Consider the following 112,855-nt stretch of genomic DNA (forward strand, 5'->3'; position numbering starts at 1 on the left):
GCGGATCGCCTCGGGCAATTCGGTCACGCCATCGTAAAAGCCCGGGATGGTGATGCGCCCGCTCTCGTCATGCATGTTGGCCAGGATGCGCGACAGCACCCGCAGCGGGTTCTGGGCCAGCCCGCCGAACATGCCCGAATGCAGATCCTTGTTGGCGGCATGGATGGTGATTTCTTCGCCCAGAAGCCCGCGCAGCATGGTTACGATGGCGGGTGCGGTATCCTGGAACAGGCCGGTATCGCAGATCATCGCCAGATCGGCCTGCAGTTCGGCCTTGTTCTCTTGCAAGAAGGGAATGAGCGAGGGCGATCCCGATTCCTCTTCGCCTTCCAGAAAGATCGTCAGGCGGCAGGGCAGGCTGCCATGCACGGATTTCCAGGCCCGCAGCGCCTCGAGAAAGGTCATCAACTGGCCCTTGTCATCCGATGCGCCCCGGGCGCGGATCACCTTGCCCTTGGGCGTGTCCTGCAATTCCGGGTCAAAGGGATCGCGGTCCCACAGGTTCAGCGGATCGACCGGCTGCACATCGTAATGGCCGTAGAACAGCAGATGCGGGCCGCCCTCGCCGCCATGGGCCACCACCATCGGATGCCCCGGGGTCGGGCGCGCGGCGGCGTCGAATCCCAGGCTTTGCAGATCGGCCACCAGCCAATCGGCGGCACGGGCGCAATCGGGCTTGAAGGCCGGATCGGTAGAAATCGACGGGATTCGCAGCAGCGCCATCAGGCGCTCCAGCGCCTCGGGCAAATCGCTGTCGATCCGGGCCAGAACGGGGTCAAGGCGCATCGCGCTCTCCTTCTCGTGACTTTTGCGCCACCCTATCAGGCGGGCCCTCCCTGTCCAGAGCCGGTGCGAATGGCTAAAATGGCATGACGGATGATGGAGATGACGACGATGACGCGTTTCGGTGCCCTTGCCCTGTCGGCAATCATGCTGCCCTGCCTGCCTGTCTTTGCCGAACCGGTGACAGGCGAGGTGGCGGCCAAACTGGTTTTTCCGGTGACCGAAATGTCCGCCGTGGAAATGACCGGCAAGGGCGGCCTGTCAGAGACCGATGCCAAGACGCTGCAGCTGGTGGGGGCAGGCCAGCCCTTCTATGGGGCCATCGCGATTTCCCCCGATGAAGGGATCATGGTGGAGGCGACGGTTGCAGCCGTGAACCATCACAGCACCGAGGCGGCCGAGGCTGCGGCGTTGAAGGGCTGCGAAGACAAGCGCAAGGGCAAGGCGGCCTGTGCGGTTGTGGCACTGATCCGGCCCGAGGGCTGGGAGGCGCGGACACTGTCGCTTTCGGCTGATGCGACGCGCGCGCTCGGGGCGGATTACAAGGCGCCGGGTGCCATGGCCGTGTCGCCTGCAACCGGCATGTTCGGCATGGCCAAGGGCGATCAGGCGGGCGATACCGCGATCAAGGCCTGTGAAGAAAAGGCCAAGACCGGCGATTGCGTGCTGGTCATACAGGACTGATTTTTCCGATCTTTCGTATCAATCGGCCTATCCGGGCTTGCGCGGCACCGGTCTGCCCTTATTCTGGGCAGACTTTGCACCACGAGGGGCGGCGAGACAAATTGCCCACTTCCAGATGCAGGATTTGACCAATATCAAGGCGGCCACCCAACAGGCGGCCTAATGACAGCCCAGCAAGGCCCCGTGCCGGACAGCCAGGGAGACGGACATGGACTATGACAAAGCCCTCGATGCAGCGATTTCGCGGCTGCACGATGAAGGCCGCTATCGCACCTTCATCGATATCGAGCGCAAGCGCGGCCATTTCCCCCATGCGGTCTGGACCCGGCCCGATGGCACCGAACAGCAGATCACGGTCTGGTGCGGCAATGATTATCTGGGCATGGGGCAGCACCCGGCTGTGCTGGCGGCGATGCACGAGGCGCTTGAGGCCACAGGTGCCGGTTCGGGCGGTACGCGCAACATTTCCGGCACCACGGTCTATCACCGCAAGCTGGAGGCCGAAATCGCCGATCTGCATGGCAAGGAGGCCGCGCTGGTCTTCAGTTCGGCCTATATCGCCAATGATGCCACGCTGAGCACGCTGCCAAAGCTGTTTCCCGGTCTCATCATCTATTCCGACGCGCTGAACCATGCGTCGATGATCGAAGGGATCAAGCGCAATGGCGGCGCAAAGCGGGTGTTCCGCCACAATGACGTGGCGCATCTGCGCGAACTGATCGCGGCGGATGATCCGGCGGCGCCCAAGCTGATCGCCTTTGAATCGATCTATTCGATGGATGGCGATTTTGGTCCGATTGCAGAAATCTGCGATCTGGCGGCTGAGGTCGGCGCGCTGACCTATCTGGACGAGGTGCATGCGGTGGGCATGTATGGCCCGCGTGGTGCCGGTGTGGCCGAACGGGATGGGGTGATGGCCCGGGTGGACATCATCAATGCGACACTGGGCAAGGCTTTCGGCGTTTTTGGCGGCTACATTGCTGCAAGTGCGAAGATGGTGGATGCCATCCGTTCCTATGCGCCGGGCTTCATTTTCACCACCTCGTTGCCGCCGGTGGTGGCCGCCGGGGCTGCTGCCTCGATCGCGCTTCTGAAGACGGATGAGGGCCAGAAACTGCGCGATGCACAGCAATTGCACGCCCGTATCCTGAAGATGCGGCTGAAGGGGCTGGGCCTGCCGATCATTGACCATGGGTCACATATCGTGCCTGTCCATGTCGGCAACCCCATCCATTGCAAGATGCTGTCCGACATGCTGCTGGCCGAGTTCGGCATCTATGTCCAGCCGATCAACTTCCCGACGGTTCCGCGCGGCACCGAACGCCTGCGGTTCACGCCGTCGCCCGTACATGATGCCGGTCAGATTGACGCACTTGTGAAGGCGATGGACGGGCTGTGGCGGCATTGTGCGCTGAATCGTGCCGAGGCCAGTGCCTGACCGGGCTTCTGCGGATGCAAAAACCCTTGCCCTGTGGTAGAGATGTCAGCAATAGGGCAGGGATGAGTCGGATTGTGGGGAATCGGGCCATAACGACTCGGACACTTGCGGCACAAGACGGGGCAGGGGCGCATGATCTTCCGAAGGACCAAACCTTCGACGGGTGATCTCGACAAACCAAAGGGCTTTGACGATTTCGAACTGCGTCTGGGGGATGTCATGCGGGGCGAACGCGCCACGCTTGGCAAGTCTCTGCTTGATGTTCAGCGCGAGCTGAAGATCAAGGCCACCTATATCGCTGCCATCGAAAATTGCGATGTATCGGCCTTTGAAACCCCTGGCTTCATCGCGGGCTATATCCGGTCTTATGCGCGCTATCTGGGGATGGACCCGGATTGGGCGTTCCAGCGTTTCTGCGCCGAGGCGAATTTCGAAGTTGCGCATGGCATGTCGGCTGCGGCCACGCCCGCCACCATCACTGCAGCGCGCAATCGCACCGCCAATCTGGAGCCGCGCGATCCGCTGGCCAATCCGAATGCAATCTTCATTCCGCGCAGCGAAAGCTGGGTGCACCGCATTGAACCCGGCGCTGTCGGATCGGTGCTGGTGCTGGCCCTGCTGATCGGGGCGCTTGGCTATGGCGGCTGGTCGGTTCTGCAGGAAGTTCAGCGTGTGCAACTGGCCCCGGTTGATCAGGCCCCGGTGGTGGTGGCCGAGGTGGACCCGCTCAATCAGGTGGATGGTGTAGCGGCGGCCCGCCCGCGCGGCGAATTGTCCGAGGTTCTGGCGGCCGAGGCTGCCATCTCTGATCCGCTGAGCCGTGTGACGCGTCCGCAGGCGCTTGACCTGCCGGTCATGGTATCGCGTGACGGCCCGATCGCCGCCATTGATCCGCGCACAAACGGCACTCTGGCCGGTCAGGGCCAATCCGCTGCGGCGGGCCAGTCCATTGCCTCAGTCGGAGATATTGGCGCCGATCTGGATGCGGGCGTGGTTCAGGTGACCGAGGCCCCGAAGCCGGGTGTTGATATTCTGGCGGTCCGCCCCTCCTGGGTGCGGATCTATGCCGCCGATGACACCGTTCTGTTCGAGAAGATCCTGGATGCCGGCGAACGCTATACGGTTCCGCAGATCGAACAGGCCGCCTTCCTGCGCTCGGGCAATTCGGGGTCGGTCTATTTCGTGATCGGTGGACAGACCTATGGCCCGGCCGCCCCCGGCCCACAGGTGGTGAAGAACATCGACCTGTCGGAAGAGGCTTTGATGGCCAAATACCAGGTTGCCGATCTGACCGGGGATGAAGCCTTGGCCAAGATCGTGGCAGAAAACACCGCAACACAGGCCCCTGCCGATCAGTGATCGGGGACGGTTGGCCCTGAGGGATACGGTAGGAATGACGGGTCCGTGATCCTGTCCCGGATACGAAACGGCCCCGGCGGCATTGCCCCGGGGCCGTTTCGCTTTTATCTGTGGCGGCGCAGCCCTGCGAGAGGTACGTCATGACCCATAACCCGATCCGCCCCTGGCGCAATATCGAACGCCGCAAGTCGCGCCAGATCCGCGTGGGCAAGGTGCTGGTCGGGGGCGATGCGCCGATCTCGGTGCAGACCATGACCAATACCATCACCTCGGATGTGAAGGCGACGCTGGATCAGGTGCTGCGCTGTGCGGTGGCCGGGGCCGATATCGTGCGGATTTCAACCCCCGATGAAGACAGCACGCGCGCGCTGAAAGAGATTGTCGCCGAAAGCCCGGTGCCGATCGTGGCGGATATCCATTTCCACTATCGCCGCGCGATTGAGGCCGCCGAGGCGGGCGCGGCCTGTCTGCGCATCAACCCCGGCAATATTGGCGATGCCAAACGCGTGGCCGAGGTGGTGCGGGCGGCGAAGGATCACGGCTGTTCCATCCGCATCGGAGTGAATGCCGGCAGTCTGGAAAAGCACCTGCTGGACAAATATGGCGAACCCTGTCCTGCTGCGATGGTGGAAAGCGGGCTCGACCATATCAAGCTTTTGCAGGACAACGATTTTCACGAATTCAAGATTTCGGTGAAGGCCAGCGACGTGTTCCTGGCCGCCGCCGCCTATCAGGAACTGGCCGAGGCGACCGATGCACCGATCCATCTGGGCATCACCGAAGCGGGCGGCCTGATGTCGGGCACCGTGAAATCGGCAGTGGGACTGGGCAGCCTGCTCTGGGCTGGCATTGGTGATACGATCCGGGTCTCCCTTTCCGCCGATCCGGTGGAAGAGGTGAAGGTCGGGTTCGAGATTCTGAAATCGCTGGGCTTGCGCCATCGCGGCGTCACCATCATCAGCTGCCCCAGCTGCGCCCGGCAGGGCTTTGACGTCATCAAGACCGTGGCGGCGCTGGAGGAACGGCTGGCCCATGTCACCACCTCCATGAGCCTGTCGATCATCGGCTGCGTGGTGAACGGGCCGGGCGAGGCGCTGATGACCGATATCGGCTTTACCGGCGGCGGGGCCGGGTCGGGCATGGTCTATCTGGCGGGCAAGCAGAGCCACAAGCTGTCCAACGATCAATTGATCGACCACATCGTCGAACAGGTGGAGCGCAAGGCCGCCGAGATCGAGGCGGCAAAGGCCGCCGAATAGATCAGACGCACTTCAGTGCCTCGGCCAGATGATCGATGAAGGCGCGCAGCCGCGCCGTCACCGAATGGGCCGAGGGATAGACGAAATACAGCCCGCGCCGTTGGGTCGTCCACTCCGGCAGAACCCGGACAAGACGGCCCGTGTCCAGATCCTCGCGCATCATCAACGTGGGAACTGCGCCAATCCCGGCCCCTGCGCGCAAGGCATCGCGGATGGCCAGATGCGACCCCAGTTGCAGCACTGGATGGGCGGGCAGATCAATGCGCCGGTCGCCGCTTTCCAGCGGCCAGGCAGCGCGCCAGGCTGCGGCCAGACCCACCAGCGGAAAGGCCAGAAGATCCTCGGGATCGCGGATCCGGTCCAGACCCGGCAGCTCGGGATGGGCGGCCAGCACGGCCTGGCCATGCAGCATCAGCCGGGCAATGCGGCTGCTGTCTTCCAGCGGGCCGAAATGCAGACATCCGTCAAAACCCTCTTCCAGCAGATCGGGGGCCCGGTCGAGAAAATGGATTTCCAGCGTCACATCGGGATAGCGCGCGCGAAAATCTGCAGCGATCCGTCCCATCATCAGCGTGCCCAGGGTCGGGGTGACAGAGAGGCGCAGATGGCCGCGCGGTGCGCCATCGGGTTCGCCCAGGGCGCGACGGATATCCTCTGCCTCGCCCAGCAGCCGGTCGGCCCGGCTGGCCAGCACTTCGCCTTCGCGCGTGGGGCGCAAGGCGCGGGTGCTGCGTTCGATCAGCCGCACGCCCAGCTCGGTTTCAAGATCGGCGATCCGCTTGGACAGGGTGGATTTCGGCACCCGCAGCGCCAGCGCCGCGGCCGAGAACGAGCCTTCGCGCAGCACCATCCGAAAGGCACGCAGGGCGGTCAGGTCAATGTCATTGTCCATATTTCTGGACATACCTTGCAATCATGGCTATCTGGTTCAATTTTGTGAATTCCGTCACCCTGCGCAAGACAAATGTTGCGAGGACAGGATGGAACAGACTGAAACACCCCCGCCCGGGCGCAGAGTGGCTTTGGCCGTGCTGGGGCTTTCTGCCATGACGATCATGGCCAATGCGACGGTGGCGTCATCCTTGCCGGGTCTGAAGCGCCACTTCGCCGATGTGGCGGGGATCGACACGCTGGCAGGGTTGATTGTCACTCTGCCCTCTCTGGCTGTGGTGATCACCGCCGGGCTGATGGGGTGGCTGGCCGACCGGATGGACCGGCAGAAGCTGCTGGCCTTTGTGGCGTTGTGCTATGGGTTGGGCGGCACTTCGGGGCTTTGGGCCGAAAGCCTGAATGCCATCCTGGCGGGGCGGCTGTTGCTGGGCGTGGGCGTCGCGGGCACCATGACGCTGGGGATGACATGGAGCGCCGATCTCTGGCAAGGGGCTGCACGGGCGCGGTTCCTTGGGCTGCAGGGGGCGGCCATATCGGTCGCCGGGATCGTGTTCATGCTGACGGGCGGGGCCTTGGCCGGGCTGCATTGGCGCGGTGCCTTTGCGGTCTATGCGCTGATCCTGCCGGTGGCCGTGCTGGCCCTGCTGGCATTGGCACCCTATTCCCGAGAACGGCGTCGGGCGGCACCGGTCGCGAAGGGGATGGCACGGCAGGCAGGCTTTCCTTGGGCGGCCTTTGCCTTTGTCGGCTCGCTGGGCTTCGTGTTTCAGGCGGCCTTCTACATCACCCCCACGCGGCTGCCGTTCCGGCTGGAAGAGCTTGGCGTGGCCAATCCGCTGGCTGTCGGGGCGTTGATGGCGGCATTGGTCGCAGTTTCGGCACCGGTGTCGCTGGCCTATGGGCGCATCCGTCGGCATGTTTCGGCCATGTCGGTCTTCGGGCTCAGCTTTGCGCTGATCGGGGCCGGATTTGTGGCCCATGCGCTGGCGCAGGATTGGCATGGGGTGCTGGCAGGATCGGTGATTGCCGGGTTGGGGATGGGCCTTTCGATGCCCAATTACACGACATGGTTCCTCGCGCGGGTGCCCATGGCCATGCGCGGTCGGGCTTCGGGTTTGCTGACCACGGCCTTCTTTCTGGGTCAGTTCGCCTCGCCGCTGGTATCTGCCCCGTTGGTGGCACATTTGGGGCTGGCCGGGGCGTTCGGCGCTGTGGGGGGCACGCTGATCGGGTTGGGCCTGCTGCTGGCGGTGGCACAGATCTGGTGGCCCGAACAGGCCCGGCCCGAAACGGCCCCGGCTGCGGTGTCCTGAAACCGTGCGATGAAAAAGGCGGCCCTGCCGGGCCGCCCTGATGCCGTTGCAGCGAAGCGATCAACCGTCCTGCCGCTGGCCTTCGACGATCTGGCGCATCCCATCCAGCGGCACATAGCCACGCACCATGGTACGGTCGATGATGAAGCTGGGGGTGCCATTGATCTGCATCGTGGTGCCAAGTGCATGGTTGGCCTCGATCACCGCGGCCACTTCGGGGCTGGACATCTTGGCGCTGATGGCCGCCGCGTCCAGGCCCAGCTCCCCGGCCAGTGCCGCCATGCTTTCTGCCGTGGCATCGCCGCGCAGGGTGATCAGCGCATCATGCGCGCGCTTGTAGGCTTCGTCCCCTGCAACCATCCGCACTGCGATGGCAAATTGCGACGAGATCAGAGATTCTTCGCCCAGGATCGGGAACTCCTTCACCACAAAGCGGATATTGCCATCCGATTTGACCAGCTCGTTCACTTCGTCATGTGCCTTGCGGCAATAGCCACAGCGGTAATCAATGAATTCGACCAGTGTGATATCGCCTTCGGGATTGCCGCCGGCCCAGTCATTCGCGTTCTGGAAAATGGCCTCGGCATTGTCTTCCAGCAGTTTCAGATCATCTTCGATCGCGGCGGCCTGCTGGCGGTCTTCCAGCACGCGCACGGCTTCCATGATGACTTCGGGATTCTCGATCAGATAGGCCCGCACCTGCGCACCAAAGGCCTGCTTTTCGGCGTCAGACATGGCGGACAGGTCAAGGGCAAGGGCCGGCAGGGAAAGACCCAGCGTCAGAGCAGTGGTGGCAAGGAAGGTGCGGGTCATCGGGTCTCTCCAAGGGGCAGGGGCCCCTTTTGGGGGCGGCTTGACGCGCGCGCCCTGCCGGGCCAGTGTCGCGCCGACTTTAAGGGGGCATGCATGCAGGTTTCAAGACGGGCTCTGGTCGATCCCTTTATCGTGATGGACGTGATGGAGCGCGCCCGTGCCGCCGAGGCATCGGGGCGCAGCATCATCCATATGGAGGTGGGGCAACCCGGCACTGCCGCCCCGGCGGGGGCGCGCAAGGCCTTGGCGCGGGCGATGGAGGCGGGGCCGCTTGGCTATACCGTGGCGCTTGGCCTGCCCGAACTGCGCCAAGGGATCGCTGACCTCTATCGCCGCTGGTATGGAATTGACCTCAATCCCGACCGTGTGGTGGTGACGGCGGGGTCATCCGCGGCCTTTCTGCTGTCATTCACCACGTTGTTTGATGCGGGGGACCGGGTGGCCCTGGGCGAACCCGGCTATCCGTCATACCGCCAGATCCTGAAGGCCCTGAGCCTTGAGGCTGTGGGAATCCCGTCGCGGCTGGAAAACCGGTTGCAGCCCGTGCCCGCCGATTTGCAGGGTGTCACCATGGAAGGGCTGATCGTGGCCAGCCCCGGCAATCCGTCGGGCACCATGCTGGGCCGCGCGGAACTTGCGGCCCTGATCGACCATTGTGCCGGGCGCGGGGTCCGGTTCATTTCCGACGAGATCTATCACGGGCTGCATTACGGTGACCGGGCGGTTTCGGCGTTGGAAATTGCCGATGACCTGCATGTCATCAACAGCTTTTCCAAGTATTTCAGCATGACCGGCTGGCGGATCGGCTGGATGGTGGTGCCCGAATCGCAGATCCGGGTGGTAGAGCGGCTGGCGCAGAACATGTTCATCTGCCCGCCCCATGCCAGCCAGATTGCCGCGCTGCATGCGCTTGATTGTATCGACGAGCTGGAGGCCAATCGCGCGATCTATGCCGAAAACCGGCGTCTGATGCTAGAAGGCCTGCCAAAGGCCGGGTTTACCCGGATCGCGCCGCCGGACGGGGCCTTCTACATTTATGCCGATGTCAGCGACCTGACGACGGATTCGCTGGCCTTTGCGGCGCAGATCCTCGACGAAGCCGGGGTGGCGGTGACACCGGGGCTTGACTTCGATCCGCGGCGGGGGGCGCAGACGCTGCGCTTTTCCTATGCCCGGGCCACGGCCGATATTGCCGAAGGTCTGGCGCGGTTGCAGGCCTTCATGGCCCGCCGCAAGGCGTGAATGGTGCGAATGCGCAGCCTGCGCTAGGCTGTGCTGCAGCAGGAATGGGGCGGTGCATGCGGGTTCTGATACTGGCTATTGCGATGATCTGGGCGGGGCTGGCCACCATGGCGCAGGATCTTTCGGCGCTGGCGCGACTGGTGCCGGAGCAATCCGAAATCAGCTCGTATGCGGGCGGGGGGATCACCCTTGAACTTGCGCTGTCGCAACCCGTGCCGTGGCGGGTGCGGCTGCTGGACCAACCGCCGCGCCTGGTGCTGGATTTCCGCGAGGTGGACTGGCAGGGCATCGACCGGGTGGCGCGCAGCGGTGTGACCGACCTGCGGGCGGGCAGCTTTCGGCCCGGATGGTCGCGGTTGGTGGCCCAATTGCCGGGGCCTTTTGTGGTGCAGCGCGCGGGGATGGATACATCTGACGGCGCGGCGCGTCTAAGCCTTGCCCTGATCCCGGCCAGCGCCGAAACCTTTGCCGAAAAGGCAGCCGCCCCTGAACCGCCCGGCTGGGCGCTGCCAAAACCGGCCGATCTGCCGCGCCCGGTGGCCCGGGGGGCAGGGCCGCTGGTTGTGGTGCTTGACCCTGGTCATGGCGGCATTGACCCGGGGGCCGAACGCGACAGCGTGACCGAAGCCGATCTGATGCTGACATTCGCCCGCGAATTCAAGGAAGTGCTGGTGCGGGATGGCGGCTTTCTTGTGGTGATGACGCGCGAGGAAGATGTCTTCGTACCGCTGGAAACCCGCATCTCCATCGCCCGTGCGGTGGGCGCGCATGTCTTCCTGTCGCTGCATGCCGATGCGCTGGCCGAGGGTGAGGCCGTGGGGGCCACGCTTTACACCCTGTCGGATGAGGCATCCGATCAGGCCGCCAAGACCCTTGCCGAACGGCATGATCGCGCCGATCTGCTGGCCGGGGTCGATCTGACGGATCAGGATGATCTGGTGGCGCAGGTCTTGATGGACATGGCACGCACCGAAACCGCCCCCCGCATTGACCGGCTGGCCGGGGCGCTGGAAGGCGCGATCAAGGGTGCCGATCTGAAGATGCATCGCCGCCCCCATCAGACTGCCGGGTTCAGCGTGCTGAAATCGCCTGACATCCCGTCCTTGCTGATTGAATTGGGGTTTCTGTCGTCAGATCGTGATCTGGCCCGGCTGCAAGACCCGGACTGGCGTGCCCGGATGGCCGCAGCCCTGCGCGACGGGTTGAAAGACTGGGCCGCGCAGGATGCCGCGCTCTCGGGGCTGAACAGGCATTAGGTCGTCGCGTCAGCTTTCACATTGGCGGGAAACTGCCCGCAAACGGCCCGCGATGTTTTGACCTTGCGCCGCTTTGGCCCTATATCGGTGCCACGTCTGATCGGGGGTTTTGCGTGCTGCGCTTTGTCGGGTCCTTTTTCGGGGCCATCTTCACCATGCTGACGCTGGGCCTGCTGTTCGCGGCCCTGACCCTTGGCGCTGTCTTCTGGGTCTATTCCCGCGACCTGCCAAGCCATGAAAGCCTGCTGCAATATACCCCGCCGACCATCAGCCGCATCTATGATGGCGAAGGCCGTCTGATTGACGAATTCGCGGAAGAGCGCCGTCTTTTCGTGCCGGCCGAAGATATTCCGGCTCTGGTCAAGCAGGCCTTCATCAGCGCCGAGGACAAGAATTTCTATACCCATCAGGGTTTTGATGTGATGGGGATTGCCTCGGCTGCGCTGGACGCGCTGAAAGGCGGGCGGCTGCGCGGCGCTTCGACCATTCCGCAGCAGGTGGCCAAGAACTTCCTGTTGTCGGGGGACCGGACGGCAGAACGCAAGATCAAGGAACTGATCCTGTCCACCCGGCTGGTGGGAACCCTGCCCAAGGAGAAGATCCTTGAACTCTATCTGAACGAAATCTTCCTGGGCGCCAATTCCTATGGTGTGGCAGCGGCGGCGCAGACCTATTTCAACAAATCCTTGCGCCAGCTGACCGCGGGCGAAGCGGCCTATCTGGCGGCCCTGCCGAAAAAGCCCGCCGATCTGCACCCGGCCCGCCAGTACGAAGACGCGGTGGATCGCCGCAACTATGTGCTGCGCGAAATGCTGCAGAATGGCTATATCGATCAGACCATCTATGAGACGGAGAAAGTCCAGCCGCTGCGCACTGTGCAGCGCGGCGATTATCCGCCCTTCCGCCAATCGCTGCCGCCACGCGATTACTTCACCGATGAAATCCGCCGCGAATTGTCGGGCAAGTTCGGCGAGAAGGAGTTCTTCGGCGGTGGTCTGGCGATCCGTGCCACGGTTGACCCGGAATTGCAGGCGGCGGCGGCCAAGGCGCTGCGGCAAGGCCTAGAGAAATATGATCGCGGTCAGGGTATCTGGCGCGGCACCCGCAAGACCATTTCGCCCGACCGGCTGACCGCCGAGGCGGATTGGCGCGCGGCGCTGTCCGAGGTGGAGGTGCCCCGTGACATCGAAGGCTGGCATCCGGCGGTGGTGCTGTCGCTCGGCGAATCCAGTGCCCGGATCGGCATTGAAGGCGTGGACGAGGATGAAGACGGCCATTTCATCCCGGCCGATGATGTGACCTGGGCGCGCAAGCGTCAGGCCGATGGCAAGCTGGGCAGGAAGGCCCGCGTTGCCTCCGATCTTGTCAGCGTGGGCGATGTGGTTCTGGTTCGTGCCGTCACCAGCGATGAGGACGGCAGTTTCAAGCGCTGGTCGCTGCGTCAGGTGCCGGAAGTGCAGGGCGCCTTCATGGCGATGGACGTGTTCTCGGGCCGTGTGTTGGCGGTGCAGGGCGGCTTTTCCTATCAGGATTCGGTATTCAACCGCGCAACACAGGCCACGCGCCAACCGGGGTCGAGCTTCAAGCCCTTTGTCTATGCCGCCGCTCTGGACAGCGGTTTCACCCCGGCCACCATTGTCGTCGATGCGCCCATCGAGGTGGATACGCCGCAGGGCCTGTGGCGGCCCAAGAACGCGTCGAACAAGTTCTATGGCCCCACCCCGCTGCGCACCGGCATCGAACAGAGCCGGAACCTGATGACCGTGCGGATTGCCCAGGAAATCGGGATGGAAACGGTGGCGGGCTATGCGGAACGCTTCGGCGTCTATGACCGCATGCAGCAATTCCTCTCCAATTCGCTGGGCAGCCAGGAAACCACGCTGTTCAAGATGGTGGCGGCCTATGCCATGTTCGCCAATGGCGGCGAGAGGGTGGAGCCGACGCTGGTGGACCGTGTGCAGGATCGCTATGGCAAATCGGTCTATCGTCACGACACCCGGGAATGTGCCGATTGCGCCCTGGCCGATCTTCCGCAGGGAAGGGCACCCCGGATCGTGTCAAAGCGCGAAAGGGTGATGGATGCGATCACCGCCTATCAGTTGACCAGCATGATGGAGGGCGTGGTGCAACGCGGCACGGCACGGGGGATCAACCTGCCCGTGCCGGTGGCGGGCAAGACCGGCACCACCAATGACGCCAAGGATGTCTGGTTCGTGGGCTATACCTCGAACATCGCGGCGGGTTGCTATATCGGCTATGACAATCCCCGGTCACTGGGCAACAGCGCCTCGGGCGGCGGGTTCTGTGGCCCGGTCTTCGAAAGCTTCATGAAGGCGGCCATCAAGAAATACGGTGGCGGCAAATTTGCCGTGCCGCCGGGCGGCTATTTCATGAAGATCGACCGTTTCTCGGGCGCGCGCCTGTCAGATGATGCGCAGGGCGACAATGTCGTGTCCGAATACTTCCGCGAGGGCGAAGAGCCGCTGTTCGGGGTTGGCGCGATGGTCGATGGCGGCTTTGCCATGGGGGCGAACCTGCCGCTGTTTGCAGCGGGCGAGGTGGAAAGCGGCGGCGGCTCGCAGGTGACCACGGCATCGGGCAAGACCAAGGTCATCCCGAAGAAGGCCGATTTCGGCACATTGTCCTCGGGTGGGCTCTACTGATCTGCAATCCGCCGCCGTGGCCTTGCCCGGCGGCCTTCCAGCGGGTATCACCCGCGCCAAATCTGTTTGTCCGACCGGAAAGAGACCCGAGCCATGCGCGCCGAAACCGAAAAAGATGCCGAAGCCATCCGCAAGTCGCTGGCCCTGCTGGCACAGCGCATGGATCACGAGACCGCGCCGCATCGCCTTGAGGAATTCAATGCGATGATCGAGGACCCGAACCTGTGGAACGATCCGGCCAAGGCGCAAAAGCTGATGCGGGAACGTCAGGCGCTGATGGATGCGCTTGGCACCTATCAGCTGATCGAGACCGGGTTGAAAGACAATATCGAACTGATCGAGCTGGGCGAGATGGAAGGTGATGCCGAAATCATCGCCGAGGCCGAGGCCGCCATCAAGGCCCTGGTCGAAACCGCACGCGGCAAGGAGTTGGAGGCGCTGCTGGATGGCGAGGCCGATGGCAATGACACCTTCCTTGAAGTGAATGCCGGGGCAGGCGGCACGGAAAGCTGCGATTGGGCCAGCATGCTGGCGCGGATGTACACCCGCTGGGCCGAAAAGAAGGGCTACAAGGTCGAACTGCAATCCATCTCCGAAGGGGAAGAGGCCGGGATCAAATCGGTGGCCTACAAGATCAGCGGGCCCAATGCCTATGGCTGGCTGAAATCCGAAAGCGGGGTGCATCGTCTGGTGCGCATTTCGCCCTATGACAGCGCGGCGCGGCGCCATACGTCGTTTTCGTCGGTCTGGGTCTATCCGGTTGTCGATGACAATATCGAAATCGAAGTGCTGCCGCACGAAATCCGCATCGATACCTACCGGTCGTCGGGCGCGGGCGGACAGCACGTGAACACCACCGACTCGGCGGTGCGGATCACCCACCTGGCCACCAATATCGTGGTGACCAGTTCGGAAAAATCGCAGCACCAGAACCGTGATATTGCCATGAAGGCGCTGAAATCGCGGCTGTATCAACTGGAGCTGGACAAGCGCAACGCCGCCATCAACGCTGCGCATGAAGCCAAGGGCGATGCCGGTTGGGGCAACCAGATCCGGTCTTATGTGCTGCAGCCCTATCAGATGGTGAAGGATCTGCGCACGGGGGTGGAAACCTCGGATACGCAGGGTGTGCTGGACGGTGACCTGGACAAGTTCATGGCGGCCACGCTGGCGATGGATGTGGCGGGCAAATCCCGCGCCGAAGCCAACGCCGAAGACTGATCCGCAGGGGCGTCTGGCCGTGGGTAAACCTGCGGCGCAGAAACAACTTTGCACCCGGCGCTGGCCTGCCTAACCTGTTGCAGAACGGGAGGATCAGCCACATGTCGCAGACGGAAACCGGGCCACCATATGAACCCCAGATCAACGAAGTCGGCATGGCCGATCTGCGCGCGAGCCTGCAGCTGGGCTGGCGCGATTTTCTGCGCGCGCCGCTTTACGGGATCGGCTTTTCGCTGGTCTATGTGCTGGGGGGCTGGCTGATCTTCTGGGCTGTGACTGCAAAGGGCCAGATCTGGTGGACCTTGCCCGCCAGCGCAGGTTTTCCGATCCTTGGCCCCTTCATCGCCTGCGGGTTCTACGAAATCTCGCGCCGTCTGGAAGCAGGCGAGCCGCTGGACATGGCCGGGATTGCGGGGGTGATCTTCCGCCAGAAGGACAGGCAGATCCCGTCCATGGCGGCGGTGATCGTGATCTTCTTCCTGTTCTGGAACTTTCTGGCCCACATGATCTTTGCGCTGTTCATGGGCACGCTGACGCTGACCAATGCCACATCGTCCTTCGAGATGTTTCAGACACCGCATGGGATGATGATGTTGGCCGTAGGGTCGGCGGTTGGGGCTTTGATCGCCACGCTGCTGTTTGCGCTGACCGTTGTCAGCCTGCCCATGCTGCTCGATCGCGAGGTGGATTTCGTGACGGCGATGCTGACCAGTCTTGATCTGGTCAAATCCAATCCGCTGGTCATGCTGTCCTGGGGCCTGTTGGTCGGGGTCGCGCTGTTTGCGGGCATGGCGCTGTGGTTTCTGGGGCTTCTGGTGGTGCTGCCGGTGCTGGGTCATGCCACATGGCATCTCTATCGACGCGCCCTGTCGTGAAATGAACAAGGGCGCCCCGGGGCGCCCTTTGCCATGAACCTGATCTGGCAATAATCAGTCGACCTTCGGGCCGGTGATCGCTTTCACGCCATTCAGCGGATCGTCCTGCCGTTGCACCGATCCTTCGAAATGTGCACCGCTTTCGATGGCGATGGTCTTGTGGATGATGTCGCCTTCGACCCGTGCCGTCGAGGTCAGGCGCACTTTCAGACCGCGCACTCGGCCGATCACGCGGCCATTGACCACGATGTCATCGGCCACGATTTCACCACGGATGGTGGCGGTTTCGCCAACCGTCAGCAGATGGGCGCGAATATCGCCTTCGACCGTACCTTCAACCTGAATGTCGCCGGTGGTTTTCAGGTTGCCCACCACAGTCAGGTCGGACGACAGGACTGACGCGTTCGGTTTGGCTTTCATCGGGCTGGAAAAATCCATTGAGGGCTTGGTGGCGGGCAGCTCCGGGGCCTTGGGCTTGTCGCCTTCCACCTGCTTGGGACCGGGTTCGTTGATTCTGGATTTAGAAAACATCGTTCGCTGCCTTGATGAAGGTCATCGGATTGACCGGACGGCCCCCGATATGAACCTCGTAGTGAAGGTGAGTGCCGGTGGACCGGCCTGAATTTCCCATATCACCGATCCGGTCGCCGCGCGATACCCTTTGACCTTCGTTGACGTGGATTTGCGACAAGTGCGCATAGAGTGTTTCGATGCCGAAATCATGGCGAATCTTTACCATACGGCCATAGCCATTGCCCCAGCCCGCCTCGACCACCACGCCATCGCCGGTACTGACAATCGGCGTGCCATAGGAACCGGCGAAATCAAGGCCGGAATGCATGCGCGTGCCTGCGCCCTTGGGATCGCGGCGATACCCAAAACCCGAGGTGAACCGATAGCGCCCCGAAGGGATCGGGTTGAAGAACGGGGTGCGAACGGCGGCCAGACGGTAGAGGTTCATGCGGTCCAGCCCTTGCAGGATCACATTTGCCCGCGCCTCATCGGGGCTCAAGGCCCCCCCCTTGGTGGAAACGATGGGGCTCATCGGGCCTCCCTGACCGCCATAGCCGCGCCGCACCTGATCCAGCAGGTCATCAGGCGACAGACCGGCGGCGCGGAACATCTTGTCCAGCGGTTCCATCGATACGGTCACCGCTTCTTCCAGCCGGGCAAAGATCGCATCGTTGCGCAGCTGCAGGTCTTCTTTCTGGCGCTGAATATCGGCGGCATCCTCGCGCGCACGATTGGCCATCTGAACCATCTCGTCGCGTTCGCGCGCCGTGGTGCCAAGCGCGCCGGACATGATTTCCAGCGTGGCCAGCGCATCGCGGGCGCGGCCCAGTTCGGTGCCCTTGCTGCCTTCCTGGCTGCTGAGCGCGGCGGTCGCCCGGCCCAGTTCTGCGCGGGCCTCATCGCGTTCCTTGATGGTGCGACGCAGCGTGTTCTGGATCACGTCAATGCCGGTTTCCAGCTCGCGCCGACGGTCTTCGGATGCCAGCAACCGGGCCTGCATGGCGCTGACTTCGGCCAGGGCCAGGTTGAACCGTTGCTGTGCCCGCGCGGCCTCTTCGGCGCGCAGGTCGCGGTCGGTGGAGAGGGCGGTCAGCCGTTCTTCGAACAATGCCTGCTGGCGGGCCGATTGATCACGGTCCGATCCGGCCGAGATACTGTCCATCAACAGAACCGACGTGGCCACGAAGCTCCATGCCAGCACCAGCGAGACGCCGCCCAGAACCAGCGCCTGAGTCATCGGTCGCAGGCGGATGAAGCGGGTGGCGGTATCGGATTTCAGAAACAGCCGCTGTTCGGGCAAATGCCGTTCCAGCGCTGCGTTGATCCGATAGGTAAGCCGTGTCAGCACGTAGCCTCGTCCATCTGTTCTTGTGGCGCGACGGCTGCCCCCTGAACAGGGGCGCGTCTGACCTGCGCCGTCTCATCCCCGGACGTGATTAAGGAGTGGTTTCTGCTGTCGCAACAAATTTGAAACCGCTTTGCACCGCTTGACCCGCAGGTAAAGCCAGATCGGCATGAATCTGCCGATCAATCGGCGGCAAATGGCATATCTTCGGCCAAAGGCCAGTAGAAATCCGGCGGCAACCCGGCCTCGGCACGTTTTTCCTCGTTGAACGGGGGTTTCAGCGCCCCATGGAAATAGCGGCGCACCAGATCGTGGAACACCTCTTTGGGGTCCAACCCATCGCGACCACAAAGCCAGTTGAACCATTTCGACCCATAGGCGACATGGCCAACTTCTTCGGCATAGATCACTTCCAGCGCGGCGATGGCCTGGGTCTCGCCTGCCTTGCGGAAAATCTCGATCATTCCGGGGGTCACATCAAGCCCGCGTGCTTCCAGCACCATCGGCACCACGGCCAGACGCCCGAACAGGTCATCCACCGTATCCGACGCCGCGCGCCACATGCCGGCATGGGCGGGCAAGGCCCCATAATGGCTGCCCATCGCTTCAAGACAGTCGCATATCAGATTGAAATGGCGTGATTCTTCGGCGGCGGCCTTGACCCAGTCGTCGTAGAAGCCTAGCGGCATCGGCACATGGCCGAACCGGGCAATGATATCCCAGTGCAGATCGACCGCGTTCAATTCGATATGCGCCACGGCATGGAGCAGGGCAATGCGGCCCTGCGGGCTGCCCGGACGCCGACGCGGCACGTCGCGCGGGGGCAGCAATTCGGGGCGTTCGGGGCGCGACGGATGCAGCGGTGGGCTGGCCTGCCCGACAGAGATCGGCTGACCTGCCTGACGCGCGGCAAACCATGCGGTTGCATGGGCTTGCGACAGGGCGCATTTGGCCCGGCCGTCGGCGGTGGCAAGAACCTCCACCGCCATTTCAGTCAGGGTGTTCGGGTGCGGCAGGCTCACAACGCCTCCGCCGCGGCCAGGACTTCGGCGCCATGGCCATCGACCTTCACCTTGCGCCAGACTTGGGCAATGCGACCTTCGGCATCAATCAGAAAGGTGCTGCGGTCGATGCCCATATAGGTCTTGCCATACATGCTTTTTTCGACCCAGACGCCGTAGTCTTCGCAGGTGCTGCCCTGTTCATCCGACGCCAGCGCAATGCCCAGACCATGCTTGGCCACGAATTTGTCGTGCTTCTTCACGCTGTCTTTGGAAATGCCGATGACTGTGGTGTTGGCCGCATCAAATGCCGCGGCGCGGGCGGTGAAATCCAGCGCCTCCACCGTGCAGCCGGGGGTATCGTCCTTGGGGTAGAAATACAGCACGACCTTGCGGCCTTTCAGGGCCGAAAGGCTGATGTCACCGCCGCCGTCACGGGGCAGGGTAAAATCGGGGGCGGTCTGTCCGGGATCCGGCATGGGCGGCTCCTTGCCAATGAAGTGAAGGTGCTTGGGGTTTTAGTTGCCTTCCTGCAAAGATAAAGGCAACCCCGCGTGAAAAAGGGCAGGCAGCAAGGTCCGGGTATGAGTGAGACGGCAGGCAGCAGCGCGACACGGCCCCCGCGCCCGCCCCGGCGGCGGGTCCGGCCGCGTTTCGGGCTGACGCTGATCCTCAGCCTCGTGTTTCTGGCGCTGTCTCTGGCCGTCGCAGGTCTGGTGCTGACCGGCAAGCCCTTGCGCCTGCCGGTCTGGGCGGTGGCCGAGGCCGAGGCTCGTCTGAACCGCAGCCTGCCCATGGGCCCCAACAGCCTGTCGCTCGGCGGGGTCGAGGTGATGATGGGCCGCGATCTGGTGCCCCGGCTGCGGCTGGAAAACCTGACCTTGCACCGCAAGGAAGGCACCCTGCTGCTGCGCCTGCCCGAAGCGCGGGTGACCTTTGATCCGGCAGGGCTTGTGCAAGGCAGGTTGCGCCCGGCGACGGTGGTTCTGTCGGGGGCCAGCCTGCGACTGGGACGCAATGCCGAAGGGCGGTTTGATCTCGATTTCGGAACCGGGGCCGGGCCGCGCGCCATTGGCAGCTTTCCCGAAGCGCTGGACCGGCTGGACGCGCTGTTTGACAGCCCCGATCTGGCCGCCCTGACCGAAGTGCAGGCCGAGGCGCTGTCGCTGGTGCTGGAGGACGCCCGTGCCGGACGGCGCTGGCAGGTGGGCGACGGGCGGATGGTTCTGTCGCGGGGGCCCGAAGGCCTGGTGATTGAAACCGGGTTGACGCTGTCCAATCCCGGCCAGGCCCCGGCCCGGGCTGAACTGGTGATCGCCACCCGCAGTGCCGATCACGGGGCACGTCTGCGCGCCACCGTCGATGGGGTCGCCGCCCGTGATATTGCCGGTCAGGCCCCGGCGCTTGGGTTTCTGTCGGTGCTGGAGGCGCCGATTTCCGGCGCGCTGTCTGCCGTCGTGGACAGCGAGGGCCGGATTGCCGGGATCGAAGGCGGGCTCAGCCTAGGGCAGGGCGCATTGCAACCCAGCCCGGAGACGCGCCCCATCGCTTTTGACAAGGCCGAAATCGGGCTGAGTTTCGATCCCGCCGCCGAACGTATCAGCCTGACCCGGCTGGAGGTTCAATCGGCGTCCCTGCGCCTGTCGGCCGGGGGGCAGGTCTTGGTTCCGGGCGCGCGGCAAGGGCAGCCCGAGGCCTTTCTGGCCCAGATCGCGCTGGACGGTGTGAAAGTCGATCCCGCAGGCCTGTTCGCCTCTCCGGTCAGCTTTGATCGGGGGGCCATTGATCTGCGGTTGCGGCTGGATCCGTTCCGGCTGGACCTGGGTCAATTGGTGCTGATCGACGGTGACCGGCGCATTCATGCCTCGGGCCGGGCCAGTGCGGATGCACGGGGCTGGAACCTGGCCGTCGATCTGGCGCTGAACAGCATCACCCATGACCGGTTGCTGGCGCTCTGGCCCCTGTCCGCCGTCCCGAAGACCCGGGCATGGCTGGCCGAGAATGTGCAGGAAGGTGTGTTGTCCGATGTAAAGGTGGCCCTGCGCGCCGCCCCGGGACAAGAGCCGCGCTTTTCGCTCGGCTATGACTTTGCAGATGGGGATGTGCGTTTCCTGAAAACCCTGCCGCCGATCCGGCGTGGGCATGGCTATGCCACCATCGAGGGCAATACCTATACGATGGTGCTGGATCGTGGGCAGGTGACCCCGCCAAAGGGCGGGGCCATCGCAATGGGCGGATCGGTGTTTTCGGTGCTCGACATCCAGCAAAAGCCCGCGCAGGCCGAAATCCGGCTGACCACGAAATCCAGCCTGACAGCGGCCCTGTCCCTGCTGGACGAAAAGCCGTTCGGCTTTCTGACAAAGGCCGGGCGGTCGGTCGATCTGGGTGAGGGGCAGGCAGAGGTGACGGCGCTGCTGCGGCTGCCGCTGATCGATCATGTCCGGGTGGATGATGTGACCTATCAGGTGCAGGGGCGGCTTTCGGCGGTGCAGTCGGATGTGCTGGTGCCGGGCAAACGGCTGAGCGCGGAACAGCTTCGCCTTGGTGCAGACCGGCAGGGGCTGGAGATTGCGGGCAAGGGCCGGATTGGCAAGCTGCCCTTCGACATGGTGTATCGCCTGCCTTTCGGTGCGGCGGCGGGCGGGGCATCGCGGGTCGAAGGGCAGGTAGAGCTTTCGCCGCAGACCCTTGCCGAATTCGGTATCGGCCTGCCGGATGGCCTGTTGGGTGGCAAGGGGCGGGGGCGTTTTGTTCTTGATCTGCCCAAAGGCAAGCCGGGCCGGATCACGATGGACAGCGATCTGAAGGGGGTGACGCTGGCCGTGCCGGAGCTGGGATGGCGCAAGGCCGGGGGATCGGCGGGGCGCTTGTCGCTTGCGGCGCAACTGGGCAAGCCGCCTGTGGTGGAAAGGTTTGAACTGGACGCACCGGGGTTGAAGGCCGAAGGACGGATCACGATCAAACCCGATGGCAGTTTGGATCAGGCAACCTTTTCCCGTGTCGAGGCGGGCGATTGGCTACGCGCGGCGGTCACGCTGTCTGGGCGGGGCAAGGGGCAGCCCCCTGCAGTCAAGGTCAGCGGTGGCCGGGTCGATCTGCGCCGCCTGCCCGAAACGGGCGGGACCGCCAAAGGCAAGGGGCGCACGCCGGTTGATCTGGCGCTGGACCGGGTTCAGGTGACCGAGAAGATTGCCCTGACCAATGTGAAGGGCAGCTTTGTGGTGCGGGGCGGGTTTGATGGCACTTTCACCGCCGCGATCAACGGCAGCAGCCCATTGCGTGGCACATTGGTGCCCACGGATGCCGGCACCGCCATCCGGCTTGTGTCTGAAGATGCGGGCGGGGTTCTGGCGGCGGCGGGCATTTTCAGCAAGGCACGGGGCGGCAACCTTGACCTGCAGTTGCAGCCGCTTGGGCCGCGCGGCCAATATCGCGGTCTGGCCAAGGCGCAGGATTTCCGCGTGCGGGATGCGCCGGTTCTGGCCGCCTTGCTGAATGCCATTTCGGTGGTCGGGCTTTTGGAACAATTCAACGGTGAAGGCCTGTTGTTCAGCGATGCCGACGCCGAGTTCCGCTTGACGCCCGGCGGGATCGAGGTCACCAGAGGCGCGGCCATCGGGGCCTCCATGGGGGTGTCGATGGCGGGAACCTATGACAGCAAGGCAGAACGGCTTTCCATGCAGGGTGTGATCTCTCCGATCTATCTGCTGAACGGGATCGGTGCGATCCTGACCCGGCCCGGAGAAGGGCTGTTCGGGTTCAACTATCGCATTGACGGCACCGCCGACCGGGCAAGGGTGTCGGTCAATCCGCTGTCGATCCTGACACCGGGCATGTTTCGCGAGATCTTTCGCCGCCCGGCACCGAAGCTTGAGGGGCAGGGATGAAGCTTTCCGATTTCGATTTCGATCTGCCCGAGACGTTGATTGCCACAAGGCCGGCCAAGCCACGATCATCGGCGCGGCTGCTGGTGGCCGAAGGCGATGCGCTGCGGGACCGGATCGTGCGCGATCTGGTCGATGAATTTCGCCCCGGCGACCGGCTTGTGCTGAACAATACGCGTGTCATTCCAGCCCGGCTGTCGGGCCAACGCTTTCGGAACTCGGCCCAGGGGCGCGTGGTGGCGAAGGTCGAGATCACCCTGCTGGAACCCCGCCCCGATGGCACATGGCGGGCGCTGGCCAAACCGCTGCGCAAGGTTGAACAGGGGGAAGAGATTGTCTTTTCACCGCGCTTGACGGCAACCGTGGCGCAAAAGACCGACACCGATCTTGATCTGCGGTTCAACCTGATGGGCGAGGATTTCGATGCCGCTTTGGCCGAGGCAGGCGACATGCCGCTGCCGCCCTATATCGCCGCCAAACGCGCGCCCGATGCGCAGGATCGCGACGATTACCAGACGGTCTTTGCCCGTCATGCCGGGGCAGTAGCCGCACCCACGGCCAGCCTGCATTTCGATGCGCCCCTGCTGGAGGCCCTGCGCGCACGCGGGGTCGAATTTACCGAGGTGACACTGCATGTAGGCGCGGGCACCTTTCTGCCGGTAAAGGTCGAAGATGTGGCCACCCATCGCATGCATGCCGAATGGGGCGAGGTGACCGAAGCTGCCGCGGCTGCCGTGAACGCCACCCGCGCGGCAGGGGGCCGGGTGATCCCGGTTGGCACCACGGCGCTGCGGCTGATCGAATCGGCGGCGCGGGACGGGCAGTTGCAGCCCTGGCGTGGGCCGACCGACATCTTCATCTACCCTGGCTTCCGGTTTCAGGTCACCGATGCGCTGATGACCAATTTCCATCTGCCGAAATCCACCCTGCTGATGCTGGTATCGGCCCTGATGGGGCGGGACCGGATGCTCAGGGTCTATGACCACGCGATCCGGCAGGGCTATCGCTTCTTTTCTTATGGCGATGCTTCGTTGCTGATCCCCGGCTGACGCGGGCACCGGTTCCGCTGTCGGAAATTAGCCCCCTGTTACAAGAACCCCTGTTACACTCACGCGGCGCTGTTGCCCGAGGTCTCCCATGCTGAAAGTCCTTTCCACCTCCTGGCCCCTGCTTCTGGGGGTGATGCTGCTGATGGTCGGCAATGGCATGCAGGGGTCCCTTCTGGGGATTCGCGGCACCTATGAAGGGTTCAAGACCTTCGAATTGTCGATCGTCATGTCATCCTATTTCGCGGGTTTTCTGGTAGGCTCGCTGACCGTGCCGCGGATGATCCGCCGCGTGGGGCATGTGCGGGTGTTCTCGGCGCTGGCTTCGATGATCTCGGCGGTGCTGGTCATCTACCCGGTGGCGCCGAACTGGATGGTCTGGGCCGCGCTGCGGGTGTTGATCGGGTTTTCCTTCTGCGGCGTCTATATCACGGCCGAAAGCTGGCTGAACAACACCGCCACCAATGAAACGCGCGGTCAGGCGCTGTCGGCCTATATGATCGTGCAGATGATCGGGATCATTTCCAGCCAGATGCTGATCAACGTGGCAAGCCCCTCCAGCTTCACCCTGTTCGTGATCCCGTCGGTGCTGGTCAGCCTTGCCTTCATGCCGCTGCTGCTGGCCGATACCCCGGCGCCGACCTTTGAATCCATCAAACGGCTGAGCTTTCCGCGCCTTTGGGCCATTTCGCCATTGGGCTGCGTGGGCATGTTGCTGACCGGTGGCATCTTTGCCGCGATGTTCGGCATGTCGGCGGTCTGGGGATCGAAATCGGGGCTGAGCGTGCCGCAGATCACGCTCTTTGTCGGTGCCATGTATGTGGGGGGGCTGGTGCTGCAATATCCCGTGGGCTGGCTGTCGGACCGGCGCGACCGGCGCGGGCTGATCCTGTGGCTGTCGGCAGTGGCGGGGGCGGTGATGGTCTTTGCCTGGCTGATGCCGCTGCCCTTCTGGGCGCTGCTGGGGGTGGCCATGGTTCTGGGCGGGGTGACCAATCCGCTGTATTCGCTGCTGATCGCCTATACCAATGATTTCCTTGGCAAGGAGGAAATGGCTGCCGCTTCGTCGGGCCTGCTGTTCCTGAACGGGCTGGGGGCGATCTTCGGGCCCCTCGCCACCGGCTGGGTGATGGAAACCCTGGGCCCGAACGGGTTCTTCCTGTTCATCGCCGCCAATTTCCTTGGACTTGCCGCCTATGCCGCCTGGCGCATGACCCGCCGTGCAGCGCCCGGGGTCACCGGCACCTTTGCCACGGTATCGCCCACAGCTTCGGCACTGGCGGTGGGGATGGTGATGGAGGAAGCCGATACCGGACCGGCGCAGCCGCGCGGCTGATCTGGCCCGGCTTGCGGCCTGCGACATTCCCTGTCACGCTGCGTGCCGGGCACTTGGCCCGTGGTGAACGAGGTGAAGATGTCCGATCCGGTGATGGTGCTTGATTATTGGCTGGGCGAGGTGGGGACTGAGGGATGGTACGCGGGCGGCGCTGAACTGGACGACCAGATCCGCGCGCTTTGGGCCGATCTGTGGCAGGCGGCGCGCGATGGCGGGCTGGATCACTGGGCCGAAGGCACGGTGGGCACGCTGGCCCTGTTGATCCTCTGCGATCAGTTTCCGCGCAACATGTGGCGCGGCAGCGCCGATGCCTTTGCCACCGATGCCATCGCCCGTGCAGCCGCGCGCAAGGCCGTCGCCGAAGGCTGGGATCTCGGGGCGCCAGAGCCGGAGCGGCAGTTCTTTTATCTGCCCTTCGAACATAGCGAAGATCCGGACGACCAGGCGCTGGCGGTGGCATTGTTCACCACGCGCATGCCCGAGGCCGCAGAGACGATCCTGCATGCCCGCGCCCATCAGGCGATCATTGCCCGATTTGGCCGTTTCCCCTTCCGCAACGCGGCTCTGGGCCGGGAAACGACACCAGAGGAGCAGGAGTTTCTGCAGAATGGTGGCTATGGTTCAGTGGTAAACGATCTTCGCGCCGCAGCTATGCGTTGAATGCATGGGCTCATGCCGTCAACAGCATTGCTTGGTGTTTTGTGATAGTTTAATGGCAAACTACTTTTCCAGAGGAGGGGAAACATGGCTGCCAAGAACTTTGATGTGATCGTGATCGGTGCGGGTCCCGGGGGCTATGTGGCCGCCATTCGGGCTGCGCAATTGGGCAAGACCGTTGCCATTGTGGAACGCGAACATCTGGGCGGCATCTGCCTCAACTGGGGCTGTATCCCCACCAAGGCCCTGCTGCGCAGCGCCGAAGTGTTCCATCTGATGCACCGCGCCAAGGAATTCGGGCTCAGCGCCACCGGCATCAGCTATGATCTGGATGCGGTCGTGGCGCGTTCACGCGGGGTTGCCAAGCAACTCTCGGGCGGCATTGGCCATCTGATGAAGAAGAACAAGGTCACGGTGTTCATGGGCGCGGCGACCCTGCCTTCCAAGGGCAAGGTTTCGGTCAAGACCGACAAGGGCGTGGAAGAGCTGACGGCACCGGCGATCATTCTGGCGACCGGCGCGCGGGCGCGCGAGTTGCCGGGGCTGGAGGCGGACGGCGATCTGGTCTGGACCTACAAGCACGCGCTGCAACCCAAGCGGATGCCGAAGAAGCTGCTGGTCATCGGCTCGGGCGCGATCGGGATCGAATTTGCCAGCTTCTTCAATACGCTGGGCGCCGATGTTACAGTATGCGAAGTGATGGACCGCGTGCTGCCGGTCGAAGATGCCGAGATCAGCGCTTTCGCGAAGAAATCCTTCGTGAAGCAGGGGATGAAGATCCTGGAAAAGACCACGGTCAAGAAGCTGGATCGCAAGCCGGGTGTGGGCGTGACCGCGCATCTGGAATCCAACGGCAAGACCGAGACGGCCGAGTTTGACACGGTGATTTCGGCGGTCGGCATTGTCGGCAATGTCGAGGGCCTTGGGCTGGAGGCGCTTGGCGTCAAGATCGACCGCACCCATGTGGTGACGGATGAATATTGCCGCACGGGCGTGGATGGGCTTTACGCGATTGGCGATATCGCGGGCGCACCGTGGCTGGCGCATAAGGCGAGCCATGAGGGCGTGATGGTGGCCGAGCTGATCGCGGGCCTGCATCCGCATGCGATCAAACCGAACTCGATTGCCGGTTGCACCTATTGCCACCCGCAGGTTGCCAGCGTCGGCCTGACCGAGGCGAAGGCGAAAGAGGCGGGCTATGCGGTGAAAGTGGGCCGTTTCCCCTTCATCGGCAATGGCAAGGCGATTGCCCTGGGCGAGGCCGAGGGCATGATCAAGACCGTGTTTGATGCGAAAACCGGCGAATTGCTGGGGGCGCATATGGTGGGCGCGGAAGTGACCGAGCTGATTCAGGGCTATGTGGTGGGCCGTAGCCTTGAGACCACCGAGGAAGACCTGATGAACACCGTCTTCCCGCATCCGACGCTGAGCGAGATGATGCACGAGGCGGTGCTGGATGCCTATGGCCGCGCGCTGCATATCTGAGCGTCAGGATTAATCGAACACCAAGATCGGGGGGCGAAAGCCCCCCTTTTTCAGATGCGCGTTCTACGGTGTCAGGCCGGTTCAACCTGACCGCCGCCTGCCACCCAATGCACAAGCCCGCCAAGATTGTAGACAGTCTGAAAGCCAAGCTGCAGCGCGGCCTCGGCGGCCATGCCGGACCGGCCACCGCTGGCGCAATAGAGGCAAATAGGCGTATCGGGGGTCAGTCCCGCAGGGAGTTCGCGCGCCCGCGGGTCCATCTTCTGCGAGAAAACAGACAGTGGCACATGGATCGCCCCGCGCGCCTTGCCCGAGCTGCGCAGTTCCGACAGATCGCGCACATCAATCACCGCAAGTTCGCCTTTGGCAGCACGGGCGACAGCCTCGGTCGGTGTGATTGATTGGGCCCTTGGGCCGGCAGATTTGCGAAAGTTGAACATGGCGGCTCCATGGCTGAGATTTTGCATTCATATAGTTGAATGTGATGAATTTGCAAGCCCGAGGAGAGCCAGCGCATCCCATTCCTGCAGATAAGTGCCAAAATCGGCGCGTGTTCATTTATTGTTCACGTTTTGCCGTTGGAGACTCGGCCGGAATGCCCTAAATCTGGCGCGACAGTGGGGTCGAGGGGATCATGGCGGAACAGAAGTTCATCGAAGTGCGGGGCGCGCGCGAACACAATCTGAAGGGCGTCGATCTGGATATCCCGCGCGATCAGTTCGTGGTGATCACAGGTCTGTCGGGTTCCGGCAAATCCAGCCTGGCCTTTGATACGATCTATGCCGAAGGTCAGCGTCGCTATGTGGAAAGCCTGAGCGCCTATGCCCGGCAATTCCTCGACATGGCGGGCAAGCCCGATGTGGATCATATCAGCGGCCTGTCACCGGCCATTTCCATCGAGCAAAAAACCACCAGCAAGAACCCGCGTTCAACTGTTGGTACCGTGACCGAGATTTACGATTATCTTCGCCTGCTGTTCGCGCGGGTGGGCACGCCTTATAGCCCGGCCACCGGCCTGCCCATTACCGCGATGCAGGTGCAGGATATGGTGGATGCCGTGCTGGCGATGGAGGAAGGCACCCGGGCCTATCTGTTGGCCCCCATCGTGCGCGATCGGAAGGGCGAGTATCGCAAGGAATTTCTGGAACTGCGCAAGCAGGGGTTCCAGCGCGTCAAGGTGGACGGCCAGTTCTACGATCTGGACGAGCCGCCCACGCTGGACAAGAAATTCCGCCACGATATCGACGTGGTGGTAGATCGGATCGTGGTGCGGGGCGACATTGCCACCCGTCTGGCCGACAGTTTCCGCACCGCGTTGGATCTGGCGAATGGCATCGCATTGATTGAAACCGCGCCGGCCGAGGGCGAACCCGTCCGCACCACATTTTCGGAAAACTTCGCCTGTCCGGTATCGGGGTTCACCATCCCTGAAATCGAACCGCGGCTGTTCTCCTTCAACGCGCCGATGGGGGCCTGCCCGGTCTGTGACGGTCTGGGGTCTGAACTGTTTTTCGACGAACGCCTTGTCGTGCCGGATCAGAACCTGACCCTGGCGCAAGGGGCCATCGCGCCATGGTCGAAATCCAAAAGCCCCTATTTCCTGCAGACGATCGAGGCGATGGCGACGCATTACGGCTTTGATCGCAAGAAGAAATGGAAAGACCTGCCCGAAAAGGTGCGGCAGGTGTTTCTGCGCGGGTCGGGCGGCGAGGAAATCGCCTTCCGCTATGACGAAGGCGGTCGCATCTATCAGGTGACACGGGTGTTTGAAGGCGTGATCCCGAATATGGAGCGCCGCTACCGCGAAACCGACAGTGCATGGTCGCGCGAAGAGATGGAGCGGTATCAGAACAATCGCCCCTGTGGCACCTGTCATGGCTATCGCCTGCGGCCCGAGGCTTTGGCGGTGAAGATCGCCGGTCTGCATGTCGGCCAGGTGGTGCAGATGTCGATCCGCGAGGCGCATGACTGGATCGCCACCGTGCCCGCCAGTCTGTCAAACCAGAAGAACGAAATCGCACGCGCCATTCTGAAGGAAATCCGCGAACGTCTTGGTTTTCTTGTGAATGTCGGGTTGGACTATCTGACGCTTTCGCGCAATGCGGGCACGCTTTCGGGCGGCGAAAGCCAGCGGATCCGGCTGGCCAGCCAGATCGGATCGGGGCTGACCGGCGTGCTCTATGTGCTGGATGAACCCAGCATCGGCCTGCATCAGCGCGACAATGATCGGTTGTTGGGCACGCTGAAGGGGTTGCGCGATCAGGGCAATACCGTGCTGGTGGTCGAACATGATGAAGATGCGATCCGCGAGGCGGATTATGTCTTTGACATCGGGCCGGGGGCCGGGGTGCATGGCGGGCAGGTGGTGGCGCGCGGCACACCGGCCGAGATTGCCGCGGATCCCGCAAGCCTGACCGGGCAGTATCTGTCGGGCGCGCGCGAGATTGCGGTGCCCAAGACCCGCCGCAAGGGCAGTGGCAAGGTGCTGTCGGTGGTTGGGGCCACGGGCAACAATCTGAAGAACGTGACGGCTGATTTTCCACTGGGCAAGTTTGTCTGCGTGACCGGTGTGTCAGGCGGTGGAAAATCGACGCTGACCATCGAAACCCTGTTCAAGACGGCGGCCATGCGGCTGAACGGCGCCCATGAAACGCCTGCGCCCTGCGAAACGATCAAGGGCTTTGAACATCTGGACAAGGTGATCGATATCGACCAGCGCCCGATCGGGCGCACACCGCGGTCCAACCCCGCCACCTATACCGGGGCTTTCGGTCCGATCCGCGACTGGTTCGCGGGCCTGCCTGAATCAAAGGCGCGTGGCTATCAGCCGGGGCGGTTCAGCTTCAACGTGAAGGGGGGGCGCTGCGAGGCTTGCCAGGGCGATGGGGTCATCAAGATCGAGATGCACTTCCTGCCCGATGTCTATGTGACCTGCGAAACCTGCAAGGGGCAGCGCTACAATCGCGAAACGCTTGAAATCAAATTCAAGAACAAAAGCATAGCTGACGTTCTTGATATGACGTGTGAAGATGCGCGCGAATTTTTCGGGGCCGTGCCTGCCATTCGCGACAAGATGGAGGCGCTGTGCCAGGTTGGCCTTGGCTATATCAAGGTTGGCCAGCAGGCGACAACTCTGTCCGGGGGCGAAGCGCAGCGGGTGAAGCTGTCAAAGGAACTGTCGCGCCGGGCAACCGGGCGCACGCTGTACATCCTAGATGAACCCACGACGGGCCTGCATTTTGAAGACGTGCGCAAGCTGTTGGAAGTGCTGCATGAACTGGTGGAACAAGGCAATACTGTCGTGGTGATCGAACATAATCTGGATGTGATCAAGACAGCCGACTGGATCATCGATATCGGCCCCGAAGGCGGCGATGGCGGTGGTCGGATCGTGGCCACCGGCACGCCCGAAGCTGTGGCAAAGGTCGCCGAAAGCCACACGGGCCGCTATCTGGCGCCCATGCTGAAGCCCCGCAAGGTGGCGGCGGAGTGATCCGCCGCCGCCAAGCCCGCTCAGGCCTTTTTCATCGGGCAGGTGTTCAGCCCGAGAATGGAATAAAGCGGGCAGGTGGACATCAGCCCGGTTGCCAGTGGCACGCTTCCGATCAGCTTGGCGTAATGCCAGAAACCTTCGCCCTGACCCAGAAAGAACCACAACAGCAGCGCCGCCCCGACAACGATGCGCAGGATGCGGTCAATACCGCCAACATTGGTTGCAAACATGGCGAACCCCCTTCATTGCAGATGCCCCGTCATGCGGGGATGGCACGATCATGGGAGAAAGTTGTGCGCCTGTCTGTGATCAGGTCACATCCGCAAGACGTTTCAGCCCGGCCGGATCAATCAGCCGCACCCGGCCGCGTTCTGCGCGGATCAGCCCACGCTGCGCCAGCAGGTCCAGCTTGCGCGACACCACCTCGCGCGCCGATCCGATCTGGCTGGCGATCTCGGCCTGCGTCGCCTGAACATCATTGTCCTGCGCCATCGACAGGAGGGCACGCGCCAGCCGGGATTCGACACGGTGGAAGGCAACGCTTTCCAGAAGGTGGGTCATTTCGGCCATCCTGGCCCCGAAAGCGCGGAAGACAAAGGCGCGAAAGCCCGGGGCTTCGTCCATCAGGCGCAGGAACTGCCCGCGCGGGATCATCACCGCCCGGCAATCGGTGGCGGTGAGCGCCTCGCCGGCATAAGCGTCATCGCCCATCAGGCCCAAGGTGGTCTGGATGCAGCTTTGCCCCGGCTCCACCGCATAGAGCAGGATTTCACGGCCCGAGGGCCCGGTCAGAAAAACCTCGACCCGGCCCTTCAGGATCACCAGAAAGCCCTGCGCGCGGTCACCTGCATGAAACAGCGCCTGCCCGGCCGGCAGGTCCAACTGCGGCAGGCGTTCCAGCCCCTGCCGTTGGGCAGGGGTCAATCCGGGCAAGGGACAGGCGTCGATCCAGTTCATTGTGCAAGGTTAAGCCTTGCGCCTGCCGCCGCCAAGCCCTTGTTCAGCCGCGGCTTCGGGCCGAGAAACGCGGCAGCATGGCCGAGAAATCCATGCCGCGTCCGCCTTCCTCGGTGACGAACCTGCGGTACAGATCAGCGGCCAACTGGCCCATCGGCGTATCGGCATCGGCGGCGGTGGCGGCCTGCTGGCTCAGATCCAGATCCTTCAGCATCAGTTCGGCAGCAAACCCTGGCTTGTAGCCATTATCGGCCGGGGATTTCGGTCCGACGCCGGGCGCGGGGCAATAGGCGTTCATCGTCCAGCTATAGCCCGACGAGGTGGACACGACGTCAAACATCTTTTGCCGATCCAGACCCAGCTTGTCGGCCAGCGCGAAAGCCTCGCAGGTGGCGATCATGGTCACGCCCAGGATCATGTTGTTGCAGATCTTGGCAGCCTGACCGGCGCCTGCCTCACCGCAATGCACGGCTTTCTGGCCCATGATGGCAAACAGCGGTTCCACCTTGGCGAAGCTGTCGGCAGGACCACCGGCCATGAAGGTCAGCGTTCCTGCGGTGGCGCCACCCACCCCGCCGGAAACCGGCGCATCGAGCGCCCCCAAACCTGCCGCAATTGCCTGCGTCGCAACGGCGCGGGCGCTTTCGACATCGACGGTGGAGCAATCGCAAAGCACGGAACCGGGATCCATGACGGGGATCACCTGGGCTGCGACGGTGCGCAGGATCGCGCCATTGGGCAGCATAGTGATCACCACTTCGGCGCCTTGCGCGGCCTCTGCCGCCGAGGCGGCGCGGCTCACGCCTTCGGGCATTGGCGCTGTCAGGTCGAAACCTGTGACCTGATGGCCGGCGCGGGCCAGATTGGCGGCCATGGGGCCGCCCATATTGCCAAGGCCGATGAAGGCGATGTTCATGGGGTTACTCCTCGAAGGTCAGGGTTTCAGGGCCAAGCGGCGCGAGAAGGGCGGCCAGTTCGGCATCGGTCACATCTTCGGCCCGCGCATGGCGCCAGCGCGGCTTGCGATCCTTGTCGATGATCATGGCGCGGATGCCTTCCAGAAAATCGGTGTCGGTCTGGGCGCGATGGGTTACGCGGTATTCCAGTTCCAGCGCGGATTTCAGGGCAGGATCGGGGCCAAGCGCCTGTTGCATCGCCAAGGCGGTCGCCACTGCCAAAGGCGCACCACGATCCAGAGCGGCCAAGGTGTCGCGGGCGAAATCGCTGTCCGCGGCGGAGAGCGAGGCCCGGATCAAGGGCAGGGTGGCTTGGCAAAAATGCCGATCCACCTGTGGCTGCAGCCCGGGTAGGCGAGCGGCAGGGGCCGGGCGCGCGGCCTGTGCGACGGCGCCCACATCGCCCGTGGCGCAAAGGGTGGCGATCAGGTCGGGCCAAGCAGCCATGGGCACAAAACTGTCGGCAAAGCCTGCAAAGATCGCGTCGCCTGGCCCCATGCGGGTGCCGGTCATGGCCAGATAGGCCCCCATCCGGCCCGGTGCCGCTGCCAGCAGGGCCGATCCGCCGACATCCGGCACAAGTCCGATGGCACATTCCGGCATGGCGACCTGCGCGCTTTCGCCCACGATGCGATGGCTGGCATGGCAGGCCACGCCCACACCACCCCCCATGCAAAAGCCCTGAATCAGCGTGACTATGGGCTTGGCATAGCCGCCGATCCGGGCATTCATCCGGTATTCATCGCGCCAGAACTGCTGACCATAAGCCACATTTCCGCGCGTGCCTTCGGCATAAAGCTCGGCAATATCGCCGCCCGCGCAAAAAGCGCGATCGCCTTCGGCATCAATCACCACCAGTTCCACGGCAGGATCGTCGGCCCATGCCCGCAGGGCGGAATCCAGGGCCTTGCACATCGCATAGCTGAGCGCATTGAGCGCCTGTGGCCGCGTGAAGGTTACCCGCCCGGCGCGGCCTTCCACCCGGATCGAAAGATCGGTCATGGCTTTCCTCCGATCAGGCCGCGCGCCACGATCAGGCGCATGATCTCGTTTGTGCCTTCCAGAATCTGGTGCACCCGCAGATCGCGCACGATCTTCTCGATGCCGTAATCCGCCAGATAGCCATAGCCGCCATGCAATTGCAGGCAGTCATTGGCCACATCAAAGGCGGCGTCGGTCACCACCACCTTGGCCATGGCGCAGAATTTGGTGGCATCCGCCGCGCCCTGATCCAGCTTCCACGCCGCCTGCCGCAGGAAGGTGCGGGCCGATTGCAGCTTGATTTCCATATCCGCCAGCCGGAATTGCAGCGCCTGAAACTGATCCAGCCGCTGGCCGAAGGCGCGACGCTCGGCCATATAGGCCAGCGTCCGGTCCAGCGCTGCCTGCGCGCCGCCAAGGGCCGATGCCGCGATGTTCAGCCGCCCGCCATCCAGACCCGCCATGGCATAGGCAAAGCCCTTGCCCTCATCGCCGATCAGGTTGTCCGCCGGGATCAGGCAGTCATCCATCTGCACCTGCCGCGTGGGCTGTGCCCGCCAGCCCATCTTGTCCTCCAGCCCGCCGAAGGACAGGCCCGGGGCGCCATTTTCGACCATGAAGGCCGAAATGCCCTTTGGCCCGTCACCGCCGCTGCGCGCCATCACCAGATAGCAATCGGAATAGCCGCCACCCGAGATGAAGGCCTTTGTCCCGGTCAGTCGCCAGCCCTGATCGTCGCGCAGCGCACGGGTTTTCAGCGCCGCCGCATCCGACCCCGATCCGGGTTCGGTCAGGCAGTAAGACCAGAATGTCCGCAACGCGCAGAGATCGGGCAGGATGCGGGCCTTGATCTCGGCGCTGCCGAACTTGTCGATCATGCCGCCGCACATGTTGTGGATCGACAACAGCGATCCGACCGAAGGGCAGGCCATGGCCAGGGCTTCGAACACAAGCGTGGCATCCAGCCGGCTGAGGCCCGACCCGCCATATTCATCCGAGACATAGACGCCGCCCAGACCCAGGTCTGCCGCCTTGTCCCACAGGCTGCGCGGGATGGAGCCTTCGCGTTCCCAATCCCGGGCATGGGGCGCGATATGGTCCTGACCGAATCCATGGGCCATATCGAAGATCGCCTGTTGCTCTTCGGACAATGCGAAATCCATCCCGAGCCTCCCCTGCTGGAATTGAACGGTTGTTTAGTTCTGGAATGTTGCGGAAATTTTGCAAGCGCCGCAAGGGCGGTTGGCCAAGTCTGGGGGCAGCCCCGGGCGGCCCGATGCCGCATCTGTGGCATATCGGGTGGCAAAGGGGGCGCAGGGCCCCCCTTGCACGTGTCAGATCAATCCAGCGCCTTGAAGTTCAGCGCGGCACCTTCCTTGATGCCCGAGAACCAGCGTGCAGTTACGGTCTTGGTCTTGGTGTAGAAACGGAAGGCATCGGGGCCATACTGGTTCAGATCGCCGAAAGCCGATTTCTTCCAGCCGCCGAAGCTGTAGTAGGACAGCGGCACCGGGATCGGGAAGTTGATGCCCACCATGCCCACATTCACGCGGCTAGCGAAATCACGCGCGGTGTCGCCATCGGCGGTGAAGATGGCCGTGCCATTGCCGTATTCATTGTCGATCACAAGGTTCAGCGCATCTTCATAGGTCTTGGCGCGAACGGTCGAAAGCACCGGGCCAAAGATCTCCTGCTTGTAGATGTCCATGTCGCGCGTCACGTTGTCAAACAGCGTGGGGCCGACAAAGAAGCCGTTGTCATAGCCCTGGATTTTCAGGCCGCGGCCATCGACCACGATCTTTGCGCCCTGATCCACACCCGAGTTGATGAGGCCGAGGATGCGTTCCTGCGCCTGTTTGGTGATGACCGGCCCGAAATCCACATCATTGCCAGCGGTATAGGGGCCGACTTTCAGCTTTTCGATGCGGGGCACCAGTTTTTCGATCAGACGGTCGGCAGTTTCATCACCCACCGGCACCGCGACCGAAATCGCCATGCAGCGTTCGCCCGCCGCGCCAAAGCCCGCGCCGACCAGTGCATCGGCCGCCTTGTCCAGATCGGCATCGGGCATGATGAGCATGTGGTTCTTGGCCCCGCCAAAGCACTGCGCCCGTTTGCCATTGGTGGCCGCACGGCCATAGATGTATTGCGCGATCGGGGTGGACCCCACAAAGCCAACGGCCTGAATGGTCGGGTTGTCAAGGATGCCGTCCACGACCTCCTTGTCGCCATTCACCACTTGCAGCACGCCATCGGGCACGCCCGCCTCTTTCGCCAGCTCGGCCAGACGCAACGAGGTGGACGGCACGCGTTCAGACGGCTTCAGGATCACCGCATTGCCGCAGGACAGGGCAGGCCCCATTTTCCACAGCGGGATCATGGCGGGGAAGTTGAACGGCGTGATGGCCGCCACCACGCCAAGCGCCTGCCGCATGGCGTAAAGGTCGATGCCGGGGCCAGCGCTGTCAGTGTATTCGCCCTTCAGCAAGGCGGGTGCGCCCATGCAGACCTCGATCACCTCCAGCCCGCGCTGCACATCGCCCTTGGCATCGGGAATGGTCTTGCCATGTTCGCGGGCCACCAGTTCGGCCAGTTCATCCATGTGCTGATTGATGAGATCGCCGAATTTCATCATGACCCGGGCGCGGCGCTGCGGGTTGGTGGCGGCCCAGGCGGGCTGGGCCTTTTCCGCCTCGGCGATGGCATGGGCCAGTTCGGCCCCGGTGGCCAGCGCCACACGGGCCTGAATTTCGCCCGTGGCGGGATTGTAGACATCGGCAAAGCGGCCGGACGTGCCTGCCACCATCTTGCCATTGATCCAGTGACCGATCTCTTGCATGGGATGCTCCTCCATCTTTTGCGGTCAGATTAGCCTTGCAAATTCGCCTGACAAAGCGGCAAGTTTCCAAAAGGGTTTTGCGTTTTTGGGGGTATGGGTGGACTGGGACGATTTGCGCCTGTTTCTGGCCGTCGCGCGGGCAGAAAGCCTGTCGGGCGCGGGCAAGGCCTTGCGGCTTGACCCCGCAACGCTGGGCCGCAGGATCGCCCGGCTGGAGGAAGGTCTGGGCGCGCGGCTCTTTCTGAAATCGCCACAAGGCTATGCGTTGACCGAAGAGGGCGCGCGATTGCTGACCCATGCCGAACGGGCCGAACAGGCGGTGGCAGGTGCGGCAGAGGAATTGACCGGGGCGCAGGGCCTGACCGGGCAAATCCGCATCGGGGCCCCGGATGGTTGCGCCAATTATCTGCTGCCGCAGGTTCTGGCCACGATCTGCGATGCCAACCCGGGGCTGGAAGTGCAGATCGTGGCCTTGCCGCGGGTGTTCAACCTGTCAAAGCGCGAGGCCGATATGGCGATTGCGGTCAGCCGTCCGGCCACTGGACGGCTGACGGTGCAGAAGCTGGCGGATTACCGGCTCAGCCTTGCCGCTGCGCGGTCCTATCTGGATCGGGCACCGGTGCTGACGTCGCTACCCGATCTGGGGGCGCATCGGATGGTGGGCTATATCCCCGACATGATCTTTGACAAGGAGCTGGATTACCTCAGCTCTCTGGGCATTGACCGGGTGCCACTGGCGTCGAATTCCGTGTCGGTACAGCTGAACTGGTTGCGCCATGGCGCGGGCGTCGGGGTGGTTCATGATTTCGCCTTGCCCGCCGCCCCCGAGTTGGTGCGGATCATCCCCGATCAGGTCAGCCTGACCCGAAGCTTCTGGTTGATCCGCCATGCCGATGACGGACGTGCCGCGCGATTGAACCGGTTTGCCGATCTGCTGGCCCAGGGTGTGCGGAAAGAAGTGTTGCGCCTGGAAGCAATGGCTTGACATAAAATTGCGCAGGCGCAAGGCTTTGGCAAAGTGAAGGCAGGAGGAAGCCATGCTGGTATCGCAGATTCTGAAATCGAAACCCGGCGAGGGCGTGTTCACCGTCAAACCCGGCACAACAGTCGCCCAGGTGGCGGCGGTGCTGTCGGAACGGCGATTCGGCGCGGTGATCGTCTCTGCTGACGGGAAGATCGCGCTTGGCATCGTCTCCGAGCGCGACATTGTCCGCGAATTGGGCAAACGCGGCTCGGTCTGCCTGTCGGAACCGGTCGATAACATCATGACCACCAAGCTTGTGACAGCGACGCGCGAGGAAAGCACGGATTCGGTGCTGCAAAAGATGACCGATGGCCGGTTCCGCCACATGCCAGTGGTGGAAGGTCAGGAAATGGTTGGCATCATTTCCATCGGGGATGTGGTGAAGGCCCGACTGATGGAACTGGCCGCAGAGAAGGATGCGCTGGAAGGCATGATCAAGGGCTTCTGATCCGATGCTGCGACGCGGCGCTTTCGCCCTTGCAAAGCGCCGCGCAATATTGTTGCGTGCACGCGGGACAGTCAGAGGGGGACACCCATGCGCATCGGCCTTTATCCGGGAACCTTCGATCCCATCACGCTGGGGCATGTCGATATTATCCAGCGCGCCATGCAACTGGTGGATCGGCTGGTGATCGGCGTAGCGATCAACCGTGACAAGGGTCCGCTCTTTTCGCTGGAAGAACGTGTCGCCATGGTCGAGGCCGAATGCAGTGCCATCGCCGCCCAGACCGGTGGCGAAATCGTCGTGCATCCGTTTGAAAACCTGCTGATTGATTGCGCCCGCGATGTGGGCGCCGGGGTCATCGTGCGCGGTCTGCGCGCCGTGGCCGATTTCGAATATGAATTCCAGATGGTCGGGATGAACCGGGCCCTGGATGCCAGCATCGAGACCGTCTTCATGATGGCCGATGCCCGCCGTCAGGCCATCGCGTCGAAACTGGTGAAGGAAATTGCCCGGCTGGGCGGCGACGTGTCGAAATTCGTCACGCCGCCGGTGCAGGCCGCGCTGGTGGCGCGGCTGGGATCGCGTCAGGGCTGAGCTTTAGCGGCCATAAACCGATTCATGGGCGATGCGATGGGCGTCGCCCGGATAGATGTTCAGATCCAGAGCCACATCCAGCGGCATCCGCGCGATTTCATCGCGGGTTCTGGCATAGCGGGCGTGCTTTTCGGCCGCCGATTTCAAACGCTCGATCAGTTGGGTCATTTTTCTTGTCCTTTCCACAATTCCGTGGCGTCCATGGCGGGCCGGATGCCTGCCATGCTGCCAAGATGGGCGGGAATGGTGGCGCTAACAAGGGGACATGCTGCAATGCGGCATTGCGCGGGGCGCATGGCAACCGTCAAGCAAAAAGGGCACCCGAAGGTGCCCTTGTGCCGTAAAATCAAGATGTTCAGATCAACTTGCCCATGGCAACCGCCGTATCTGCCATGCGGTTCGAGAAGCCCCATTCATTATCATACCAGGATAGGACCGACACGAAGGTGCCGTCCATCACCTTGGTTTGATCCATATGGAAAACCGAGGAATGGGGGTCGTGGTTGAAGTCAACCGAGACATTCTTGAACTTCGTATAGCCGAGAATGCCTTTCAGCGGGCCATTGGCGGCGGCTTCGATCGCGGCGTTGATCTCCTCCACGCTCGTCGCGCGCTTGGCGAGGAATTTCAGATCCACGACCGAAACATTCGGGGTCGGCACGCGAATGGCGAAGCCGTCCAGCTTGCCCTTCAGTTCGGGCAGAACCAGACCCACGGCCTTGGCGGCCCCGGTAGATGTGGGGATCATCGACAGCGCGGCCGCGCGGCCACGATAAAGATCCTTGTGCATCGTATCCAGCGTCGGCTGATCACCGGTGTAGGAATGGATGGTGGTCATCATCCCCTTTTCGATGCCAATCACGTCGTTCAGCACCTTGGCCACGGGCGACAGGCAGTTGGTGGTGCATGAGGCATTTGAAACGACCAGATCGGCGCTGGTCAGCGTGTCATGGTTCACACCGTAAACGATGGTCTTGTCGGCGCCATCACCGGGGGCCGAAATCAGCACCCGCTTGGCGCCGTTTTCCAGATGCGCGAGGCATTTTTCCTTGCTGGTGAAAATGCCGGTGCATTCCATCACCACATCGACATCCGACCAGGGCAGATCGGCGGGGTTGCGCAAGGCAGTGACACGCATCGGGCCACGGCCCACATTGATCCAGTCTTCGCCGGTGGTGACTTCAACCGGGAAACGGCCATGCACGCTGTCAAAACGCAGCAGATGGGCATTGGTTTCCACCGGACCCAGATCGTTGATCGCCACCACCTCGATATCGGTGCGGCCCGATTCGATGATGCCGCGCAGCACGTTGCGTCCGATCCGGCCAAAGCCGTTGATTGCCACTTTCACCGTCATGCGTCTCTCCTGATGACATGGGCAGCCATGCCGGGGGCAGGGCCGCGAATCTGCGGGCCAATGGTAGCGCTAACATGACGCGAATCGCAAAAAACGCAACCGGAACTTTCACCGCTGGCAGGAAAACCGGGGCCAATGCTGCACTTGTCAGGCGACTTGACCCAAGGGGCAGAATACGGGAATTTACCAACAACTAAATCTGGGGGTATCTATCGTGAAACGGTCCATTCAGGCGCTTTGTGGCGCCACTGCAATCATGTGCCTTGCTCAGGCTGCACAGGCGGAAACCTGCGGCGGCGTTTACGTTGTTCAGCCGGGGGACAGCCTCTCGGTCATTGCCGACTCGCTGTACAAGGATGCCGGGAAATGGACGGCCATCCACCAGAACAACATCGACAAGATCGGACCGCGCCCAAACAACCTGACTGTCGGGATGAAGTTGCAGCTTCTGTGCATCAACGGCCTTCCAACCGGATTGGAAGGCGGCACTCCGGTGGCGGAAGCCGCCCCCGCCGTGATCGAGGCGCCCGTCGTCATTCCCGGAACCGGTGCAAGGGTTGAACGGATCAATCTGGTGACCGGCGATGACTATGCCCCCTTCACAGACCGCAAGCTGGACAAGGGCGGGCTGCTGACCGAACTGGTGCAGCGCGCGATGGAAGAGGCTGCCCCTGCAGAAGGGTTTGCGATCCATTGGGTGAATGACTGGGACAGCCACCTGCCGACGCTGCTGGAACAGGGGCTGGTGGATATGTCATTCCCCTGGTCGGAACCGGCCTGTGAAATCCTGCCGGATGACTATCGCTGCCAGACTTTCCTGTTCTCGGACCCGCTGTTTGAAGTTCTGGAACTCGCCTATCATGACACGTCGCGCCCGGTGACCTTCGACAAGGACGCGGATATGGAGGGCAAGACCCTGTGCCGGGTTTCGGGTTATTCCACCCATGAACTGGACAAGGATGGCCGCAACTGGGTGAAGGACGGCAAGGTCAAGCTGGAGCGCCCCGACAAGGTTGCCGACTGCTTCCAGATGCTGGTGGATGGCAAGGTTGATCTGGTTCAGATCGACGAATTTTCCGGCAAGGCTGCGATCAAGGAACTGGGCATGGGCGACCAGATCGCCGCATTGCCGCGACCGATCAGCGTTGAACCGCTGAACGTGCTGATCCACAAGGGCAATCCGCGGGCAGCCGAACTGCGTGATACCCTCAATCGCGGGCTTACCAAGCTGAAGGAAACTGGCGAATACCAGCGGATCGCAGGCGAGCATCTGTCGCGCTTCTGGTCGGGGCAGTGACCATGGCGGGTTCTGTACGAGGGCTCGGGCGCGTTTTTCCCCTGATGGTCGGGGCTGCCCTGTGTTGGGGCAATCTCGCTCAGGCGCAAAGCTGTGATACGACCTATGTCACGCAAGAGGGCGACACGCTGACCACCCTGGCGGATCGCTTCTATGGCGAAGCCGGGCAATGGTCGCTGATCTATTACGCCAATATCACCGGGTTTACCGGCGGGCCGACCAATATTGCAGCTGGAACCAATCTGTATATCCCCTGTGTGGAAGGGCAAGCCAAGCCCGACCCCGCACCTTTGCAGCAGACCGGGGCAGAGTTGCGCTTTCTGACCGGGGCCCTGCCGCCGTTGCTGACCGATCCGAACGGTACCGGTGGCGGCATGGTGACCGAAATCATCAATGCGGTGATGGAAGAAACGCCCAACCCCGTGCCCTATGCAGTGGATTGGAACCCCGATTGGGCGGCGCATGGCCCAGCATTGTCGGCCATGCAGGCGGATATGGGCTTCCCTTGGGTCAAACCCGATTGCGAGGGCAACCCTTCGGATGCGCGCTGCACCTCATACCATTGGTCTGATCCGGTATTCGTGCTGCCAATCCAGCTGTTTGTGCTGCAGGGATCCGGCATGGGATTTGCCAGCGATGCCGATCTGGCAGGCAAGACGCTGTGCCTGCCGGAAGGTGCCGAAGCGGCCTATCTGGATGCAAACGGGCGCAACTGGCTGAAGGACGGCACCATCACCGTGACCCGGGCTGCCGATATGGCCGAATGTTTCGGGGCATTGGTTGAAGGCCGGGTGGATGCCGTGCCCGATGACATCTTTTCGGGGGCCAAGCGGGTGATCGACATGGGGTTGAAGGGCAGGGTTCTGCCGCTGGAGCGCCCCGTTGGCACCCAGTCGCTGCATGTGGTCATTGCCAAGGCCCATTGGCGCGGCACGACCCACCTGTATCGGGTGAATGCCGGTCTGGCGGCAATCCGTGGGGCGGGGCGGTATGATGAAATCGTCAACCGCCATCTGGGCCTGTACATGGAAAGCCTGAAGCGTTGAACACATGATCCCCGCGCCCTGTCAGTTCGGGCGCGGGCGGATCAAGCCGCAGTTTCTCCTTCTGGCCGGAGATTGTGAATGCTGAAGGGGTATATTGGCCCTTCTGCTGTCAGGGCCATGGGTCTGCCACCTGCTACCGTGCATGGGATGGGTCTGGAGCCAGAACCGGTTTGCTCTGGTCACAGGGTGCGGCGCTCGGATTGAACGCCCCGGATAGCTGGCTCCAACGCGCGGTTAGGCCAGGCTAGCGCCAGAAGATCAGATATTCCGTCAAATCCTGCAATTTACGCGCCAGAAACAGCAAAGCGTCCCCACCATTGGCGAGGACGTCAAGCGCGATCAGGGCGCAGATGATCAGCCCAAGGGCAAATGCGATACGGTCGGACACGACCCCTCCGGTTACTGGAGGAGCCGCCCCACAACGCCGGCCACATCGGCCATGCGGCAAGAGAAGCCCCATTCATTGTCATACCAGGCCAGCACGCGCACCGTGCGCTTGCCGACGACCTTGGTCTGGTCAGGGGCGAAGATAGACGAATGTGAAGTGTGATTGAAGTCGATCGACACTTTCGGCTCGGGGTCATAGGCCAGAACCATGCCCATGTAACCGGCAGCAGCCTCGCGGACGATTTCGTTCACGTCGTGAACCGTCACATCCTTGCCTGCCACGAAGGTCAGATCGACGGCGCTGACATTCGGGGTGGGAACGCGGATGGCGGACCCGTCCAGCCTGCCGGCCAGTTCGGGCAGCACTTCGCCAATCGCCTTGCCGGCCCCGGTCGAGGTGGGGATCATCGCCATGGCGGCGGCGCGGGCGCGGTACAGATCCTTGTGGCGGCGGTCCAGCGTCGGCTGATCGCCGGTATAGCTGTGGATCGTGGTCATGATGCCGCTTTCGATGCCGATGGCATCGTTCAGCACCTTGGCCAGCGGGGCCAGGCAGTTGGTGGTGCAGCTTGCATTCGACACGACCAGATGTTCGGGCAGCAGGCTACGGTGGTTCACGCCATAAACCACCGTCAGATCGGCGCGTTTGGCAGGGGCGGAGACCAGCACGCGCTTTGCGCCACGGCCCAGATGGACAGCAGCCTTTTCGCGTTCGTTGAACTTGCCGGTGCATTCCAGCACCACATCGACGCCTTCCCAATCCAGCTCTTCGGGATTGTAAGTGGACATGACGCGGATCGGGCCACGCCCCAGATCCATCGTATTGCCATCAACCTTCACCGTGCCCGGAAACCGGCCATGCACCGAATCGTATTTCAGCAGATGGGCATTGGTCTCGATCGGGCCGGTGGCATTGATGGCCACGACCTGCACGTCATTGCGCCCCGATTCTGCGATATGCGCCAAGGTGCAGCGCCCGATGCGGCCGAAGCCATTGATCCCGATGGTGATGGTCATGTCTCGCGTCTCCGTCTGTCTCAGCCCCGCGCCAATTGGCAGGGGCTATAGCCTGTCACGCTGCCACCGCAAAGCGCAAAAGCGACGTTTTTTCAGTGTGTTAGCGCAAACTTTCGGTGTTTTCGCTAACATCTTCGCGACTGCAGCACCTTTTCGCCCGGGTCGCGCTGGTCTAGTCTGCCCGGGCAACATTGCAAGGATGGCGGGAATGAGTGGATTGCTGGCACTGCTGGACGATGTGGCGGCGATTGCCAAGGTGGCGGCGGCGTCGATTGATGATGTGGCAGCCGCAGCGGCCAAGGCTGGATCAAAGGCCGCCGGGGTGGTGATCGACGATGCGGCGGTGACGCCGAAATATGTGCATGGGTTTTCGGCGGATCGTGAGTTGCCGATCATCTGGCGCATCGCCATGGGCAGTCTGAAGAACAAGCTGATCATCCTGCTGCCGGGGCTTCTGTTGCTGAATGCCTTTGCACCGTTCCTGATCACGCCGCTTCTGATGATCGGGGGTGCTTACCTGTGCTTCGAAGGGGCCGAAAAGGTGCTGCATATGTTCGCGCCCCATGCCGATGCCGAGGTCGAGGCGGATTTCGACACCAAGGATCCTGCGCATCTGGAGGAAGAAAAGGTCGCAGGCGCGATCAAGACCGATTTCATCCTTTCCGCCGAAATCATGACCATCGCGCTGGCGGCGATCCCTGCCAGCACGATCTGGATGGAGGCGATCACGCTGGCGCTGGTCGGCACGATCATCACGGCTGCGGTGTATGGGGCGGTGGCGCTGATCGTGAAGATGGATGATGTGGGCCTGCATATGGCCAAGGGCAGCACAGGCGCTGGCCGGGCCATCGGGCGCGGGCTGGTTGCGGGGATGCCCAAACTGATGGCCTTTCTCTCCGCCGTCGGCACCTTGGCGATGCTCTGGGTGGGTGGGAATATCGTGATCCACGGCCTGCATGAACTTGGCCTCCACGAACCCTATGGCACGATTCACCATCTGGCCGAGCTTGCCGCCCATGCCATGCCTGCCAGCCTGCAAGGCTTTGTGACCTGGCTGGTGACGGCGGCCTGTGATGGCGTGCTGGGGCTGGGGCTTGGTCTGTTGATCGTGCCGCTGGTGACGCGCGTTCTGATGCCGATGATGGGCAAGGCCGCACACTAAGCCCGGCCAGAGCCAAAACAAAAAGGGCCGCGAGATGCGGCCCTTTCGTTTTTTCGGCTCAGCGCCGGATCAGAGCAGCGCCTTGGCCTTGGCCACGGTCGCTTCGGCGGTGATGCCGAATTCCTGATACAGGCGTTCTGCCGGGGCCGAAGCGCCGAAAGAGGACATGCCGACGAAATCGGCCTTGGCTTCCTTGCCACGCTCGCCCAGCAGCCAGCGATCCCAGCCCATGCGCACACCGGCCTCGATGGCGATGCGGGCGGGGCCTGCGGGCAGAACTTTCTTGCGATAGGCCTCATCCTGCGCTGCGAACAGTTCCATGCAGGGCATGGAGACGACACGGGTGCCGATGCCTTCGGCCTCCAGCATGTCGCGGGCCTTCAGCGCGATTTCCACCTCGGTGCCGGTGGCGATCAGGATGACCTGACGCTTGCCGGTGGCTTCGGCCAGAACATAGGCGCCCTTGGCGGTCAGGTTCTGGTTGGTATGGGTCTTGCGCACGGCGGCGACGCCCTGGCGGCTGAGCGCCATGACCGAAGGCGTGGTCTTGGTCGAGAGCGCCAATTCCCAAGCCTCAGCCGTTTCCACCAGATCGGCGGGACGGAACACCCAGGTGTTCGGGGTGGCGCGGCTGATCGCCAGATGCTCGACCGGCTGGTGGGTCGGGCCATCTTCGCCAAGGCCGATGCTGTCATGGGTCATGACATAGACCACCGGCACCTGCATCAGCGCCGACAGGCGCATCGACGGGCGGGCATAATCGGTGAAGCACATGAAGGTGCCCGAATAGGGCCGCACGCCGCCATGCAGCGCCATGCCATTCATCGCGGCGGCCATTCCGTGTTCGCGGATGCCCCAGAACACATAGCGCCCCTTGCGGTTGATCGGGTCGAAGATGCCCAGATCGGGGGTCTTGGTGTTGTTGGACCCGGTCAGGTCAGCCGAACCGCCAATGGTTTCCTGCATCACCGGGTTCACGGCGGCCAGAACCAGTTCCGAAGCCGAGCGGGTGGCGAGTTTTTTCGGGGCCTCGACCGCCGCCTTCTTCACGCCACGAATGGCCCCGCCCAGCTTGGCAGGTGCGTCACCGGCAAAGACGCGAGCGAATTCGGCCTGTTTCGCGGCAGAGAGGCTGGCCAGACGCGCTTCCCATTCGGCGCGGGCAGCAGCACCCCGGGCGCCGGTTGCCTCCCATGCGGCCTTTACATCGGCAGGGATATCGAACGGGCCGTGGTCCCAGCCATAGACGGCGCGGGTATCGGCAATCAGCTGTTTGTCCGTCAGCGCGCCATGGCCCTTCGACGTGTCCTGCGCCGATGACCCAAGGGCGATATGGGTCTTGCAGGCGATCATGGCCGGGCGGGGCGAGCGTTTGGCCATGTCGATGGCCGCGTCGATCGCGATGGGATCATGGCCGTCACATTCGAACACATCCCAGCCGCTGGCGGCGAAACGGGCCTTCTGGTCGGTGATGTCAGCGATTTCCACCTTGCCGTCGATGGTGATGCCGTTGTTGTCCCACAGCACGATCAGCCGCGACAGCTGGTGCTTGCCCGCGATCCCGATGGCTTCCTGGCTCACACCTTCCATCAGGCAGCCGTCGCCTGCGATGACATAGGTGTAGTGATCCATCACCTTGGAACCCCACCGGGCGCGCAGGGATTCCTCGGCCATGGCAAAGCCCACGGCGTTTGAAATGCCCTGGCCCAGCGGGCCGGTGGTGGTTTCCACACCTTCCAGATGGCCATATTCCGGATGGCCTGCGGTGCGGGCACCCCATTGGCGGAAGTTCTTCAATTCCTCCAGCGTGGCCTGCTTGTAGCCCGTCAGGTGCAGCAGGCTGTAGATCAGCATCGACCCATGCCCTGCCGACAGGATGAACCGATCCCGGTCGGGCCAGTTGGGGGCTGCGGGGTCGAATTTCAGATGCTTTTCGAACAGAACCGTTGCCACATCGGCCATGCCCATCGGCATGCCGGAATGGCCCGAATTCGCCGCCGCCACCGCATCAAGCGTCAGCACGCGGATCGCGCAGGCTTTCTTCCAATGGGCGGGGTGCTGGGCACGCAGGGTCGCAATATCCACGAGGGCTGATCCTTGTTGCTGACAAGCTTTCGCCCCGGTCCATACCAGCCCTTTCGGCAAGATCAAGCTGGCTTGGGGGATTTTGCGGCAACTATCTGACGGGAAAGGCCCTTGGCATCGGGGGCGCAATCGGCGCAATCTTGGAACCAGAGTCGCACGGGCACAATTGCGCGCGATTCGCGAATTTGCCAACGGCCCGTGGGGGCGCGGCCACAAGCGGAAGGCAGGACAGGCATGGAAGATTTGGCAGGGCTGGAAAGACGCGTCCTGGCTGCGCTGGACCGGATCGATGCGGGGTTGACGCGGCAGCGGAGCGGGGGACCTTCGACCGATGAAGGCGCAGCACAAGCTCTGACTGCCGCACAGGCCCGCATTTCCGAACTGGAGGCTGATGCTGCCGCCTTGCAGGCGCGTCTGGATGAAGCAACCGCGCGGATCACTGAAGTGCAGGCAGCCCCTGCGACAACAGATGTAACGGGGCTGGAGGCCGCTTGGACCGAGGCCAAGGCGCGTATTGCAGAGCTTGAAGCTGCGGCAACGCCGGATGTGTCGGCGCTGCAAGTGGAATTGGCTGCGGCGAAAGACCGGATTGCCGAGTTGGAAGCCGCCGCTGCACCTGATGCGTCCGTGTTGGCCGCGGAACTGGCCGAGGCCCGGGCTCGGATTGCCGAACTGGAGGCCGCGCCTTCGGCGGATAACTCCGGCCTTGAGGCCGCATGGGTCGAGGCCAAGGCCCGGATCGCAGAACTTGAAGCAACCTTGGCGGCGGCCCCCGCGCCAGACGGTGATCTGGCGGCAGCCCAGGCGCGCATCAAGGAGCTTGAATCCGTTGCAACGGCGCCCATCCAGCCCGATGTCGTGGCCGCGCTGGAAGAGCGCATCGCGCAACTGACCCGTCAGCTGGACGTGCAGGGCGTCGAGGTCCACCGGATGCGCAAAAGCACGATCCAGCTGCGCGAGGCGTTGCGGATGATCCGCGAACAGCAATCGACCGGGGTCGAGGCGCATCTGCTCAATAAGGCCATGTTGGCCGAGCTGGAAGCCCTGCGCGCTGCGCGCTCCTCCGAGGCGGCCGAACTGGACGAAATCGTTGCCGAACTCTTGCCCATTGTGACAGCGGAGAAAGTCGATGCCTGAGGTGGATATCCATATCGGCGGCCGGGTGTTCCAGGTCGCATGTCAGGCCGGTGAGGAGCATTTCCTGCGTGCCGCTGCCAGCCTGCTCGATGCCGAGGCGCAGTTGCTGGTTACCCAGATGGGGCGCCTGCCGGAAAGCCGCATGCTCTTGATGGCGGGGCTGATGCTGGCGGACAAGACGGCCGCATTGGAAGACGAACTGCGCCTGCTGCGCCAGAAGCTTGCCGAACTGGAGGCCCGGGCGACCCCGGCACCGGTGCGCATCGAAGTGCCGGTCATTCCGCCGCAGGTCGCGCAAACCCTGGCCGAAATTGCCGCCCGCGCGGAAGCATTGGCCGAGCGGGTCGAAATGGAGCCCACAGCCTAGGGTCAGGCAGCTGCGCATGAAAAAGGCCCGCCAAGTGGCGGGCCTTTTGCGCACATACTGCGGGATCAGGCGTTGGCTTCGCGGATCTTGTCGGCGGCTTCCTTGTTGAAGGCCACGCCATTGGTTTCAAACAGTTGATCCAGCTCGCCCGAGATGGTCATTTCGGTCACGATGTCGCAGCCACCGACGAATTCGCCCTTCACATAAAGCTGCGGAATCGTGGGCCATTCCGAGAAATCCTTGATCCCTTGGCGGATCTCGGGATCGGCCAGCACGTTCACATCGGCGAATTCAACGCCCATGTAATTGAGGATACCCGCCACCCGGCTGGAGAAACCGCATTGCGGCATCATCTTGGTGCCCTTCATGAACAGCACCACGTCATTGGTGCTGATCGTCTCGCGGATCTGGTCCTGCGCGCTCATAGTTTCATTCCTTCGTATGTTGGAGCGAGGCTCCAGTCTCAAGAGGGAGGGGTTTGCGAGGCGGGTTCAGAGCCGTGACTGTGCCCGCGCGCTGATTTCTTCGTTCCGCAGCACAGCCAATTGAAATGCCGCGTGATCAATCGCCTCAGTCCCAAGGGCCGGGGCTTTCGGGGCCGGGCCTGCCAGCGGGCGATAGATGCTGCGCCGACGCTGCTGACTGGTCCAGATCAAGACCACGATCCCCGCCAACACAGCCAGAACGATGATCTTGAACGTCATCGCCCGTTACTCCGGCGCCTTGGTGGTCAGGGCCAGCGCGTGCAATTCGCCATGGGCCCCATCCATCTTGCCTTTCAGGCTGGCATAGACCGCACGCTGTTGCTGCACCCGGTTCATGCCCTTGAAGCTGGCGTCGATCACCTCTGCCGCCCAGTGATTGCCGTCGCCGGCGAGGTCGGTGATGGTAATTTTTGCCTCCGGAAAGCTTTCCCGGATCAGCGCCTCGATATCCTTGCCTTCCATGGGCATGATGGGCCTCCTGTCCTTCACGATCAATCTAGGGCGGGCCGGGCCGGGCTGCAAGGCGTGACTGGCAGGTCACGCTTGCGGGCCAGGGTGGCACGCCCGTTCGGGCAGGGTGGCGGCTTACTCGATGGCTTCGGCAAAGGCCCCGCGATAAAGCGCTGACAGATCGGCCAGCGGCGCAGAGGCCGCACCAAGCGCCACACGATCCCCGCCAAACCGGCCCACCCGCTGCACGGCGACACCGGTGGTCAGGGCGGCGGCCTCGATGGCGGCGGCGCTGTCTTCCGAAACGCCAAGCAGATAGCGGGCCTGATCTTCCCCGAACAGCGTCGGGATATCACCGGCATCAAGCGCCAGACCAAGCCCCGCGCCCTCGGCCATTTCAAACGCCGCCAGTGCAAGGCCGCCATCGCCCAGATCGGTGCAGGCGCGGATATGGGCGCGCATCGCGCGGATGAAATCGCCGTTGCGCTTCTCTACCTCCAGATCGACCGCAGGCGCATCGCCCTCTTCGATCCCGAAGGCTTCTGCCAGCAGGGCCGACTGGCCCAGATGCCCGAAGGTTTCACCGATCAGCAAAGCCACATCGCCTGCGACCGGTTGACCCGCGATCAGCTCATCCAGGTTGCGCAGCAGGCCCACGGCGCCTATGGTCGGGGTGGGCAGGATCGGTTGGCCGTCGGTTTCATTGTAAAGCGACACGTTGCCCGACACGATGGGCATGTCGAGCGCACGGCAAGCCTCGCCGATGCCCTGCAGCGCACCGACGAACTGGCCCATGATTTCGGGCTTTTCGGGGTTGCCGAAATTCAGGTTGTCGGTGGTGGCCAGCGGCAGCGCGCCCACGGCAGTCAGGTTGCGATAGGCTTCGGCCACGGCCTGACGGCCACCCTGCACCGGATTGGCCTTCACATAGCGCGGGGTCACGTCGCTGGTGAAGGCCAGGGCCTTGCCCGAGCCATGCACCCGCACCACGCCCGCCGCCATGCCCGGACGGATCACCGTATCGGCACCGACCTGGCTGTCATACTGTTCCCAGACCCAGGCCTTGTGGGCATAGGTCGGGCTGCCGATCAGGGCGCGCAGCGCCTCGATGGCGCCGATCTCCGGCACAGCGCCCAGCGGGGCCGCAGCCGGGGTTTCCACCCAGGGGCGGTTGTATTCCGGCGCGCTGGACGACAGTTTCGACAGCGGCAGATCGGCCTTCACCTCATTGCCATGCAGGATCAGGAAGCGGTCTTCGGGAATGGTTTCGCCCACAATGGCAAAATCGAGATCCCATTTTTCAAAGATCGCGCGGGCCACGGCCTCTTTCTCCGGGCGCAGCACCATGAGCATACGCTCCTGGCTTTCGGACAGCATCATTTCATAGGCGGTCATCGCCGCCTCGCGCTGCGGAACCTGATCCAGATTGAGCCGGATGCCAAGGCCGCCCTTGTCGCCCATTTCCACTGCCGAACAGGTCAGCCCGGCCGCGCCCATATCCTGAATGGAGATGACGGCCCCGGTCTGCATCAGTTCCAGACAGGCCTCGAGAAGGCGTTTTTCGGTGAAGGGGTCGCCAACCTGCACGGTCGGGCGCTTTTCCTCGATGCTTTCGTCGAATTCGGCGCTGGCCATGGTGGCCCCGCCCACGCCATCGCGGCCGGTCTTGGCCCCCAGATAGACGACAGGCATGCCCACGCCTGATGCGGCGGAATAGAAGATCTTGTCGGCATCGGCCAGACCGGCGGCAAAGGCATTCACCAGACAGTTGCCATTATAGGCGCGATGGAAGCGCACTTCGCCCCCGACGGTCGGCACGCCGAAGGCATTGCCGTAGCTGCCGATCCCTTCGACGACGCCCTTCACCAGATGGCTGGTCTTGGGATGGCTGGGCAGACCGAAGGACAGCGCATTCATCGCCGCAATGGGGCGCGCGCCCATGGTGAACACATCGCGCAGTATGCCACCCACGCCGGTAGCTGCCCCCTGATGGGGTTCGATGTAAGAGGGGTGGTTGTGGCTTTCCATCTTGAAGATGACTGCCTGACCATCGCCGATATCCACCACACCGGCATTTTCGCCCGGGCCGCAGATCACCTGCGGGCCAGTGGTCGGCAGCTTGCGCAGATGCACCTTCGACGATTTGTAGGAACAATGTTCGTTCCACATGGCCGAAAAGATGCCCAGTTCTGTGAAGGTCGGTTCGCGCCCGATGATGTCAAGGATGCGCTGATATTCGTCGGGTTTGAGGCCATGCGAAGCGATCAGCTCGGGGGTGATTGCGGGTTCGGTCATGGCTTCCCTCATCTCTGACTGGCGTGCCCGCCTCATAGGGCAATCGCATCGGGGGTGAAAGGTGGGCCGCTAGCCGCGCCCCCAACTTTTTTCGCCGCGGGGCAGTTTTTTTGCAGCCCCTTGTCGAAATCGGCGAAGGTCAGACGTCCTTGGGACATCGGAAACGCAAAACACAGGATTTGCCATGACCACACTTGCCGTGACCCCGCTCTATGCACTGCCGCTGGCCGCGATATTTCTGGTGCTTTGGTTCAATGTGACACGGACCCGGGCCGCGCTGAACATTTCCATCGGGGATGGCGGCAATGACAGCCTGCATGAACGCATCCGCTGCCACGGCAATTTCGTGGAATGGGTGCCGATGCTGCTGATCCTGTTGATCGTGGCCGAACTGGTCGGGGCAGGGGCATTCTGGCTGCATCTGGCTGGCGGACTGACGGTGCTGGGCCGTGTAGCGCATCCCTTCGGGTTGAAGGCGCGTCAGGCGACCCATGTGATGCGCATTGTGGGCAACAGCACCAATATCGCGGCCTTGCTGATCCTGATCGTGCTGCTGGCGCTTGCCCTGCCGCTGTAAACCGACCTGCCTTTACCTTCCATGACCCCAAAGGAGACGGATGATGCAATACATGGCCCTGATCTACACCGACCCTGCGCTTGAACCCGCTTGGGGCACCCCCGAATTCGACGCGATGATGCAAGGCTATTTCGCTGTGAACGAGGCCCTGAAAGCCGCAGGCCATCTTGTGGCCGGTGATGGGCTGCAGGGCGTCGAGACCGCCGTGTCGCTGCGCATTCGTGGCGGCAAGGTGGAAACCATGGATGGCCCTTTCGCCGAAACCAAGGAACATCTGGGTGGCTATTACATCATGGATGTGCCCGATCTGGACACCGCCCTGAAATATGCCGCGATGATCCCCTCGGCACCTTATGGCACCATCGAATTGCGCCCGGTGATGGATTACAATCCGGCAGGCAATTGACATGAGCCAGACCCACCCCCGCTTGCAGCAACGCGGATGCTGCACGGATGCTGGCGCTTGCGCCGCCATTGTGAACCGAATTTCCAATCTCTTTTCACAAACCACAGGAGACTGCTGATGAAATACATGGTTCTGCTTTACGGTAATCCTGCCGATGACCCTGTGCCGGGCACCCCGGAATTTGAGCCCTGGATGGAAGAGTTCATGACGCTGGACAAACGTATGGCCCATTTTGCGATGGTCCTGTCAGGCGAAGGTCTGCAAGGTGTGGAAACCGCGACCTGCTTGAAGATGCGCAATGGCAAGGTGGAAACCATGGATGGCCCCTTTGCGGAATCGCGGGAGCATCTGGGGGGCTATTACCTGATCGAAGCGGCCAGCCTGCACGATGCGCAGGCATTTGCCGCCGCCATTCCGATCGCTCGCACAGGTACGGTCGAAATCCGCCCGGTGATGGATTATTCGTGACAGCGGCCACAGCGCTCGCGGCGCTGATACGGCAGGATCAAGGGCGGCTTCTGGCCGCCCTTGTGGCGCGGATCGGTGATTTCTCCCGTGCGGAGGAAGCGTTGCAAGAGGCCTTGGCCTCGGCCCATGTGCATTGGGGGCGGGCTGGTGTGCCGTCAAACCCGGTGGCATGGCTTTTGCGCGTCGGGCTGCGCAAGGCGATTGACGGCTATCGCCGCGAGGGACGAGAGACGGAAAAGGCACGCAATCTGGCCCCCTTGCTGCGCCAGGAGGCCGATCTGGCCGAAGACATCGCGGATGAGCGGTTGCGGCTTATCTTCACCTGTTGTCATCCGGTCCTGGATCGCAAAAGTCAGGTGGCGCTGACCTTGCGCTGCATTGCGGGTTTGACGACCGCACAGATTGCCGCCGCCTTTCTGGATGCCGAACCGACGATGGGCCAGCGTCTCAGCCGGGCCAAGGCGCGTCTGGCGCAGGCAGGGGTGGGGTTCGTCGTGCCTGGTCCAGAAGCCTGGACTGCGCGTCTGGGGGCGGTGCTGGATGTCGTCTATCTGGTTTTCAATCAAGGCTATCACCAGGGTCCGCGCGCAGGTTGCGGACTGTGCGAAGAGGCGCTGTTTCTGGCGCGGCTGCTTGTGACGCTGTGCCCCGATCAGGCGGAGGTGGAGGGGATACTCGCGCTCATGGCTCTGACCCATGCAAGGCGAGCTGCCCGGATCGGCAGCGATGGGGCGCTGGTGCCGCCCGCCGAACAGGATCGCACCTTGTGGGACGCGGCCTTGCTGGCCGAAGGGCAGCGCCTGCTGGAGGCAGCCCTTCCGCGCCGGGCGCCAGGTCCGTTTCAGATCAAGGCGGCGCTGGCGGCCTGTATCATGGCCCCCGAAGGCCCGGACTGGCGACAGAGCCTTGCACTATATGACGCGCTGTTGCGGTTTGAACCTTCGCCCGTGATCGAGCTGAACCGCGCCGTTGTGCTGATGGAACTGGGGTTGCTGGAAGCGGCTGATGCCTTGGTTGCAAGCCTGCAGGCCGATCTGGCCTGCTATCAGCCGCTGATGGCCGTTCAGGCCGAACTTCATGCACGTCAGTCCCGCTGGGCCGAGTCGCGCAGCGCCTATGCCGCCGCCATCGCCGCCGCACCCTCTGCTGCGGATGCCTTGTTTCTGCGCAAACGGCTTTCTGCGCTGCCGCATTGACCGGCAATCGAAAAAAACCGCCCGAAAAACAAAAAAAAGGCCGAGCAGAAGCTCGGCCCAAGTCCAACAGGGAGGTATGAAGATTGTGGGAGAGTGTCTCAACCACCGTCTTCATGGCGGGATTTAGGCATGGCGGTGATTCCGTTCAAGCCAAATCATGCTGCATACGCAGCATGCCCGCCATGCGCCCGATGCATAGCTGGGGCGCAATTTGTGCAAGTCATTAAGATATATGGGATTTACGGAATTGCATGATCTCTTCCGTCACAAAGTCGCGGAAGGCGGCCACACGCTTGGAATGCCGCAGCTCCTCGGGATAGGCGAGGAAGACCGGCACTTCGTTGGATTCCACTTCGGGCAACACGCGTTGCAGATGCGGGAAGTCTTCGGTGACGTAATCGGGCAGCACGCCGATCCCCAGATGGCTCAGGACACCCTGCAGCACGCCGAAATAGTTGTTCACCGTCAGGGTTGACGGAATGTCATAGCTCATGAGCTGCGCCACCAGATTGGCACCGGCTGCCACCTGGGCCGTGCCTGCATGCTGGCAGATCAATCGATGGGCGCTGAAATCGGCCATGGTTTCGGGCATGCCGTGATCCGCCAGATATTCCGGCGTCGCATAAAGGCGCATCCTGATGTTCATCAGGCGGCGGCGGATCAGGTCGGCCTGACTGGGTTCCTTCATGCGAATGGCCACATCAGCCTCGCGCATGGGCAGATCGAGCACGCGTTCTTCCAGCATCAGGTCGATCTTCAGGGCCGGATACTTCTTGTAAAGCGCGGGCAGGCGCGGCGCGAGCCAGAGTGTGCCGAAGCCGGTGGTCGTGGTCACCCGCAATTCGCCGAACACCTCATCCTCGCTGTCGCGGATACGGGCTGCTGCCGCATCGAGCCGCTTCACCATTGCGGTGGTGGCATCGAACAGCAATTCGCCCTGTTCAGTCAGAATCAGCCCCCGCGCATGGCGGTGGAACAGCGTGACATTCAGGCTTTCCTCCAATGCACGAATTTGCCGGCTGACAGCCGATTGCGACAGATGCAGCGTATCGCCCGCATGGGTCAGGCTGCCCGCATCCGCCACCGCGTGAAATATCCTGAGCTTGTCCCAATCCATCGCGCAACTCTTGTTCGTTTCTTTGACGCTAACATCGCTGTCCCTACATAGAGAGGAAACCGCACCTGTAAACATTACAATCATGCGATTTTCCGCTTTGTAGGTCAGTAATTGTGACCTATTATGCTGCAAGGCCAGCCGATTTGCAGGGGAGGTGCACAATGGGCAAGCAGGATGCGATCCTGAGGAATGTCACTTTGGCGGATCGCTATGATCTGGCCAAATCACCTGTCTTGCTGAATGGCACACAGGCGCTGGTGCGTCTGATGCTGATGCAGCGGGCGCGCGACCGTGCCGCAGGGCTTGATACGGCGGGCTATTGCACCGGCTATCGCGGGTCGCCCCTGGGGGCGGTCGATCTGACCATGAGCAAGGCCCAGCGGGAACTGGCGGCTGCCGATATCCTGTTCCAGCCCGGCCTGAACGAGGATCTGGCTGCCACGGCCATCTGGGGCAGTCAGCAGGCGGAATTGCGCGGCGAGGGCAAGCATGACGGCGTCTTTGCCCTGTGGTACGGCAAAGGCCCGGGGGTGGATCGTACCGGCGATGTCATGCGCCATGCCAATATGGCCGGAACCAGCCGCCATGGTGGGGTGCTGATGGCGATGGGCGATGATCACACCGGCGAAAGCTCGACCGTGCTGCACCAGTCCGACTGGGCGATGGTTGATGCCTATATGCCGGTGGTCAGCCCGGCCGGTGTTCAGGAAGTGCTGGATTACGGCCTGTATGGCTGGGCGCTCAGCCGTTTTGCCGGGGTCTGGGTGGGTCTGAAGACGATGAAGGACACGGTAGAGGCCACCGCCGTTGTCGATGGCAGCCCGTTCCGCATGCAATTCGTGACCCCTGACTTCCGCATGCCGCCGGGCGGGCTGAATATCCGTCTGGGCGATACGCCCGTCGCGCAGGAAGCGCGGATGATCGACTACAAGCGCTTTGCCGCCGAAGCCTTCAGCCATGCCAACAAGATGGACAAGCGCGTCTGGGGCCGCCCCGGTGCCCGGATCGGCTTCGTTGCGGCGGGAAAGAACTGGCTGGACCTGACGCATGCTCTGTCTTTGCTGGGGATCGACGCCGCCGAGGCTGACCGGCTGGGCCTGACCACCTACAAGGTGGGCCAAACCTTCCCCATGGACATGAAGGGTTTTAATGAATGGGCAGAAGGTCTTGAAATCATTGTGGTTGTCGAAGAAAAGCGCAAGCTGATCGAAGTGCAGGTCAAGGAAGCGATCTTTGACAACCGCCGGGGCCGCCGCGTGTTGGGCTGGCATCACGACCGGACCCAAGAAGAGCTGTTTCCCACGCGCTATGCGCTGGATCCGATGCTGATTGCCGAAAAGCTGGGCGGCATCCTGATCGAGGAAGGCCGCGGCACCGACCGCATCAAGGTGGGGCTGGCCCGCATTCAGGACATGCGCCGGGCCGACAATGCCCGCGATCTAGCGGCGCGTCTGCCCTATTTCTGCTCCGGCTGCCCGCATAACAGTTCGACCAAGGTGCCCGAGGGCAGCCGTGCCTATGCCGGGATCGGCTGTCATTACATGGTGCAATGGATGGACCGCACCACCACCGGCTTTACCCAGATGGGCGGTGAAGGGGTGAGCTGGGTGGGCGAGGCGCCGTTTTCCAAACGGGATCACGTGTTCCAGAACCTGGGCGATGGCACCTATAACCATTCCGGTGCGCAGGCGATCCGGGCGGCCTTGGCGGCAGGCACCAACATCACCTACAAGATCCTGTTCAATGACGCGGTCGCCATGACGGGTGGTCAGTTCAATGAAGGCGGCCTGACGCCCGACCGCATTGCCCGCGAGGTTCTGGCCATGGGCGTGCGCGAGGTCGTGCTGGTTCATGACCCCAAGGAGGGGCTCGATCTGTCGAAATTCCCCGCTGAGGTGAAGCGCGAAACCCGCGACGCGCTCGACCCTGTGCAGAAGCGTCTGGCCAAGGTGCCCGGCGTGTCGGTTCTTCTTTATGTTCAGACCTGCGCCGCCGAAAAACGCCGCCGCCGCAAGAAAGGCAGCTTTCCTGACATCGACCGCCGCGTCTTCATCAACACCGATGTTTGCGAAGGGTGCGGCGATTGTGGCGTGCAATCGAACTGCGTTTCGGTGGTGCCGGTGGAAACCGAGTTGGGGCGCAAGCGCGGGATCGACCAATCGTCGTGCAACAAGGATTTCAGCTGTCTGCAGGGGTTCTGCCCCAGCTTTGTGACACTGGAAGGTGCAAAGCCAAAGAAATCCAAAGGCCTGGCGCTTGATCTTCCTGCTTTGCCTGAACCCGCGCTGCCCATGATCCGGGGCACACATAACATCGTGATCACCGGGGTCGGCGGCACAGGCGTTGTGACCATTGGCGCGATCCTGGCCATGGCTGCGCATCTGGATGGCAAAGGCGCGGGGATGATGGAGATGGCCGGCCTCGCCCAGAAAGGCGGCGCGGTGCATATCCATTGCCGCATCGCCAATGCCCCCGAAGATATCTCGGCCATCCGGGTTTCGGTGGGCGAGGCTGACGCGGTGATTGGCGGTGATCTCGTGGTGACGGCAGGCGCAAAGACCATTGGCCTGATGACCACAGGGCGCACGCGTGCCGTGGTGAACGACCATGAAATCGTGACGGGCGAATTCACCCGCAATACCGAATTTCGTATTCCGCAAGAAGATTTGCGCGTCGCTCTTCAGGCACGCCTGCGCGATGGGGTCAGTTTCATCGACACGTCGGAACTGGCCCGGGTTGCGCTTGGGGATTCGATCTATTCCAACATGCTGCTGTTGGGCATGGCCTGGCAGGCCGGTCTGGTGCCGCTGTCGGAACTCGCGCTGCGCGAAGCGGTGCGCCTGAATGGCGCGGGGGTGGAGGCCAATCTGCGCGCCTTTGATCTGGGACGCTGGGCGCAGGCCTTTCCTGAACAGGCACAGGCGCTGCTGGTGCCGCAAGAGGCCGTGCCGGTCGATCCCGTCGCCTATCGCGCCGATCATCTGCGGGCCTATCAGGACGAAGTTCTGGCCAAGCGCTATCTGGCGCGCGTGAATGCGGCCCCGCCTGCGCTGCGGCTGGCGCTGGCCAAGGGTTATCACAAGCTGCTGGCCTACAAGGACGAATACGAAGTGGCCCGTCTGCATCTGCAAACCGCTGAAAAGGCGGCAGAACAGCTGGACGGCATCAAGGCGCTGCGTTTCCACCTTGCGCCGCCCATTCTGCCCGGCAAGGCGGCGGATGGTCGGCCAAGAAAACGCGAATTCGGCCCCTGGATCTTGCCGCTGTTCCGGCTGTTGGCGCGGATGAAGGGGCTGCGCGGCACCAGATTTGATCCTTTCGGGCGTCATCCGGAGCGGCGGATGGAACGCGCGCTGATCGCGCAATATGAACGCGATCTGGATGCGCTGCTGCCACTGGCAAGCCCCGAAACCGAGGCCCTGCTGGTCGAGTTGCTCGAATTGCCGCTGACCATCCGTGGCTTTGGTCCGGTGAAAGAGGCTAATGCGGCCAAGGCCGAAAAGCGTCGCGCCGAATTGATCGCAAAAATTCGTGCAGGCGGGGACGCTGCGCCACGCAAGGCGGCCTGAATGTCATCACCCTGTGACCTTCCTGTCGTTATTCCGTCTTCTGAACAATGACAGGAGGGGCCGGATGATCCGTGCCGATGTAAGCCGCGACATCAGCTATGCCAGTGCGGCGCAAAGCCGTGCCGGGCGGGTGTTGATCCGGGCTCTGGAACAGGGAACCGGACGCAACCGCGTCATTGCCCGCGCGGCAGGATACGAGCACGAGATTTCCTCGGGGCGCAGCTTCTGGCAGGTGATGCCGGAACGCTTTGGCCTGCAGCTTGACGTGCTGGCCGGTGATCTGGCCGCCATCCCTTCGCAGGGTCCGCTGGTGATGATTGCCAACCACCCTTACGGTATTCTGGACGGGCTGATGATGGGCCATCTGCTGGACCGTCTGCGCGGCGATTTCCGCATTCTGGCCAATTCGGTGTTTGTGAAGGCACCCGATCTGCGCCGCGTGATTCTGCCCATCAGCTTTGACCCCACGCCCGAGGCCGTGGCGCTGAACCTGCAAACCCGGCGCGAGGCGCTGAGCTATCTGGCCGATGGCGGTGCGATCGGGGTGTTTCCGGGGGGCACGGTCTCTACCTCGGCCAAACCGCTGTTCGCCAAACCGCTGGACCCGGGCTGGCGCAACTTCACCGCCAAGCTGATCCAGCGCAGCGGGGCGACGGTGGTGCCGGTGTTCTTCACCGGTCATAACAGCCGGTTGTTCCAGATTGCGAGCCATCTGCATTACACGCTGCGTCTGGGCCTGCTGATCAAGGAATTCCGCGCCCGGCTGGACCGGCCTGTGCAGGTCGTGATCGGCAAACCGATTCCGGCTGCCGATCTGGCCGGTTATGGGTCAGATGCGCGTGGCATGATGGATTTCCTGCGCGCGGCCACCTATGCCCTTTCACCCGATCCGATTGATCCCTATGCTTTGGGTCACGAATTCGAGGCGAAATACAAGACCCGGTAGCGGGAGGGCAGAACGATGGCGGTGGGTGTGTTCGACAGCGGCCTTGGCGGGCTGACGGTGCTGGATGCGGTGGCGAAGCGTTTGCCGGATGTGCCCTTTGTCTATCTCGGCGACAATGCCCACGCGCCCTATGGCGTGCGCACCCATGATGACATCTTCAATCTGACCTGTGCCGCCACCGAACGGCTTTGGGCCGAAGGGTGCGATCTGGTCATTCTGGCCTGCAATACCGCATCCGCCGCAGCGTTGAAGCGGATGCAGGAAAGCTGGGTGCCCAAGGACAAGCGTGTGCTGGGTGTCTTTGTGCCGCTGATCGAGGCGCTGACCGAACGGCAATGGGGTGACAATTCCCCACCGCGCGAAGTGGCGGTGAAGCATGTGGCGCTGTTTGCAACGCCCGCGACCGTGGCCAGCCGCGCGTTTCAGCGAGAGCTTGCGTTCCGCGCGATCGGGGTTGATGTCGAGGCGCAGCCCTGCGGTGGTGTGGTCGATGCAATCGAACAGGGCGATGAACTGCTGGCCGAAGCCCTGGTGCGCAGCCATGTCGAGGCGTTGAAGCGCCGGATGCCGCATCCGCAGGCGGCCATTTTGGGATGCACCCATTACCCTTTGATGCAAAAGGCCTTTCAAGAGGCGCTTGGGCCGGATGTGAAAGTGTACAGTCAGGCCGGATTGGTGGCGGAAAGTCTGGCCGATTACCTGATCCGCCGCCCGGAATTCCTGGGATCCGGCACGCAATCCAAATTCCTGACAACGGGCGATCCGGGCAATGTGTCGTCCAAGGCCACGCAATTCCTGCGCCGCCCGATCCGGTTCGAGGCCGCCTGATGGACTGGGCCGCTTGGCAGGCGGATCGGCTGGCTGCCCTGCGGGCCGAGGATGGCTGGTTGAACCTGACCGATCGGGTTGAAATCGCCCCGGGCCGGATGACCGTGGGCCGGTCAGCGCAGAACGATGTGGTTCTTTCGGTTGGCCCGGATCACCTGGGCGTGCTGGAGCTTTGTTCCGACCTCACGGCGCGGCTGACAACCAGCACCGAGACACTGGATTTCCACCCCCAGCCCGAGGCCCCGGCGCGCCTGTCGGTGGCGGGGCTGATGCTGGAAATCCATGTGGTTGATGGCGCGGCGGCGCTGCGGGTTCGGTTGATCGACGATCCGCGCCGCCTGAATTTCGGGGGGATCACCTGCTTCGCCTTCGATCCTGCGTGGGTGGTGCGGGCCGAATGGGTGGCATTGCCAAGCCCGATCACCCGACAGGCGGAACTGGTGAAAGGGCGCAGCGATCGGGTCACGCAAACCCATGTCGCACGGTTTTCCCATGCAGGGCATGATGTCGGTCTTGTGCCGCTGCATATGAAGGCAGGTCGACCGATGTTCGTGATCCGCGATGCCACCTCGGGCTGCGAAACCTATGCCGCGTCGCGCTTTCTGATCGGCGAAGTGGTGGGGAATATGGTGGTGCTGGATTTCAACCGCGCCTTCAACCCACCCTGCGCCTTTACCGATTTCGCGGTCTGCCCCTTGCCCCCGCCTGAAAACCGGTTGCCCTTCGCGATCCGTGCCGGGGAACGTGCGCCAGACCCGCACTAACCCCTTGCATCAACGCCCCTTGCGCCGCAAAGAAGAGGCGCAAATCCGGCAGAAGGGGCGGGACATGAAGAAGCGCATCGCAATCCTCGGGGCATCGGGCTACACGGGTGCCGAACTGGTCCGCCTGATCGCCACCCATCCGCGCCTGCAGATCGTGGCCCTGTCGGGAGACCGCAAGGCTGGCATGGCGATGGCCGAGGTCTTCCCCTTTCTGCGCCACCTTGACCTGCCGAAACTGTGCAAGATCGACGAGATCGATTTTGCCAAGGTCGATCTGGCCTTCTGCGCCTTGCCGCATGCCACCAGCCAGGCCGTGATCAAGGAATTACCGCGTGATCTCAAGATCGTGGATCTTTCCGCCGATTTCCGGCTGCGCGACGTGGCGGAGTATGAAAAATGGTATGGCCAACCCCATGCCGCGCCCGATCTGCAGGCCGAGGCGGTCTATGGCCTGACCGAATTTTACCGCGAAGACATTCGGGCGGGGCGTCTGGTGGCGGGAACGGGCTGCAATGCTGCTACCGGCCAATATGCCCTGCGTCCGCTGATCGAGGCGGGCTGCATCGATCTGGATGATATCCTGCTCGATCTGAAATGCGGGGTTTCCGGTGCCGGTCGGTCGCTCAAGGAAAACCTGCTGCATGCCGAATTGTCAGAGGGCACCCATGCCTATTCTGCCGGTGGCAAGCATCGGCATCTGGGTGAATTCGATCAGGAATTCAGCAAGATCGCCGGGCGGCCCGTGCTTGTGCAATTCACCCCGCATCTGGCCCCGATGAACCGGGGCATTCTGGCCAGCGTCTATGTGAAGGGCGATGCGCGGACCATCTGGTCCACGCTGGAGGCGCGCTATGCGCTGGAGCCGTTCATCGAGGTGCTACCTTTCGGCGCACTCCCCTCGTCGCGCGATGTGCGGGGCTCCAACTTCTGCCATATCGGGGTGGTGGGCGACCGCATCCCGGGCCGGACCCTGGTGGTGGCCACGCTGGACAACCTGTGCAAGGGATCGTCCGGTCAGGCCCTGCAGAATGCCAATCTGATGCTGGGGCTGGAGGAAACCGAAGGGTTGATGGGGGTGGCCACCTTCCCCTGATCCCGCCGCGCGAAGGAGAACCCAGATGTCAGGTCTGAAAGGCTTGAAGAAAACCCGCCGCATCCAGATCATCCTGCTGGCCTTTGTGTTGCTGGTGGGTTCCACGGCGCTGATCGGTTACGCCATGCGCGATGGCATCAACCTGTTCCGGGCCCCCGCGGAAGTGATTGCCGAACCGCCCGCCCCGGGCGAGGTGTTCCGTCTGGGCGGGTTGGTAGAACCCGGCAGCATCAAGCGCGGGCAGGGGGAAACCATCACCTTCAACGTGACCGATGGGGCGGAGGTGATCCCGGTCGCCTTTACCGGCGTGTTGCCCGATCTGTTCAGCGAAGGTCAGGGCATGATTGGCACTGGTCAGATGCAGGATGGCACTTTTGTCGCTTCGGAAATCCTGGCCAAGCATGATGAAACCTATATGCCGAAAGAGGTCATGGAAGCCTTGAAGGAACAGGGTGTTTACAAGGATCCGGGCGCACCGAACGGCTGATTGGCGCTGAATTAACCCTGGCAAGCCAGCCTGACCCCCAAAGCAACCGGGGGTCTGGCCATGAAACATCCGCGCGATATTGCCCGCGAAATCGTTGCCCGCGAAGGCGGCTATGTGAACGATCCCGCTGATCCCGGCGGGGCCACGAATTACGGGGTCACCATCCATACCATGCGCCGTCTGGCGCTGGATCTGACCGGCGATGGCCGTGTGGGGATTGATGATGTCAAGCGCCTGACCCGGGACCAGGCGGTTGAAATCTTCCTGCGCGACTATTTTGAAAAGCCGGGGATTGATCGGTTGCCCCGCTGCCTGCAGGCCTCGGTCTTTGACATGTATGTCAATGCGGGGGCCAATGCCGTGAAGATCCTGCAGCGTTTGCTGACCGATCTGGGCTGGCCGCTTGTTGCCGACGGGGTGATCGGGCCCAAGACGGCGCTGGCCGCAGCACAGGCGGCTGAAGCCATGCCCGGCACGCTGGCTGATGCCTATGGGGTGGCGCGGCGGGATTATTATTACGGTCTGGCGGATGCCCGTCCGGCCAGCCGCAAATATGCCCGCCGCCGCGATGGTGGCAAAGGGGGCTGGATCGTCCGGGCCGAGGAATTCATCAGCCCGCATTTTCACCTGACAGAGGCGCAGCACCGCGCCCGAACCGCCCGTTGGGGATGACCATGTTGCCCGATCCCGCACGCCTGCGCCGGGTTGCCGCCCTGCTGACCGAGGGGCTGGAAGACCAGCCCCTTCCCGCAAAGATCGACCTGCTGAACCGCGCGATCCGCCCGCTTGCCGTTCTGCTGGTTCTCTGCCTGCCCGCCTTGGCCTTTGTCGATCCGCTGCGCTATGGGGCCGGCGTGGCGGTGCTGGGGCTGACGCCCTGGCCGGTCTGGGGCCTGTGCGCCGCCGTTCTCGCCCTGCATTTCCTGACAAGACCCGGGCCGAAAGCGGGCTGAACTTGACCCGCCTTCCGCCCTCTGGCATGAGCCGGAGGGTCAGGAAGGACGGATGTGATGAACCTTTTCACCGAATTGCGCGCGCTTGTGATCGCCGAACTGGGCGCGATGGAAGCGGCAGGGCAATTGCCCGCCGGGCTTGAAACTGCCGCTGTGGCGGTAGAGCCGCCGCGCGACCCGGCCCATGGCGACATGGCAACCAATGCGGCCATGGTGCTGGCCAAGCCCGCGGGCCTTGCGCCGCGCGTGATTGCCGAGGCGCTGGCCGCCCGCCTGGCCGCCGATCCCCGCATTGCCAGCGCCGAAGTGGCTGGCCCCGGGTTCCTGAACCTGCGCCTCAATCCCGGTGTCTGGCAGGGTCTGGTGCGCACTGTCCTGCAGACGGGCACCGATTTTGGTCGGTCCGACATCGGCGCAGGCCAGAAGGTGAATGTCGAATTCGTATCCGCCAATCCCACCGGCCCGATGCATGTGGGCCATGTGCGCGGTGCCGTGGTGGGTGACGCGCTGGCCAATCTGCTGGCCTTTGCGGGATGGAACGTTACCCGCGAATATTACATCAACGATGGTGGCGCACAGGTCGATGTTCTGGCGCGCAGCGCCTTTGAACGCTACCGCGAGGCCAATGGTCTGGAACCGGAAATCCGCGAAGGTCTGTATCCGGGCGATTACCTGATCCCGGTGGGCGAGGCGCTGAAGACAAAATACGGCACCACTCTGCTCGACCAGCCGGAATCCGTCTGGCTGGATGAGGTGCGCGACTTCGCGACCGATGCGATGATGGCCATGATCCGGGAGGATCTGGCCGCGCTTGGCGTGCGGATGGATGTCTATTCCAGCGAAAAGGCGCTCTATGGCACTGGCCAGATCGAGGCTGCGATCGAAACGCTGCGCGGCATGGACCTGATCTATGATGGCGTGCTGGAACCGCCGAAGGGCAAGACCCCCGAAGATTGGGAACCGCGCGAGCAGACCCTGTTCCGCTCCACCGCGCATGGCGATGACGTGGACCGCCCGGTGATGAAATCGGATGGCAGCTGGACCTATTTCGCGCCAGATATTGCCTATCATTACAACAAGGTGCAGCGCGGCTTTGATCAGCTGATCGACATTTTCGGCGCTGATCATGGCGGCTATGTCAAGCGCATGAAGGCCGCCGTCTCGGCGCTTTCGGGGGGGCGCGTGCCGCTGGACATCAAGCTGATCCAGCTGGTCAAGCTGTTCAAGAATGGCGAGCCCTTCAAGATGTCCAAGCGTGCGGGCACCTTTGTCACCCTGCGCGATGTGGTCGAGGAAGTTGGCGCCGATGTGACCCGCTTTGTCATGCTGACGCGCAAGAACGACATGGCGCTGGATTTCGACTTTGACAAGGTGATGGAACAGTCGAAGGACAACCCGGTCTTTTATGTGCAATATGCCAATGCCCGGATCAATTCGGTCCTGCGCAAGGCCAGAGCGGCCGGGGTGTCGGTGGATGACGCCACCTTGGCCACTGCCGATCTGTCCGTTCTGAACCATCCGGCCGAACTTGCGCTGATGGGCAAGATCGCGGAATGGCCGCGTCTGGTTGAAATCGCGGCCAAGGGCAATGAACCGCATCGCGTGGCCTTCTATCTCTATGAACTGGCCTCTGATCTGCATGGCCTGTGGAACCGTGGCAATGATGAGCCCGGCTTGCGTTTCGTGCAGGAGGATACCAGCGTCACACAGGCAAAAATCGGCCTTGCCCGCGCTGTAAGCGTTGTGATTTGCGCCGGTCTTGCTATCTTGGGTGTCACGCCGGTCGAGGAAATGCGCTGAAAACAGGCGCCCGACCGGGAAACAGGCAAAGCGCGGGACGCAAGCCCCGCGCATGAGGCATGCGGGCATGGCGGACGTGAATTTCGACGAACTCGACACCGGGTATGAACCCCCTGCGCCGGCGCGGCGGCCCAGCCGGTTGCCGATGCTGGCAGGGGCGGCAATCTCGCTGGGCCTGCTGGCGGCTGGCGGGCATTGGGCCTATCAGAACGCCATGCGCAGCCTGCATGGTATCCCGGTCATCAAGGCCGAACCGGGGCCAATGCGGATCGCGCCGGAAAATCCGGGCGGCGAGGTGGCGGCGCATCAGGGGCTTTCGGTCAATGATGTGGCGGCGGTTGGTGTTGCCACCCCCTTGCCCGATCAGATCGCATTGGCGCCCCGGCCCGATGAACTGGCCGTTGAAGATACGCCGGGTCTGGCACCGGAGCCGCCCGCGGCGCTGGTCACCCCGACTGACAGCCCCGCCGCACAGCCCATCGTGCCCGCCCCTGATGCCTTGCCGGACCCGCTTTTCGTAGCCCCGACCCCAGGCCCGGCAGCCGATGGACCTTCACTCGCGGAAACGGCCCCCGGTTTTGCTCCGCCCACCAGCCTGTCTGTTGAACCGGTTGAACCAGAGGCTGCCCCCGCTGCTGATCCGGTGGCGGCTGCGCAGGCGCTGGCGGATGCGCTGGCCAATGGGGCGACCCCGCTGGCCCCTGTCGTGGCTGCACCCACGCCAGAGCCGGTGATCGACGCCCCGGTTGTGCCGGGCGGCATTGGCAAATCGCTGCGCCCCGCGCCGCGCCCGGGTGGGCGCAGTGTGGCCGCGGCCCCGGATGGTGTGGCCGCGGCGCTCGCCCTGGCAACCACCGAAATTGATCCGACTACGCTTTCCCCCGGAACACGTCTGGTGCAGTTCGGCGCGTTTGATACCGCCGATGAAGCGCGCGCGCATTGGGACAAGCTGGCGGGTCAGTTCGGCGAATTGCTGACGGGCAAGGGCAGGGTGATCCAGTCCGCTGAAAGCGGGGGCCGCACCTTCTATCGCCTGCGCGCCCATGGGTTCAGCGATGAGGCCGATGCCCGCCGCTTCTGTTCTGCCATCACCACCGAAGGGCCGGAATGCATTCCGGTGGCGCTGCGATGAGCTTGGGGCAGGGTGCCACCATCTTCGGTTGTTCGGGCGCAGACCTCGCCGCCGATGAAGCCGCCTTTTTCCGTGACGCCGATCCGTTCGGGTTCATTCTGTTCGCCCGGAATGTCGAAAACCCGGATCAATTGCGCCGCTTGACCGCTGCATTGCGGGATGCGGTGGGCCGCGATGCCCCTATCCTGGTCGATCAGGAAGGCGGGCGGGTGCAGCGGCTGCGTGCCCCGCATTGGGCCGAATGGCTGCCGCCGCTGGAGGCGGTGGCGCGGGCCGGGGCCAATGCGGCGCGCATGATGTGGCTGCGGGCCCGATTGATCGCCGCAGAATTGCGCGATGCTGGCATTGATGGCAACTGCGCCCCCTGTCTGGATCTGGCAACCGATCAGACCCATACCTTCCTGCGCAATCGCTGCTATGGCGAGGCGCCCGCAATCGTGGCGGACCTGGGTCGGGCGACGGCAGATGGCCATCTGGCGGGCGGGGTTCTTCCGGTGATGAAACACCTGCCTGGCCACGGGCGGGCCACGGGCGACACGCATCACGATCTGCCCACGGTCAGCGCGGACGCTGATACCCTGCAAGCCACCGATTTCGCGCCATTCCGGGCGCTGGCCGATCTGCCGATGGCCATGACGGCGCATATCGTATTCTCCGCCTATGACAGCGCGCCTGCGACCTGTTCGCCCCAGATGATCCGGTTGATCCGCGAGGACATCGGCTTTCATGGTCTGTTGATGAGCGATGATCTCAACATGCAGGCCCTGTCGGGCACATTGGCAGAGCGGGCGGCGCGGGCCATTGCGGCGGGCTGTGACATTGCACTGCATTGCAAGGGCGATCTGGCCGAAATGCAGCAGGTGGCTGCAGCGGCGGGCCAAATGGGGGCCGAGGCCATGGCCCGTGCCGCAAAAGCCTTGGCCGCGCGCCATGCCCCCGAACCCGCCGATCTTGTCGCGCTGCGTGCCGAACATGATGCGCTTCTGGGCGCGGCGCATGTCTGATCTGTGGGGCGACAGCGATCCCCGGCAAACAGTCAGCGACCGGCTGGCCGCCGAGGCGCTGATCGTCGATGTGGACGGGTTTGAAGGGCCGCTGGACCTGCTGCTGACGCTGTCGCGCACCCAGAAGGTGGATTTGCGGCGCATATCGGTGCTGCAACTGGCAGAGCAGTATCTGGGTTTTGTGAACAAGGCCAAAGCCTTGCGGATCGAACTTGCGGCGGATTATCTGGTGATGGCGGCTTGGCTGGCCTATCTGAAATCCCGCCTTCTTCTGCCCCCGGACCCGACCGAGGAAGGCCCGAGCGCCGAGGAACTGGCCGCCCATCTGGCCTTTCAGCTGGAACGTCTGCAAGCCATGCGTGAAGCTGCAGCCCGGTTGATGGCACGCGATCAGAAAGGGCGCGATTTCTTTGTGCGGGGGCATCGGGAAGAAATCGAACGCGCCCGGCGCATCACCTATACCGCCAGCCTGATCGATCTGATGCGCGCCTATGCCCGCATCCGCACCAAGGATGAATTCCGCCCCTTCGTGATGGACCGCCATCATGTCTATACCATGGAACAGGCGCTGGAGCGTCTGCGCGGCATGATCGGCTATGCCGCCAGCTGGACCGATCTGCAAAGCTGGCTGCCCGAAGGGTGGGACACCAATCCGATGCGGCGGCGATCATCATTGGCGGCCCATTTTGCCGCTGTGCTGGAAATGGCCAAGCGCGGCCAGATCGATCTGCGCCAAAGCGAAACCTTCGCCCCGATCCAGATCCGCCAGAAGGTCCCCGAATGAGTGATCCGCGCGAACAAAGCCTGTTCGAGGCCCCGCCGATTGCCGAACAGGAACGGATGGTCGAGGCCATTCTTTTTGCCAGTGCCGAACCGCTGAGCGTGGCGCAACTGGGCGCGCGGCTGCCGCATGGCTGCGATGCCGCCGAGGCGCTGGCCTATCTGCGCCGCCGCTATGAAGGGCGGGGCGTCCGGGTGGTGCGGGTGGGGGATGGCTGGGCCTTTCGCACCGCGCCCGATCTGGGTTTCCTGATGCAGACCGAGGTGGTGGAAACCCGCAAGCTCAGCCGGGCGGCCATCGAAACGCTGGCCATCATCGCCTATCACCAGCCGGTCACCCGGGCCGAGATCGAAGAAATCCGGGGCGTTGCCGTCAGCCGGGGCACCATCGACCAATTGCTGGAAATGGAATGGATCCGGTTCGGACGCCGCCGCATGACCCCGGGCCGCCCGGTTACCTTTGTGGTGACGGAAGGCTTCCTTGATCACTTCGGGCTGGAATCAGCGCGCGACCTTCCGGGGCTGAAAGACCTGCGCGCGGCGGGCCTGCTGGACAACCGGCCACTGCCTGGCAGCATGGGCAAACCCGATGAGGATGACGAAGATCCCTCGGGCCAGACCGAATTGTTTGAGGATTGAGATGGACCTGCAACGCCTGTTCCAGATGCTGTTCAATAGGGTTGTCAGCCGGATGATTGGCCGCGCGATGAAGCTGGGGATCGACCGTATGGTCGGACCGAAACCCGATCGCAAGACCATGACACCGGCCGAGCGTACCCAAGCCGATCAGGCCGCAGCGATGACACGCCGCGCCAAGCAGGCGACGAAGTTCATCCGGCGGCTGTGAACTCAGCGGAAGTGCTTGGCCAGTTTCAGGCCCTGACCCTGATAGTTTGACGCGATTCCGGCACCATACAGGGTTTCCGGGCGGCTTTGCATACGTTCATAGACCAGCCGCCCCACAACCTGCCCATGTTCCAGAACGAAGGGCGCTTCGTGGCAGCGGACCTCCAGCACGCCACGCGACCCATGCCCGCCCGCCGCATCATGGCCAAAGCCCGGATCGAAGAACCCGGCATAATGCACCCGAAACTCGCCCACCATCGCCAGGTAGGGGGCCATTTCGGCGGCATAATCGGGCGGGATCGTCACGGCTTCGCGGCTGACCAGAATGTAGAAGGCACCAGGGTCCAGAATGATGCGGCCATCATTGGTGCGGATTTCCTCCCAGAACTCCGCCGCCGGATAATGCCCGATCAGATCAAGATCGATCACCCCGGTATGCGGCTTGGCGCGATAGCCTACCAGATCGCCCGCTGAGGGGCGCAGATCGACCGAAAAGCCCAGGCCTTCCGAAATTACCGCAGGGCCGCTGACCAACGGGTCGGCGGCATGCAGCGCCGACAATTCGGCATCGGACAACAGAGCCTGCCCCTGCCGGAACCGGATCTGGTTCAACCGTTGGCCCGCACGGGCCAGCACCGAAAAGCTGCGCGGGCAGACCTCGGCGTAAAGCGGGCCGGTATAGCCTTCCGGAATCCGGTCAAATTCGACCCCGCCATCGGTGATGGTGCGGGTCAGCAGATCCAGGCGCCCGGTCGAGCTTTTGGCATTGGCCACGGCGGTAACACCTGTCGGCAATGCCAGATGTTCCATCAGCGGGATGACATAGACGCAGCCCTTTTCCAGAACGGCCCCGGCGGTCAGGTCCATCCGGTGCATTTCGAATTCGGCGATGCGGTCTTTGACGCTGCGGCCCTGACCGGCCAGAAAGGACGCGCGGACACGATAAGCCACCGCACCCAACCGCAGATCAAGGCTGGCGGGTTGAATTTGTGCAGGCAGGATTGTCGGTTCTGCGGAAATTGCGCCGCTGTGTATCATCTGGCGCAGGGCTTGTGCGGGCAGAACTCCGGTCACCTGAAGCGCCTTTCTTCGGTTATGAAAACGCCCGCACCTTGTTGCCAAGGGCGGGCGGTTTTCGATTTGGTCGGGCCGGTGAGATTCGAACTCACGACCTTCCGCCCCCCAGACGGACGCGCTAACCAGGCTGCGCCACGGCCCGACAGGGCGGATACATAACGATAATTCCGGCAGGGGCAAGCGACAAAACGCATCTGCGCAAATTATCCGTTGCGGGTTTTGCGCGCCCCTTGCATGCGGTCTTGCAACGCTTGCAGGCGGGGCAACAGTGCTGCCAGCGCAACAGCGCGGCTGGCGCGTTGATCCGGCGCAAGCGCACGCAAGAGCGAGGGCAACCAGGGCTGATCGCAGAGCCGCAACCCCAGTTCCGATTCGTTTTCCATCTCGGCGGCGGGCTGTTCGACGGTTTTTTCCGGCACGGCAGGTGCGGCGGCGGCAGATGTTTGCGGGTCGTTTGCCGCCTCAGCTTCACCTTCAGCCGCTGCGGGGTCAGCCGTCGCCATCACCTCTGGCAAAGGCTTGGGCAAAGGGTCAGATCGCTGCGCCTGCACCTCTGGTTCAGCCAGGTCACCCTGCGTACCAGGGTCTGCGCTCGGCGGTGCAGAGAGGGTATGGCCCGATGCCGGTCCCATGGCTTCGATCTGCGATGGCGTAGGAACGGGGGCCATGACGGGCGCCGGGTGTTCCACCGGCAGATCAAACAGCGATCCTTGCTGCGGGGATGTCTCGGTCCGGGCAGGGTCCTGGGCGCGGCTGCGTTGCAGGCTTTCGGTGATGGCGCCCTTTTCCACCCAATCGACGATGGCTACAACTTCCGCGCCGTCCGATGATGACAGATCGGCACTGCCGATGGCTTCGGCCATGTCATCAAGATCGGGATCGACATCGTCGCCAGACAGCCCGGCAACATGGCGAACACCTTGTTCCCGCAGGATTTTCTGCACGCCGCGGATGGTCATCCCTTCATCGTGCAGCAATTTGCGGATGCCGGTCAGCAGGGCCACATCGGCAGGCCGGTAATAGCGGCGTCCCCCGGCACGCTTGACCGGCTTGATCTGCGGAAAACGGCTTTCCCAGAATCGCAGCACATGCGCCGGCGTTTCCAACAGATCAGCCACCTCGCTGATGGTGCGGAAGGCGTCGGGGGACTTGTCCATCGGGCGGGCCGCGATCAGCGTTTCTTGCCGTTGGCGACGCGTTCCTTCATCAGATGCGATGGGCGGAAGGTCAGCACCCGGCGCGGGCTGATCGGCACTTCATCCCCAGTCTTGGGATTGCGTCCGACACGGGCAGATTTGTCACGCACCGAGAAGGTGCCGAAGGAAGAAATCTTCACCGTTTCGCCTGCGGCCAGCGCATCGGAAACATGCTGCAGCACCGCCTCGACAAGATCGGCGGATTCATTGCGCGACAGGCCGACTTCGCGGAAAACCGCTTCGCTCAGGTCCATGCGGGTCAGTGTCTTTTCGCTCATCATTCCCCCCCGGGTTTTGGACAGATTGGGGGCAATGGGTTTTCGAGTCAATATCAACCACTTGGATGCGGTTGTTGAGACGGTTTTTACATCGCTTCCGGCTAAATTGTCGCCGGAAAGCGAACAGTTACCAGCGCAGGACCACCGCGCCCCAGGCGAGGCCACCGCCGATCGCCTCCATCACCAGCAGATCGCCCGGCTTGATCTGCCCGCGCTCATGCCCGACCGACAAAGCCAGCGGGATCGAAGCCGCCGATGTATTGCCATGATCCTGCACCGTCACGATCACACGCTCCATCGGCACCTGCATCCGTTTGGCAGTGGCTTCGATGATGCGGATATTGGCCTGATGCGGGACGATCCAGTCCACATCCTCGCCCGACAGGTTCACCTTTTCCAAGGCGGCGTGTGCGGTTTCTGCCAGCTTTTCAACAGCATGGCGGAACACTTCCTTGCCCTGCATCCGCAGGTGCCCAGTCGTGCCGGTGGATACGCCGCCATCCACATACAGGATGTCGCGATGCCGCCCGTCGGAATTCAGGTCGGTGGACAGGATGCCACGATCCGCCGGATCGCCATTGCCCTCTTGCGCCTCGAGGATCAGCGCACCAGCCCCGTCGCCGAACAGCACGCAGGTGCCGCGGTCGGTCCAATCCATCAGCCGCGAAAAGGTTTCGGCACCGATGACCAGCACGCGCCTGGCCTGACCGGACAGGATCAACGCATTGGCATTGGCCAGTGCAAAGACGAAACCGGCGCAAACTGCCTGAACATCGAAGGCAAAGCCCCGCGTCATGCCCAGCCGGGCCTGAACCATGGTGGCCGCCGAAGGAAAGGTAAGATCGGCGGTCGAGGTGGCCAGAACCAGCGCGTCGATATCGTCGGGCTCTAGGCCAGCCATATCCAGCGCGGCCTGGGCCGCCCTTGTCGCCAGATCCGATGTGGTCTGACCTTCGGCCACGAAATGCCGCCGTTCGATCCCAGACCGCGACCGGATCCATTCATCCGACGTATCGATCATGGTTTCGAATTCGGAATTCGGCACCACCCGCTCGGGCAGATAGTGGCCCACACCCTTCACAACCGCCCGGATTGTCATTGTTTTTGCCCGCTCCCCTCGACGGCGGCATCCTGCCCGGCCCGGCCCGCAGATGCAAGCCGTGCTGCAAGCCGGTCATTGAAGCCCGACCGGGCCAGTTGCGCCGCCAGACGGATGGCCGCAGCCACGCCCGTCGAATCGGCAGAACCGTGGCTTTTCACCACCGTGCCATTCAGGCCCAGAAAAACCCCGCCATTCACCCGGCGCGGATCGATCCGGCGCTGCAGGCGTTTCAGGGAATTCAGCGCCAGAAGGGCCGCGAATCTCGACAGTATCCCCGCGCCGAAGGCCTCTTTCAGGAAATCCGAAATCAGCTTGGCGGTGCCTTCACCGGTTTTCAGCGCGATATTGCCGGTGAATCCGTCGGTCACGATCACATCCACCCGGTCGGACGGGATATCGCCGCCTTCGACAAAACCGACGAAATCGAATCCTGCCGCGTCTTGCGCCGCCAGCATCAGATCATGCGCCTGCTTCAGTTCGGCCCGGCCCTTGTGTTCTTCGGTGCCCACATTCAGCAAGCCAACGCGCGGCCGCCGCAGGTTCATGCCGTTGCGGGCATAGGCAGCGCCCATGGTGGCGTATTGCAGAAGGTCTTCGGCCTCAGCCTTGATGTCGGCGCCCACGTCCAGCATCACGTTGAAACCGCCGGGATTGCGCGATGGCCAGAGGCAGGCGATGGCAGGGCGATTCACCCCGGGCAGCTTGCGCAGGCGGATCATGCTGACGGCCATCAGCGCCCCGGTATTGCCGCAGCTGACAGCGACCCGGGCCTCGCCTTCCTTCACCGACTCGATCGTGGACCACATCGACGTGCCCTGGCCATGGCGCATGACCTGGCTGGGCTTGTCTTCCATGGTGACCACGCGCGGCGCATGACGGATCGACACGCGTCCCGCGATTTCGGGATGACGGGCGATCAGGGGGGCCAGCACCGTTTCGTCGCCATGCAGGACGAAAGACAGCGCATCATCGCTGCGGGCAGAATCAACAAGACCGGCAACAACCGCTGCCGGCCCGCGATCGCCACCCATGGCATCCAGAGAGATGACGGTGCGCTGCTGCGCTTCACCCGGACGTTCGATTCCGTTCGACATGGGAAGCGGCGATAAGGAGGCGGCTTACGCCGCGTCCTCGTCAACGTCCACTTCTTTGGTCATCGCGAGGACTTCGCGCGAATCGTAATGGCCACAAGCGCCGCAAACGTGGTGCGGGCGCTTCAGTTCGCCACAATTCGGGCATTCCGCCGGGTTGCCGGCGACAAGGGCGTCATGCGAACGGCGCATGTTGCGACGCGATTTGGTGACTCGGTTCTGCGGGACAGCCATGTCTCGACCTCGGGTTAGTGAGGGGACAAGCCCCTGATTTTCCTTTGGGAACCACCATTTCAGCCCGGTTCGGGCCCAAGCGGTTCCGCGATGTTTGCAGGGCGCGGAACATACAGGGATTTCGCCGGGCCGCAAGTGTTTTCTGCGCCTGCCGAATCCTGCGCCTGCCGTTGCGCTCAGCCGTCGCCCTTCTGCCCTTTCCCCAGCTGTTCCGCAAGGGTTGCCAGCGCTGAGAAGGGCCGAAGATCCTCGTCGCGCATCGGGGCCACCCCTGGTGCGGCAAAGACGGCCTCGCCCAGGGATGCGCCTTCGGCCCGCGGATACAGCGGCAGCGCCAGCATCAGCGCCTCGGTCGCGACCTGACCGGGATCGACGATTTCGGGCAGGGATTCCGCCGTGTCATCTTCGGGGATCTCGACCTCGTCGCCTTCGGGTTCGGGCATTTCGGCAAGGTATTGCCGCCGTACCGTTTCGCGGATCGGGCTGCGCACCGGCGCAAGCGTGACGGTGCAGGGCTGTTCCACCTCGGCCTGCAGATCGGCCAGCAATTCCCAGTCGCGCCGCCCCATCGGGCGCAGTTCGCCCTTGAACCGCAGGCTATGCAGCGCTGTCAGGCCAAGATCCTCTGCCAGCGCCGCGCGGGTCGCGGCATCGGGTGCCAGGTCGAAGCGGGTGGGTTTGCGGGCCGCAAGGGTTGCGATGCGCAAAGGGTGGCTCAGGATCGGGTCAGACATGTTTTCCTCATGCGGCGGGCACCCTTGGCGGGGGAACGGCGGATTGCATCCACGCGTTCCTTTCTTGAACAGTGGCCCGACCTTCTGTAAGCCAAGGTCAAGGACCGCCCGTGGCAATCAGCCGGGGATGCGGCAACGGATTTTGATACCGGGATACGGGGCCATCGCCGCCAAGGCAAGGCCCGCGCGCTTCCGGCGCAGGAATGGGGCAGGATGGATATGGGCAGATCGGTGGTGGAGCGGCGGATCAGAGCCCTGGCCGGTGCCCGGCTCTGGCTGGGCGGGATCGCGCTGTCACTGATCGTGGCAGCCTGCGCCCCGATCTATCGCAACCACGGCTACATTCCGGCCGAAACCGATCTGGCACAGATCGAGGTGGGCAGTGATACCCGCGAAACGGTCGCCGAAAAGGTGGGCCGGCCTTCCGCGCAGGGCCTGCTGAACGATATCGGCTGGTTCTATGTGCAAAGCCGCTGGAAGCACTACGGCGCCCGCGCCCCGCAAGAGATTGAGCGGCAGATCGTGGCCGTCACCTTTACCGAGTCGGGCGTGGTGCAGAATGTCGAACGCTTCGGGCTGGAAGATGGCCGCGTCGTCACGCTGTCGCGCCGGGTGACCGACAGCAATATCCGCGGTGTCGGGATCATCGCCCAGCTCATGCGCAATTTCGGCCGCTTCAACGCGGGCCAATTCCTGAATTGACGGCAAGCCATGCCCGCCGCATGGCGGGGGGCAGCATCGGCGGAGGCTGGGGTGGAACCATTGGTCCGGGGGCATTATCGGGCGCGGCTGGCGCAAGATACCGGCGATGTGGCTGCGGCGCAGCGGCTGCGACATTTGTGTTTCCATGGCCGCGAAGGGGTGGATGCCGACCGCTTTGATGATCTGTGTGACCATGTGCTGATCGAGGATGTCCAGCGCGGCGATCTGGTCTGCTGCTACCGCTTGCTGCCGCTGGGGTCTGGAGCGGCGCTGCCTGACAGTTATGCCGGGCAATTCTACGATCTGGGTCGGCTGACCGGTTTTTCGGCCCCGCTGCTGGAACTGGGGCGGTTCTGCTGCCATCCATCGGTGACCGACCCGGACGTGCTGCGGCTGGCCTGGGGGGCAATGACGCGCCGGGTGGATCATCTGGGCATCGGGCTTCTGTTTGGCTGCGCCTCGTTTTCCGGCACCGATCCTGCGCCCTTGCGCCCCGCCTTTGCCCAATTGGCCGCCCATCATCTGGCCCCGCCGGATCGCGCGCCACAGCCCAAGGCCCCCGAAACCTATGCCTATGCGCAGGACTTGGCCGGGCAGGTGCCCGATGCGCGGCAGGCGGCCCGGCTGCTGCCGCCCTTGCTGCGCACCTATCTTGGCATGGGGGGGTGGGTGTCGGATCATGCGGTGATCGACCGGCAGATGGGCACGCTGCATGTCTTTACCGGGGTCGAGATCGCGGCCATTCCGCCTGCGCGCAGCCGGGCCTTGCGGATGGTGGCCGGGGGCTGAATTGCCTCTGTGCTTGACCTTGGCCCATGGCGCTGCTAGCCGCGCCGCATGGCACGCGCACCCCTTCTCCAGCTTTCCGGCATCTCGCTGACATTCGGCGGCAATCCCCTGTTCGACGGGCTTGACCTGACCGTGCAACCCGGTGACCGGGTGGCATTGGTCGGGCGCAACGGTTCGGGCAAATCCACCCTGATGAAGGTCATGGCCGGGCTGGTCGAATCTGACACCGGCAACCGCACAGTGCCGCCCGGGGTGACCGTGGGGTACATGGAACAGGACCCCGACCTATGGGCTTTTGCGACCTTGGGCGATTATGCGGCCAGCGGTCTGCCATCCGAGGAAAGCTACAAGGTGGATGTGGTGGCCGAGGGGCTGAAATTTCGCCCCGAAACCCCGGTAGCCACCGCTTCGGGGGGCGAAAAGCGCCGGGCCGCCCTGGCCAAGCTGATGGCCGAAGCGCCGGAACTGATGCTGCTGGACGAGCCGACCAACCATCTGGACATTCAGGCGATCCAGTGGCTGGAACGCGAATTGTCGGAAACCCGCACGGCCTTTGTGCTGATCAGCCATGACCGCGCCTTCTTGCGCGCGCTGACCCGCGCCACGCTTTGGGTGGACCGGGGCGTCGTGCGGCGGCGCGAATCCGGGTTTGACGGGTTCGAGGAATGGCGCGAACAGGTCTGGGCTGAAGAGGACGAGGCCCGCCACAAGCTGGAACGCAAGATCAAGCACGAGGCGAAATGGGCCGTTGAAGGCATCAGCGCCCGGCGCAAACGCAATCAGGGCCGGGTGCGCGCGCTGCAGGCGCTGCGGGCGGAACGGTCGTCGATGATCCGGCGGCAGGGCACGGCGGCGCTGGAACTCGACAGCGGCCCGACTTCGGGCAAGAAGGTGATCGAGGCGCGGGGCCTGTCCAAAGCCTATGGCGACACCACCATCCTGCGGGATTTCGACATTCGCGTGCTGCGCGGCGATCGGGTGGCTTTCGTCGGCCCGAACGGGATCGGCAAGACCACGCTGCTGAAGATGCTGATCGGGCAAGAGGCCCCGGATGCAGGCACGGTAACGCTGGGAACCAATCTGCAGATCGCGGTTTTCGATCAGACCCGCGCCCGGCTGGACCCCGAGGCCAGCCTTTGGGAAAACCTGACCGGCGATCCGCTGATGGCCGTATCAGGGGCATCGGATCAGGTGATGGTGCGCGGCACGCCCAAGCATGTGGTGGCCTATCTCAAGGATTTCCTGTTCGACGAACGGCAGGCCCGGGCGGCGGTGAAATCGCTGTCGGGGGGCGAAAAGGCCCGGCTGCTGTTGGCCAAGCTGATGGCGCAGGATTCGAACCTGCTGATCCTGGACGAACCGACCAACGATCTGGATGTCGAAACGCTCGATCTGCTGCAGGATATTCTGGGCGATTACGATGGCACGGTGCTGCTGGTCAGCCATGACCGCGATTTCATCGACCGGGTGGCCACCACGACCATCGCGCTTGAAGGGCATGGCCGCGCCACCGTCTATGCCGGGGGCTGGACGGATTATCTGGCCCAACGGGGCGAAGTGGTGACCGATGCCCCCCCCGCCGCCAAAGCCCCCGCCGCGAAACCCGTGGCTGAGGCGCCGGTGAAAAAGGCTGACGGTCTGTCCTTTACCGAACGCAAACGGCTTGAGGCCCTGCCTGATCTGATCGCCAAGCTGGAGCGCGAAATCGCCAAGCTGGGCGAATTGCTGGCCGATCCCGATCTGTTCAGCAAGGACCCGGTGAAATTCCGCAAGGCATCCGACATGCTGGCCGAACGTCAGGCGGCGCAGGCGGCGGCGGAAGAGGAATGGTTGATGCTGGCCGAGCGGGAGTAAGGGTTTCCAAGCCCGCCCGAAACCGCTATCCCCGCAGGCCAAAGACCCGCGGACAAGGAGGCGGAACATGACCCAGATCAGGCTGCACAACAGCAAGACCCGCAAGGAGGAGGTGCTGGCACCGCTGACCCCGGGCAAGGTGAGCATGTATGTCTGTGGTCCCACCGTCTATGACCGCGCCCATATCGGCAATGCGCGCCCGGTGATCGTGTTCGACACGCTGTTCCGGCTCTTGCGCCATGTCTATGGCGCGGAAAACGTGACCTATGTGCGCAACTTCACCGATGTCGATGACAAGATCAACGCCGAGGCGCTGCGCCGTCAGGCGGCCGGTGTGCCCGGCACGCTGGAAGATTTGATCCGCGGCCGGACCGAGGAAACCATCGCCTGGTATCATGCCGACATGGATGCGCTTGGCGCGCTGCGCCCGACGCATGAACCACGCGCCACCGAATATATCGGCCCGATGATCGCGATGATCGAAGAGCTGATCGCCCGGGGCCATGCCTATGCCGCCGAAGGCCATGTGCTGTTCGATGTGCGCAGCTTTGCGGGCTATGGCGCGCTGTCGGGCCGGTCGGTCGATGACATGATCGCCGGCGCGCGGGTAGAGGTTGCCCCCTACAAGCGCGATCCGATGGATTTCGTGCTGTGGAAGCCGTCGGATGACAGTCTGCCGGGCTGGCAATCGCCCTGGGGCCGGGGGCGTCCCGGATGGCATATCGAATGCTCGGCCATGAGCCGCGAACTCCTGGGCGAAACCTTCGACATTCATGGCGGCGGGATTGATCTGCAATTCCCGCATCATGAAAACGAAATCGCCCAAAGCTGCTGCGCCAATCCGTCAGGGCAGTTCGCGAAGATCTGGATGCATAACGAGATGCTGCAGGTGGAAGGCAAGAAGATGTCCAAATCCTTGGGCAATTTCTTCACCGTGCGCGATCTGCTGGAACAGGGCTGGCCGGGCGAGGTGATCCGCTTTGTCTATCTGCAGACCCATTACAGCAAGCCGATGGACTGGACCGATGAAAAGGCGCGGCAGGCCGAGGCGACCTTGCGCAAATGGCGCGGGATGATCGCAGGGGCAGAGCCGGGGCAGGCTGACCCTTCCGTGGTGGCGGCCTTGTCGCAGGATCTGAATACGGCCGGTGCGATTGCCGAACTGCACGCCTTGGCGGGCAAGGGCGATGCGGCGGGGCTGTTGGCTTCGGCCCGACTTCTCGGTCTGCTGTTGCCTGACATGGGGGCATGGGCCGAACAGTCGGTCGATCTGACCGCCCATGCCGGTCATCTGGCAGCGCTGCGGGCCGATGCCATGGTGCGCAAGGATTTCTCGGCCGTCGATGCGATGAAATCCGCGCTGATGGCTGCGGGGGTCGAGGTGCGGATGTCGAAGGCCGGGGTCGAATTGCTGCCCGCTGCCGGGTTTGATGCCAGCAAGCTGCCTGTGCTGGAATGAAACCGCGCGTCTATCTGGATTGGAACGCCACCACGCCGCTGCGCCCCGAGGCGCGCGCGGCGATGGTGGCGGCCATGGATCTGGTCGGCAACCCGTCTTCGGTTCATGCCGAAGGGCGGGCCGCGAAAAGCCTGATGGAAAAGGCGCGCGGCCAGATCGCGGCGGCCCTGGGCGCGGATGGGGCGGATATCGTCTTTACCTCGGGCGCGACCGAGGCGGCGGCGCTGGCCTGTGCGGGCCGGGGCCTTGCTTGCTCGGATGTGGAACATGAGGCGGTCAGCGCCTGGTGTGCGCCCGATCTGGCGGTGGATGCGGCAGGGCAGGTGCAGGTGCCCGATCCGTCGCGGGCCGCGGTGCAGATCGCCAATTCCGAAACCGGTCTGCTGCAGACCTTGCCGCCCGGCCTTGCCGTCAGCGATCTGACACAGGGCTTTGGCAAACTGCCGCTGGCCTTCAACTGGCTGGGCTGCGACATGGGGCTGGTTTCGGCGCATAAGCTGGGCGGGCCAAAGGGAATCGGTGCGCTGGTGATCCGTCGTGGTCTGGATGTTGCGGCGCAACTTCGGGGCGGCGGGCAGGAAATGGGGCGTCGCGCCGGCACCGAAAACCTGATCGGGATTGCGGGCTTCGCCGCGGCGGCCGAGGCGGCAATGCGCGATCTGGCCGATGGCGTCTGGGAACGCGTGTCTGGAATTAGAAATATTCTAGAGTCAGCATTGTCAGCCGCAGCAAATGAGACTATTTCAGTCGGGAAAGGTGCGCTGCGCCTGCCCAATACCCTGTGCCTCGTCACGCCCGGCTGGAAGGGCGAAACGCAGGTGATGCAGATGGATCTGGCCGGTTTCGCCGTTTCGGCGGGCTCTGCCTGTTCCAGCGGCAAGGTCAGGGCAAGCCGGGTGCTGCGCGCCATGGGGTTTGACGAAACCGCCGCCGGGTCTGCCCTGCGCGTTTCGATCGGGCCCGACACGACGGAAGACGAAGTGCTGCGCTTTGCCGATGCCTGGGTGGCGCAGTATCGCAAGGCCCGCTTGCGGGCATGAGGAAGGGAATCGCCATGGCGGCACTGGACAGCGAAGATCAGATCGAAGTGCGCGAAGGCGTCGATCGGGAAACCATCGAGACCGTGCAGGCCATGGCCGGCAAATACAAATACGGCTGGGAAACCGAAATCGAAACCGAATATGCCCCCAAGGGGCTTTCGGAAGATATCGTCCGGCTGATCAGCGAAAAGAATGGCGAACCGGAATGGATGCTGGACTGGCGTCTGGCCGCCTATCGCCGGTGGCTGCAGATGGAAGAACCCAGCTGGGCGATGCTGAACTATCCTGAAATCGACTATCAGGATCAGTATTACTACGCCAAGCCCAAGAGCATGGCGCAGAAACCCAAAAGCCTGGACGAGGTGGACCCCAAGCTGCTGGCGACCTATGCCAAACTGGGAATTCCGCTGAAAGAACAGATGCTTCTGGCCGGAGTTGAAGGTGAACCCGAACAGCGCAAGGTGGCCGTGGATGCGGTCTTCGATTCCGTTTCGGTCGGCACCACCTTCAAGGATGAATTGCGCAAGGCAGGGGTGATCTTCTGTTCCATTTCCGAGGCGATCAAGGAACACCCGGAGCTGGTGAAGAAATACCTCGGCTCGGTCGTGCCGCAGTCGGACAATTTCTTTGCCACGCTGAACAGCGCCGTGTTTTCGGATGGGTCGTTCGTCTATATCCCCGAAGGCACCCGCTGCCCGATGGAGTTGAGCACCTATTTCCGCATCAATGCCGAAAACACCGGGCAGTTCGAACGCACGCTGATCGTGGCCGACAAGGGGTCATATGTCAGCTATCTGGAAGGCTGCACCGCGCCGAAGCGCGACACCAACCAGTTGCACGCCGCCGTGGTGGAAATCGTCATTCTGGATGATGCCGAGGTGAAGTATTCCACCGTCCAGAACTGGTATCCGGGCGATGAAGAGGGCAAGGGCGGCATCTACAACTTTGTCACCAAGCGCGCCGATTGCCGGGGCAAGCGGGCCAAGGTGATGTGGACGCAGGTTGAAACCGGTTCGGCCATCACCTGGAAATACCCGTCCTGCATCCTGCGCGGCGAGGAAAGCCAGGGTGAATTCTATTCCATCGCCATCGCCAACAATGCGCAGCAGGCCGATACCGGCACCAAGATGGTGCATCTGGGCAAGAACACCAAATCGCGCATCGTCTCGAAAGGGATCAGCGCGGGCCGGGCGCAGAACACTTACCGCGGTTTGGTAAGTATGCATCCGAAAGCCTTGAATTCACGCAATTATACCCAATGTGACAGCCTGCTGATCGGCGACAGGTGCGGCGCACATACCGTGCCTTACATCGAGGTGAAGAACAATTCGTCCCGCGTGGAGCATGAGGCGACCACGTCGAAGGTGGATGATGATCAGCTGTTCTACTGCCGGTCGCGCGGCATGGACGAAGAAGAGGCCGTTGCGTTGGTGGTGAACGGCTTCTGCAAGGAAGTGCTGCAGGCCCTGCCGATGGAATTTGCCATGGAAGCCCAGGCCCTGGTTGCCATTTCGCTGGAAGGATCGGTGGGATGATCGTGACCACCACCCCCAGCATCGAAGGGCGCAAGATCACCGCCTATCGCGGGATCGTCACCGGCGAAGCCATTCTGGGCGCGAATATCTTCCGCGATCTGTTTGCGGGCATCCGCGATATCGTCGGTGGCCGGTCGGCGGCCTATGAACAGGAACTGGGCAAGGCCCGTGTCACCGCCCTGGCGGAGATGGAGGCCAAGGCCGTGGCCCTTGGCGCCACTGCCATTGTCGGCGTCGATCTGGATTACGAAGTCATCAACAACATGCTCATGGTGTCGGCCTCCGGCACTGCCGTAACGCTCGACTGAGAGACAGAAATGCTTGAAATCAAGAACCTGCACGTCAAACTTGAAGAAGATGACAAGGTCATCCTGAAAGGCGTGAACCTGACCGTCGAACCCGGCAAGGTCCATGCGATCATGGGGCCGAACGGGTCGGGCAAATCGACGCTTTCCTATGTTCTGTCGGGCCGTGACGGCTATGAAGTGACCGAAGGCTCGGCCATGCTGGAAGGCGTGGAACTGCTGGAGATGGAACCCGAGGAACGCGCGGCGGCCGGCCTGTTTCTGGCGTTCCAGTATCCGGTGGAAATTCCGGGTGTGGGCAACATGACCTTCCTGCGCACGGCGGTGAACGCACAGCGCAAGGCGCGCGGCGAAGAGGAAATGAGCGCGGGCGAATTCCTCAAGGTCGTGCGCGAAAAGGCCAAATCGTTGAAGATCGACGCCGAGATGATGAAGCGCCCGGTCAATGTGGGCTTTTCGGGCGGTGAAAAGAAGCGCAACGAAATCCTGCAGATGGCCATGCTGGAACCCAAGATGTGCATTCTGGATGAAACCGATTCCGGTCTGGATGTCGATGCGATGAAACTGGTTTCCGAAGGCGTGAACGCGCTGCGCGATGCCGGGCGGTCTTTCCTTGTGATCACGCATTACCAGCGCCTGCTGGACCATATCAAACCCGATGTGGTGCATATCATGGCCGACGGGCGGATCGTGAAGACCGGCGGGCCGGAACTGGCGCTTGAGGTCGAGAACAACGGATATGCCGATATTCTGGCCGAGGTGCTGTGATGGCGCTGGCACAGGCGAAACTGGACGCAGCCGAGGCGCGGCTGGCGGCGCTGGCCGTGCCGCAAGGGGCATGGGCGGCGGCGGCGCGGGGCGATGCCCTTGCCCGACTGCGCGCCACCGGCCTGCCGGGCAAGCGTGATGAATACTGGCGCTATACTGACCCGACCACGCTGAATCGGGTGGCCCCGGCCCCGGCGGCCCTGTTCGATCCGGGTGATGAACCTATGGTGTTCACCGGTATTGACCGGCTGAAACTGGTTTTTGTCGATGGTGTCTTTGATCCGGCGCAATCGGATGATCCGGTTCTGGCCGGGGTCACGATCGACCGTCTGGCCGATGTGGCCCATGCCGATATCCACTGGGCCCAAGGGCTTTATGGTGTGCTGGAGGCGCGGGGGCAGATGCCCGTCGCGCGCCCGCTGGCCGCGCTGAATACGGCCTGCGCCACCGATGGCGTGCTGATCCGCGCCACCGGCAAGGCGGCCAAGCCGGTGTCGCTGATCTATCTGCACCGCGATGAAAGCTCGGACGCGATCCTGCACCATGTGGTGAAGGTCGAGGCTGGGGCCGAACTGACGCTGCTGGAAAACGGCCCGGCTGCGGCGCGGTTCAACAAGGTGCTGGAGGTCGATGTCGCCGATGGCGGCCGCTTCCACCATATCCGCACGCAGGGCCGCGACCATGAGCGCCGTGCGGTGACGCATATCTTTGCCCGTCTGGGTGCGGAATCGCTGTTCAAGAGCTTTACGCTCACCGCGAACGGGGTCTTGACCCGCAACGAGGTGGTGATCGAACTGACCGGCGATGACGCCATGGCCCATGTGGCCGGCGCGGCTGTCGGGGATGGCGATTTTCACCATGATGACACGGTCTTTGTCACCCATGCGGCCGAGCGGTGCGAAAGCCGTCAGGTGTTCAAGAAGGTGCTGAAGAACGGTGCTGTCGGGGTGTTTCAGGGCAAGATCCTGGTCAAGCCCGGTGCGCAGAAAACCGACGGCTATCAGATCAGCCAGAGCCTGCTTCTGGATGAGGACAGCCAGTTCCTCGCCAAGCCCGAGCTGGAAATCTATGCCGATGATGTGAAATGTTCGCATGGTTCCACGTCGGGCGCGATTGACGAAACTGCGCTCTATTACCTGCGGTCGCGCGGGGTGCCCCTGCGGGCGGCGCAATCCCTGCTGGTGCTGGCCTTCCTGGCCGAAGCCATTCAGGAAATCGAGGATGAGGCGCTGGCCGAGGATATCCGGCTGCGGCTGGAAGGCTGGCTCAGCCGTCACGGGCAGTAACCTGGATGGCTGTCACCTCGGATATCGTGGAAAGCTGGCGGCGCCCGCGTCTGGTGCTGCGCCGCCATCTTGCGCGCGGCAAGTCTGAACCCTTTGTATTCAGCCTGCTGTTCGTGTTTCTCTTGGTGGCCTTCATCGCGCAGATCCCGGTGGCGGCCCGTGTCAGCACGTTGCAGCCCGACGTGCCGATGCCGCCGCAATTGCTGGGCGCGGGATTGGGGCTTCTGGCCACGATCCCGGTCTTTTATCTGCTGGCTGCCGGGTCGCGGCTGGTGGGTCAGTTAATGGGCGGGCGGGGCAGTTGGTATGGCGCGCGGCTGGCGCTGTTCTGGGCGCTGGTTTCGGTCACGCCGCTGGTGCTGCTGTCGGGGCTGGTGGCCGGGATGATCGGTCCGGGGCCGCAACTGTTTCTGACCGGCGCGATCGGTTTTGCGGCCTTTCTGGGCCAGTGGATCATCGGGCTTGGGGTGGTGGAACAAGGGGAATGAACATGTTCGATGTGGCGAAAGTCCGGGCCGATTTCCCCATTCTGGCCCGTCAGGTGAACGGCAAACCGCTGGTCTATCTGGACAACGGGGCCAGCGCGCAGAAACCGCAATGCGTGATCGATGCGGTGACCCAAGCCTATGCGCAGGAATATGCCAATGTGCATCGCGGCCTGCACTATCTATCAAACCTGGCGACCGAGAAATACGAGGCGGTGCGGGGCATTGTGGCGCGTTTCCTCAATGCCGGGTCGGAAGAGGAAATCGTTTTCACCTCGGGCACGACCGAAGGCATCAATCTGGTGTCATATGCCTGGGCCGCGCCACGCCTGCAGCCGGGCGACGAAATCGTCCTGTCGATCATGGAACACCACGCCAATATCGTGCCCTGGCATTTCCTGCGCGAACGGCAGGGCGTGGTGCTGAAATGGGTCCAATGTGATGCCAATGGCGATCTCGACCCGCAGGCGGTGATTGATGCCATCGGCCCTCGCACAAGGCTGGTGGCAATCACCCAGATGTCGAACGTGCTGGGCACGGTGGTTGATGTGGCCACGATCTGCCGGGCGGCGCGCGAAAAGGGCGTGCCGGTGCTGGTGGATGGGTCACAATCGGCGGTGCACATGCCGGTGGATGTGCAGGCCATGGGCTGCGATTTCTTCGCCATCACCGGGCACAAGCTTTACGGCCCCTCGGGGTCGGGCGCGATCTATATCCGCCGCGAGCGGATGGCGGAAATGCGCCCCTTCCTTGGCGGCGGCGACATGATCCGCGACGTCAGCCGCGATGCGGTGAGCTATAACGATCCGCCCATGCGGTTCGAGGCGGGAACCCCCGGCATCGTCCAGCAGATCGGCATGGGCGTGGCGCTGGACTATCTGATGACGCTTGGCATGGACCGGGTGGCAGCCCATGAACGCCACCTGCGTGATTATGCGCAAAGCCGTCTTTCCGGGCTCAACTGGTTGACCATTCAGGGCAATTCGGCAGGCAAGGGGGCGATTTTCTCGTTCACGCTGCAAGGGGCGGCCCATGCGCATGATATTTCCACCGTGTTGGACAAGAAGGGCGTCGCGGTCCGCGCCGGCACGCATTGCGCCATGCCCTTGATGGCGCATATGGGCGTGACCGCCACCTGCCGCGCCTCATTCGCGATGTACAACACGCCCGATGAGGTGGACAAGCTGATCGAGGCGCTGGAACTTTGCCACGACCTGTTCGGATAAGCCCTTGGCCCGTTTCGCGGAAAATCCCGCATTTTCAACATTGCGGCATCCCGCCTGACCGGCTATAGACGCAGCAACGCACCCATAGCTCAGCTGGATAGAGCGTTGCCCTCCGAAGGCAAAGGTCGCACGTTCGAATCGTGCTGGGTGCGCCATAAAATCAATGACTTAGTGTTTTGGCACATTAGATTGCGCATAACTTGGCGCACAAGTTAGCCTCTGCGGCCTATGGCTTCCCGTGCGCTTTGCTGGTGATCCGGGTGGTGGTGACCATAGACTCGCTCGATCATCTGGACTGATGCGCCGAAAAATCCTGCCGCATCCCAAGCGGTTGCGCCGCGCTGCATCGTCCAAGTGATTGCGGTGTGGCGCAGGGTGTGCGGCGTGACGTCAGACATGCCTGCATCTACGGTGATTGTGGCCCAGCCGGTCTTGATATCGCCGCACAAGGCCCCCTGATACTCGACCGGGAATCGCAGCCCCATCCTCTCCCAGCGCCGAAGGTGGGCAAGCAATCTGTCTGGCAGCCGGGCAGGTGGCTGGCGCTTGTTCGTCACCCGCTCGGATTCGGCACGGCGGAACATCAGCCCGTGTTCGGTGTCGATCCAGCCGCCGCGCGTGTTGGGCATATAGGCCAGCCGCAGCACGGCATCTTTGCAGGTTCCGGAATAAAGCGCCACCAGAATGAACCGGGCAAGGTGCTGCGTTCTGCGGCCCCGCCATGCAGCCCATAGCAGCCGCGCGACCTCTGCCCGTGTCAGCCACCGCTCCTTGGCAGGGGGCTTTTCAGGCAGTGTTACAGGCGGCGCTGACAGCAGGTAGCCCTCAGAGTGGCAGTACTGCAGTGCAGCCCGTAGCGTGCCCAGTTCGCGCCGGATCGTGCCTGGGCTGCCAGGTCGTGTCTTGCCCTCTGGCATCCCCTTGGTAGTTACCCGGCTATTGGCGTATCTGCGGCAGGTTTCCGCTTTGATTGCGCTGACTGTCAGAAGCCCCCAGAACGGCAGCAGGGCCTCGATGGCGCAGGCTAGGCGCACGGGGTCTGCAACCGTTGGCCCATGTTCCTCGGCATAGATCGTCAGCGCTTCAGAGATCAGGACGGCAGCCGGATCTCGCGGCCCTTTTTGGCCCCTGTCGCGGCCTGCGATGTATTCCGCAAGCTGTTTCTCAGCTTCTGCACGGTCTGCTGTGCCTGTTGCAGTTTCTTGGCGTCCAGTGTCGCGGATGACCCATTTTCCACGCGATTTGTGCCAGTAGAGGCGGGGGCCTTTGGCGTGTTCTGGCATTTTCTGAGCAACTCCGGCAGTTGGTCTGGGTCGATACGGATAGCGCGGCCCATGCGGATCAAGAAGCCGTGCCGTTCTGCTGCGGTGCGTAGGGATGCCTTTGGCACACCGATCAGTGTTGCGGCCTCTGCGATGGTCAACAGTACGCCCATGGTCAGCCCTCCACTTCCTGCAATTCTGCCGCCGCCAAAAAATCGCGCCATGCAGCAATGCAAGCGGATTTTGCAGCCAGTTCGGTCTTCGCGCGGCCCTCGCGCGACGTGCTTGTTCCTGTGATCCAGAGCCGCCAGACCCATGGCCGCTTGTCGCGCGCCTCGCCAGCGGGCGGAAAGACCGCGCCGATGCGAAGACGGCCAGCCATCAGAAGGTGCCGGTCGGCAGGGTATTGAGGTGGTGCCCATCGAACGCTCATGCCGCCCTCCTGGTGTCATCCAGCGCATAGCCGCCCCATTGCGCGGCTATCGCGGCAGCAATGCCCGGGAAAAACCGCGCCCGATCTGCGGCGCGATCCTCGCTCGGGGTAGCCTCATGGATTTCCGGCCGGGCGGTGGACCCGTCCAGCTTGCCCGTGCGTGCCAGTGGCGGCAGGCCACGCAGCCACAGGCATATCCGCTTCTTCACATTGTCGGGCCCGTGCTCGTCTGTGCCGAAGTGCCAAGGCTGAACGCTCTGCGCATGGGGCTGGAATCCAGCGATCCGTTCCTTCGCATGCCGGTGCATCACCGGGTTCTCGACGGCGATCCGCTCGATCGGGGCATTCCAGCAGGCACTGAACAACGCTGCACCATCCTCCAGGCTGCGCCACATGAAGGCCAGCCGCTCGGCCTCGCCCATCTGCGCATAGGCCTCGCGCTCGGCCCGGCTGTAATTGCTGGTAAGCTTGCCCGGCGGGCTGGTCAGCCACCGAACCCCGCTGTTTGCCAGCCGCGTGCAGGGCGGGTGCATGACGGCCAGAAGGTCCCAGCCCATGTGCAGGTAATCACGCACGTCACCCACATAGTGCCGGTTGCTGCCATCTTCGGCAGGTTTCAGATCGACCGACCAAGCGTCATGACCAAGGGCAGCGAAGGCCCGGCGCACCATGCCGCTGCATTCGCAAGCTATGAGGACGCGGAGGGGGTCAGCCATGCTGCGCGCCTGCCGTCTGCGCCCGGTGCATCGCCTGCACAGCCTCCACCGTCAGCCCGTGGGCCTGCGCCGCCCGGCGGTAGGGGCCGATCATGTCCGCAGGTGATAGCTGCCCGAACGGGGTGTGGCGGCGCGCGGCGGCAATGTGGAATTCCAGCGTGCCAAGCACGTCGTCGGTTGTGGCGATGGCCATGCAATGTCTCCTCGACCTCTCGGGATGGCAGCCCGCGCGGGGGCTGCGCACCAGAGCGGTCAGGCGGCCTCTTGTTCCCTAATGGATGCCAGGGCATCGGCTTCGGCCCGGGCCAGTTCTTCGGGACTGGGCTTCGGGTCATCGACTACGAACGGATCATCGTCGGTCTGTTGGGCCATCTGGGCTGTGCGATTGACGGCGGCGGGTTCAGCTATCCGGCGGACGATGCGGACATCATCGCCTCGGCGGTGGCTGCGCTGCCGCTCGAATGGGGGGGCCGGAAGATGGCGGTTTTCATCGCGGAATGCGCGCGTGCCGGGATATCGCCTGACTGGATGCGGGACGCGCGACCGAAGTACCTGCCTGTCGATGTGCGCACCAACCGGCACGGCACATTTGCGATGACCGAGGACGCCCGCCACCTCGGATTGGAGGGCTGGCCCGTGCAGGAGCGCAAGGGGCGCAAGGGCAGGGTGGTGAAGTCCCCGGTGCTCTACTGCCCGGTCTATGTCGCGCCAACGGCCCAGCAGATCGCTGCGGCCCGGCGGCGCTACCTGGAATGGTGGGGGGCGTTGCTGTGGCTGGGGGCAGAACTGCGCGGCCTGGGCATCCTGACCAGCATCGAGATCACGCAGGCAATGCCGCCGATGACGCCATGGCGGTGAGCGCTGCGGGATTGATCGTTGATGGTTTGGTGGGGAAGGGGCCTTCATTGGCGCGATGGTCCGAGGCATCATCGCAACCGTACGCCGATTGCAAACGCCAAGGGCATGTTCGTGAGCGTCAGCAAGAATCAACCCAAGCGAACTCGGCGGGGCAGCTATGCTCGAAATGCTAGAAAACACTTCCTTCGGGCCGAAACATAGCCTTTGCGTGGTTTGTGCCGCCTTGTTCCGTATGCCTGCGCGGCTGCAGATGCCAGACGGGGCGGAAAATGCTTGCTCAGCGGTCGGTTTCCGGCGATCTCTGCGTCAGACGGCAGCCCATTTTGGGAATGTCGGTATAGAACTACAGTGATACAGAGTTGAAAGGGTGCGTCTTGGTGTTCAAGGTCCGGCTTGTTGGTAACAGCCTTTCGTCTTTGGTTGGCGAAATCTACAGTGCCTTTGATGCTGGCAGCAGCGGCAGCGCGCTGCGCAGCGGGCCAGATTCAAATGAGGTGCGCATCCAATTGCCACCTTACACCTACGTTGGCGTCGGGCTTCGAGGGCCCGATCTCGACATAGACTGGCGCGGTGCGGAGATGATCCAAGGCACCTTGACCGAATTGCGGATCGAATCTGTTCGTCCAACAAACGGTGGCGGTATCGATCGGGTGGAATATTTGCGTGTCACTGGCTTCTCGGTCGATCCGGGTCCGCTGATGTCGTTTCGCGGGAATATGCTGGGTGGTGAGATCGTCTGGTCCTTTGATGACGCCCCCTTGCGCGCTGCCTTGAACCCGCGGCAGGGTCTCTACGAAGGTAGTAGAAAGGCAGAGCACATCGGCCCGGTCAGTGACCAGTTCCCCGGCATTTTCGAAATGCGCGGCGCCGACACAATTCGTGGATGGGGAGGCCGTGATACGCTGGATGGCGGCCGTGGCGACGATCTGCTGCTGGGTGGCAACGGTAAGGATAGTCTGATCGGCGGTGCGGGGCATGACCTGCTGGATGGCGGGGCGCACAGTGACCGGCTTTTGGGCGATGCAGGCAACGATAGCCTTACAGGCGGCGAAGGGAACGACAGCCTAGACGGCGGCCTTGGCAAGGACACCTTGTCTGGTGGTGAAGGTCGAGATGTTCTTTATGGATCATGGGGGGATGACCTCATGACCGGCGGGGCAGGGGCTGATCAGTTCCATTTCAGAAGGCCTGGCCATGACCGGATAACTGATTTTTCCCTTTCTGCCGATCAGATTTGGCTGTCTGAACTCTTGGTGCCCTTGAAGGACCGCGCCGACCCGGCTGCATGGCTGATGGCTCGGGGGCAAGTCACAGACGAGGGTGCTCTGTTCACGGTTTCTGACAGGATGAGCTTCTTGGTTGAGGGGGGCGACGATCTTGCCGCCATTGCTGCGAAGCTGGTTCTGTTCTGAACTTTCCTATCCTACCAAGCTCTGCTCCGCAAAACTTTCAACGGGATAAATCATGTGAGTTTGGCGTGGCAGCTGGTCTCCATGACCAGAACCACGCCATCGCCGACCGATAGGAGCACCATCAGGCCAGCGGCTGCGGCCTTGGTCAGTTGGAAGGCCGGGGGGGCGAGGAACCACCCGCTTGACAACTTCTAGCCCCCTTGACACAATACATGATGCAATACGTGCGCCCGGAGGTCATCGACCTGCCGGGCGTTTGCATTTTGGGGCACGGTCTGGCGCTCAGTTGCGCCGCAGGATGAAATCGACGGTCTTGCTGGCCAGCTCGGGGCGCTCTTGCGGGGTGCCGCCTGCGGGAAATGACTGATCGAAGATCAGGCCATCCCAGATGACCATGGCGTGACCGTGGATCGTGCAGAAGATGCGTTCCCCGGTGCCCCCGCTTTCGGCGGCCAGCTTGCCGACAGTGCCGCGATAGGACCGGGAAGGCGACACTGCGAAGCCCAGCTCTTCGGCGCAGGGCTGGTATTGGTGGATGTAGGTGCTGCCGGTCCATCCACCTGACCGTCCGCGACCAAGGATCGGCGCGACCTCGGAATAGGGCCGGTCCAGCAGCATGCACATGGCGACCACACCGCAATTGCCTTGGTGCAGGGGCGCATCCTTCGGGAACAGCGGTCCATCGCCGCGTAGGTGCTTGTCGAGGAAGTCGCCCAGCCAGGCCAGCGCGCGGTCGCGCAGGTTCTTGGCGGCGATGACTTCGCCATAGGTCTTGGCGTTGGGGGCGAAACCGATCTTGGGCATGGCTGTCTCCTGTCTTGCATAGGTTATATAACATATGGACAGTCTGCGGACAAGATGTTATATAACTTGCATATGGTAATATTTGCCGCATAATGCGGGGCATGATTAAGATGGACACCACCCTCAGCCTGCCCATTTCGAAAGAGATGGTGGAGGCAATCGACAAATGGCGAGGTCGTCAACCCGGCGTTCCAAGCCGTTCCGAAGCGATCCGGCGTATGATCAAGGCGGAACTGGACAAGGAACAGGCGGGCGCCACTGATGGCCAGTAACCGCCCGCCGCCCGGTGAAGAGATCGTTGCCCAGGTGCGGCGCGAGACCGGCGGGAAGACGATCCTTGCCTTTTCGACCGGCAAGGACAGCATTGCGGCGATGCTGGCGATCCGCGACGCCTTCGATGAGGTGATCCCGGTCTATATGTATGTCGTGCCGGGGCTGGAGTTCGTCGAGGAATCTCTGGCCTATTACGAGCGGGTGCTATTCGGCGGGCGGCGCATTCTTCGGATGCCGCATCCTTCGCTGTATCGCTGGCTGAACGGGATGGTCTATCAGCCGCCCCATCGTGCGCCTGTGATCGAGGCCGCGCGGCTGCCGGAGTTCGAATACCGCGATGTGCATGATCTGGTACGCGACCAGGAAAACGCGCCCAAGGCTTTGGTCGCGACCGGCGTGCGTGCGGCAGACAGTCCGATGCGGCATGTGTCGATCATGCAGCATGGCGCGATCCTGCGCAGCAAGGGCGAATATTTCCCGGTCTGGGACTGGAAAAAGGATCGGCTGCTGGCGGAAATCCAGCGCAGTCGCGTCAAGCTGCCGGTGGATTACCGGGTGTTTGGTCGAACCTTCGATGGTCTCGATGCGCGCTTCCTGATTCCGATGAAGCGTCACCTGCCACGTGATTATGCGCGGGTGCTGGAATGGTTCCCGCTGGCTGAAGCCGATGTGTTCCGCGCGGAAAGGATGGCGTCGTGAAGCTACCGACATTCAAGGCCCCCAGTTTCAAGCCGCCGTCCTTTGCAAGAAAGCCGCTGCCGTCAATGGCCAAGGCCCCTGATCCGCTCAAGGACGTGTCCTTGCCGGATGACATCGAGGCCAGCCCGAAGGTCGAACTGGATGCGGTCCAGAAGGGCTTTCGCGAAAGGGCGCAGCAAGAAGCGCAGCGCTTCGAGGATGCGACAGATACAGGCTATTACACCTGTCTGGTGTTCGAGAGTCGGGCGCAGCTCGATGCATTCCTTGGCGGCATCGGCATGCTGAACCAGGGCGATCTGTATCTGGATGGCAGAGAGGTGGCGGCCAAGCTGGGCATTGCCTTGCCGTCTGCTGATCGGCGCGGTGGGTCCGCCGCCAAGATCGATCCCAAGCTGTCGGCGCTGTCGCGCTGAACGGACCAAGGGGCTGAACTGCAACCGGGGCACCCTTGGGTGCCCCTTTTCATTTGGAGAGACGAAATGCGCAACCTTTTGCGGCGTGTCCGCAATTCCATCGGTCGCGGCATCCAGCGTGTGCGTGAACGGGTCCGCAACCGCCTGTCACCCGCCGCCGGACGCTCTTCCGGTTCGTGATGATGGATGAGGCCGGGAACCCTGATGATCTGCCTGATGGCGTCGATGAGTCGGATGCCATTGCCTTGTCAGGGGAACAGCTCTTCAGGATCGGAACCGGGCAAGAACCCTGCGAAGACGAAGCGCTTCATCGGTCGGCGGTAGATTATTGCGCAACTCTGATGCGACAGCAGGGCCACAGCTATCCCGAAATCGCGGCGCAGCTGCGGTGTTCGGTCGGTCGCGCCTGGAATGGCGTCCAACGCACACTGAAGAAAACGCTGCGAGAGCCAGCGGACAAGATCCGGGCCCTGCACCTTCAGCGCCTCGACGCGATGCTGGTTGGTGTCATGGACCGGGCGACCGATGGCGATGGTTTCGCCATCAGTTCTGCGCTGCAGATCATGGGAAAGATCGAGCAGCTTCTGGGGGTCGAACCTCCGAAGAAGGTTCAGGTCAGTTTCGGGGAACAGACGGATGACGCCCGAGCTGCGCTCCTTAAGGCAATTGCTGCGCTCCATCCCGAGGGAAACGCTGCACAGGGTAATCAGCAGCCTTCCTAAATCGGCGGTAGATGCCCTGCGCTATGACTGGCAGCTGTTCGCGCGTGACAAGCAACTGCCACCGCCCGGCAACTGGCGGACATGGGTTCCCCTGGCCGGGCGAGGCTGGGGCAAGACGCGCACCGGGGCCGAATGGGTTCGGCACATGATCACCGAGGGCGGCGCGCGGCGCGTGGGCAAGCAATCTGTCTGGCAGCCGGGCAGGTGGCTGGCGCTTGTTCGTCACCCGCTCGGATTCGGCACGGCGGAACATCAGCCCGTGTTCGGTGTCGATCCAGCCGCCGCGCGTGTTGGGCATATAGGCCAGCCGCAGCACGGCATCTTTGCAGGTTCCGGAATAAAGCGCCACCAGAATGAACCGGGCAAGGTGCTGCGTTCTGCGGCCCCGCCATGCAGCCCATAGCAGCCGCGCGACCTCTGCCCGTGTCAGCCACCGCTCCTTGGCAGGGGGCTTTTCAGGCAGTGTTACAGGCGGCGCTGACAGCAGGTAGCCCTCAGAGTGGCAGTACTGCAGTGCAGCCCGTAGCGTGCCCAGTTCGCGCCGGATCGTGCCTGGGCTGCCAGGTCGTGTCTTGCCCTCTGGCATCCCCTTGGTAGTTACCCGGCTATTGGCGTATCTGCGGCAGGTTTCCGCTTTGATTGCGCTGACTGTCAGAAGCCCCCAGAACGGCAGCAGGGCCTCGATGGCGCAGGCTATCGCCTCGCAGTTGCCGAGCCCTGCCGATAACCGCGCAGGCTCTCCTCCACTATCCGGATCTTGTCCTCGTCCGACCAGTGCCGACGACGGCCAACTTCGTCGGACGCGAAGATCTCGATGGGTGAAACAAATGAAGCGCATGCTATAAGGCAATGCCTTACGACCATTTGCTCAATCAGAGCAGACGGCCCTCACCGTAGGATTTCGCGTAAACTATTGAAAATAAATACAAAAATACCACGGACTCTCTGGAAAAGCTGCTGGGGATCAATCATGCGATCCTGCGCGCGGATTGGGGCGAGCCTGCATAAGCTGATCTCGGACTGCGCTGGCTCTGGCTTTCGAATGCTGCCAAGGAGTCGCTGAGTTTGCGCGCCTCATTCAGAAGATGCGCACTGGCGTCGCGCGTCTTCTGCGTCAGCGCGGCGGTTTCCTGCGTTGCGCGATCCAGCGCGCCAACACCGGTCGTCACCTCCGAGATGCTTTGCGCCTGATGCCGGGACGACGAGGCGACATGCACGACCTGCGAAACCAGGCCACTGAAGGAGTCCACGATCTCGCGGAAGGTGCTACCGGTGCGTTCGACCAGGGCCTGACCCTTCTTGACGTCTTCGCTGCTGCGGCTGACGACGCTGCGGATTTCCTGGGCTGATTGGGCGGAGCGCTGCGCCAGGCTGCGGACCTCCGACGCGACAACGGCAAAGCCGCGTCCGGCGTCACCTGCCCGGGCCGCTTCAACCCCGGCGTTCAGCGCCAGCAGGTTGGTCTGGAATGCGATGTCATCGATCACGGTCACAATGCGTGAGATTTCCTCCGACGAATGCGCAATGGAACTCATGGCGTCATTGGCCTGTTTCATGACCTCGGCCCCTTCGGTGGCGCGATCACGGCTGCCATTGGCCTCGGCTTCGGCGGTTTGCGTGGCATCGACAGCCGAACGCACGCTTTGCGACAGCATTGCCAGGGCTGCAGCGGATTGTTCCAGTGTCGCCGCCTGAGTTTCCGTCCGATGCGACACTTCATTGGACAACTCTTCCAGCCGGACTGCACTGTCGCGAACGGTATCGGCGCTGTCGCGCAATTGGTTCACCAACTGTTCAAACCCCAGGGCCAGGGCATTCAGATCTTCGCAGACAGACCCCGCTTCATTCCCGAGGTCAGTCCATTCCGCAGGGTGAAGGGCGCGCGTGAAATCACCCCCTCGAAGGTTGCGCAGCTTTGTCCCCACTTGTTGAAACAACTTCTGTCTGCGCATCTGCTGAGCCATTTCCTGCGCTGCAGCCATCTCGGCGGCATCCAGCCGCTTGCGCAGAGAGTCGAGATGACGTGCCATGTCACCGACCTGGTCCTCGTTGTCGATGAAGGGCACCGGTCGGGCATAGTCCTGATGTTCGAGCGCCAACAGGCTTTCCGACAAACCGACGATCGCACTGCCAAGTGATCGGAACAGGACAACCAGACAAAACGACATGACAACCAACAGGGTGACGATGCCCAATGCGATCCCGGCCATCTGGGCGGTACGGGCTTCGGCCAATGCGGCGTCGGAAGACCAGTCAGAGACGAAAACACCGATCACCTCTCCGGACTTTTTCAGGACTGGATCGTAGCGCCGCCGACCATCATTGCCATACAAGACTTGACCGGTTTCAAGGACTTCGGCCACGCTTTGCGCATCTACGCCCATCATTTCGGGCGTCATCCCCTTCGGGGCGATGGCCATCACGGTGCCAAGGGCATCGATCGTCTGTGCTGCAACGAAATTCCGGCCTGAACGTTCGGCGAATGCGTCGATCTGCTTCTGCACGCTTCCACCGAAACCCATTCCGACCGGTTGTGACATCGCAGAGGCATAGGCATAAGACAGTTCCGCGTGCAGTTTCGCAAGACTGTCCTGAATGAGCCTGCCCTCCCGCCAAAATGAAGCCAGCGTCAGGGTTGCAGAGACAACGACCACAGCAGCAACGATCAATGCCGCGACCCTGATTTCAATCCGTCTCCAGGAAAAGAAAGCTCTCATGACAGGTGCCATTTTGGTAAGGTTGCGTGCCGGTCGTGAAGCAGGAAACGCTCCACACTGACGGCATCATCGTTACCGCGGGTCGTTAGTATCGCGTTACGCGCGCCCGTTCGGTCTGCGGGCAATGGTAAACGCTTGATGATCTATCTGAAAAATTTGAGTGGAATTCTGATCGTCTCCCGATCCCTGCCTGATCGTTCAGCGGCTGCCTGCACCCAGAGGCCAAGGGTTGTGGATCATCGAGGCCAGAACATACGATAGCGACCGGGGCCAATCCAAGATCCGATGTGAGGTCAGGTGATCCCAAGGCGGATCGTCCCGGCGCCCCTGCGGTCGCTTGATATGGCCTGTCGCGATACTGGCCGTTCGGATGCGGCGCGCGTGGATGGCAGCTGCTGTCAGCCTGCACTGCATCAGCAAGATCAGCGACAGTTGATTTGAGCAATGGGACAACGAAGTGGGCTCTGGCGCGCGTTTGCGCCGGGATCGTCCTTGCGAAGGCAAAGGCTGCAAGGGCATTTGTCAATTCCCTGTAACATAGGCATGATGGCCCGAAAAAGGGGCTGACAAATCAGATGACTTCGCCGCAAACGAACCTGCCCCCAAGTGTCACACTGCGCGCGCGATCCTTGCGCGGTCCTGGCTGTGCGCCACAAAGCCAGACCCCGGCCGAGATCGAAGCCTGGCTGGTGCAGGAGGCTGGGCAAGCCGACAGTTTGCTGTTGCTCTACGAAGAGTTCATCTGGCGGATCGTGGCGGCAGGTCTGGCGCTGGACCGATCCAGCCTGCATGTGGGCACGCTGCACCCGCAACTTGTGGGCTTTGCCTGGAACTGGAACATAGCAAGCGGACAGTGCGACGAGGTGCAGGTGGGCGAGGGCGCCTTGCAGTCGGAAGCCTTTCTGCGCAGCCCGCTTGCCGTTGTGCTGGTTTCGGGAAAGGCCATGCGCATCGATACGGCCGATCCTGCGGCGGCGGCCGAATTTCCGATCGTGGCAGATCTGCGTGATCTTGGCATCGTCGAATATGTCGTTCTGCCCTTGGGGCCGCGCGGCCATCACCATGTGATGACGGTGGCCACCCGGCGCGCAGGGGGCTTTGCACCGGCGCAGTTCGAAACGCTTGAACATCTTCTGCGGCTGTTGTCGCTGCATGTCGAACGCCACATTGCATTGCGCATCGCCGGAAATGTGATGCGGACCTATCTGGGCAATGAGGCCGGCCAGAAGGTGCTGGATGGCGCGATCCGGCGCGGTGAGGGGCAGACGATCGAAGCGGTGATCTGGGCCTCGGATCTGCGCGGCTTTACCGATCTGTCTGATCGGCTGGACCCGCAAGACATGCTGACAGTGCTGAATGCCTATTTCGCCGCCATCGCGGGGACTGTGGCCGCATACGGGGGCGAGGTGCTGAAGTTCATGGGCGATGGTCTTTTGGCCGTGTTTCCCTTGGCCCGCGATTATGGGCCCCGGTCCGCGCACGAGGCTGCCGTCGCGGCGGCATTGGCAGTTGAAGCTGCGATTGCCGGGCTGAATAGCGCGCCTCCGCCAGAACTTGCTGCCTTCACGGGCTGGCAGCCGCTTCGGTCTGGCACCGGCCTGCATGAAGGGCAGGTGTTCTTTGGCAATATCGGGTCGGCCGAGCGGCTGGATTTCACCGTGATCGGGCAGGCGGTGAATACGGCGAGCCGGGTTGAGGGGATGACCAAGATTCTGCAACGGCCCATTCTGATGACCGGCGCGGTGGCGCAGGGTCTGGCTGATGCGCCCGAAAGCCTGGGTCTGCACAACCTTCGCGGCGTTGCCGCGCCGGTGGAGCTGTTTGCACCGCGAACATAGCGCAACCCTGTGCGATCAGCGCCACAAGTCTTGCGAGAGCCAGGGCGCAGGCAGCGACAGGCGCCCCCGATGCGGCTGGGTCAGCACCAGGGATTGCCAGGCCGGGCGCCAATCCTCAGGGATCGGGCAGGGTGGCTCTGCTCCGGTTTCCGGCAGAAACCCGAAACGGCCATAATAGGCCGGATCCCCCAGAACCAGCACCATGGCAACCCCGGTTTCCCCCAGATGTGCGATCCCCTGGCGGATCAGGCGGCTTCCCAACCCCTGACCCTGCCGGTCGGGATGTACGGCGGCAGGCCCCAGAAGGGCGACCTTGGCCCCATTGATTTGCCCCAAGGTGAACAAGACATGCGCCACAGGGGGCGACCCTTCGATCAGGCTGAGCGTGCCGGGCTGGCCCGACAGGCCCTGCAGCAGCGGCACCAGATCCTCATCAGGGAAGGCAGCAGCGTAAAGTGTCGCCAGATCCGGGGTCAGGGTCAGAACCACTGTCACACCCGCAGGGGATCGGCCTTGGCCAGCCGGTCGAATGCCATCAGGCTGGCAATCAGCGCCGGCATCTCTTGCAGGCGGATCATGTTCGGCCCGTCAGAGGGGGCAGTATCGGGATCCTGATGCGTTTCAAGGAAAACCCCGGCAATGCCAAGCGCGACTGCCGCGCGGGCCAGCACGGGCGCAAATTCGCGTTGCCCGCCCGAACTGTCGCCCAGGCCGCCGGGGAAGGCGACGGCATGGGTCGCATCCATCACCACCGGATAGCCGGTGCGCGCCATGATCGGCAGGCTGCGCATATCGGCCACCAGCCCGTTATACCCAAAGGTCGTGCCGCGTTCTGTCAGCAGGATGCGGTCATTGCCGGTCGAGGCGATCTTTTCGGCGACATTGGCCATGCCATAGGGATCAAGAAACTGGCCCTTCTTCACATTGACCGCCGCCCCGCTGCGCCCGGCGGCCAGCAGCAGGTCGGTCTGGCGGCACAGCAAGGCCGGGATCTGCAGGACATCCACCACGGATGCGACTTCGGCCGCCTGTTCGGGTTCGTGGAAATCGGTCAGCACCGGCATGCCCATGGCGCGCACGGCTTCCAGGATTTTCAGTCCCGTCTCCAGCCCCAGACCGCGCTTGCCCTTCAGGCTGGTGCGGTTGGCCTTGTCAAAACTGCCCTTGAACACATATTGCGCGCCGGTCGCGGCGCAGGCCTCGGCCAGTTGCCCCGCGATCATCTGGGCGTGATCCAGGCTTTCCAACTGGCAGGGCCCTGCAATCACGCAAAGCGGCCGGTCATTTCCGACGGTCAGCCCGCCGATGCGCACGTCTTTCATGGTCTGTCCTTACGCTGAGACCTGTTCGCGCAGGATGGCGACGGTCATCGAGATCATCAGGTAGATACCGCCAAAGATCAGAAACGCAACGATGGTGTTTTCAAAAGCGCGTGGATAGGTCGCTTCATCCGGGGCGACCGGGCTGACCGAAACCTCCAGATAGCGGGTCTGGCGGTTGGCTTCGATCCGTGCGGTTTCCATCGCCTGCGCCGATTGGCCCAGCAGAAGTTGCCGGGTTTGCACATCGGCCTGCGCCACCAGCAACTCGCCCTGTATCTTGGCAAGGCTGTCGCCATCGGCATTGTCTTCGGTCAGCTTGCCGCGCAGCAGGGCAATCTCGGCCTCCAGCGCTGTGATCCGCCGCTTCAGGGGTTCCATCCGCGCCTTGTTGGGCTGGGGATTGCTTTCCATCTGCTGCAGCGACAGCCGGTCCGCCGAAAGCTGGGTTTCCAGATTGCCGATCTGGGCCGAAATCAGCTGAACCTCCACCTCTGAGGACAGGACCTTGTAGGTTTCCTGCAATTGCACCACCCGCTGTTGCGCTGCGATCAGTTTGGCTTCGGCATCCTGATAGGATTCGCGCGCCCCGCTCATCTGATCTTCGCGCAGCCGCTGGGTCATCTGATCCACCTGCTCTTCGGCATAGGCGACAAGGGATTCCGCAAACTTCTGCGAAACGGCCGGATCGGCGGCGATGACCTCCAGCTTGATGATCCCCTCGGTCGGATCATAGGCCACCAGAACATTGCGCTTGTAGGTCTTGTAGGCGTCCTCCTGGCTGGCATCCGGGTCAAGCCGCTGGATCGGATCAATGGCGGGATCGCTGAAATGCGCGCGGAAGCCCTGTTCGGCATCCAGACGCAGCATGGCATCGCGGCTTTGCAGATAGCCTTGAACCGTCATTGAATCCTGCGAATTGGCCAATGGCGAGCCGGACAAGAGCCCGCCAAGCCCGGCCGCCCCACCGGCCACCGGATTGGCGGCTTGCTGGATCACGAATTCCGTCTTGGTGGCATAAAGGGGGGTGGCCACGAAGAAATAGTAGAATCCCGTCAGAATCGCAGGCAGCGTGACAAAGAAGAACAGCCGCAGCGACAACAGCGCCGCCTTGCGACGGCGGCGGCGGGCCAGATCACGCTGGATGCGCTGGATATCTGCCAGATGGCTTTGTTCGGCCCGAACCTCGGTCGAAGGCACCTGAATCGGCTTGATGGTTTGCGGCAATTGCACGCCATCCCCCGGCGCGGCGCGGGCGAGCGCTTGCGGGGCGACGGCCTCATCCTGATCCGGATCAGCTCCGTGCAGTTCCAGCAGATTGGTCCGCTGAAACGGATCCATCCCGGCCTCGCGCAGCAGGCGCACGGCATCGAAATCCGATGTGGCGGGCAGGTTGTGTTTCTGGGCCAGTCGGCGGGCCAGCCGCAATTGGCGCCCGGTCAACCCTTCGCGGCGGATGGCGTCCAGATCGGTGCCCGGGGCAACGTCATCGGCCGGGCCCGGATCATTGGCGGGCACCGGCGCGGCGGCATTGTCGGGCAGATAGGATTGCGCGCCGAACCCGTCCTCCTGGGTGGCAAACAACATGCCTTCCTGCGCCAGCTTTGCGCGCGGCGGCAGCGGTTCAACAGGATCGGGGCGGCGGATGCGAAACCGCTTAGCTGTGAGCTTCGTAGTCATACAGACGCTTCGCCTCTTCCAGGGTTTCGAACATGTACAGCTGGCCGTCCTTCAGAACGGCTGCTGAACGGCAGAATTTTTCCAGGGTCTGGGCCGAATGCGACACCACGATGATGGTGGCATTCTTCAGCCGGTCGCGCAGGATCGACCCGGCCTTGCGATTGAATTCCACATCGGTGGTGGCAGGCATGCCTTCGTCGATCAGATAGATGTCGAATTCCAGTGCCAGCATCAGCGCAAAGCAGAAGCGCGCCCGCATCCCCGCGCTATAGGTGCCCAGCGGCATGTCGAAATATTCATCCAGACCGCAGAGCCAGCGGCAGAAGCTTTCGACATAATCCGGGTCCAGCCCATAAAGCCGGGCAATATAGCGGCTGTTTTCGGTCGCGGTGTGCTTGTTGATGACGCCGCCCATGAAGCCCAGCGGAAAGGAAATGCGCGAGGTGCGGGTGATCCGGCCTTCGTCGGGTTTCTCCAGCCCGGCCATCATGTTGATGATCGTGGTCTTTCCGGTGCCATTGCGCGCAAGGATACCCAGCGAATTGCCGATTTCCACACGGAAAGAGGCGCGGTCAAGGATGACCTTGCGCTTCTTGCCCGTCCAGAAGGACTTGCTGACAGTATCGAACTCGATCATTCGCGCCTCGATGCCCCCGGTTCGCCGGGGGAAAACCGTTCCGGTTGTTTTCCCGGATAAGGTTCTTTCATTAACACTTGCTCACTCGCCGTGGTCCCACCGGGATAAACCTGCATTCAGGCAGCATTATGTCAGCGGGGGTGGGATTTTTGCAATGGTCCAGCGGTCTGGGGTGGCGGGTTCTGGCCGGATCAGCCGCGTCCGAAGGGCCGGATTGCCAGAACCACGGCAGGCAGCAGCGACAGGGCCAGCCCCATCCGCGCCGCTTCGGCCATGGCGCCGCCCGGCACGGCGCTTTCCAGCGCAAGGGCAGGGCCGGTGAACCCGATTCCGATCAGCAGCGCGATCCGGCCAAATTGGGGCCAGCCGATACCGGGCGGCAATGCAATGCCCAGCAACCGCGCGGCCAGCCAGACCCCTGCCAGCAATCCCAGCGGTTTGCCGATCCAGAATGCCGCCAGCGTTGTGATCGTGGTGGGGCCAAAAGCTGCCAGATCGATGCCACCATGGGTCAGCCCGAACAGGAACATCACCGCGACAATGGGCCAGACCAGCAGATGCGCCAACCGGTTCAGCGGATCGTGCAGGAACTCTTCGGCCTCGGCAAAAAGGCCAAAGGCACGCTCGGCATGGGGAATGGCCGGGATTACGGGCAGAAGGCCCAGGGCGCCCGGCAGGCCAGCCGCCAACACGCCCCCCCCTCCGACAAGCCCCGCCAGCGCATAGGGCCACAGGTGCAGCGCGCGTTGCCGGTCGGATTCGCGCGTGCTGCCGGCATGGCGTCCGGCCAGCCACCAGACCATGACCGATGCCGATAGCGGCAGCAGCAACCAGACCAGCCGCAGCGGTTGATCGGGGAAGGCCAGCCCCTGAACGGCCAGACCGGCCAGATCGGCCCCGATGGTGATCAGCAGCAACATGTGGAGGGCCGGGCTTCCCGCCCCAAGTATACGGCGGCCCAGCAGGTAGCAGAGCATCACATCCGCGCCGATCGGCAGGGCCCAGCCCGTGCCAAAACGCGCCTCCTCCGCCGTTTCGACCAGCGTTGACACTGCCAGCCAGACCAGAACCGCCCCCAGACAGGCCCCCAGTGTCGCCAAGAGCGGCAGCCCCCCACGCCGCCCATGCAGCGCGCCCCGTTCCAGCGTGTTGGCCTCCCACAATTCCTTGGCCAGCAGGAAATAGACCAGCGCCATCAGCGCCTCGGAGGTGAGCGAGATCAGCGTCACCCGCGCATGTGCGGGGACCAGCCAATCGGGGAAGGGCAAGGGAAACAGCCGCCATTCCATAGCATCGTAATAGCTGGCCGGCGCAAGATTGACCCAGAGCGTTGCAACAGCCACCCCGGCCAGCAGCGCGCGGGCGAAATGGATCAGATGGTATGAGACACGATACATCGCGTTCTCCGGGACAAGAGGGCGGAAGGTATACCTAACCGCGCGATTTTCGCGCTACAACCGGGCAGGGCAGGCAAGACCGGGGGTGTTGCGCGATGGTATCGGCTGAGATGGCAGAACTGGCGGACAGGATTGCCACCTGCCGCCTGTGCGCCGACCGGTTTGCCGCAACGGCAACCGCCCATCAGCCGCGCCCCGTGCTGTGGCATGGCACTACGGCCCGGTTGCTGATCGCGGGTCAGGCGCCGGGGCTTCGGGTGCATGGGTCGGGCAAGCCCTTCACCGATCCGTCCGGCCAGCGTTTGCGCGCCTGGCTGGGGCTGACCGCCGATCAGTTCTATGATCGATCCCGGGTGGCCATCCTGCCGATGGCCTTCTGCTTTCCCGGCTATGACGCAAGGGGGGCGGACCTGCCGCCACCTCTGATCTGCGCGGCCACATGGCGGGCTGCGGTTCTGGCGCAGCACAATCAGGTGCAGCTGGTGTTGGCTGTCGGGGCGGCGGCGATCCGCTGGCATCTGGGCGACCGGCGTGCGGTGACCGATGCCGTGGCCGGCTGGCCCGCGGCGCTGGAGCGCGGGATTTGCCCCTTGCCGCATCCTTCGTGGCGGAATACCGGGTGGATCAAACGCAATCCCTGGTTCGAGGCCGAGCTGCTCCCTGTGCTGCGCGCCAGAATCCAGACGCTGATGGAGACCCCGCATGACCCCGCTTGATCTTGCATGGCAGGCCATGGCCGAGGCGCCTGATGACGATGATGCCCCACGCCTGCGCTATTACGAACGACTGGCCGATGGCGAGATGATCCTGCTGCTGGATCGTGAACCGGCGGGGGAAACCCTAGATCCCAGGGTCTTTGATCTGGAGGATGGGCCGGTCGTGCTGATTTTTGACAGCGAGGAACGGCTGGCGGCCTTTACCGGGGTTCCAGCCCCCTATGCGGCGCTGCCGGGGCGGGTTGTGGCGGGCCTTTTGGCGGGCAAGGGCATCGGGTTGGGCATCAATCTGGGGGTCGCGCCGTCTTCGCTGCTGTTGCCACCCTTCGCGGTGGATTGGCTGGCACAAACGCTCGATCACGGACCGGATAGGACCGAAGCCCGGCCGCAGCAGTTTCATGCGCCCAAGGGTCTGCCGCCGGCGCTGCTGACCGGTCTCGATGCCAAACTGGCGCGGGCCGGCGGCTTGGCGGGGCAGGCCCTGCTGGTCGCGGTCACCTATGAAGGGGGCAGGCCGGGGCATATGCTGGCCTTTATAGACGCGGTTGCAGGGGCGGAACCGGCGCTGGCCCGTGCGGCGGCAGAGGCGCTGACCTTTTCGGGGATCGAGGCAGGGGAAATGGATGTGACCTTCCTGTCATCCGGCGATCCGGCGACTGCCGCAATGGCGCGGGTGGCGCTGCGCTTTGATCTGCCGGTCCCGGTGGCACCCGAACCTGCATCCCCATCAGCCCCGGGGATGGACCCGTCCCGCCCGCCGATTCTGCGCTGATTGCCAAAGGTGCAATCGCCTCTTGCCTGCCAATGCCGGTTAAGGGTGAATTAACTTTTTAAGGGCCTAGTGAAACCATGATTCCCTGCAAAGGCGGATGATGAAAGACGGGGCAAAGGCATGGCGGCTGGCATGGTAACGACGGCGGGCTTGATCTCGGCGGCGCGGACCATTGGCGCGAAATCCTGGGTCTTGCTGGGCGGGGCCGTCGCCGCCGGGGTGACCCTTGTGCTGGCCCCCGATCCGGCGATCCGGCTGGCTGCCGGGGCCATTGGCGTTACCCTTTGCACGTTGATCCTGTTGGTGCGGGGCCTGATCCTGATCGATCACTTGCGCCTTGGGCGGCAAGAGCGCGATCTGGAAACCCTTGTCGGGCAGGATGCGGCCCCCAGCTTCACCACGGATGCCATCGGCAGGATCGGCTTTCAGAATGCTGCAGCGCTGGAACGGTTTGGCAGACGTGACGGCGCCACGCTGATTGCCACGCTTGAGGATCACTTCGCCAATCCCGCGTCCGTCCTGTATCGGCTGCAAAGCCGCGCCATGACGACAGGTGCCGCGCGGGAAGATGTGGTTACCCGGCGTGGGCACACCCGGCTTTCGGTCCATCGCATCGCCCAGTCCCGGTTCCTGTGGCGGCTGGAGGAGTTTCAGGAACGATCCGGTGCCGGTCGCGGGGCAGAAACGCTCAGCCTGCCGATGCTGATCGCCAACAAATCCGGCGTCATCCTATTTGCCAATGAAGCAATGCGCCGGCTGCTGGGGGGGCGCCCCAAACGGCTGGACCGGGTCTTCCGCAGCCAGACCCTTCATAGCGGCGAGGAAGTTCAGGTTGATGCCGTGGGCGGGCCGGTACGCGCGATTCTGGCCGAACTGGATGGCCCCGGCGAGCGGCGCGAAATCTATCTCATGCCGGTGCCAGATGGCCAGTTGCAGCAGGGTGAGCTGACGGATTTCGAGAATGTGCCGGTGGCCCTGATGAAGTTCGGCGCAGACGGGGCCCTGTGGGCTGCAAACCGTGCCGCCCGCGAAGCACTTGGGCTGGAGCGCGAGCGGGGGGGGCAGTTCCACGAATTGTTCGAAGGTCTGGGCCGCCCGGTGATGGACTGGCTGAACGATACGCTGGCCGAACGCATCCCCTCGCGGTCGGAAGTGCTGCGCTATCGCGGATCGGATTCCGACAGCTATTTCCAGATCACCCTGCGTCGGATCGTCGAACTGGGCCGCCCCATGGCGCTTGCGGTATTGAATGATGCAACAGCGCTGAAAACCCTGGAAGCGCAATTCGTGCAAAGCCAGAAGATGCAGGCCATCGGCCAGTTGGCAGGCGGGATTGCCCATGATTTCAACAATCTGCTGACGGCGATCTCCGGCCATTGCGACCTGCTGCTCATGCGCCATGATCGCAGCGATCCCGAATATGCCGATCTGGTGCAGATCAACCAGAATGCAAACCGCGCGGCATCGCTGGTGGGGCAGTTGCTGGCCTTCTCGCGCAAACAGACCCTGAAACCCGAACGGGTCGATCTGCAGGAGGCGCTGTCGGATCTGACCCATCTGCTCAACCGTCTGGTGGGGGAACGCATCAATCTGCGGCTGGCCCATGCGCCCTTCCTTGGTCCCATCCGTGCGGACAAGCGTCAGTTGGAGCAGGTCATCATGAACCTCGTGGTGAATGCCCGCGATGCGATGCCCGACGGTGGCACCATCCGCATCGAGACCGAGGCGCTGACCCTGCGGGAAGAACTGCGCCGTGATCGCGCCATTGTGCCCCCCGGCGAATATGCGGTGATCCGCGTTCTGGATACCGGGGTCGGCATTCCGCCAGACCGGCTTCAGAAGGTGTTCGAACCCTTCTACACCACCAAGAAAGTGGGCGAAGGCACTGGTTTGGGCCTTTCGACCGCCTATGGCATCGTCAAACAGACCGGTGGTTTCATCTTCGTGGATAGCGAGGTCGGGCTGGGCACTGTCTTCCATCTCTATTTCCCAATCCATGAGCAGACCGAACAGGAAACGCCTGAGGTTAAGGCCCCCGTGGCGCAGCCAAGCCCCCGTCAGGGCGACGGTGTCGTTCTGCTGGTCGAGGATGAAGGGCCGGTACGGGCCTTTGCGTCGCGCGCCTTGCGGTTGCGCGGCTATACGGTGCTGGAGGCCGAGAATGCCGAAGAGGCGCTGAAAACGCTGGAAGATCCCCGGCTGGATGTGGACATCTTCGTGACCGATGTGGTGATGCCTGGCATGGATGGGCCAAGCTGGGTGGCCAAGGCCCTGGAAACCCGGCCCAATGTGCGCGTGGTCTTTGTGTCGGGTTACGCCGAGGACTGCCTGTCGGAACACCAGTCACGCATTCCGAATTCGGTTTTCCTGGCCAAGCCCTTCTCGCTCAACGATCTTGCTGCCACCGTTCAGGGGCAGTTGCACTGATTTAGCCGGTCTTTTCGCACAGCGTGTCATAGAGCGCAAAATCCTTGGCGGCGAATTTGCGCAACATCCGCTCTGTGGCCGGGTCCAGCGCCAGATCGGCCTTGGGCGACACGTTCAGCCGGGGCAAGATGATCTCGCAATTCAGGCGATCCTCAAGGAAGGTGATAAGATCCTCGATCCGTTCATAGCGGAACAGATGATCCAGCCCGCGTTCGCCCTTGGCCTGCAGGAAATTGGCCTGTGCCCCCACGGCCGCATAGGCGGGTGGCGCATCTGAACAATAGGCGCGCACAAAAGCATCAAAAGTAATGCCTTCGGTGCTTTTGCGATCATCATTCATGTCGTCGCGCTGGCGATACCGATACCAGCTTCCCAACCAGTCCAGTGGTTCGCGCATCGTGGCAATCAGCGTGAAGGGGCCCCCTGCCGCACTTTCCAGCCAGGGCCCCATGAACCGGTGATATTTGCGCACCGAGGCATGTTTCAACTGGGGCGGCCGCTGGATCACCACATGGGCCATCGATTCGAGCGCGGATTCGATGGCGGTTGTGCCGGTCTTGGGGGTGGCCAGCATCGTCAGCCGCTGGTGCCAGAATACAAGCATCCCTGCCTCATTTTCATGGTTCGGGTCTGTGAGCGCCCGGCTTGTAAACTATCCCTTAACCCGAATGGGAAAAAGCTGAATTTGACGAAAAAGCCGTTGCTTTGTTCCCGTTTTATTCGCATATGATGGGAACAAGGCAGGAACATCACGCAGCGCGCCGCGCATTGCCCTGCAAGTGCGGCTATGGGATAAGGACCATACGGATGGCAACCGCAACCCTTCTCGACTTGAACGGAAAGCGCGACATGGACAAGACGAAGGCGCTGGAAAGCGCGCTGGCGCAGATCGAACGGCAGTTCGGCAAAGGCTCCATCATGAAGCTCGGGTCCGGCAACCCGGCCATGGATATCGAGGCAACCTCCACCGGCTCGCTGGGGCTTGATATCGCGCTCGGGATCGGCGGGCTGCCCAAGGGGCGGATCATCGAGATTTACGGGCCGGAAAGCTCGGGCAAGACCACGCTCACGCTGCATGTGGTGGCGGAAGAGCAGAAGAAGGGCGGCGTCTGTGCCTTTGTCGATGCCGAACATGCGCTGGACCCGCAATATGCCAAGAAGCTGGGCGTCAATCTGGATGAGCTGCTGATCAGCCAGCCCGATACCGGTGAACAGGCGCTGGAAATCGTCGATACGCTGGTGCGGTCGGGCGCGGTCAGTCTGATCGTGGTCGATTCGGTCGCGGCGCTGACGCCAAAGGCGGAAATCGAAGGCGACATGGGGGATGCCACCGTCGGCGCGCAGGCCCGCCTGATGAGCCAGGCGATGCGCAAGCTGACCGCCAGCATCGGGCGCAGCAATTGCATGGTGATCTTCATCAACCAGATCCGCATGAAGATCGGGGTGATGTTCGGCAACCCGGAAACCACCACCGGCGGCCATGCGCTGAAATTCTATGCCTCGGTCCGTCTGGATATCCGTCGCATCGGCGCGATCAAGGACCGCGAGGAAGTGGTGGGCAATTCCACCCGGGTGAAGGTGGTCAAGAACAAGGTGGCGCCGCCCTTCAAGCAGGTCGAATTCGACATCATGTATGGCGAAGGCATTTCCAAGACCGGCGAGCTGATCGATATCGGCGTCAAGGCGGGCGTGGTCGAAAAATCGGGCAGCTGGTATTCCTATGGCGATGAGCGCATCGGGCAGGGCCGCGAGAACGCCAAGACCTTCCTGAAGGCCAATCCGACCATCGCGCTGGAGATTGAAGACAAGATCCGCGCCGCCAATGGGCTTGATTTCCACATGGCCGAGGGCACGGCCGAGGATGATGTGGTTGACATGTGATCAAATCCGGGCCTAACCCCCGGAAATCAGGGCGCCTTCGGGCGCCCTTTTTCGTCATCGGGCCGTTGCGAAGGTGGACAGTGCCGAACCGCGCCGCTAAACGGGATCGCAACACCCCGCATCTGGCACAGGAGCCGCCTCCCCATGCCGTCGTTGAACGACATCCGGTCCACATATCTCGATTTTTTCAAGCGCAACGGTCATACCGTCGTGGACAGTAGCCCACTGGTGCCGCGCAATGATCCGACGCTGATGTTCACCAATTCTGGCATGGTGCAGTTCAAGAACTGCTTCACCGGGGTGGAAAAGCGCGATTATGTGCGCGCCACCACCGCACAGAAATGCGTGCGCGCCGGCGGCAAGCACAATGACCTGGACAATGTGGGCTATACCGCGCGGCACCATACGTTTTTCGAAATGCTGGGGAATTTCAGCTTTGGTGACTATTTCAAGGCTGAGGCAATCAACTTTGCCTGGGAATTGCTGACAAAGGATTTCGACATTCCGAAATCGAAGCTGCTGGTCACGGTCTATCACACCGATGACGAGGCTGCCGCGATGTGGAAAAAGGTTGCGGGTCTGTCGGATGACCGGATCATCCGCATTCCGACCAATGACAATTTCTGGCAGATGGGGCCGACCGGACCTTGCGGCCCCTGCACGGAAATCTTCTACGACCATGGCGACCATATCTGGGGTGGCCCGCCCGGCAGCGCCGATGAAGATGGCGACCGCTATATCGAGATCTGGAACAACGTCTTCATGCAGAACGAACAGTTCGAAGACGGCTCCATGATCGACCTTGACATGCAGTCGATCGACACCGGCATGGGGCTGGAGCGGATCGGCGCGCTGCTGCAAGGCAAGCACGACAATTATGACACCGATCTGATGCGCAGCCTGATCGAGGCATCGGCCCATCTGACCTCGGCCGATCCCGATGGCCCTGGCAAGGTGCATCACCGCGTGGTGGCCGATCACCTGCGCTCGACGTCTTTCCTGATTGCCGATGGTGTGATGCCGTCGAACGAAGGGCGCGGCTATGTGCTGCGGCGGATCATGCGCCGCGCGATGCGCCATCTGAACATGCTCGGCACCCGCGATGTGACCATGTACAAGCTGGTGCCTGCCCTGGTGCGCCAGATGGGCGCGGCTTACCCGGAACTGGCACGCGCGCAGAACCTGATCGAGGAAACGCTGCGTCTGGAAGAAACCCGGTTCCGCACCACGCTGGACCGCGGGCTGAAGCTGCTGGACGAGGAACTGGCCAACCTGCCCGAAGGGGCCGATCTGCCCGGCCCGACCGCCTTCAAGCTATATGACACCTACGGCTTCCCGCTGGACCTGACGCAGGATGCACTGCGCGAAAAGGGCCGCGCCGTGGATGTGCCGGGCTTTGACGCCGCCATGGAAGAACAGCGGGCCAAGGCGCGCGCCTCATGGTCCGGCACGGGCGAGGCCAAGGATGCCAAGGTCTGGTTCGATCTGGCCGAAGCCCATGGTGCAACCGAATTCCTCGGCTATGACGGCGAGGCGGCAGAAGGCCAGATTCTCGCCATCGTCAAGGATGGCGCACTGATCGGTTCTTCCGATGAGGCGAAGGGCGCGGTGATCAATATCGTCGTGAACCAGACGCCGTTCTACGCCGAAAGCGGTGGTCAGGTCGGCGATCAGGGTCTGATCCGTACCGATACCGGTCTTGCTCGGGTGACCGATACGCGCAAGGCGGCCGGGGTGTTCTATCATGTGGCCGAAATCCTGGAAGGTGCCGTGGTCAAGGGCCAACCCGCCAAGCTGGAGCTGGACCACGCCCGCCGTCAGGCGATCCGCGCCAACCATTCGGCCACCCACCTGTTGAACGAGGCGTTGCGCAACGTGCTGGGCGATCATGTGGCACAGCGCGGTTCGCTGAATGCGGCGGATCGTCTGCGCTTCGATTTCGCGCATGGCAAGGCGCTGTCGGCAGAGGAACTTGCCAGGGTCGAGGCAGAGGTGAACGCCTATATCCGCCAGAATGGTGCGGTGGAAACCCGCCTGATGTCGCCCGATGATGCCCGCGCGCTTGGCGCGCAGGCGCTGTTTGGCGAGAAATATGGCGAGGAAGTGCGCGTCGTTTCGATGGGCCGCCAGACCGGATCGGGCAAGGGCAATGATGGCCAGACCTATTCGATCGAGCTTTGCGGCGGCACCCATGTGCGGCAACTGGGCGAGATCGGGGCCTTTGTTCTGCTGTCGGACAGCGCGTCGTCTTCCGGCGTGCGGCGGATCGAAGCGCTGACCGGCGAAGGCGCGCTGGCCCATATGGCGGCACAGGCGCAGATGCTGGCCGATGTGGCCGCTGTGCTGAAAGTACCACCGGCAGAGCTTGCCGATCGGGCCAAGGCGCTGCTGGACGAACGCAAGAAGCTGGAAAATGAAGTGGCGCAACTGCGCCGCGAACTGGCGATGGGCGGAAAATCCGGCGGGCCCGTGGCCAAGGAAATCAACGGCGTCAAGTTCATCGCGCAGGTGATGCAGGGCGTATCGGGCAAGGATCTGCCGGGCCTGATCGACGAGATGAAGGCGCGCTTGGGGTCGGGCGCGGTGCTGCTGATTGCCGATACCGGGGCCAAGCCTGCGGTGGCCGCCGGGGTTACCGCCGATCTGACCGGACGCCTGTCCGCCGTGGCGCTGGTCAAGGCCGCGGCCGAGGCGCTTGGTGGCAAGGGTGGCGGTGGCCGGCCTGACATGGCGCAGGCGGGCGGTGCCGATATTTCCAAGGCAGATCAGGCGATTGCCGCTGCCGAAGCCGTGATGGAGGCCTGAGCCATGCCCACAGCCCTGTGGATCGCCCATGTCGAAGTCACCGACGCCGAGGCCTATGGCATCTATGCCAAGGGCGCAGGCCCGGCCATTGCAGCCCATGGCGGGGTCTTCCTTGCCCGGGGTGGCCGCTATGTGCAACTGGAAGGCAATGATCGCGCCCGCAATGTCGTGGCGCGCTTCCCATCGGTTGAGGCGGCTGTGGCCTGCTACAACAGCGCGGAGTATCAGACGGCACTGGCCCATGCCAAAGGGGCCAGCATCCGCGATCTGGTGGTGGTCGAAGAAATCGAATGAATGACCATCGCCGCCCTGCCCAAGTCTGATCGTCAGACGGGCAGGGCGGTGGTTTCCTTGGTTTCCTCCATCACGAAGCTGGCGGAAACGTCATGCAGATCGACGCGGGCGATCAGATCCTTGTAAAGCCGGTCATAGGCCTTCACATCGGCCACGCGCGCCCGGATCAGGTAATCCAGATCGCCGGTCATCCGATAAGCCCCCAGAATTTCCGG

Annotated in this window: 113 protein-coding genes and 2 tRNA genes (2 of these 115 cut by a window edge); 66 read left to right on the forward strand and 49 right to left on the reverse strand. The window is 62.9% G+C overall.

The features are described 5' to 3' along the window. A protein-coding gene (locus V6590_RS01105; RefSeq protein ID WP_335418266.1) for a M20/M25/M40 family metallo-hydrolase crosses the window boundary here: on the reverse strand, positions 1-786 show its 5' portion. Its footprint begins 585 nt before the window's first position; only the first 786 of its 1,371 coding nucleotides appear in the window; the start codon lies at positions 784-786; its stop codon lies off the left edge, out of view. Between the two features lie 99 nt (positions 787-885). On the opposite strand from V6590_RS01105, the gene V6590_RS01110 reads away from it, so the two are divergent. The 4 genes from V6590_RS01110 (at position 886) to ispG (ending at position 5,523) form a co-directional block, all read left to right on the forward strand. Then, entirely contained in the window at positions 886-1,467 is a 582-nt protein-coding gene (locus V6590_RS01110) for a DUF4189 domain-containing protein (RefSeq protein ID WP_335418269.1), read from the forward strand. A gap of 208 nt (positions 1,468-1,675) precedes the next feature. Beyond that, complete coding sequence (hemA, locus tag V6590_RS01115) at positions 1,676-2,905, forward strand: 5-aminolevulinate synthase (protein WP_335418272.1); 1,230 nt, start codon at positions 1,676-1,678, stop codon at positions 2,903-2,905. A gap of 132 nt (positions 2,906-3,037) precedes the next feature. Continuing rightward, positions 3,038-4,264: a helix-turn-helix domain-containing protein gene (locus V6590_RS01120; protein ID WP_335418275.1), complete on the forward strand. Its 1,227-nt coding sequence runs from the start codon at positions 3,038-3,040 to the stop codon at positions 4,262-4,264. 140 nt (positions 4,265-4,404) lie between these two features. Continuing rightward, positions 4,405-5,523, forward strand: a complete 1,119-nt coding sequence (ispG, locus tag V6590_RS01125; protein ID WP_335418278.1) for a flavodoxin-dependent (E)-4-hydroxy-3-methylbut-2-enyl-diphosphate synthase — start codon at positions 4,405-4,407, stop codon at positions 5,521-5,523. Between the two features lies 1 nt (position 5,524). Here ispG and V6590_RS01130 read toward each other — a convergent pair whose 3' ends face one another. Further along, a complete protein-coding gene (locus tag V6590_RS01130; protein WP_335418280.1) occupies positions 5,525-6,415 on the reverse strand; it encodes a LysR family transcriptional regulator in 891 nt (296 codons plus the stop codon). An 88-nt stretch (positions 6,416-6,503) separates the two neighbouring features. Between V6590_RS01130 and V6590_RS01135 the strand changes: the two genes are divergently transcribed. Then, a complete protein-coding gene (locus V6590_RS01135; RefSeq protein WP_335418283.1) occupies positions 6,504-7,727 on the forward strand; it encodes an MFS transporter in 1,224 nt (407 codons plus the stop codon). A gap of 60 nt (positions 7,728-7,787) precedes the next feature. Here the strand turns inward: V6590_RS01135 and V6590_RS01140 are convergent, their stop codons facing one another. Then, on the reverse strand, positions 7,788-8,540 hold the full coding sequence (locus tag V6590_RS01140; protein ID WP_335418286.1) for a DsbA family protein: 753 nt from the start codon (positions 8,538-8,540) through the stop codon (positions 7,788-7,790). Between the two features lie 93 nt (positions 8,541-8,633). Between V6590_RS01140 and V6590_RS01145 the strand changes: the two genes are divergently transcribed. From V6590_RS01145 to V6590_RS01165, 5 genes are all read left to right on the forward strand, one after another. Further along, complete coding sequence (locus V6590_RS01145) at positions 8,634-9,782, forward strand: pyridoxal phosphate-dependent aminotransferase (protein WP_335418289.1); 1,149 nt, start codon at positions 8,634-8,636, stop codon at positions 9,780-9,782. Between the two features lie 56 nt (positions 9,783-9,838). Next, positions 9,839-11,038 carry an N-acetylmuramoyl-L-alanine amidase gene (locus V6590_RS01150; protein WP_335418292.1) on the forward strand — a complete coding sequence of 400 codons (1,200 nt, stop codon included), beginning with the start codon at positions 9,839-9,841 and terminating at the stop codon, positions 11,036-11,038. Positions 11,039-11,151: 113 nt separating this feature from the next. Beyond that, on the forward strand, positions 11,152-13,701 hold the full coding sequence (locus tag V6590_RS01155; RefSeq protein WP_335418295.1) for a penicillin-binding protein 1A: 2,550 nt from the start codon (positions 11,152-11,154) through the stop codon (positions 13,699-13,701). 93 nt (positions 13,702-13,794) lie between these two features. After that, complete coding sequence (gene prfB / locus V6590_RS01160; protein WP_335418297.1) at positions 13,795-14,922, forward strand: peptide chain release factor 2; 1,128 nt, start codon at positions 13,795-13,797, stop codon at positions 14,920-14,922. 101 nt (positions 14,923-15,023) lie between these two features. Further along, positions 15,024-15,797 (forward strand): DUF2189 domain-containing protein, encoded by a 774-nt coding sequence (locus tag V6590_RS01165; RefSeq protein WP_335418300.1) that lies wholly within the window; start codon positions 15,024-15,026, stop codon positions 15,795-15,797. Between the two features lie 54 nt (positions 15,798-15,851). Here the strand turns inward: V6590_RS01165 and V6590_RS01170 are convergent, their stop codons facing one another. The 4 genes from V6590_RS01170 to bcp form a co-directional block, all read right to left on the reverse strand. Continuing rightward, complete coding sequence (locus tag V6590_RS01170; RefSeq protein WP_335418303.1) at positions 15,852-16,328, reverse strand: bactofilin family protein; 477 nt, start codon at positions 16,326-16,328, stop codon at positions 15,852-15,854. Further along, positions 16,318-17,658 carry a DUF5930 domain-containing protein gene (locus tag V6590_RS01175; protein ID WP_335418306.1) on the reverse strand — a complete coding sequence of 447 codons (1,341 nt, stop codon included), beginning with the start codon at positions 17,656-17,658 and terminating at the stop codon, positions 16,318-16,320. Before V6590_RS01175 ends, V6590_RS01170 begins: the two co-directional genes overlap by 11 nt. Before the next feature lie 179 nt (positions 17,659-17,837). Beyond that, positions 17,838-18,644, reverse strand: a complete 807-nt coding sequence (locus V6590_RS01180; RefSeq protein ID WP_335419345.1) for a ferritin-like domain-containing protein — start codon at positions 18,642-18,644, stop codon at positions 17,838-17,840. Positions 18,645-18,673: 29 nt separating this feature from the next. Beyond that, the gene (gene bcp, locus V6590_RS01185; protein WP_335418307.1) at positions 18,674-19,135 is read right to left on the reverse strand and encodes a thioredoxin-dependent thiol peroxidase; all 462 of its coding nucleotides are present in this window, start codon (positions 19,133-19,135) and stop codon (positions 18,674-18,676) included. Positions 19,136-19,240: 105 nt separating this feature from the next. On the opposite strand from bcp, the gene V6590_RS01190 reads away from it, so the two are divergent. The 5 genes from V6590_RS01190 (at position 19,241) to lpdA (ending at position 27,064) form a co-directional block, all read left to right on the forward strand. After that, the gene (locus V6590_RS01190) at positions 19,241-22,543 is read left to right on the forward strand and encodes a YhdP family protein (RefSeq protein ID WP_335418310.1); all 3,303 of its coding nucleotides are present in this window, start codon (positions 19,241-19,243) and stop codon (positions 22,541-22,543) included. Then, positions 22,540-23,589, forward strand: coding sequence for a tRNA preQ1(34) S-adenosylmethionine ribosyltransferase-isomerase QueA (gene queA / locus V6590_RS01195; protein ID WP_335418312.1), 1,050 nt, complete (start codon positions 22,540-22,542; stop codon positions 23,587-23,589). Before V6590_RS01190 ends, queA begins: the two co-directional genes overlap by 4 nt. Positions 23,590-23,677: 88 nt before the next feature. Beyond that, positions 23,678-24,922, forward strand: a complete 1,245-nt coding sequence (locus V6590_RS01200) for an MFS transporter (RefSeq protein WP_335418316.1) — start codon at positions 23,678-23,680, stop codon at positions 24,920-24,922. A gap of 78 nt (positions 24,923-25,000) precedes the next feature. Further along, positions 25,001-25,582, forward strand: coding sequence for a DUF924 family protein (locus V6590_RS01205; RefSeq protein ID WP_335419348.1), 582 nt, complete (start codon positions 25,001-25,003; stop codon positions 25,580-25,582). Between the two features lie 84 nt (positions 25,583-25,666). After that, entirely contained in the window at positions 25,667-27,064 is a 1,398-nt protein-coding gene (lpdA, locus tag V6590_RS01210) for a dihydrolipoyl dehydrogenase (RefSeq protein ID WP_335418319.1), read from the forward strand. Positions 27,065-27,135: 71 nt separating this feature from the next. On the opposite strand, the gene V6590_RS01215 is transcribed toward lpdA, so the two are convergent. Continuing rightward, positions 27,136-27,504 carry a rhodanese-like domain-containing protein gene (locus tag V6590_RS01215; RefSeq protein WP_335418321.1) on the reverse strand — a complete coding sequence of 123 codons (369 nt, stop codon included), beginning with the start codon at positions 27,502-27,504 and terminating at the stop codon, positions 27,136-27,138. A 194-nt stretch (positions 27,505-27,698) separates the two neighbouring features. Between V6590_RS01215 and uvrA the strand changes: the two genes are divergently transcribed. Beyond that, the gene (gene uvrA / locus V6590_RS01220) at positions 27,699-30,557 is read left to right on the forward strand and encodes an excinuclease ABC subunit UvrA (RefSeq protein WP_335418324.1); all 2,859 of its coding nucleotides are present in this window, start codon (positions 27,699-27,701) and stop codon (positions 30,555-30,557) included. A gap of 20 nt (positions 30,558-30,577) precedes the next feature. Here the strand turns inward: uvrA and V6590_RS01225 are convergent, their stop codons facing one another. From V6590_RS01225 to V6590_RS01250, 6 genes are all read right to left on the reverse strand, one after another. Continuing rightward, positions 30,578-30,787 carry a YgaP family membrane protein gene (locus tag V6590_RS01225; RefSeq protein WP_335418327.1) on the reverse strand — a complete coding sequence of 70 codons (210 nt, stop codon included), beginning with the start codon at positions 30,785-30,787 and terminating at the stop codon, positions 30,578-30,580. A 79-nt stretch (positions 30,788-30,866) separates the two neighbouring features. Continuing rightward, the gene (locus V6590_RS01230; RefSeq protein ID WP_335418330.1) at positions 30,867-31,514 is read right to left on the reverse strand and encodes a Crp/Fnr family transcriptional regulator; all 648 of its coding nucleotides are present in this window, start codon (positions 31,512-31,514) and stop codon (positions 30,867-30,869) included. A gap of 43 nt (positions 31,515-31,557) precedes the next feature. Beyond that, a complete protein-coding gene (mmsB, locus tag V6590_RS01235; RefSeq protein ID WP_335418333.1) occupies positions 31,558-32,430 on the reverse strand; it encodes a 3-hydroxyisobutyrate dehydrogenase in 873 nt (290 codons plus the stop codon). Positions 32,431-32,434: 4 nt separating this feature from the next. Further along, positions 32,435-33,472, reverse strand: coding sequence for an enoyl-CoA hydratase/isomerase family protein (locus V6590_RS01240; RefSeq protein WP_335418336.1), 1,038 nt, complete (start codon positions 33,470-33,472; stop codon positions 32,435-32,437). Further along, entirely contained in the window at positions 33,469-34,614 is a 1,146-nt protein-coding gene (locus V6590_RS01245) for an acyl-CoA dehydrogenase family protein (protein ID WP_335418340.1), read from the reverse strand. The genes V6590_RS01240 and V6590_RS01245 overlap by 4 nt, the downstream gene beginning before the upstream one ends. 176 nt (positions 34,615-34,790) lie before the next feature. Then, a complete protein-coding gene (locus tag V6590_RS01250) occupies positions 34,791-36,290 on the reverse strand; it encodes a CoA-acylating methylmalonate-semialdehyde dehydrogenase (RefSeq protein ID WP_335418343.1) in 1,500 nt (499 codons plus the stop codon). A 97-nt stretch (positions 36,291-36,387) separates the two neighbouring features. Here V6590_RS01250 and V6590_RS01255 point away from each other — a divergent pair, with 97 nt between their 5' ends. From V6590_RS01255 to coaD, 3 genes are all read left to right on the forward strand, one after another. Then, entirely contained in the window at positions 36,388-37,275 is an 888-nt protein-coding gene (locus V6590_RS01255; protein ID WP_335418346.1) for a LysR family transcriptional regulator, read from the forward strand. A 52-nt stretch (positions 37,276-37,327) separates the two neighbouring features. Continuing rightward, positions 37,328-37,762, forward strand: coding sequence for a CBS domain-containing protein (locus V6590_RS01260; protein ID WP_335418348.1), 435 nt, complete (start codon positions 37,328-37,330; stop codon positions 37,760-37,762). A gap of 87 nt (positions 37,763-37,849) precedes the next feature. Then, entirely contained in the window at positions 37,850-38,353 is a 504-nt protein-coding gene (gene coaD, locus V6590_RS01265) for a pantetheine-phosphate adenylyltransferase (RefSeq protein ID WP_335418351.1), read from the forward strand. Positions 38,354-38,356: 3 nt separating this feature from the next. Here coaD and V6590_RS01270 read toward each other — a convergent pair whose 3' ends face one another. Both V6590_RS01270 and gap (V6590_RS01275) read right to left on the reverse strand, forming a co-directional pair. Beyond that, on the reverse strand, positions 38,357-38,521 hold the full coding sequence (locus tag V6590_RS01270) for a hypothetical protein (protein WP_335418354.1): 165 nt from the start codon (positions 38,519-38,521) through the stop codon (positions 38,357-38,359). Between the two features lie 187 nt (positions 38,522-38,708). Continuing rightward, the gene (gene gap / locus V6590_RS01275) at positions 38,709-39,710 is read right to left on the reverse strand and encodes a type I glyceraldehyde-3-phosphate dehydrogenase (protein WP_335418357.1); all 1,002 of its coding nucleotides are present in this window, start codon (positions 39,708-39,710) and stop codon (positions 38,709-38,711) included. A 214-nt stretch (positions 39,711-39,924) separates the two neighbouring features. Here gap (V6590_RS01275) and V6590_RS01280 point away from each other — a divergent pair, with 214 nt between their 5' ends. Both V6590_RS01280 and V6590_RS01285 read left to right on the forward strand, forming a co-directional pair. After that, positions 39,925-41,007 carry a transporter substrate-binding domain-containing protein gene (locus V6590_RS01280; protein WP_335418362.1) on the forward strand — a complete coding sequence of 361 codons (1,083 nt, stop codon included), beginning with the start codon at positions 39,925-39,927 and terminating at the stop codon, positions 41,005-41,007. Between the two features lie 44 nt (positions 41,008-41,051). Next, positions 41,052-42,053 carry a transporter substrate-binding domain-containing protein gene (locus V6590_RS01285; protein WP_335418366.1) on the forward strand — a complete coding sequence of 334 codons (1,002 nt, stop codon included), beginning with the start codon at positions 41,052-41,054 and terminating at the stop codon, positions 42,051-42,053. Positions 42,054-42,297: 244 nt separating this feature from the next. On the opposite strand, the gene V6590_RS01290 is transcribed toward V6590_RS01285, so the two are convergent. Together V6590_RS01290 and gap (V6590_RS01295) are read right to left on the reverse strand one after the other, a co-directional pair. After that, positions 42,298-42,441 carry a hypothetical protein gene (locus V6590_RS01290; RefSeq protein ID WP_335418369.1) on the reverse strand — a complete coding sequence of 48 codons (144 nt, stop codon included), beginning with the start codon at positions 42,439-42,441 and terminating at the stop codon, positions 42,298-42,300. Positions 42,442-42,452: 11 nt separating this feature from the next. Continuing rightward, entirely contained in the window at positions 42,453-43,457 is a 1,005-nt protein-coding gene (gene gap, locus V6590_RS01295; RefSeq protein WP_335418372.1) for a type I glyceraldehyde-3-phosphate dehydrogenase, read from the reverse strand. 208 nt (positions 43,458-43,665) lie between these two features. Here gap (V6590_RS01295) and V6590_RS01300 point away from each other — a divergent pair, with 208 nt between their 5' ends. Continuing rightward, a complete protein-coding gene (locus V6590_RS01300) occupies positions 43,666-44,619 on the forward strand; it encodes a DUF808 domain-containing protein (protein ID WP_335418375.1) in 954 nt (317 codons plus the stop codon). A gap of 69 nt (positions 44,620-44,688) precedes the next feature. Here the strand turns inward: V6590_RS01300 and tkt are convergent, their stop codons facing one another. Next, complete coding sequence (gene tkt / locus V6590_RS01305) at positions 44,689-46,704, reverse strand: transketolase (protein ID WP_335418378.1); 2,016 nt, start codon at positions 46,702-46,704, stop codon at positions 44,689-44,691. Between the two features lie 234 nt (positions 46,705-46,938). Between tkt and V6590_RS01310 the strand changes: the two genes are divergently transcribed. After that, positions 46,939-47,841 (forward strand): coiled-coil domain-containing protein, encoded by a 903-nt coding sequence (locus V6590_RS01310; RefSeq protein ID WP_335418380.1) that lies wholly within the window; start codon positions 46,939-46,941, stop codon positions 47,839-47,841. Further along, the gene (locus V6590_RS01315; protein ID WP_335418383.1) at positions 47,834-48,208 is read left to right on the forward strand and encodes a cell division protein ZapA; all 375 of its coding nucleotides are present in this window, start codon (positions 47,834-47,836) and stop codon (positions 48,206-48,208) included. Before V6590_RS01310 ends, V6590_RS01315 begins: the two co-directional genes overlap by 8 nt. A gap of 65 nt (positions 48,209-48,273) precedes the next feature. Here V6590_RS01315 and grxD read toward each other — a convergent pair whose 3' ends face one another. From grxD to purL, 4 genes are all read right to left on the reverse strand, one after another. Then, positions 48,274-48,633, reverse strand: coding sequence for a Grx4 family monothiol glutaredoxin (grxD, locus tag V6590_RS01320; protein ID WP_335418387.1), 360 nt, complete (start codon positions 48,631-48,633; stop codon positions 48,274-48,276). Positions 48,634-48,699: 66 nt separating this feature from the next. Continuing rightward, positions 48,700-48,912: a hypothetical protein gene (locus tag V6590_RS01325; protein ID WP_335418390.1), complete on the reverse strand. Its 213-nt coding sequence runs from the start codon at positions 48,910-48,912 to the stop codon at positions 48,700-48,702. A 6-nt stretch (positions 48,913-48,918) separates the two neighbouring features. Beyond that, a complete protein-coding gene (locus tag V6590_RS01330) occupies positions 48,919-49,161 on the reverse strand; it encodes a BolA/IbaG family iron-sulfur metabolism protein (RefSeq protein WP_335418393.1) in 243 nt (80 codons plus the stop codon). A gap of 117 nt (positions 49,162-49,278) precedes the next feature. Then, positions 49,279-51,438 (reverse strand): phosphoribosylformylglycinamidine synthase subunit PurL, encoded by a 2,160-nt coding sequence (purL, locus tag V6590_RS01335; protein WP_335418395.1) that lies wholly within the window; start codon positions 51,436-51,438, stop codon positions 49,279-49,281. 184 nt (positions 51,439-51,622) lie between these two features. Between purL and V6590_RS01340 the strand changes: the two genes are divergently transcribed. The 4 genes from V6590_RS01340 (at position 51,623) to V6590_RS01355 (ending at position 54,085) form a co-directional block, all read left to right on the forward strand. Then, positions 51,623-52,015 (forward strand): MAPEG family protein, encoded by a 393-nt coding sequence (locus tag V6590_RS01340; RefSeq protein ID WP_335418398.1) that lies wholly within the window; start codon positions 51,623-51,625, stop codon positions 52,013-52,015. 43 nt (positions 52,016-52,058) lie between these two features. Next, positions 52,059-52,421: a YciI family protein gene (locus V6590_RS01345; protein ID WP_335418400.1), complete on the forward strand. Its 363-nt coding sequence runs from the start codon at positions 52,059-52,061 to the stop codon at positions 52,419-52,421. Positions 52,422-52,538: 117 nt separating this feature from the next. Continuing rightward, complete coding sequence (locus V6590_RS01350; RefSeq protein WP_335418403.1) at positions 52,539-52,889, forward strand: YciI family protein; 351 nt, start codon at positions 52,539-52,541, stop codon at positions 52,887-52,889. Further along, entirely contained in the window at positions 52,886-54,085 is a 1,200-nt protein-coding gene (locus V6590_RS01355) for an RNA polymerase sigma factor (RefSeq protein WP_335418405.1), read from the forward strand. The genes V6590_RS01350 and V6590_RS01355 overlap by 4 nt, the downstream gene beginning before the upstream one ends. A 223-nt stretch (positions 54,086-54,308) precedes the next feature. Here the strand turns inward: V6590_RS01355 and V6590_RS01360 are convergent, their stop codons facing one another. Beyond that, positions 54,309-55,202: a LysR family transcriptional regulator gene (locus tag V6590_RS01360; protein ID WP_335418408.1), complete on the reverse strand. Its 894-nt coding sequence runs from the start codon at positions 55,200-55,202 to the stop codon at positions 54,309-54,311. Positions 55,203-55,363: 161 nt separating this feature from the next. On the opposite strand from V6590_RS01360, the gene V6590_RS01365 reads away from it, so the two are divergent. The 14 genes from V6590_RS01365 to V6590_RS01430 all read left to right on the forward strand — a co-directional run bounded on the left by V6590_RS01365 (position 55,364) and on the right by V6590_RS01430 (position 69,405). Further along, the gene (locus tag V6590_RS01365) at positions 55,364-58,771 is read left to right on the forward strand and encodes an indolepyruvate ferredoxin oxidoreductase family protein (protein WP_335418411.1); all 3,408 of its coding nucleotides are present in this window, start codon (positions 55,364-55,366) and stop codon (positions 58,769-58,771) included. A 64-nt stretch (positions 58,772-58,835) separates the two neighbouring features. Beyond that, the gene (locus V6590_RS01370) at positions 58,836-59,717 is read left to right on the forward strand and encodes a lysophospholipid acyltransferase family protein (protein ID WP_335418414.1); all 882 of its coding nucleotides are present in this window, start codon (positions 58,836-58,838) and stop codon (positions 59,715-59,717) included. Positions 59,718-59,732: 15 nt separating this feature from the next. Next, complete coding sequence (locus V6590_RS01375) at positions 59,733-60,545, forward strand: glutamate racemase (RefSeq protein ID WP_335418417.1); 813 nt, start codon at positions 59,733-59,735, stop codon at positions 60,543-60,545. Beyond that, positions 60,545-61,309, forward strand: a complete 765-nt coding sequence (locus V6590_RS01380) for a DUF1684 domain-containing protein (protein ID WP_335418420.1) — start codon at positions 60,545-60,547, stop codon at positions 61,307-61,309. Before V6590_RS01375 ends, V6590_RS01380 begins: the two co-directional genes overlap by 1 nt. A 64-nt stretch (positions 61,310-61,373) precedes the next feature. Next, the gene (argC, locus tag V6590_RS01385) at positions 61,374-62,402 is read left to right on the forward strand and encodes an N-acetyl-gamma-glutamyl-phosphate reductase (protein ID WP_335418421.1); all 1,029 of its coding nucleotides are present in this window, start codon (positions 61,374-61,376) and stop codon (positions 62,400-62,402) included. 34 nt (positions 62,403-62,436) lie between these two features. Continuing rightward, positions 62,437-62,889, forward strand: coding sequence for a cytochrome c maturation protein CcmE (ccmE, locus tag V6590_RS01390; protein WP_335419351.1), 453 nt, complete (start codon positions 62,437-62,439; stop codon positions 62,887-62,889). Positions 62,890-62,949: 60 nt separating this feature from the next. Next, positions 62,950-63,561: a holin-associated N-acetylmuramidase gene (locus V6590_RS01395; RefSeq protein WP_335418424.1), complete on the forward strand. Its 612-nt coding sequence runs from the start codon at positions 62,950-62,952 to the stop codon at positions 63,559-63,561. Between the two features lie 2 nt (positions 63,562-63,563). Next, positions 63,564-63,842 carry a hypothetical protein gene (locus V6590_RS01400; protein WP_335418427.1) on the forward strand — a complete coding sequence of 93 codons (279 nt, stop codon included), beginning with the start codon at positions 63,564-63,566 and terminating at the stop codon, positions 63,840-63,842. 57 nt (positions 63,843-63,899) lie between these two features. Next, positions 63,900-65,642, forward strand: a complete 1,743-nt coding sequence (argS, locus tag V6590_RS01405) for an arginine--tRNA ligase (RefSeq protein WP_335418430.1) — start codon at positions 63,900-63,902, stop codon at positions 65,640-65,642. A gap of 67 nt (positions 65,643-65,709) precedes the next feature. Further along, complete coding sequence (locus V6590_RS01410; RefSeq protein ID WP_335418433.1) at positions 65,710-66,774, forward strand: SPOR domain-containing protein; 1,065 nt, start codon at positions 65,710-65,712, stop codon at positions 66,772-66,774. Then, on the forward strand, positions 66,771-67,778 hold the full coding sequence (gene nagZ / locus V6590_RS01415; RefSeq protein ID WP_335418436.1) for a beta-N-acetylhexosaminidase: 1,008 nt from the start codon (positions 66,771-66,773) through the stop codon (positions 67,776-67,778). The genes V6590_RS01410 and nagZ overlap by 4 nt, the downstream gene beginning before the upstream one ends. Beyond that, complete coding sequence (locus tag V6590_RS01420) at positions 67,771-68,562, forward strand: segregation and condensation protein A (RefSeq protein WP_335418439.1); 792 nt, start codon at positions 67,771-67,773, stop codon at positions 68,560-68,562. The genes nagZ and V6590_RS01420 overlap by 8 nt, the downstream gene beginning before the upstream one ends. Beyond that, positions 68,559-69,197, forward strand: coding sequence for an SMC-Scp complex subunit ScpB (scpB, locus tag V6590_RS01425; RefSeq protein ID WP_335418442.1), 639 nt, complete (start codon positions 68,559-68,561; stop codon positions 69,195-69,197). The genes V6590_RS01420 and scpB overlap by 4 nt, the downstream gene beginning before the upstream one ends. Before the next feature lies 1 nt (position 69,198). Next, complete coding sequence (locus tag V6590_RS01430; RefSeq protein WP_335418445.1) at positions 69,199-69,405, forward strand: hypothetical protein; 207 nt, start codon at positions 69,199-69,201, stop codon at positions 69,403-69,405. A 2-nt stretch (positions 69,406-69,407) separates the two neighbouring features. On the opposite strand, the gene V6590_RS01435 is transcribed toward V6590_RS01430, so the two are convergent. The 8 genes from V6590_RS01435 to V6590_RS01470 form a co-directional block, all read right to left on the reverse strand. After that, positions 69,408-70,478, reverse strand: a complete 1,071-nt coding sequence (locus tag V6590_RS01435) for a 2'-deoxycytidine 5'-triphosphate deaminase (RefSeq protein WP_335418448.1) — start codon at positions 70,476-70,478, stop codon at positions 69,408-69,410. A gap of 67 nt (positions 70,479-70,545) precedes the next feature. Then, positions 70,546-70,623, reverse strand: a tRNA-Pro gene (locus V6590_RS01440). A gap of 61 nt (positions 70,624-70,684) precedes the next feature. Further along, positions 70,685-71,638: a MerR family transcriptional regulator gene (locus tag V6590_RS01445; protein WP_335418451.1), complete on the reverse strand. Its 954-nt coding sequence runs from the start codon at positions 71,636-71,638 to the stop codon at positions 70,685-70,687. Between the two features lie 14 nt (positions 71,639-71,652). Beyond that, positions 71,653-71,955 (reverse strand): integration host factor subunit alpha, encoded by a 303-nt coding sequence (gene ihfA / locus V6590_RS01450; protein WP_335418454.1) that lies wholly within the window; start codon positions 71,953-71,955, stop codon positions 71,653-71,655. Between the two features lie 127 nt (positions 71,956-72,082). Continuing rightward, positions 72,083-73,054 carry a beta-ketoacyl-ACP synthase III gene (locus tag V6590_RS01455; RefSeq protein WP_335418457.1) on the reverse strand — a complete coding sequence of 324 codons (972 nt, stop codon included), beginning with the start codon at positions 73,052-73,054 and terminating at the stop codon, positions 72,083-72,085. After that, on the reverse strand, positions 73,051-74,151 hold the full coding sequence (gene plsX / locus V6590_RS01460) for a phosphate acyltransferase PlsX (protein ID WP_335418460.1): 1,101 nt from the start codon (positions 74,149-74,151) through the stop codon (positions 73,051-73,053). Before plsX ends, V6590_RS01455 begins: the two co-directional genes overlap by 4 nt. A gap of 24 nt (positions 74,152-74,175) precedes the next feature. Continuing rightward, a complete protein-coding gene (gene rpmF, locus V6590_RS01465; protein ID WP_335418464.1) occupies positions 74,176-74,382 on the reverse strand; it encodes a 50S ribosomal protein L32 in 207 nt (68 codons plus the stop codon). Positions 74,383-74,558: 176 nt separating this feature from the next. Further along, positions 74,559-75,116 (reverse strand): YceD family protein, encoded by a 558-nt coding sequence (locus V6590_RS01470; RefSeq protein WP_335418467.1) that lies wholly within the window; start codon positions 75,114-75,116, stop codon positions 74,559-74,561. Positions 75,117-75,335: 219 nt separating this feature from the next. Between V6590_RS01470 and V6590_RS01475 the strand changes: the two genes are divergently transcribed. The 12 genes from V6590_RS01475 (at position 75,336) to V6590_RS01530 (ending at position 86,720) form a co-directional block, all read left to right on the forward strand. Beyond that, positions 75,336-75,818: an outer membrane protein assembly factor BamE gene (locus tag V6590_RS01475; RefSeq protein ID WP_434063220.1), complete on the forward strand. Its 483-nt coding sequence runs from the start codon at positions 75,336-75,338 to the stop codon at positions 75,816-75,818. Between the two features lie 51 nt (positions 75,819-75,869). Further along, entirely contained in the window at positions 75,870-76,607 is a 738-nt protein-coding gene (locus tag V6590_RS01480) for a GNAT family N-acetyltransferase (protein WP_335418473.1), read from the forward strand. Positions 76,608-76,655: 48 nt separating this feature from the next. Then, positions 76,656-78,461 (forward strand): ABC-F family ATP-binding cassette domain-containing protein, encoded by a 1,806-nt coding sequence (locus tag V6590_RS01485; RefSeq protein WP_335418476.1) that lies wholly within the window; start codon positions 76,656-76,658, stop codon positions 78,459-78,461. 67 nt (positions 78,462-78,528) lie between these two features. After that, on the forward strand, positions 78,529-79,920 hold the full coding sequence (gene cysS, locus V6590_RS01490; RefSeq protein ID WP_335418477.1) for a cysteine--tRNA ligase: 1,392 nt from the start codon (positions 78,529-78,531) through the stop codon (positions 79,918-79,920). Beyond that, entirely contained in the window at positions 79,917-80,960 is a 1,044-nt protein-coding gene (locus V6590_RS01495; protein WP_335418480.1) for a cysteine desulfurase family protein, read from the forward strand. The genes cysS and V6590_RS01495 overlap by 4 nt, the downstream gene beginning before the upstream one ends. 14 nt (positions 80,961-80,974) lie before the next feature. Continuing rightward, the gene (sufB, locus tag V6590_RS01500; RefSeq protein WP_335419354.1) at positions 80,975-82,495 is read left to right on the forward strand and encodes a Fe-S cluster assembly protein SufB; all 1,521 of its coding nucleotides are present in this window, start codon (positions 80,975-80,977) and stop codon (positions 82,493-82,495) included. Then, positions 82,492-82,803 carry a heavy metal-binding domain-containing protein gene (locus V6590_RS01505; RefSeq protein WP_335418483.1) on the forward strand — a complete coding sequence of 104 codons (312 nt, stop codon included), beginning with the start codon at positions 82,492-82,494 and terminating at the stop codon, positions 82,801-82,803. The genes sufB and V6590_RS01505 overlap by 4 nt, the downstream gene beginning before the upstream one ends. A gap of 9 nt (positions 82,804-82,812) precedes the next feature. Further along, positions 82,813-83,568, forward strand: coding sequence for a Fe-S cluster assembly ATPase SufC (gene sufC / locus V6590_RS01510; RefSeq protein ID WP_335418486.1), 756 nt, complete (start codon positions 82,813-82,815; stop codon positions 83,566-83,568). Then, on the forward strand, positions 83,568-84,854 hold the full coding sequence (sufD, locus tag V6590_RS01515) for a Fe-S cluster assembly protein SufD (RefSeq protein WP_335418489.1): 1,287 nt from the start codon (positions 83,568-83,570) through the stop codon (positions 84,852-84,854). Before sufC ends, sufD begins: the two co-directional genes overlap by 1 nt. Positions 84,855-84,859: 5 nt before the next feature. Continuing rightward, positions 84,860-85,342 carry a YIP1 family protein gene (locus V6590_RS01520; RefSeq protein ID WP_335418492.1) on the forward strand — a complete coding sequence of 161 codons (483 nt, stop codon included), beginning with the start codon at positions 84,860-84,862 and terminating at the stop codon, positions 85,340-85,342. A 2-nt stretch (positions 85,343-85,344) separates the two neighbouring features. After that, on the forward strand, positions 85,345-86,565 hold the full coding sequence (locus V6590_RS01525; RefSeq protein ID WP_335418495.1) for a cysteine desulfurase: 1,221 nt from the start codon (positions 85,345-85,347) through the stop codon (positions 86,563-86,565). A gap of 78 nt (positions 86,566-86,643) precedes the next feature. Continuing rightward, positions 86,644-86,720 (forward strand) — tRNA-Arg (locus V6590_RS01530). Between the two features lie 57 nt (positions 86,721-86,777). Here the strand turns inward: V6590_RS01530 and V6590_RS01535 are convergent. The 5 genes from V6590_RS01535 to V6590_RS01555 all read right to left on the reverse strand — a co-directional run bounded on the left by V6590_RS01535 (position 86,778) and on the right by V6590_RS01555 (position 89,169). Then, positions 86,778-87,482: a site-specific integrase gene (locus tag V6590_RS01535; protein ID WP_335418497.1), complete on the reverse strand. Its 705-nt coding sequence runs from the start codon at positions 87,480-87,482 to the stop codon at positions 86,778-86,780. A gap of 173 nt (positions 87,483-87,655) precedes the next feature. Next, entirely contained in the window at positions 87,656-88,051 is a 396-nt protein-coding gene (locus tag V6590_RS01540) for a hypothetical protein (protein WP_335418500.1), read from the reverse strand. Continuing rightward, entirely contained in the window at positions 88,003-88,209 is a 207-nt protein-coding gene (locus V6590_RS01545) for a hypothetical protein (RefSeq protein ID WP_335418501.1), read from the reverse strand. Before V6590_RS01545 ends, V6590_RS01540 begins: the two co-directional genes overlap by 49 nt. 47 nt (positions 88,210-88,256) lie before the next feature. Further along, on the reverse strand, positions 88,257-88,976 hold the full coding sequence (locus V6590_RS01550) for a hypothetical protein (protein WP_335418504.1): 720 nt from the start codon (positions 88,974-88,976) through the stop codon (positions 88,257-88,259). Then, entirely contained in the window at positions 88,969-89,169 is a 201-nt protein-coding gene (locus V6590_RS01555; protein ID WP_335418507.1) for a hypothetical protein, read from the reverse strand. The genes V6590_RS01550 and V6590_RS01555 overlap by 8 nt, the downstream gene beginning before the upstream one ends. Before the next feature lie 71 nt (positions 89,170-89,240). Between V6590_RS01555 and V6590_RS01560 the strand changes: the two genes are divergently transcribed. Together V6590_RS01560 and V6590_RS01565 are read left to right on the forward strand one after the other, a co-directional pair. Then, positions 89,241-89,834 (forward strand): hypothetical protein, encoded by a 594-nt coding sequence (locus tag V6590_RS01560; RefSeq protein ID WP_335418510.1) that lies wholly within the window; start codon positions 89,241-89,243, stop codon positions 89,832-89,834. A 377-nt stretch (positions 89,835-90,211) separates the two neighbouring features. Continuing rightward, complete coding sequence (locus V6590_RS01565; protein WP_335419356.1) at positions 90,212-91,246, forward strand: calcium-binding protein; 1,035 nt, start codon at positions 90,212-90,214, stop codon at positions 91,244-91,246. Positions 91,247-91,296: 50 nt separating this feature from the next. On the opposite strand, the gene V6590_RS01570 is transcribed toward V6590_RS01565, so the two are convergent. Both V6590_RS01570 and V6590_RS01575 read right to left on the reverse strand, forming a co-directional pair. After that, positions 91,297-91,434, reverse strand: a complete 138-nt coding sequence (locus V6590_RS01570) for a hypothetical protein (RefSeq protein ID WP_335418513.1) — start codon at positions 91,432-91,434, stop codon at positions 91,297-91,299. 94 nt (positions 91,435-91,528) lie between these two features. Next, the gene (locus tag V6590_RS01575; protein ID WP_335418515.1) at positions 91,529-92,050 is read right to left on the reverse strand and encodes a hypothetical protein; all 522 of its coding nucleotides are present in this window, start codon (positions 92,048-92,050) and stop codon (positions 91,529-91,531) included. 110 nt (positions 92,051-92,160) lie between these two features. On the opposite strand from V6590_RS01575, the gene V6590_RS01580 reads away from it, so the two are divergent. The 3 genes from V6590_RS01580 (at position 92,161) to V6590_RS01590 (ending at position 93,435) form a co-directional block, all read left to right on the forward strand. Further along, positions 92,161-92,322 (forward strand): ribbon-helix-helix protein, CopG family, encoded by a 162-nt coding sequence (locus V6590_RS01580; protein WP_335418517.1) that lies wholly within the window; start codon positions 92,161-92,163, stop codon positions 92,320-92,322. Then, on the forward strand, positions 92,312-93,022 hold the full coding sequence (locus tag V6590_RS01585) for an adenine nucleotide alpha hydrolase family protein (protein ID WP_335418520.1): 711 nt from the start codon (positions 92,312-92,314) through the stop codon (positions 93,020-93,022). Before V6590_RS01580 ends, V6590_RS01585 begins: the two co-directional genes overlap by 11 nt. 65 nt (positions 93,023-93,087) lie before the next feature. Next, on the forward strand, positions 93,088-93,435 hold the full coding sequence (locus V6590_RS01590) for a hypothetical protein (protein ID WP_335418523.1): 348 nt from the start codon (positions 93,088-93,090) through the stop codon (positions 93,433-93,435). A 248-nt stretch (positions 93,436-93,683) separates the two neighbouring features. On the opposite strand, the gene V6590_RS01595 is transcribed toward V6590_RS01590, so the two are convergent. The 3 genes from V6590_RS01595 to V6590_RS01605 form a co-directional block, all read right to left on the reverse strand. After that, complete coding sequence (locus V6590_RS01595) at positions 93,684-94,115, reverse strand: hypothetical protein (RefSeq protein WP_335418525.1); 432 nt, start codon at positions 94,113-94,115, stop codon at positions 93,684-93,686. Further along, positions 94,093-94,506 (reverse strand): hypothetical protein, encoded by a 414-nt coding sequence (locus V6590_RS01600; RefSeq protein WP_335418528.1) that lies wholly within the window; start codon positions 94,504-94,506, stop codon positions 94,093-94,095. Before V6590_RS01600 ends, V6590_RS01595 begins: the two co-directional genes overlap by 23 nt. Before the next feature lie 619 nt (positions 94,507-95,125). Further along, positions 95,126-96,886 (reverse strand): methyl-accepting chemotaxis protein, encoded by a 1,761-nt coding sequence (locus V6590_RS01605; protein WP_335418531.1) that lies wholly within the window; start codon positions 96,884-96,886, stop codon positions 95,126-95,128. A gap of 563 nt (positions 96,887-97,449) precedes the next feature. Between V6590_RS01605 and V6590_RS01610 the strand changes: the two genes are divergently transcribed. Beyond that, positions 97,450-98,712 (forward strand): adenylate/guanylate cyclase domain-containing protein, encoded by a 1,263-nt coding sequence (locus tag V6590_RS01610; RefSeq protein ID WP_335418534.1) that lies wholly within the window; start codon positions 97,450-97,452, stop codon positions 98,710-98,712. A gap of 15 nt (positions 98,713-98,727) precedes the next feature. Here V6590_RS01610 and V6590_RS01615 read toward each other — a convergent pair whose 3' ends face one another. The 5 genes from V6590_RS01615 to V6590_RS01635 all read right to left on the reverse strand — a co-directional run bounded on the left by V6590_RS01615 (position 98,728) and on the right by V6590_RS01635 (position 103,745). Beyond that, complete coding sequence (locus tag V6590_RS01615; protein WP_335418535.1) at positions 98,728-99,207, reverse strand: GNAT family N-acetyltransferase; 480 nt, start codon at positions 99,205-99,207, stop codon at positions 98,728-98,730. Next, positions 99,204-100,034 (reverse strand): 3-deoxy-8-phosphooctulonate synthase, encoded by an 831-nt coding sequence (gene kdsA, locus V6590_RS01620; RefSeq protein ID WP_335418538.1) that lies wholly within the window; start codon positions 100,032-100,034, stop codon positions 99,204-99,206. The genes V6590_RS01615 and kdsA overlap by 4 nt, the downstream gene beginning before the upstream one ends. A 9-nt stretch (positions 100,035-100,043) precedes the next feature. Further along, positions 100,044-101,711, reverse strand: coding sequence for a KpsE/RkpR family capsule polysaccharide export protein (locus V6590_RS01625; RefSeq protein ID WP_335418541.1), 1,668 nt, complete (start codon positions 101,709-101,711; stop codon positions 100,044-100,046). Further along, positions 101,689-102,348: an ABC transporter ATP-binding protein gene (locus tag V6590_RS01630; RefSeq protein ID WP_335418544.1), complete on the reverse strand. Its 660-nt coding sequence runs from the start codon at positions 102,346-102,348 to the stop codon at positions 101,689-101,691. The genes V6590_RS01625 and V6590_RS01630 overlap by 23 nt, the downstream gene beginning before the upstream one ends. Before the next feature lie 191 nt (positions 102,349-102,539). Beyond that, positions 102,540-103,745 carry a Na+/H+ antiporter NhaA gene (locus V6590_RS01635; protein ID WP_335418546.1) on the reverse strand — a complete coding sequence of 402 codons (1,206 nt, stop codon included), beginning with the start codon at positions 103,743-103,745 and terminating at the stop codon, positions 102,540-102,542. A 110-nt stretch (positions 103,746-103,855) separates the two neighbouring features. Between V6590_RS01635 and V6590_RS01640 the strand changes: the two genes are divergently transcribed. The 3 genes from V6590_RS01640 to V6590_RS01650 all read left to right on the forward strand — a co-directional run bounded on the left by V6590_RS01640 (position 103,856) and on the right by V6590_RS01650 (position 107,660). After that, a complete protein-coding gene (locus tag V6590_RS01640; RefSeq protein WP_335418549.1) occupies positions 103,856-104,461 on the forward strand; it encodes a uracil-DNA glycosylase family protein in 606 nt (201 codons plus the stop codon). Next, on the forward strand, positions 104,448-105,233 hold the full coding sequence (locus V6590_RS01645; RefSeq protein ID WP_335418552.1) for an SseB family protein: 786 nt from the start codon (positions 104,448-104,450) through the stop codon (positions 105,231-105,233). The genes V6590_RS01640 and V6590_RS01645 overlap by 14 nt, the downstream gene beginning before the upstream one ends. Before the next feature lie 132 nt (positions 105,234-105,365). Then, positions 105,366-107,660 (forward strand): ATP-binding protein, encoded by a 2,295-nt coding sequence (locus tag V6590_RS01650; RefSeq protein WP_335418555.1) that lies wholly within the window; start codon positions 105,366-105,368, stop codon positions 107,658-107,660. Position 107,661: 1 nt separating this feature from the next. Here V6590_RS01650 and V6590_RS01655 read toward each other — a convergent pair whose 3' ends face one another. Then, the gene (locus V6590_RS01655) at positions 107,662-108,264 is read right to left on the reverse strand and encodes a hypothetical protein (RefSeq protein WP_335418559.1); all 603 of its coding nucleotides are present in this window, start codon (positions 108,262-108,264) and stop codon (positions 107,662-107,664) included. Positions 108,265-108,467: 203 nt separating this feature from the next. On the opposite strand from V6590_RS01655, the gene recA reads away from it, so the two are divergent. The 3 genes from recA to V6590_RS01670 all read left to right on the forward strand — a co-directional run bounded on the left by recA (position 108,468) and on the right by V6590_RS01670 (position 112,640). Beyond that, positions 108,468-109,541, forward strand: a complete 1,074-nt coding sequence (recA, locus tag V6590_RS01660) for a recombinase RecA (RefSeq protein WP_335418562.1) — start codon at positions 108,468-108,470, stop codon at positions 109,539-109,541. Positions 109,542-109,685: 144 nt separating this feature from the next. Further along, positions 109,686-112,346, forward strand: a complete 2,661-nt coding sequence (alaS, locus tag V6590_RS01665; RefSeq protein ID WP_335418565.1) for an alanine--tRNA ligase — start codon at positions 109,686-109,688, stop codon at positions 112,344-112,346. A 3-nt stretch (positions 112,347-112,349) separates the two neighbouring features. Further along, the gene (locus tag V6590_RS01670; RefSeq protein WP_335418568.1) at positions 112,350-112,640 is read left to right on the forward strand and encodes a DUF1330 domain-containing protein; all 291 of its coding nucleotides are present in this window, start codon (positions 112,350-112,352) and stop codon (positions 112,638-112,640) included. A 32-nt stretch (positions 112,641-112,672) separates the two neighbouring features. Here V6590_RS01670 and V6590_RS01675 read toward each other — a convergent pair whose 3' ends face one another. Beyond that, positions 112,673-112,855, reverse strand: the 3' end of a protein-coding gene (locus V6590_RS01675) for an Lrp/AsnC family transcriptional regulator (RefSeq protein WP_335418571.1). The gene runs 276 nt beyond the window's last position; only the last 183 of its 459 coding nucleotides appear in the window; its start codon lies off the right edge, out of view; the stop codon is at positions 112,673-112,675.

It is taken from the genome of Gemmobacter denitrificans, from assembly GCF_036964905.1.
Lineage (GTDB): Bacteria > Pseudomonadota > Alphaproteobacteria > Rhodobacterales > Rhodobacteraceae > Gemmobacter > Gemmobacter denitrificans.

Bases quoted from the DNA above. Each gene is read 5' to 3' on its own strand.
- V6590_RS01110 (WP_335418269.1), top strand. From the start codon at position 886: ATGACGACGATGACGCGTTTCGGTGCCCTTGCCCTGTCGGCAATCATG.
- hemA (WP_335418272.1), top strand. From the start codon at position 1,676: ATGGACTATGACAAAGCCCTCGATGCAGCGATTTCGCGGCTGCACGAT.
- V6590_RS01120 (WP_335418275.1), top strand. From the start codon at position 3,038: ATGATCTTCCGAAGGACCAAACCTTCGACGGGTGATCTCGACAAACCA.
- ispG (WP_335418278.1), top strand. From the start codon at position 4,405: ATGACCCATAACCCGATCCGCCCCTGGCGCAATATCGAACGCCGCAAG.
- V6590_RS01130 (WP_335418280.1), bottom strand. From the start codon at position 6,415: ATGGACAATGACATTGACCTGACCGCCCTGCGTGCCTTTCGGATGGTG.
- V6590_RS01135 (WP_335418283.1), top strand. From the start codon at position 6,504: ATGGAACAGACTGAAACACCCCCGCCCGGGCGCAGAGTGGCTTTGGCC.
- V6590_RS01140 (WP_335418286.1), bottom strand. From the start codon at position 8,540: ATGACCCGCACCTTCCTTGCCACCACTGCTCTGACGCTGGGTCTTTCC.
- V6590_RS01145 (WP_335418289.1), top strand. From the start codon at position 8,634: ATGCAGGTTTCAAGACGGGCTCTGGTCGATCCCTTTATCGTGATGGAC.
- V6590_RS01150 (WP_335418292.1), top strand. From the start codon at position 9,839: ATGCGGGTTCTGATACTGGCTATTGCGATGATCTGGGCGGGGCTGGCC.
- prfB (WP_335418297.1), top strand. From the start codon at position 13,795: ATGCGCGCCGAAACCGAAAAAGATGCCGAAGCCATCCGCAAGTCGCTG.
- V6590_RS01165 (WP_335418300.1), top strand. From the start codon at position 15,024: ATGTCGCAGACGGAAACCGGGCCACCATATGAACCCCAGATCAACGAA.
- V6590_RS01170 (WP_335418303.1), bottom strand. From the start codon at position 16,328: ATGTTTTCTAAATCCAGAATCAACGAACCCGGTCCCAAGCAGGTGGAA.
- V6590_RS01180 (WP_335419345.1), bottom strand. From the start codon at position 18,644: ATGGCGGTGGAGGTTCTTGCCACCGCCGACGGCCGGGCCAAATGCGCC.
- bcp (WP_335418307.1), bottom strand. From the start codon at position 19,135: ATGCCGGATCCCGGACAGACCGCCCCCGATTTTACCCTGCCCCGTGAC.
- V6590_RS01190 (WP_335418310.1), top strand. From the start codon at position 19,241: ATGAGTGAGACGGCAGGCAGCAGCGCGACACGGCCCCCGCGCCCGCCC.
- queA (WP_335418312.1), top strand. From the start codon at position 22,540: ATGAAGCTTTCCGATTTCGATTTCGATCTGCCCGAGACGTTGATTGCC.
- V6590_RS01200 (WP_335418316.1), top strand. From the start codon at position 23,678: ATGCTGAAAGTCCTTTCCACCTCCTGGCCCCTGCTTCTGGGGGTGATG.
- V6590_RS01205 (WP_335419348.1), top strand. From the start codon at position 25,001: ATGTCCGATCCGGTGATGGTGCTTGATTATTGGCTGGGCGAGGTGGGG.
- lpdA (WP_335418319.1), top strand. From the start codon at position 25,667: ATGGCTGCCAAGAACTTTGATGTGATCGTGATCGGTGCGGGTCCCGGG.
- V6590_RS01215 (WP_335418321.1), bottom strand. From the start codon at position 27,504: ATGTTCAACTTTCGCAAATCTGCCGGCCCAAGGGCCCAATCAATCACA.
- uvrA (WP_335418324.1), top strand. From the start codon at position 27,699: ATGGCGGAACAGAAGTTCATCGAAGTGCGGGGCGCGCGCGAACACAAT.
- V6590_RS01225 (WP_335418327.1), bottom strand. From the start codon at position 30,787: ATGTTTGCAACCAATGTTGGCGGTATTGACCGCATCCTGCGCATCGTT.
- V6590_RS01230 (WP_335418330.1), bottom strand. From the start codon at position 31,514: ATGAACTGGATCGACGCCTGTCCCTTGCCCGGATTGACCCCTGCCCAA.
- mmsB (WP_335418333.1), bottom strand. From the start codon at position 32,430: ATGAACATCGCCTTCATCGGCCTTGGCAATATGGGCGGCCCCATGGCC.
- V6590_RS01240 (WP_335418336.1), bottom strand. From the start codon at position 33,472: ATGACCGATCTTTCGATCCGGGTGGAAGGCCGCGCCGGGCGGGTAACC.
- V6590_RS01245 (WP_335418340.1), bottom strand. From the start codon at position 34,614: ATGGATTTCGCATTGTCCGAAGAGCAACAGGCGATCTTCGATATGGCC.
- V6590_RS01250 (WP_335418343.1), bottom strand. From the start codon at position 36,290: ATGCAAGAGATCGGTCACTGGATCAATGGCAAGATGGTGGCAGGCACG.
- V6590_RS01260 (WP_335418348.1), top strand. From the start codon at position 37,328: ATGCTGGTATCGCAGATTCTGAAATCGAAACCCGGCGAGGGCGTGTTC.
- coaD (WP_335418351.1), top strand. From the start codon at position 37,850: ATGCGCATCGGCCTTTATCCGGGAACCTTCGATCCCATCACGCTGGGG.
- V6590_RS01270 (WP_335418354.1), bottom strand. From the start codon at position 38,521: ATGACCCAACTGATCGAGCGTTTGAAATCGGCGGCCGAAAAGCACGCC.
- gap (WP_335418357.1), bottom strand. From the start codon at position 39,710: ATGACGGTGAAAGTGGCAATCAACGGCTTTGGCCGGATCGGACGCAAC.
- V6590_RS01285 (WP_335418366.1), top strand. From the start codon at position 41,052: ATGGTCGGGGCTGCCCTGTGTTGGGGCAATCTCGCTCAGGCGCAAAGC.
- gap (WP_335418372.1), bottom strand. From the start codon at position 43,457: ATGACCATCACCATCGGGATCAATGGCTTCGGCCGCATCGGGCGCTGC.
- V6590_RS01300 (WP_335418375.1), top strand. From the start codon at position 43,666: ATGAGTGGATTGCTGGCACTGCTGGACGATGTGGCGGCGATTGCCAAG.
- V6590_RS01310 (WP_335418380.1), top strand. From the start codon at position 46,939: ATGGAAGATTTGGCAGGGCTGGAAAGACGCGTCCTGGCTGCGCTGGAC.
- V6590_RS01315 (WP_335418383.1), top strand. From the start codon at position 47,834: ATGCCTGAGGTGGATATCCATATCGGCGGCCGGGTGTTCCAGGTCGCA.
- grxD (WP_335418387.1), bottom strand. From the start codon at position 48,633: ATGAGCGCGCAGGACCAGATCCGCGAGACGATCAGCACCAATGACGTG.
- V6590_RS01325 (WP_335418390.1), bottom strand. From the start codon at position 48,912: ATGACGTTCAAGATCATCGTTCTGGCTGTGTTGGCGGGGATCGTGGTC.
- V6590_RS01330 (WP_335418393.1), bottom strand. From the start codon at position 49,161: ATGCCCATGGAAGGCAAGGATATCGAGGCGCTGATCCGGGAAAGCTTT.
- purL (WP_335418395.1), bottom strand. From the start codon at position 51,438: ATGACCGAACCCGCAATCACCCCCGAGCTGATCGCTTCGCATGGCCTC.
- V6590_RS01340 (WP_335418398.1), top strand. From the start codon at position 51,623: ATGACCACACTTGCCGTGACCCCGCTCTATGCACTGCCGCTGGCCGCG.
- V6590_RS01345 (WP_335418400.1), top strand. From the start codon at position 52,059: ATGCAATACATGGCCCTGATCTACACCGACCCTGCGCTTGAACCCGCT.
- V6590_RS01350 (WP_335418403.1), top strand. From the start codon at position 52,539: ATGAAATACATGGTTCTGCTTTACGGTAATCCTGCCGATGACCCTGTG.
- V6590_RS01360 (WP_335418408.1), bottom strand. From the start codon at position 55,202: ATGGATTGGGACAAGCTCAGGATATTTCACGCGGTGGCGGATGCGGGC.
- V6590_RS01365 (WP_335418411.1), top strand. From the start codon at position 55,364: ATGGGCAAGCAGGATGCGATCCTGAGGAATGTCACTTTGGCGGATCGC.
- V6590_RS01370 (WP_335418414.1), top strand. From the start codon at position 58,836: ATGATCCGTGCCGATGTAAGCCGCGACATCAGCTATGCCAGTGCGGCG.
- V6590_RS01375 (WP_335418417.1), top strand. From the start codon at position 59,733: ATGGCGGTGGGTGTGTTCGACAGCGGCCTTGGCGGGCTGACGGTGCTG.
- V6590_RS01380 (WP_335418420.1), top strand. From the start codon at position 60,545: ATGGACTGGGCCGCTTGGCAGGCGGATCGGCTGGCTGCCCTGCGGGCC.
- argC (WP_335418421.1), top strand. From the start codon at position 61,374: ATGAAGAAGCGCATCGCAATCCTCGGGGCATCGGGCTACACGGGTGCC.
- V6590_RS01395 (WP_335418424.1), top strand. From the start codon at position 62,950: ATGAAACATCCGCGCGATATTGCCCGCGAAATCGTTGCCCGCGAAGGC.
- V6590_RS01400 (WP_335418427.1), top strand. From the start codon at position 63,564: ATGTTGCCCGATCCCGCACGCCTGCGCCGGGTTGCCGCCCTGCTGACC.
- argS (WP_335418430.1), top strand. From the start codon at position 63,900: ATGAACCTTTTCACCGAATTGCGCGCGCTTGTGATCGCCGAACTGGGC.
- V6590_RS01410 (WP_335418433.1), top strand. From the start codon at position 65,710: ATGGCGGACGTGAATTTCGACGAACTCGACACCGGGTATGAACCCCCT.
- nagZ (WP_335418436.1), top strand. From the start codon at position 66,771: ATGAGCTTGGGGCAGGGTGCCACCATCTTCGGTTGTTCGGGCGCAGAC.
- V6590_RS01420 (WP_335418439.1), top strand. From the start codon at position 67,771: ATGTCTGATCTGTGGGGCGACAGCGATCCCCGGCAAACAGTCAGCGAC.
- scpB (WP_335418442.1), top strand. From the start codon at position 68,559: ATGAGTGATCCGCGCGAACAAAGCCTGTTCGAGGCCCCGCCGATTGCC.
- V6590_RS01430 (WP_335418445.1), top strand. From the start codon at position 69,199: ATGGACCTGCAACGCCTGTTCCAGATGCTGTTCAATAGGGTTGTCAGC.
- V6590_RS01445 (WP_335418451.1), bottom strand. From the start codon at position 71,638: ATGGACAAGTCCCCCGACGCCTTCCGCACCATCAGCGAGGTGGCTGAT.
- ihfA (WP_335418454.1), bottom strand. From the start codon at position 71,955: ATGAGCGAAAAGACACTGACCCGCATGGACCTGAGCGAAGCGGTTTTC.
- V6590_RS01455 (WP_335418457.1), bottom strand. From the start codon at position 73,054: ATGACAATCCGGGCGGTTGTGAAGGGTGTGGGCCACTATCTGCCCGAG.
- plsX (WP_335418460.1), bottom strand. From the start codon at position 74,151: ATGTCGAACGGAATCGAACGTCCGGGTGAAGCGCAGCAGCGCACCGTC.
- rpmF (WP_335418464.1), bottom strand. From the start codon at position 74,382: ATGGCTGTCCCGCAGAACCGAGTCACCAAATCGCGTCGCAACATGCGC.
- V6590_RS01470 (WP_335418467.1), bottom strand. From the start codon at position 75,116: ATGTCTGACCCGATCCTGAGCCACCCTTTGCGCATCGCAACCCTTGCG.
- V6590_RS01475 (WP_434063220.1), top strand. From the start codon at position 75,336: ATGGGCAGATCGGTGGTGGAGCGGCGGATCAGAGCCCTGGCCGGTGCC.
- V6590_RS01485 (WP_335418476.1), top strand. From the start codon at position 76,656: ATGGCACGCGCACCCCTTCTCCAGCTTTCCGGCATCTCGCTGACATTC.
- cysS (WP_335418477.1), top strand. From the start codon at position 78,529: ATGACCCAGATCAGGCTGCACAACAGCAAGACCCGCAAGGAGGAGGTG.
- V6590_RS01495 (WP_335418480.1), top strand. From the start codon at position 79,917: ATGAAACCGCGCGTCTATCTGGATTGGAACGCCACCACGCCGCTGCGC.
- sufB (WP_335419354.1), top strand. From the start codon at position 80,975: ATGGCGGCACTGGACAGCGAAGATCAGATCGAAGTGCGCGAAGGCGTC.
- V6590_RS01505 (WP_335418483.1), top strand. From the start codon at position 82,492: ATGATCGTGACCACCACCCCCAGCATCGAAGGGCGCAAGATCACCGCC.
- sufC (WP_335418486.1), top strand. From the start codon at position 82,813: ATGCTTGAAATCAAGAACCTGCACGTCAAACTTGAAGAAGATGACAAG.
- sufD (WP_335418489.1), top strand. From the start codon at position 83,568: ATGGCGCTGGCACAGGCGAAACTGGACGCAGCCGAGGCGCGGCTGGCG.
- V6590_RS01520 (WP_335418492.1), top strand. From the start codon at position 84,860: ATGGCTGTCACCTCGGATATCGTGGAAAGCTGGCGGCGCCCGCGTCTG.
- V6590_RS01525 (WP_335418495.1), top strand. From the start codon at position 85,345: ATGTTCGATGTGGCGAAAGTCCGGGCCGATTTCCCCATTCTGGCCCGT.
- V6590_RS01535 (WP_335418497.1), bottom strand. From the start codon at position 87,482: ATGCCAGAGGGCAAGACACGACCTGGCAGCCCAGGCACGATCCGGCGC.
- V6590_RS01540 (WP_335418500.1), bottom strand. From the start codon at position 88,051: ATGGCGCGATTTTTTGGCGGCGGCAGAATTGCAGGAAGTGGAGGGCTG.
- V6590_RS01545 (WP_335418501.1), bottom strand. From the start codon at position 88,209: ATGGCTGGCCGTCTTCGCATCGGCGCGGTCTTTCCGCCCGCTGGCGAG.
- V6590_RS01550 (WP_335418504.1), bottom strand. From the start codon at position 88,976: ATGGCTGACCCCCTCCGCGTCCTCATAGCTTGCGAATGCAGCGGCATG.
- V6590_RS01555 (WP_335418507.1), bottom strand. From the start codon at position 89,169: ATGGCCATCGCCACAACCGACGACGTGCTTGGCACGCTGGAATTCCAC.
- V6590_RS01575 (WP_335418515.1), bottom strand. From the start codon at position 92,050: ATGCCCAAGATCGGTTTCGCCCCCAACGCCAAGACCTATGGCGAAGTC.
- V6590_RS01580 (WP_335418517.1), top strand. From the start codon at position 92,161: ATGGACACCACCCTCAGCCTGCCCATTTCGAAAGAGATGGTGGAGGCA.
- V6590_RS01585 (WP_335418520.1), top strand. From the start codon at position 92,312: ATGGCCAGTAACCGCCCGCCGCCCGGTGAAGAGATCGTTGCCCAGGTG.
- V6590_RS01590 (WP_335418523.1), top strand. From the start codon at position 93,088: ATGGCCAAGGCCCCTGATCCGCTCAAGGACGTGTCCTTGCCGGATGAC.
- V6590_RS01595 (WP_335418525.1), bottom strand. From the start codon at position 94,115: ATGGAGCGCAGCAATTGCCTTAAGGAGCGCAGCTCGGGCGTCATCCGT.
- V6590_RS01605 (WP_335418531.1), bottom strand. From the start codon at position 96,886: ATGGCACCTGTCATGAGAGCTTTCTTTTCCTGGAGACGGATTGAAATC.
- V6590_RS01610 (WP_335418534.1), top strand. From the start codon at position 97,450: ATGACTTCGCCGCAAACGAACCTGCCCCCAAGTGTCACACTGCGCGCG.
- kdsA (WP_335418538.1), bottom strand. From the start codon at position 100,034: ATGAAAGACGTGCGCATCGGCGGGCTGACCGTCGGAAATGACCGGCCG.
- V6590_RS01625 (WP_335418541.1), bottom strand. From the start codon at position 101,711: ATGACTACGAAGCTCACAGCTAAGCGGTTTCGCATCCGCCGCCCCGAT.
- V6590_RS01630 (WP_335418544.1), bottom strand. From the start codon at position 102,348: ATGATCGAGTTCGATACTGTCAGCAAGTCCTTCTGGACGGGCAAGAAG.
- V6590_RS01635 (WP_335418546.1), bottom strand. From the start codon at position 103,745: ATGTATCGTGTCTCATACCATCTGATCCATTTCGCCCGCGCGCTGCTG.
- V6590_RS01640 (WP_335418549.1), top strand. From the start codon at position 103,856: ATGGCAGAACTGGCGGACAGGATTGCCACCTGCCGCCTGTGCGCCGAC.
- V6590_RS01645 (WP_335418552.1), top strand. From the start codon at position 104,448: ATGACCCCGCTTGATCTTGCATGGCAGGCCATGGCCGAGGCGCCTGAT.
- V6590_RS01650 (WP_335418555.1), top strand. From the start codon at position 105,366: ATGGTAACGACGGCGGGCTTGATCTCGGCGGCGCGGACCATTGGCGCG.
- V6590_RS01655 (WP_335418559.1), bottom strand. From the start codon at position 108,264: ATGCTTGTATTCTGGCACCAGCGGCTGACGATGCTGGCCACCCCCAAG.
- recA (WP_335418562.1), top strand. From the start codon at position 108,468: ATGGCAACCGCAACCCTTCTCGACTTGAACGGAAAGCGCGACATGGAC.
- alaS (WP_335418565.1), top strand. From the start codon at position 109,686: ATGCCGTCGTTGAACGACATCCGGTCCACATATCTCGATTTTTTCAAG.
- V6590_RS01670 (WP_335418568.1), top strand. From the start codon at position 112,350: ATGCCCACAGCCCTGTGGATCGCCCATGTCGAAGTCACCGACGCCGAG.